General features: G+C 50.1%; 111 protein-coding genes, 7 tRNA genes and 4 pseudogenes (2 of these 122 only partly in view). 67 read left to right on the forward strand and 55 right to left on the reverse strand.

What is annotated here, in order from left to right; all coding sequences use genetic code 11:
- Positions 1–531, reverse strand: partial view of a helix-turn-helix domain-containing protein gene (locus tag DY231_RS08175; RefSeq protein ID WP_115627939.1) — the 5' portion only. 129 nt of this gene lie to the left of the window's left edge; the window shows 531 of its 660 coding nt (coding positions 1–531); it begins with the start codon at positions 529–531; its stop codon lies beyond the left edge, outside the window.
- 333 nt (positions 532–864) lie between these two features.
- Between DY231_RS08175 and DY231_RS08180 the strand changes: the two genes are divergently transcribed.
- The 6 genes from DY231_RS08180 (at position 865) to DY231_RS08205 (ending at position 7,174) form a co-directional block, all read left to right on the forward strand.
- Positions 865–1,392 carry a fimbrial protein gene (locus tag DY231_RS08180; protein WP_115627940.1) on the forward strand — a complete coding sequence of 176 codons (528 nt, stop codon included), beginning with the start codon at positions 865–867 and terminating at the stop codon, positions 1,390–1,392.
- An 86-nt stretch (positions 1,393–1,478) separates the two neighbouring features.
- The gene (locus DY231_RS08185) at positions 1,479–2,156 is read left to right on the forward strand and encodes a fimbrial biogenesis chaperone (RefSeq protein WP_115627941.1); all 678 of its coding nucleotides are present in this window, start codon (positions 1,479–1,481) and stop codon (positions 2,154–2,156) included.
- 73 nt (positions 2,157–2,229) lie between these two features.
- Entirely contained in the window at positions 2,230–4,794 is a 2,565-nt protein-coding gene (locus DY231_RS08190; RefSeq protein ID WP_115627942.1) for a fimbria/pilus outer membrane usher protein, read from the forward strand.
- A 63-nt stretch (positions 4,795–4,857) separates the two neighbouring features.
- On the forward strand, positions 4,858–5,847 hold the full coding sequence (locus tag DY231_RS08195) for a fimbrial protein (RefSeq protein WP_115627943.1): 990 nt from the start codon (positions 4,858–4,860) through the stop codon (positions 5,845–5,847).
- Positions 5,848–5,901: 54 nt separating this feature from the next.
- Positions 5,902–6,423 (forward strand): fimbrial protein, encoded by a 522-nt coding sequence (locus DY231_RS08200; RefSeq protein WP_172588662.1) that lies wholly within the window; start codon positions 5,902–5,904, stop codon positions 6,421–6,423.
- 127 nt (positions 6,424–6,550) lie between these two features.
- Positions 6,551–7,174, forward strand: a complete 624-nt coding sequence (locus DY231_RS08205; protein ID WP_115627945.1) for a helix-turn-helix transcriptional regulator — start codon at positions 6,551–6,553, stop codon at positions 7,172–7,174.
- Between the two features lie 769 nt (positions 7,175–7,943).
- Here the strand turns inward: DY231_RS08205 and DY231_RS08215 are convergent.
- On the reverse strand, positions 7,944–8,483 hold the full coding sequence (locus DY231_RS08215; protein ID WP_115627946.1) for a hypothetical protein: 540 nt from the start codon (positions 8,481–8,483) through the stop codon (positions 7,944–7,946).
- A 529-nt stretch (positions 8,484–9,012) separates the two neighbouring features.
- Between DY231_RS08215 and DY231_RS08220 the strand changes: the two genes are divergently transcribed.
- Both DY231_RS08220 and DY231_RS08225 read left to right on the forward strand, forming a co-directional pair.
- Positions 9,013–9,507: a putative pterin-binding protein gene (locus tag DY231_RS08220; RefSeq protein ID WP_115627947.1), complete on the forward strand. Its 495-nt coding sequence runs from the start codon at positions 9,013–9,015 to the stop codon at positions 9,505–9,507.
- Between the two features lie 17 nt (positions 9,508–9,524).
- Entirely contained in the window at positions 9,525–11,453 is a 1,929-nt protein-coding gene (locus DY231_RS08225; protein ID WP_115627948.1) for a putative bifunctional diguanylate cyclase/phosphodiesterase, read from the forward strand.
- A gap of 27 nt (positions 11,454–11,480) precedes the next feature.
- Here DY231_RS08225 and catA read toward each other — a convergent pair whose 3' ends face one another.
- Positions 11,481–12,158: a type A chloramphenicol O-acetyltransferase gene (gene catA, locus DY231_RS08230; protein WP_115627949.1), complete on the reverse strand. Its 678-nt coding sequence runs from the start codon at positions 12,156–12,158 to the stop codon at positions 11,481–11,483.
- A 204-nt stretch (positions 12,159–12,362) separates the two neighbouring features.
- On the opposite strand from catA, the pseudogene DY231_RS08235 reads away from it, so the two are divergent.
- From DY231_RS08235 to DY231_RS08245, 3 genes and pseudogenes are all read left to right on the forward strand, one after another.
- Positions 12,363–12,566: pseudogene (locus DY231_RS08235) on the forward strand (GrpB family protein); the annotation flags it as partial.
- A 165-nt stretch (positions 12,567–12,731) separates the two neighbouring features.
- Entirely contained in the window at positions 12,732–13,520 is a 789-nt protein-coding gene (locus DY231_RS08240; protein WP_115627950.1) for an aminoglycoside phosphotransferase family protein, read from the forward strand.
- Between the two features lie 91 nt (positions 13,521–13,611).
- Entirely contained in the window at positions 13,612–14,094 is a 483-nt protein-coding gene (locus DY231_RS08245; protein ID WP_115627951.1) for a glutathione peroxidase, read from the forward strand.
- Positions 14,095–14,165: 71 nt separating this feature from the next.
- Here DY231_RS08245 and DY231_RS08250 read toward each other — a convergent pair whose 3' ends face one another.
- The gene (locus tag DY231_RS08250) at positions 14,166–14,864 is read right to left on the reverse strand and encodes an RluA family pseudouridine synthase (protein ID WP_115627952.1); all 699 of its coding nucleotides are present in this window, start codon (positions 14,862–14,864) and stop codon (positions 14,166–14,168) included.
- Positions 14,865–15,001: 137 nt separating this feature from the next.
- Positions 15,002–15,077: transfer RNA gene (locus DY231_RS08255), tRNA-Asn, on the reverse strand.
- A gap of 529 nt (positions 15,078–15,606) precedes the next feature.
- On the opposite strand from DY231_RS08255, the gene DY231_RS08260 reads away from it, so the two are divergent.
- From DY231_RS08260 to DY231_RS08290, 7 genes are all read left to right on the forward strand, one after another.
- Positions 15,607–16,728 (forward strand): branched-chain amino acid ABC transporter substrate-binding protein, encoded by a 1,122-nt coding sequence (locus tag DY231_RS08260; protein WP_115627953.1) that lies wholly within the window; start codon positions 15,607–15,609, stop codon positions 16,726–16,728.
- 140 nt (positions 16,729–16,868) lie between these two features.
- A complete protein-coding gene (locus DY231_RS08265; protein WP_034496437.1) occupies positions 16,869–17,783 on the forward strand; it encodes an ABC transporter permease subunit in 915 nt (304 codons plus the stop codon).
- Positions 17,784–17,794: 11 nt separating this feature from the next.
- The gene (gene livM / locus DY231_RS08270) at positions 17,795–19,087 is read left to right on the forward strand and encodes a high-affinity branched-chain amino acid ABC transporter permease LivM (protein ID WP_115627954.1); all 1,293 of its coding nucleotides are present in this window, start codon (positions 17,795–17,797) and stop codon (positions 19,085–19,087) included.
- Positions 19,084–19,959, forward strand: coding sequence for an ABC transporter ATP-binding protein (locus tag DY231_RS08275; RefSeq protein WP_034496433.1), 876 nt, complete (start codon positions 19,084–19,086; stop codon positions 19,957–19,959). Before livM ends, DY231_RS08275 begins: the two co-directional genes overlap by 4 nt.
- The gene (locus tag DY231_RS08280; RefSeq protein ID WP_115627955.1) at positions 19,956–20,675 is read left to right on the forward strand and encodes an ABC transporter ATP-binding protein; all 720 of its coding nucleotides are present in this window, start codon (positions 19,956–19,958) and stop codon (positions 20,673–20,675) included. The genes DY231_RS08275 and DY231_RS08280 overlap by 4 nt, the downstream gene beginning before the upstream one ends.
- A gap of 199 nt (positions 20,676–20,874) precedes the next feature.
- Positions 20,875–22,317: an EmmdR/YeeO family multidrug/toxin efflux MATE transporter gene (locus DY231_RS08285; RefSeq protein ID WP_115627956.1), complete on the forward strand. Its 1,443-nt coding sequence runs from the start codon at positions 20,875–20,877 to the stop codon at positions 22,315–22,317.
- Between the two features lie 249 nt (positions 22,318–22,566).
- Complete coding sequence (locus DY231_RS08290; RefSeq protein ID WP_115627957.1) at positions 22,567–24,084, forward strand: AbgT family transporter; 1,518 nt, start codon at positions 22,567–22,569, stop codon at positions 24,082–24,084.
- Between the two features lie 39 nt (positions 24,085–24,123).
- Here the strand turns inward: DY231_RS08290 and DY231_RS08295 are convergent, their stop codons facing one another.
- Positions 24,124–25,035, reverse strand: coding sequence for a LysR family transcriptional regulator (locus DY231_RS08295; RefSeq protein WP_115627958.1), 912 nt, complete (start codon positions 25,033–25,035; stop codon positions 24,124–24,126).
- 111 nt (positions 25,036–25,146) lie between these two features.
- Between DY231_RS08295 and DY231_RS08300 the strand changes: the two genes are divergently transcribed.
- The 3 genes from DY231_RS08300 to DY231_RS08310 are packed head-to-tail and all read left to right on the forward strand — an operon-like array spanning position 25,147 to position 27,140.
- Complete coding sequence (locus DY231_RS08300) at positions 25,147–26,154, forward strand: zinc-binding alcohol dehydrogenase family protein (RefSeq protein WP_115627959.1); 1,008 nt, start codon at positions 25,147–25,149, stop codon at positions 26,152–26,154.
- Between the two features lie 27 nt (positions 26,155–26,181).
- Positions 26,182–26,835: an oxygen-insensitive NAD(P)H nitroreductase gene (gene nfsB, locus DY231_RS08305; RefSeq protein WP_115627960.1), complete on the forward strand. Its 654-nt coding sequence runs from the start codon at positions 26,182–26,184 to the stop codon at positions 26,833–26,835.
- A gap of 2 nt (positions 26,836–26,837) precedes the next feature.
- On the forward strand, positions 26,838–27,140 hold the full coding sequence (locus DY231_RS08310; protein ID WP_115627961.1) for a putative quinol monooxygenase: 303 nt from the start codon (positions 26,838–26,840) through the stop codon (positions 27,138–27,140).
- A gap of 68 nt (positions 27,141–27,208) precedes the next feature.
- Here DY231_RS08310 and DY231_RS08315 read toward each other — a convergent pair whose 3' ends face one another.
- Complete coding sequence (locus tag DY231_RS08315) at positions 27,209–28,108, reverse strand: LysR family transcriptional regulator (protein WP_115631798.1); 900 nt, start codon at positions 28,106–28,108, stop codon at positions 27,209–27,211.
- Between the two features lie 107 nt (positions 28,109–28,215).
- Here DY231_RS08315 and DY231_RS08320 point away from each other — a divergent pair.
- Positions 28,216–29,597: pseudogene (locus DY231_RS08320) on the forward strand (MFS transporter).
- The gene (locus DY231_RS08325; RefSeq protein ID WP_115627962.1) at positions 29,594–29,971 is read left to right on the forward strand and encodes a DUF4440 domain-containing protein; all 378 of its coding nucleotides are present in this window, start codon (positions 29,594–29,596) and stop codon (positions 29,969–29,971) included. The pseudogene DY231_RS08320 and the gene DY231_RS08325 overlap by 4 nt, the downstream one beginning before the upstream one ends.
- Positions 29,972–29,979: 8 nt before the next feature.
- Here DY231_RS08325 and DY231_RS08330 read toward each other — a convergent pair whose 3' ends face one another.
- From DY231_RS08330 to ttrB, 9 genes are all read right to left on the reverse strand, one after another.
- Positions 29,980–30,675: an ABC transporter ATP-binding protein gene (locus tag DY231_RS08330; protein ID WP_115627963.1), complete on the reverse strand. Its 696-nt coding sequence runs from the start codon at positions 30,673–30,675 to the stop codon at positions 29,980–29,982.
- Positions 30,676–30,686: 11 nt separating this feature from the next.
- Positions 30,687–32,375 (reverse strand): ABC transporter permease, encoded by a 1,689-nt coding sequence (locus DY231_RS08335; RefSeq protein WP_115627964.1) that lies wholly within the window; start codon positions 32,373–32,375, stop codon positions 30,687–30,689.
- On the reverse strand, positions 32,359–33,396 hold the full coding sequence (locus DY231_RS08340; protein WP_034496415.1) for an extracellular solute-binding protein: 1,038 nt from the start codon (positions 33,394–33,396) through the stop codon (positions 32,359–32,361). The genes DY231_RS08335 and DY231_RS08340 overlap by 17 nt, the downstream gene beginning before the upstream one ends.
- 240 nt (positions 33,397–33,636) lie before the next feature.
- Positions 33,637–33,712 (reverse strand) — tRNA-Asn (locus DY231_RS08345).
- A 198-nt stretch (positions 33,713–33,910) separates the two neighbouring features.
- Positions 33,911–35,689: an aminopeptidase P family protein gene (locus DY231_RS08350; RefSeq protein ID WP_115627965.1), complete on the reverse strand. Its 1,779-nt coding sequence runs from the start codon at positions 35,687–35,689 to the stop codon at positions 33,911–33,913.
- Positions 35,690–35,701: 12 nt separating this feature from the next.
- On the reverse strand, positions 35,702–37,162 hold the full coding sequence (locus tag DY231_RS08355; protein ID WP_115627966.1) for an AMP nucleosidase: 1,461 nt from the start codon (positions 37,160–37,162) through the stop codon (positions 35,702–35,704).
- A 170-nt stretch (positions 37,163–37,332) separates the two neighbouring features.
- Positions 37,333–40,398 (reverse strand): tetrathionate reductase subunit TtrA, encoded by a 3,066-nt coding sequence (gene ttrA, locus DY231_RS08360; protein WP_115627967.1) that lies wholly within the window; start codon positions 40,396–40,398, stop codon positions 37,333–37,335.
- A complete protein-coding gene (gene ttrC / locus DY231_RS08365; protein ID WP_115627968.1) occupies positions 40,391–41,413 on the reverse strand; it encodes a tetrathionate reductase subunit TtrC in 1,023 nt (340 codons plus the stop codon). Before ttrC ends, ttrA begins: the two co-directional genes overlap by 8 nt.
- Positions 41,414–42,148 (reverse strand): tetrathionate reductase subunit TtrB, encoded by a 735-nt coding sequence (ttrB, locus tag DY231_RS08370; RefSeq protein ID WP_115627969.1) that lies wholly within the window; start codon positions 42,146–42,148, stop codon positions 41,414–41,416.
- A gap of 214 nt (positions 42,149–42,362) precedes the next feature.
- On the opposite strand from ttrB, the gene ttrS reads away from it, so the two are divergent.
- The 4 genes from ttrS to DY231_RS08390 all read left to right on the forward strand — a co-directional run bounded on the left by ttrS (position 42,363) and on the right by DY231_RS08390 (position 45,790).
- A complete protein-coding gene (ttrS, locus tag DY231_RS08375) occupies positions 42,363–44,108 on the forward strand; it encodes a tetrathionate respiration histidine kinase TtrS (protein ID WP_370511349.1) in 1,746 nt (581 codons plus the stop codon).
- Positions 44,083–44,670 (forward strand): tetrathionate respiration response regulator TtrR, encoded by a 588-nt coding sequence (gene ttrR, locus DY231_RS08380; protein WP_115631799.1) that lies wholly within the window; start codon positions 44,083–44,085, stop codon positions 44,668–44,670. The genes ttrS and ttrR overlap by 26 nt, the downstream gene beginning before the upstream one ends.
- Before the next feature lie 93 nt (positions 44,671–44,763).
- Positions 44,764–45,168: a YybH family protein gene (locus DY231_RS08385; protein WP_115627971.1), complete on the forward strand. Its 405-nt coding sequence runs from the start codon at positions 44,764–44,766 to the stop codon at positions 45,166–45,168.
- Between the two features lie 226 nt (positions 45,169–45,394).
- Entirely contained in the window at positions 45,395–45,790 is a 396-nt protein-coding gene (locus DY231_RS08390) for a VOC family protein (RefSeq protein WP_115631800.1), read from the forward strand.
- A 130-nt stretch (positions 45,791–45,920) separates the two neighbouring features.
- Here the strand turns inward: DY231_RS08390 and DY231_RS08395 are convergent.
- Together DY231_RS08395 and DY231_RS08400 are read right to left on the reverse strand one after the other, a co-directional pair.
- A pseudogene (locus DY231_RS08395) lies at positions 45,921–46,478 on the reverse strand (nucleotidyltransferase family protein).
- 1,056 nt (positions 46,479–47,534) lie between these two features.
- Complete coding sequence (locus tag DY231_RS08400; protein WP_172588663.1) at positions 47,535–48,002, reverse strand: GNAT family N-acetyltransferase; 468 nt, start codon at positions 48,000–48,002, stop codon at positions 47,535–47,537.
- A gap of 215 nt (positions 48,003–48,217) precedes the next feature.
- On the opposite strand from DY231_RS08400, the gene DY231_RS08405 reads away from it, so the two are divergent.
- Positions 48,218–49,204 (forward strand): amidohydrolase family protein, encoded by a 987-nt coding sequence (locus DY231_RS08405; protein WP_115627973.1) that lies wholly within the window; start codon positions 48,218–48,220, stop codon positions 49,202–49,204.
- A gap of 233 nt (positions 49,205–49,437) precedes the next feature.
- Here DY231_RS08405 and DY231_RS08410 read toward each other — a convergent pair whose 3' ends face one another.
- The 5 genes and pseudogenes from DY231_RS08410 to DY231_RS08430 form a co-directional block, all read right to left on the reverse strand.
- A complete protein-coding gene (locus DY231_RS08410) occupies positions 49,438–50,064 on the reverse strand; it encodes a helix-turn-helix transcriptional regulator (RefSeq protein ID WP_370511288.1) in 627 nt (208 codons plus the stop codon).
- A 28-nt stretch (positions 50,065–50,092) separates the two neighbouring features.
- Positions 50,093–51,037: an NAD(P)-binding domain-containing protein gene (locus DY231_RS08415; RefSeq protein ID WP_115627974.1), complete on the reverse strand. Its 945-nt coding sequence runs from the start codon at positions 51,035–51,037 to the stop codon at positions 50,093–50,095.
- Positions 51,034–51,999: a threonine/serine dehydratase gene (locus DY231_RS08420; RefSeq protein WP_115627975.1), complete on the reverse strand. Its 966-nt coding sequence runs from the start codon at positions 51,997–51,999 to the stop codon at positions 51,034–51,036. Before DY231_RS08420 ends, DY231_RS08415 begins: the two co-directional genes overlap by 4 nt.
- A 242-nt stretch (positions 52,000–52,241) precedes the next feature.
- On the reverse strand, positions 52,242–52,445 hold the full coding sequence (gene ydfZ, locus DY231_RS08425; protein ID WP_115631802.1) for a putative selenium delivery protein YdfZ: 204 nt from the start codon (positions 52,443–52,445) through the stop codon (positions 52,242–52,244).
- 153 nt (positions 52,446–52,598) lie between these two features.
- Positions 52,599–53,528 (reverse strand): annotated as a pseudogene (locus tag DY231_RS08430) (AraC family transcriptional regulator); the annotation flags it as partial.
- A 116-nt stretch (positions 53,529–53,644) separates the two neighbouring features.
- Between DY231_RS08430 and DY231_RS08435 the strand changes: the two are divergent.
- On the forward strand, positions 53,645–54,658 hold the full coding sequence (locus DY231_RS08435) for a zinc-dependent alcohol dehydrogenase family protein (RefSeq protein WP_115627976.1): 1,014 nt from the start codon (positions 53,645–53,647) through the stop codon (positions 54,656–54,658).
- Positions 54,659–54,765: 107 nt separating this feature from the next.
- On the opposite strand, the gene DY231_RS08440 is transcribed toward DY231_RS08435, so the two are convergent.
- From DY231_RS08440 to DY231_RS08450, 3 genes are all read right to left on the reverse strand, one after another.
- The gene (locus DY231_RS08440; RefSeq protein ID WP_115627977.1) at positions 54,766–55,794 is read right to left on the reverse strand and encodes a methionine synthase; all 1,029 of its coding nucleotides are present in this window, start codon (positions 55,792–55,794) and stop codon (positions 54,766–54,768) included.
- 26 nt (positions 55,795–55,820) lie between these two features.
- Positions 55,821–56,798: a DUF1852 domain-containing protein gene (locus DY231_RS08445; RefSeq protein WP_115631803.1), complete on the reverse strand. Its 978-nt coding sequence runs from the start codon at positions 56,796–56,798 to the stop codon at positions 55,821–55,823.
- Positions 56,799–57,083: 285 nt separating this feature from the next.
- Positions 57,084–57,159 (reverse strand) — tRNA-Asn (locus tag DY231_RS08450).
- A gap of 189 nt (positions 57,160–57,348) precedes the next feature.
- Here DY231_RS08450 and DY231_RS08455 point away from each other — a divergent pair.
- From DY231_RS08455 to ldtA, 7 genes are all read left to right on the forward strand, one after another.
- Positions 57,349–57,714, forward strand: coding sequence for a copper resistance protein (locus DY231_RS08455; protein ID WP_115627978.1), 366 nt, complete (start codon positions 57,349–57,351; stop codon positions 57,712–57,714).
- Positions 57,715–57,763: 49 nt separating this feature from the next.
- Positions 57,764–59,647 (forward strand): protein-disulfide reductase DsbD family protein, encoded by a 1,884-nt coding sequence (locus tag DY231_RS08460; RefSeq protein WP_115627979.1) that lies wholly within the window; start codon positions 57,764–57,766, stop codon positions 59,645–59,647.
- Positions 59,647–60,258, forward strand: a complete 612-nt coding sequence (locus DY231_RS08465; protein WP_115627980.1) for a DsbA family protein — start codon at positions 59,647–59,649, stop codon at positions 60,256–60,258. Before DY231_RS08460 ends, DY231_RS08465 begins: the two co-directional genes overlap by 1 nt.
- Positions 60,248–60,751 carry a protein disulfide oxidoreductase gene (locus DY231_RS08470; protein ID WP_115627981.1) on the forward strand — a complete coding sequence of 168 codons (504 nt, stop codon included), beginning with the start codon at positions 60,248–60,250 and terminating at the stop codon, positions 60,749–60,751. The genes DY231_RS08465 and DY231_RS08470 overlap by 11 nt, the downstream gene beginning before the upstream one ends.
- Positions 60,752–60,972: 221 nt before the next feature.
- The gene (gene nac / locus DY231_RS08475; protein ID WP_115627982.1) at positions 60,973–61,890 is read left to right on the forward strand and encodes a nitrogen assimilation transcriptional regulator NAC; all 918 of its coding nucleotides are present in this window, start codon (positions 60,973–60,975) and stop codon (positions 61,888–61,890) included.
- A gap of 105 nt (positions 61,891–61,995) precedes the next feature.
- A complete protein-coding gene (cbl, locus tag DY231_RS08480) occupies positions 61,996–62,940 on the forward strand; it encodes an HTH-type transcriptional regulator Cbl (protein ID WP_115627983.1) in 945 nt (314 codons plus the stop codon).
- A 61-nt stretch (positions 62,941–63,001) separates the two neighbouring features.
- Positions 63,002–63,916, forward strand: coding sequence for a L,D-transpeptidase (ldtA, locus tag DY231_RS08485; RefSeq protein WP_115627984.1), 915 nt, complete (start codon positions 63,002–63,004; stop codon positions 63,914–63,916).
- Positions 63,917–63,961: 45 nt separating this feature from the next.
- On the opposite strand, the gene DY231_RS08490 is transcribed toward ldtA, so the two are convergent.
- The 3 genes from DY231_RS08490 to ompC all read right to left on the reverse strand — a co-directional run bounded on the left by DY231_RS08490 (position 63,962) and on the right by ompC (position 66,418).
- Positions 63,962–64,037 (reverse strand) — tRNA-Asn (locus DY231_RS08490).
- Between the two features lie 100 nt (positions 64,038–64,137).
- Positions 64,138–64,935, reverse strand: coding sequence for a DgsA anti-repressor MtfA (mtfA, locus tag DY231_RS08495; protein ID WP_115627985.1), 798 nt, complete (start codon positions 64,933–64,935; stop codon positions 64,138–64,140).
- Positions 64,936–65,275: 340 nt separating this feature from the next.
- A complete protein-coding gene (gene ompC / locus DY231_RS08500; RefSeq protein WP_115627986.1) occupies positions 65,276–66,418 on the reverse strand; it encodes a porin OmpC in 1,143 nt (380 codons plus the stop codon).
- A gap of 580 nt (positions 66,419–66,998) precedes the next feature.
- Between ompC and drpB the strand changes: the two genes are divergently transcribed.
- The 3 genes from drpB to DY231_RS08515 all read left to right on the forward strand — a co-directional run bounded on the left by drpB (position 66,999) and on the right by DY231_RS08515 (position 69,565).
- On the forward strand, positions 66,999–67,235 hold the full coding sequence (gene drpB, locus DY231_RS08505) for a cell division protein DrpB (RefSeq protein ID WP_115631804.1): 237 nt from the start codon (positions 66,999–67,001) through the stop codon (positions 67,233–67,235).
- 103 nt (positions 67,236–67,338) lie between these two features.
- Positions 67,339–68,043 carry a phosphohydrolase gene (locus DY231_RS08510; RefSeq protein WP_115627987.1) on the forward strand — a complete coding sequence of 235 codons (705 nt, stop codon included), beginning with the start codon at positions 67,339–67,341 and terminating at the stop codon, positions 68,041–68,043.
- A 112-nt stretch (positions 68,044–68,155) separates the two neighbouring features.
- Entirely contained in the window at positions 68,156–69,565 is a 1,410-nt protein-coding gene (locus DY231_RS08515; RefSeq protein ID WP_115631805.1) for a DNA cytosine methyltransferase, read from the forward strand.
- Positions 69,566–69,624: 59 nt separating this feature from the next.
- Here DY231_RS08515 and DY231_RS08520 read toward each other — a convergent pair whose 3' ends face one another.
- The gene (locus DY231_RS08520; protein ID WP_115627988.1) at positions 69,625–70,143 is read right to left on the reverse strand and encodes a hypothetical protein; all 519 of its coding nucleotides are present in this window, start codon (positions 70,141–70,143) and stop codon (positions 69,625–69,627) included.
- A 297-nt stretch (positions 70,144–70,440) separates the two neighbouring features.
- Here DY231_RS08520 and DY231_RS08525 point away from each other — a divergent pair, with 297 nt between their 5' ends.
- Positions 70,441–70,941, forward strand: coding sequence for a very short patch repair endonuclease (locus tag DY231_RS08525; protein WP_115627989.1), 501 nt, complete (start codon positions 70,441–70,443; stop codon positions 70,939–70,941).
- Here DY231_RS08525 and yedA read toward each other — a convergent pair whose 3' ends face one another.
- Positions 70,942–71,859 (reverse strand): drug/metabolite exporter YedA, encoded by a 918-nt coding sequence (gene yedA, locus DY231_RS08530; RefSeq protein ID WP_115627990.1) that lies wholly within the window; start codon positions 71,857–71,859, stop codon positions 70,942–70,944.
- Between the two features lie 175 nt (positions 71,860–72,034).
- Between yedA and DY231_RS08535 the strand changes: the two genes are divergently transcribed.
- From DY231_RS08535 to dgcQ, 3 genes are all read left to right on the forward strand, one after another.
- A complete protein-coding gene (locus tag DY231_RS08535; RefSeq protein ID WP_115627991.1) occupies positions 72,035–72,949 on the forward strand; it encodes a DUF808 domain-containing protein in 915 nt (304 codons plus the stop codon).
- A gap of 91 nt (positions 72,950–73,040) precedes the next feature.
- Positions 73,041–73,220 carry a YodC family protein gene (locus DY231_RS08540; protein WP_034496372.1) on the forward strand — a complete coding sequence of 60 codons (180 nt, stop codon included), beginning with the start codon at positions 73,041–73,043 and terminating at the stop codon, positions 73,218–73,220.
- A gap of 214 nt (positions 73,221–73,434) precedes the next feature.
- Positions 73,435–75,114: a cellulose biosynthesis regulator diguanylate cyclase DgcQ gene (gene dgcQ / locus DY231_RS08545; RefSeq protein WP_172588664.1), complete on the forward strand. Its 1,680-nt coding sequence runs from the start codon at positions 73,435–73,437 to the stop codon at positions 75,112–75,114.
- Positions 75,115–75,117: 3 nt separating this feature from the next.
- Here dgcQ and DY231_RS08550 read toward each other — a convergent pair whose 3' ends face one another.
- Positions 75,118–75,939, reverse strand: coding sequence for a mannosyl-3-phosphoglycerate phosphatase-related protein (locus DY231_RS08550; RefSeq protein WP_115627992.1), 822 nt, complete (start codon positions 75,937–75,939; stop codon positions 75,118–75,120).
- Between the two features lie 326 nt (positions 75,940–76,265).
- On the reverse strand, positions 76,266–76,481 hold the full coding sequence (gene yodD / locus DY231_RS08555; protein ID WP_115627993.1) for a YodD family peroxide/acid resistance protein: 216 nt from the start codon (positions 76,479–76,481) through the stop codon (positions 76,266–76,268).
- 144 nt (positions 76,482–76,625) lie between these two features.
- Here yodD and dsrB point away from each other — a divergent pair, with 144 nt between their 5' ends.
- Positions 76,626–76,814, forward strand: coding sequence for a protein DsrB (gene dsrB, locus DY231_RS08560; protein ID WP_115627994.1), 189 nt, complete (start codon positions 76,626–76,628; stop codon positions 76,812–76,814).
- 59 nt (positions 76,815–76,873) lie between these two features.
- Here the strand turns inward: dsrB and rcsA are convergent, their stop codons facing one another.
- From rcsA to fliF, 14 genes are all read right to left on the reverse strand, one after another.
- Positions 76,874–77,497 carry a transcriptional regulator RcsA gene (gene rcsA / locus DY231_RS08565; RefSeq protein WP_115627995.1) on the reverse strand — a complete coding sequence of 208 codons (624 nt, stop codon included), beginning with the start codon at positions 77,495–77,497 and terminating at the stop codon, positions 76,874–76,876.
- A 216-nt stretch (positions 77,498–77,713) separates the two neighbouring features.
- Positions 77,714–78,499 (reverse strand): flagellar biosynthetic protein FliR, encoded by a 786-nt coding sequence (gene fliR, locus DY231_RS08570; protein WP_115627996.1) that lies wholly within the window; start codon positions 78,497–78,499, stop codon positions 77,714–77,716.
- Positions 78,496–78,765, reverse strand: coding sequence for a flagellar biosynthesis protein FliQ (gene fliQ / locus DY231_RS08575; protein WP_034458225.1), 270 nt, complete (start codon positions 78,763–78,765; stop codon positions 78,496–78,498). The genes fliR and fliQ overlap by 4 nt, the downstream gene beginning before the upstream one ends.
- A gap of 11 nt (positions 78,766–78,776) precedes the next feature.
- On the reverse strand, positions 78,777–79,514 hold the full coding sequence (gene fliP / locus DY231_RS08580; RefSeq protein ID WP_115627997.1) for a flagellar type III secretion system pore protein FliP: 738 nt from the start codon (positions 79,512–79,514) through the stop codon (positions 78,777–78,779).
- Positions 79,514–79,921 carry a flagellar biosynthetic protein FliO gene (gene fliO, locus DY231_RS08585; RefSeq protein ID WP_115627998.1) on the reverse strand — a complete coding sequence of 136 codons (408 nt, stop codon included), beginning with the start codon at positions 79,919–79,921 and terminating at the stop codon, positions 79,514–79,516. The genes fliP and fliO overlap by 1 nt, the downstream gene beginning before the upstream one ends.
- Before the next feature lie 4 nt (positions 79,922–79,925).
- Positions 79,926–80,339 (reverse strand): flagellar motor switch protein FliN, encoded by a 414-nt coding sequence (gene fliN, locus DY231_RS08590; protein WP_034496354.1) that lies wholly within the window; start codon positions 80,337–80,339, stop codon positions 79,926–79,928.
- Positions 80,336–81,340 carry a flagellar motor switch protein FliM gene (fliM, locus tag DY231_RS08595; RefSeq protein ID WP_034496352.1) on the reverse strand — a complete coding sequence of 335 codons (1,005 nt, stop codon included), beginning with the start codon at positions 81,338–81,340 and terminating at the stop codon, positions 80,336–80,338. Before fliM ends, fliN begins: the two co-directional genes overlap by 4 nt.
- Positions 81,341–81,344: 4 nt before the next feature.
- Entirely contained in the window at positions 81,345–81,812 is a 468-nt protein-coding gene (gene fliL, locus DY231_RS08600; RefSeq protein WP_034496350.1) for a flagellar basal body-associated protein FliL, read from the reverse strand.
- Positions 81,813–81,937: 125 nt separating this feature from the next.
- Complete coding sequence (locus DY231_RS08605; protein ID WP_115631807.1) at positions 81,938–83,137, reverse strand: flagellar hook-length control protein FliK; 1,200 nt, start codon at positions 83,135–83,137, stop codon at positions 81,938–81,940.
- A gap of 14 nt (positions 83,138–83,151) precedes the next feature.
- Positions 83,152–83,595 (reverse strand): flagellar export protein FliJ, encoded by a 444-nt coding sequence (fliJ, locus tag DY231_RS08610; RefSeq protein WP_115627999.1) that lies wholly within the window; start codon positions 83,593–83,595, stop codon positions 83,152–83,154.
- A 60-nt stretch (positions 83,596–83,655) separates the two neighbouring features.
- Positions 83,656–85,014, reverse strand: a complete 1,359-nt coding sequence (gene fliI / locus DY231_RS08615) for a flagellar protein export ATPase FliI (RefSeq protein WP_034496345.1) — start codon at positions 85,012–85,014, stop codon at positions 83,656–83,658.
- Positions 85,014–85,715: a flagellar assembly protein FliH gene (gene fliH / locus DY231_RS08620; protein WP_115628000.1), complete on the reverse strand. Its 702-nt coding sequence runs from the start codon at positions 85,713–85,715 to the stop codon at positions 85,014–85,016. The genes fliI and fliH overlap by 1 nt, the downstream gene beginning before the upstream one ends.
- Entirely contained in the window at positions 85,708–86,700 is a 993-nt protein-coding gene (gene fliG / locus DY231_RS08625) for a flagellar motor switch protein FliG (protein WP_115628001.1), read from the reverse strand. Before fliG ends, fliH begins: the two co-directional genes overlap by 8 nt.
- Positions 86,697–88,376, reverse strand: coding sequence for a flagellar basal-body MS-ring/collar protein FliF (fliF, locus tag DY231_RS08630; protein ID WP_115628002.1), 1,680 nt, complete (start codon positions 88,374–88,376; stop codon positions 86,697–86,699). Before fliF ends, fliG begins: the two co-directional genes overlap by 4 nt.
- Positions 88,377–88,606: 230 nt before the next feature.
- On the opposite strand from fliF, the gene fliE reads away from it, so the two are divergent.
- Positions 88,607–88,918 (forward strand): flagellar hook-basal body complex protein FliE, encoded by a 312-nt coding sequence (fliE, locus tag DY231_RS08635; protein ID WP_034496249.1) that lies wholly within the window; start codon positions 88,607–88,609, stop codon positions 88,916–88,918.
- 251 nt (positions 88,919–89,169) lie between these two features.
- On the forward strand, positions 89,170–89,583 hold the full coding sequence (yedD, locus tag DY231_RS08640) for a lipoprotein YedD (RefSeq protein WP_115631808.1): 414 nt from the start codon (positions 89,170–89,172) through the stop codon (positions 89,581–89,583).
- 47 nt (positions 89,584–89,630) lie between these two features.
- Here yedD and amyA read toward each other — a convergent pair whose 3' ends face one another.
- From amyA to fliD, 4 genes are all read right to left on the reverse strand, one after another.
- Positions 89,631–91,118: an alpha-amylase gene (amyA, locus tag DY231_RS08645; protein WP_115628003.1), complete on the reverse strand. Its 1,488-nt coding sequence runs from the start codon at positions 91,116–91,118 to the stop codon at positions 89,631–89,633.
- A 102-nt stretch (positions 91,119–91,220) separates the two neighbouring features.
- Entirely contained in the window at positions 91,221–91,583 is a 363-nt protein-coding gene (fliT, locus tag DY231_RS08650; RefSeq protein ID WP_115628004.1) for a flagella biosynthesis regulatory protein FliT, read from the reverse strand.
- A complete protein-coding gene (gene fliS / locus DY231_RS08655; RefSeq protein ID WP_115628005.1) occupies positions 91,583–91,990 on the reverse strand; it encodes a flagellar export chaperone FliS in 408 nt (135 codons plus the stop codon). The genes fliT and fliS overlap by 1 nt, the downstream gene beginning before the upstream one ends.
- A gap of 15 nt (positions 91,991–92,005) precedes the next feature.
- Positions 92,006–93,406: a flagellar filament capping protein FliD gene (gene fliD / locus DY231_RS08660; protein WP_115628006.1), complete on the reverse strand. Its 1,401-nt coding sequence runs from the start codon at positions 93,404–93,406 to the stop codon at positions 92,006–92,008.
- A 242-nt stretch (positions 93,407–93,648) separates the two neighbouring features.
- Here fliD and DY231_RS08665 point away from each other — a divergent pair, with 242 nt between their 5' ends.
- From DY231_RS08665 to sdiA, 15 genes are all read left to right on the forward strand, one after another.
- Positions 93,649–94,926 carry a FliC/FljB family flagellin gene (locus DY231_RS08665; RefSeq protein WP_115628007.1) on the forward strand — a complete coding sequence of 426 codons (1,278 nt, stop codon included), beginning with the start codon at positions 93,649–93,651 and terminating at the stop codon, positions 94,924–94,926.
- A gap of 72 nt (positions 94,927–94,998) precedes the next feature.
- Positions 94,999–98,550, forward strand: coding sequence for an O-linked N-acetylglucosamine transferase family protein (locus DY231_RS08670; protein WP_115628008.1), 3,552 nt, complete (start codon positions 94,999–95,001; stop codon positions 98,548–98,550).
- Between the two features lie 146 nt (positions 98,551–98,696).
- Complete coding sequence (locus DY231_RS08675; protein ID WP_305954887.1) at positions 98,697–99,860, forward strand: DegT/DnrJ/EryC1/StrS family aminotransferase; 1,164 nt, start codon at positions 98,697–98,699, stop codon at positions 99,858–99,860.
- Between the two features lie 17 nt (positions 99,861–99,877).
- Entirely contained in the window at positions 99,878–100,576 is a 699-nt protein-coding gene (locus DY231_RS08680) for a WbqC family protein (protein WP_115628010.1), read from the forward strand.
- A gap of 3 nt (positions 100,577–100,579) precedes the next feature.
- Positions 100,580–101,542, forward strand: a complete 963-nt coding sequence (locus tag DY231_RS08685) for a glycoside hydrolase family protein (RefSeq protein ID WP_115631809.1) — start codon at positions 100,580–100,582, stop codon at positions 101,540–101,542.
- The gene (locus DY231_RS08690) at positions 101,539–102,507 is read left to right on the forward strand and encodes a glycoside hydrolase family protein (RefSeq protein WP_115628011.1); all 969 of its coding nucleotides are present in this window, start codon (positions 101,539–101,541) and stop codon (positions 102,505–102,507) included. Before DY231_RS08685 ends, DY231_RS08690 begins: the two co-directional genes overlap by 4 nt.
- A complete protein-coding gene (locus DY231_RS08695; RefSeq protein ID WP_115628012.1) occupies positions 102,504–102,944 on the forward strand; it encodes a GNAT family N-acetyltransferase in 441 nt (146 codons plus the stop codon). The genes DY231_RS08690 and DY231_RS08695 overlap by 4 nt, the downstream gene beginning before the upstream one ends.
- A gap of 10 nt (positions 102,945–102,954) precedes the next feature.
- The gene (locus DY231_RS08700; RefSeq protein WP_115628013.1) at positions 102,955–103,698 is read left to right on the forward strand and encodes a class I SAM-dependent methyltransferase; all 744 of its coding nucleotides are present in this window, start codon (positions 102,955–102,957) and stop codon (positions 103,696–103,698) included.
- Positions 103,699–103,857: 159 nt separating this feature from the next.
- Positions 103,858–104,577, forward strand: coding sequence for an RNA polymerase sigma factor FliA (locus DY231_RS08705; protein WP_034496214.1), 720 nt, complete (start codon positions 103,858–103,860; stop codon positions 104,575–104,577).
- Positions 104,578–104,614: 37 nt separating this feature from the next.
- Positions 104,615–105,166 (forward strand): flagella biosynthesis regulatory protein FliZ, encoded by a 552-nt coding sequence (fliZ, locus tag DY231_RS08710; protein WP_034496211.1) that lies wholly within the window; start codon positions 104,615–104,617, stop codon positions 105,164–105,166.
- A gap of 85 nt (positions 105,167–105,251) precedes the next feature.
- Positions 105,252–106,052, forward strand: coding sequence for a cystine ABC transporter substrate-binding protein (gene tcyJ, locus DY231_RS08715; RefSeq protein ID WP_115628014.1), 801 nt, complete (start codon positions 105,252–105,254; stop codon positions 106,050–106,052).
- A 124-nt stretch (positions 106,053–106,176) separates the two neighbouring features.
- A complete protein-coding gene (gene dcyD, locus DY231_RS08720) occupies positions 106,177–107,163 on the forward strand; it encodes a D-cysteine desulfhydrase (protein ID WP_115628015.1) in 987 nt (328 codons plus the stop codon).
- 15 nt (positions 107,164–107,178) lie between these two features.
- On the forward strand, positions 107,179–107,847 hold the full coding sequence (gene tcyL / locus DY231_RS08725) for a cystine ABC transporter permease (RefSeq protein ID WP_034496204.1): 669 nt from the start codon (positions 107,179–107,181) through the stop codon (positions 107,845–107,847).
- Positions 107,844–108,596: an L-cystine ABC transporter ATP-binding protein TcyN gene (tcyN, locus tag DY231_RS08730; RefSeq protein ID WP_034496202.1), complete on the forward strand. Its 753-nt coding sequence runs from the start codon at positions 107,844–107,846 to the stop codon at positions 108,594–108,596. The genes tcyL and tcyN overlap by 4 nt, the downstream gene beginning before the upstream one ends.
- A 115-nt stretch (positions 108,597–108,711) precedes the next feature.
- Positions 108,712–109,434, forward strand: a complete 723-nt coding sequence (gene sdiA, locus DY231_RS08735) for a quorum-sensing transcriptional regulator SdiA (protein WP_115628016.1) — start codon at positions 108,712–108,714, stop codon at positions 109,432–109,434.
- Between the two features lie 73 nt (positions 109,435–109,507).
- Here the strand turns inward: sdiA and DY231_RS08740 are convergent, their stop codons facing one another.
- Positions 109,508–109,732 carry a DUF2594 family protein gene (locus tag DY231_RS08740; protein ID WP_034496197.1) on the reverse strand — a complete coding sequence of 75 codons (225 nt, stop codon included), beginning with the start codon at positions 109,730–109,732 and terminating at the stop codon, positions 109,508–109,510.
- A 423-nt stretch (positions 109,733–110,155) separates the two neighbouring features.
- Between DY231_RS08740 and uvrY the strand changes: the two genes are divergently transcribed.
- From uvrY to DY231_RS08770, 6 genes are all read left to right on the forward strand, one after another.
- Entirely contained in the window at positions 110,156–110,815 is a 660-nt protein-coding gene (gene uvrY / locus DY231_RS08745) for a UvrY/SirA/GacA family response regulator transcription factor (protein ID WP_034496195.1), read from the forward strand.
- Positions 110,808–112,640 carry an excinuclease ABC subunit UvrC gene (uvrC, locus tag DY231_RS08750; RefSeq protein WP_034496192.1) on the forward strand — a complete coding sequence of 611 codons (1,833 nt, stop codon included), beginning with the start codon at positions 110,808–110,810 and terminating at the stop codon, positions 112,638–112,640. Before uvrY ends, uvrC begins: the two co-directional genes overlap by 8 nt.
- A gap of 57 nt (positions 112,641–112,697) precedes the next feature.
- The gene (gene pgsA, locus DY231_RS08755; RefSeq protein WP_034496190.1) at positions 112,698–113,246 is read left to right on the forward strand and encodes a CDP-diacylglycerol--glycerol-3-phosphate 3-phosphatidyltransferase; all 549 of its coding nucleotides are present in this window, start codon (positions 112,698–112,700) and stop codon (positions 113,244–113,246) included.
- 158 nt (positions 113,247–113,404) lie between these two features.
- Positions 113,405–113,480, forward strand: a tRNA-Gly gene (locus tag DY231_RS08760).
- A gap of 49 nt (positions 113,481–113,529) precedes the next feature.
- Positions 113,530–113,603: transfer RNA gene (locus DY231_RS08765), tRNA-Cys, on the forward strand.
- A gap of 12 nt (positions 113,604–113,615) precedes the next feature.
- Positions 113,616–113,702: transfer RNA gene (locus DY231_RS08770), tRNA-Leu, on the forward strand.
- A 130-nt stretch (positions 113,703–113,832) separates the two neighbouring features.
- On the opposite strand, the gene DY231_RS08775 is transcribed toward DY231_RS08770, so the two are convergent.
- The 3 genes in view from DY231_RS08775 to DY231_RS08785 are tightly spaced (at most 48 nt apart) and all read right to left on the reverse strand, a layout consistent with a single transcriptional unit that may run on beyond the window.
- Positions 113,833–114,849, reverse strand: coding sequence for a tyrosine-type recombinase/integrase (locus tag DY231_RS08775; protein ID WP_115628017.1), 1,017 nt, complete (start codon positions 114,847–114,849; stop codon positions 113,833–113,835).
- A 1-nt stretch (position 114,850) separates the two neighbouring features.
- The gene (locus tag DY231_RS08780; RefSeq protein WP_115628018.1) at positions 114,851–115,099 is read right to left on the reverse strand and encodes a DUF4224 domain-containing protein; all 249 of its coding nucleotides are present in this window, start codon (positions 115,097–115,099) and stop codon (positions 114,851–114,853) included.
- A 48-nt stretch (positions 115,100–115,147) separates the two neighbouring features.
- Positions 115,148–115,343, reverse strand: partial view of a 3'-5' exonuclease gene (locus DY231_RS08785; protein ID WP_115628019.1) — the 3' end only. The gene runs 374 nt beyond the window's last position; the window shows 196 of its 570 coding nt (coding positions 375–570); the start codon falls outside the window, past its right edge — the gene reads right to left on this strand; the stop codon is at positions 115,148–115,150.

The following is a 115,343-nucleotide window of genomic DNA, read 5'->3' on the forward strand; positions in this document are numbered from 1 at the left end:
GTAACTGGCTGCCGAAACGGTATTTCTTACGCTGGTTGATTCATTCATTAACTCAAAAAGCTGGTGGCGGATTATCTCGTAAGATGAGGCCTGAGAGAGTTGCGAGTAGTTGGTAAACACGCGCGCGGCGATATACATCATGATATGACACGATGCCTCCCAGAGGTTGTTCTTTGTAATGATTTCATTGGCTTTGTCCAAAGGCAGGTAACTTATTTTGCTTGTTTCCTGGGTGCGCATGAAAACATTACCGGAATAAGTGATTTGTTTGCACAACCCAAAAATGAAGGGCGCACGTTCGGAGCTTATAATCATGCCGTCATTACATCGATTTAACGCAATACTGCCTTCATGAAGCAAATATATTAGTTTTCCTTCTGATTCGGGCAGGTTGATTTTTTGCCTGCCCATTGTAGCTATGTTGCTAGAGCTTGGTTGCAATATTGTTATGAGTTTATTGATATCTGAAAAAGGCTTAATTAAGCTTGATTCATAGGTATTTGATTTTCCTGTCTTTTGCAGGTTATTCATTTTGTATTTCCTTCGCAGATATTCTACGGATGAAAAAATTTCAGGAAGGAAATTATGACTAGCAATCTATTACTTTATGAAGGCTTTCAGGGTCTAAAAATAGACACTGAACATCTTGAAACTATTTATTGAATATTGGAATATCACTTTAGTAAAAACTGGAGTGGATGCAAGCTGAATCATTTTACAATAAAGTGATTTTGCAATATATGCCTTCTGTTTTTATTTCCTGCCCGCTCTGGGTCTGCAAGGAATAAAGGTGCCTTCTAAATAACTCTATTTGGAATTGGTGCTCTTTATTTGTGGTAAATAAAACCAATAAGGAATTTTGAAATGAAAAAGAATTTAATCACTATGGCTTTCGCTGCAGTTGCAATTATCTCTTCTGCCTCTGTATTCGCAACGGGTGGTCAGGTTAATTTCCAGGGTGAAATCATCGATACTGGTTGTGATGTGGTCAATACCCCATCCACCCCATTGATTGTGAATTTAGGCAGCGTAGCCAAATCTGAATTCAATGCCTCAGGGGATACTTCCGCAGCAACAGGTTTCACCCTGAAACTGACTAACTGCCCGGCGACGGCGAGCACGGCAAAAATCAAATTTGATGGCGCTGCACTTAATGGTGACAACAGCGTACTGAAACTGACTCAGGTTTCCGGTGTTGCAACCGGCGTCGGCATCCAGATTTCTGACGTTGCCGATGTGTTGCCACTGTTCCAGGACTCCACGGCGTATACCTTGCAATCCGGTAGCGTTGAAAACGATCTGAACTTCACCGCGCGTTATATCTCTGTTTCCAACACCGTGACCGCAGGCCCGGCAAACTCTTCTGCAAACTTTAGCGTGACTTATAACTAAATCCTTATCTTTTAGATAATTACGCCCTTAGTCATTCCTTGCCGGTGACGCTGTTACCGGCCTTTTAACTGCTTTGAGAACATTTTATGAAATTTTTAACCGGTTTAGTGCTGGCAACGGTTTGTTTTACTTCGGCCTTTGCTCAGGCTGGCGTGGTGGTTGGCGGTACGCGTCTTATTTACGACGCAAGTAAGAAGGAGTCTTCACTGAGCGTCAATAACCCGGACAACGTGCCCTACCTGATTCAGACCTGGGTGGAAACGACCGCGGGTGGTGCTGAGAAAGCCCCCTTTATTGTGACGCCGCCGCTGTTTCGTCTTGATGGAGGGCAAAACAACGTGCTGCGCGTGGTGCGGGCTGGCGGAAATCTGCCTTCAAACCAGGAATCACTGTACTGGCTGAATATCAAAGCCATTCCTTCCGGGGACGGGAAAACCACCCAGAACACCTTACAGATTGCGGTGAAGAGCCGTATCAAACTGATTTTCCGTCCACAGGGGCTAACAGGAGTGCCGGAAGACGTCGCGGGGCAACTGAGCTGGAAACGCAGCGGCAGCAGTGTTCTGGTCACTAACCCAACGCCTTTCTATATGAACTTTATGGAAGTGAGTGTGGGTGGGAAACCACTGAAAGACGCGACATTTGTCGCCCCGTTGAGTCACGCGAATTTCAAATTACCTGCCGGTGTTAATAGCGGTGCTGTGAGCTGGAAAGTGATCAGCGACTACGGCGCTATTGGCCCGGAACACAAAGGCACGATGTAAGTATTTGGCCACAATTACAGGGCGGAAATGGTTAAACATTTTCACAGTATTGCCAGCACACGGGAATATCCAGATGAATAACAATAAAAGTCGGGTGCCAAAACAACCCGCATTACGCATCAGTCGGCTGGCTTTATTTATTACGGCACATTTAATGTTTCTGGGTAGCGTACAGGCGCGAGATATATTTAACCCGGCACTGCTGGAAGTTAATCCAGCGCAACAGGCTGCAACAGATCTTTCTGTTTTTGAAATAGGCGCCGGTCAGGCACCCGGTACTTATCATGTCGATATATACCTCAACAACCAAATACAAGACACGCGTGACGTTGAATTCAAAACTCAGAAAGATTTGCAGGGTAAAGAGAGTCTTCAGCCTTGTTTGAGCGTGGCGCAACTCGCAGCCTTTGGGGTGAAAACGGATTTGTTCCCGGCCTTGGGTGACAAAAATACGCCGTGTGCCAGGTTGAGTGCTATTCCACAGGCTAGTGCAGAATTTCGCTTCAGCGGGCAGCAACTCTTGCTGAGCATTCCGCAGGCGGCGGTTTCACAAAATGCACGCGGTTATGTTCCGGAAGCCCAGTGGGATAACGGGATTCCAGCATTTTTGCTTAACTACAGCTTGAGCGGCGCGAACAACTTTTCCCGCAACGGAAGTGGGGCAAACAGCGATACGCAATACGCCAACTTGCGGCCTGGTTTGAATATCGGCGCCTGGCGGTTGCGTAATTACACCACCTGGAGCCGTGATAGTGACGGTCAGGATAAGTGGAACACGGTGTATACCTACGCATCGCGCAGCATTATTTCACTCAAAAGTCAGTTGACGCTGGGTGACAGTAACTCGCCGTCAGACGTATTCGACAGCGTACCGTTCCGTGGTGCGCAACTGGCTTCCGACGACGACATGATGCCGGACAGCATGAAAGGCTATGCGCCAGTGGTGCGCGGGATTGCTCGCACCAATGCCCAGGTGATTATTCGCCAGAACGGTTATGTCATTTATCAAAGCTACGTTGCACCCGGTGCTTTTGAGATTACCGATATGTACCCGACCGGTGGCTCCGGCGATTTATATGTCACCATCAAAGAGGCTGATGGCAGTGAACAATTGCTGGTGGTGCCGTTTGCTTCTCTGCCCGTTTTGCAGCGTGAAGGGCGGCTGAAATACAGCATCACCGGCGGCCAGTATCGTTCATACGACAGCAGTGTGGATAAAACACCGTTCGCACAAGGGACGACAATCTACGGTTTACCAAAAGGCTTCACGCTTTACGGCGGCGGGCAGCTTGCCGACCACTATCAATCGATGGCGCTGGGCTTAGGTAAAAATCTCGGTGAGTTCGGCGCGCTGTCAACTGACATCACGCAGGCGTGGGCGACGTTGCAGGAGCAGGCGCAAAGTAATGGCCAGTCCTGGCGCGTGCGCTACAGCAAAAACTTTGTGCCAACAGGCACTAATTTCGCCATCGCGGGTTATCGGTATTCAACGGATGGCTACTACAGCCTGCAAGAGGTGATGGACACCTGGCGTGATGGCAACCGCCCATTGCTGATTGAGCGGCGTCGCAACCGCAGTGAACTGAGCATCAGCCAGGATCTTACTCACAATCTGGGGACGTTATCCGCCAGTTGGGTCAATGAAGATTACTGGAACAGTGGCCGCACTATGCGCTCGATTGGCGGCGGGTATAACAACACGTGGAATGGTGTGAGTTACAGCCTCAATTACAGCTATAACGAGAATTCCACCTCCAGCAGCAGCGCGGGTTACGGGCGTATTTACGACCGCGACCAGGTATTTAGTTTCAACATCAGCGTGCCGTTGAACCTATTTATGTCGAACACTTATGCCAGCTATAACCTGAGCACCAGTAAGCATGGGAATACCACCAATAGCGTGGGGCTCAACGGCACAGCACTGGAGGGCAACAACCTGAGCTGGGGTATCCAACAAGGTTATGGCAGCCAGGGTGCAGGTTATACCGGCAACTTAAATACTGATTATCGTGGCAGCTACGGCGAAGTGACGGGTGGTTATGCTTACGACCAGAATAGCCAACGCCTGAATTATGGCGTGCAGGGTGGAGTTATTGCTCATCAAAATGGCGTAACCTTTGGTCAACCGATGGGGGAAACCGTCGCGTTAGTGTCGGCGCCTGGCGCGAGCGGTGTCGGTGTTGACAACCAGCCTGGCGTGAAAACCGACTGGCGTGGTTATGCCATCGTGCCATATACCAGTCCGTATCGTAAAAATGCGGTGCAGCTTAATACTCAGTCGCTGCCAGATGATGTCGACTTAACGCTCAATAACCAGAATGTGGTGCCAACAAGGGGAGCGGTAGTGCGCGCAAACTTCAACGCAAGCGTTGGTCAGCGTGCCTTGATGACCCTTATCCGTTTGGGCGGTGCGCCCGTTCCATTCGGCTCAATCGTGACCGACATGGCGCATAAAAATGATGACGGTTTTATTGTCGGTGATGCGGGGCAGGTTTATCTCACGGGCCTGGCTGACAGTGGCCATTTATTAGTGAAGTGGGGGAGTGATAAGCAAGAGCAATGTCAGGTCGGTTATCAGCTTCGCCGAACGACTGTGGCAAATGCTGGTGTGCAAACGCTTAATGGCCAATGCCATTAATCTTTTACGCTAACTTCCGTTGATTTCCGTTAAATAGCACAACTCTATTTAAGAGATACAGTAATGAAATTAAGTATGGATTTTTTACGCCTGAATAAAGCCTATTGCCCCGGCATTATCAATTGTATATTTCGCAAAGTCATATTAGTGGCACCTTTTTTAATTGCGTTAACCACCGGGTATACGCAAGCAGCTTGCCCGGTAATATATAACGCGACGCCACCAGCTGATTTAAGTATTGACCCGTCTTTACCTGTCGGATCGGTACTGGCGACTATGCAATTAAGTTGGCCTTCGCAAAATGGTTGTCAGGTTATTGGGTCGGGAGCAGGGTTCCATATCGGCCAATTTGGCAACGGAGTACCGAATGGTAATCTATACCCGACTGGCCTGGCCGGCGTTTCCTACCGCGGAAGAATTGATGGCTGGTACGACAGTGCTTATTGGCCAACAGTTTATGACTCATCAACGCCTCAATTTACCTCGATGGGTAATGGAACGGCGACCATTGAATTTGTGAAAACCGGGCCGGTTGAAGCCGGCATACTTCCGCCGATGGATTATTTGCGGGTACAAGCGACAGACGTAAGCGGCACGCCTGATGTGGCGATGCTGATCATTCGTACCGGCGTGCCTATTCCCGTCGATCCTGTCATCAACTCATGTTCAGCAACGCCTGTGGTCCCTGTGTCATTAAATACCGTTCTAAACGATGACCTGGCAACGGTGGGTGCAACGGCAGGGGATAAAACATTTAATATTAATGTGACCTGTACCGGCCCGGCGAATATCTCTTTGATGTTTACCGGCGATGTGGTGGATAGCAACAATGCCGTATTTAGAAACAGCGATGCCATTACGGGCAGTACAATTGGAATCCAAATATTAAACAATAACAGCGCTGTTCCCATAGGCGCAGGGCATTATATGAATTTAGATGTGGTGAATGGCACTGTTTCACCCACATTTACTGCCCGATATTATGCTTTTGCCCAGCCTGTTATCGCCGGGAATGTGAATGCTATTGCTTACGCCACCATTGTTTATAACTGATGTTTTAATTTGTCTCACAGCTAAATACCTCTATATAAAACCAGGACTTAAATGATGAATAAAAAATTATGCATGAGCCTGCTGGCTACCCTCACCACGTTGGCATTAACAAAGAGTGTTAACGCGACAGATGTGACGATTAATATCTCCGGGAAAGTAGTGGCTTCCCCATGTGTACTCGATGGCTCTGGCACGATTAACGTTGACCTGGGGCAGACTCTTCAGGCGGCTGATTTAGAGACAGCAGGGTCATTTAGCAACTGGGTGCCGTTCACTATTAATATGAAGAATTGCCCGGCCAGTACTAATAACGTGATTGCCACATTCAGTGGCGCGGCTGACGCCTTGGATGCTTCCCGTTTATACACCAGCACAGGGACTGCGAACAACGTTGCGGTGGAGTTGCAAAGTAGTGATGCCACGCATATTCCATTGGGTAACGCCAAAACGTTGACCATTCCACGCGCTGCAGATAACACGGCGGTTTTCCCGTTACAGAGCCGCGTGTGGTCTAAAGGCAACGTCACCACCGGGACCATTGCTTTGGTGGTGAATGTGACGTTTACCTATAACTAAAACACCGCTCGTAAATGGGCTCGTGGAAATCATACTTCACGTGCCCATTCATCAGTATAAGCCACCAGTATCTCGCTTAATTAGGCCGATAAACTTCCGCACTCAGACATAATTTCACAGGACATCCATGCTAAATATTGCCATCGAGGATTCAAACACTTTTTATCGGTATGGGTTACAATTTTTTCTAGAAAATATTTTTCTTCACGAAAAAAAGAAAGCGGTTCAGTTTGAAGTATTAACAAAATTCAATATGAATGAAGCGGATGTTGTGGTGCAAAGCTTTGTTGCGGGGGAAGAATACACTTGTCATTATAAGTTAAAATACCGCAGCAAACCAGGGTTGATTATTGGCTTATATGAAACAGATAGAGGCAAGCTTCTTTCTGAATTACCCAAATGCATCCAAAAGCTTGTCATTATTTGTCGTACAGATTCAATAAGCGATTGCCGGGAGAAGATAATTTCGGCATGGGATGAAATTGCTCACGAGTCTAAAAAGAAGGACTATAGAAAATGCTTTAACTGCAAATACCTGTCGCTGACATCACAGCAAGTAACGATTGCCCAAAAGATGCTGCATGGACAGGGTCTGTCACAAATTGCACAGGCTTTGGGTATTAATGTTAAAACAGTCAGCGCTCATAAACGTTTAATCATGCAAAAATTTAATCTACGAAATGATTTTGAGTTGATGCGTTTTCTTTACAATATGAAATCGCATATCCCCCCAATACATCTCTATTCTTAGCGAGAAGGTAAGGAAAATAAACGAAGCGCTATTTGCTGACAGTGTATATTAACGAATAAATTCTTGAGGGTTTGTTTTTTTACAAAGGGTAATACTAAGAAGGTTTTAATTCGAATGGTGCGTCCGAGTGGACGGGGAAATTGCAGATTTGGTTTAAAATCACAACTAGTTATGCATCGCAAAAATGTGTTACTCGCGACTTGATGTGATACTGGACCTTGAATGGGGCTCTATTGAATTGACCTGCTCCCCGTTGATTAGTACATCCCGATGTTAGTAATGTCTTCATAAGCCAAAAACGGACGTTGTTAAAAGCATAGTGTGCTAATTTGTACGAAGTTGCTTTTAGGAGGTTTGTTTGAATGCGCTATAGCTGCATGAATGATACAAAATGGAATGAGATCAGGCTTGCAATGGTTAGATATCCACTATCTTGATGTGATAACAAATTCAGTTGAGCAGCATGCTTTGGTTGGCGCTATTCTTCGGATTATTCATCTACCTGGAATGGAGACTGAAACCGGTTATAGAATTTTTGGGTACGCAGATTCATTCGGCAATGCGAATTATCTTTAGGTGGACAAAACCGTTAAGCGGCCAGCAGGATAACTTAAATCGTTGTGTTGAATTGCCTTCCGCTCTTCGTTCATAGCAGATCCGATCCTTTTAACAGGCAGTTTTGTGCCAGGGCGTGAAACGGTCCATTAGCTCTGATGTTTTACTGTTATTGATTACATATATAGCAAAGCAGCTAGTTCAGCCTAAGTAATTATTTATGACACAAGTCGCTGTAATCTGTTGCTTTCATCACCTTGACAGTTCCAGTTGATTTATTGATTTCATAAACCTCAAAATAACACATATTCTGATCGTTAGAATTACGGAACTCATACAAATGATCTTTCTCAGGACGTATTGTTATCATTTTTTGACATGATCTTTGATCACTTAAATGATTGCTGGCCCAAAAAGTGAGTAGTTTACCTGAGCGAACATGGTACTCTGCCATGTCTAGAGGATACTTATTTTTTGGAAGTGATGATTTTTTAAAGCCCTTATCAATATATACGGACTGTTTTTCGAAAGTCTGCCGAACATGGGGATACCAGCCTTTTGGTGGCATCGTATAGGGTTGGTTACAATCATATCCGTCCCAAAGATGCGAATATGTTGTAAAGCCGATGATTCTTACCTCGGCAGTATCTCCGGAAGTTCTATCATTAAAATGGTTAACTACAACCTCATGTTTCGTACATCCACTTAGTAGCATTGTTAATATAATTAATGAGGATTTTATTGTTGACCGCATTGCATTTCCTGTCATGTCTATGCTTATAAGAAAATCATTAGTTACCCCATTCTATCAAGGGATATCTCAAGTCACCAGTATGGTGAACAGAATCCTGGTCTGCTCCCCGTTGATTAACACGCTGCAATGTTAGTAATGTGACTATTTGGCTACGAGATCTACTACGGACTTCCGCCCTTCGCTCTTAGCGGTCCCTCAGCACCATGCCCGTCCACTCCATGCAAAAGCGGATGGGGCACAAATTCCCGCCAGCTCACAAACAAATAAACCTTTATATTGCTGTGTGTTTATTTGCAGTGAGTAAATAAGTGGCTTTTTTTTGTACAAGCGCAACGCTGTAATATGTATATCAAATAACGGCATCGACTTTTGTTAATCAATATAAAAAGAAAGCGTTTCTTAACTAGTTGATTTTAATGAATTAAAATATTGGTGAAATGATTGCATCAATAATAGTCCTGGAGCATATATAAATAGCACAGTAACTAAATTATAATTCTTTAACATCCGGTTGATATACGAGGTCAGAATGCGATTAATTGTCATGCTTTTAAGCTTTGCGCTCACCACACAGGTCTGGGCGGGTGAATTTTCCAGACCTGCCGGTAAAATCCTTTTAACGCTGTCTGGTAATATCGAAAATACAAATGAAGGTGGAAAAGCCGTTTTTGATCTCGCCAGCCTTGAAAAACTGGGTATGGTCAGCTTTCAGACCACTTCTCCCTGGTATGATGGCCGCACTACCTTTACGGGTATTCCACTGCAAAAGCTCATGAATTATGTCGGAGCGAAAGGTTCTGTTGTTAAGGTCACTGCACTCAATGACTACACCACCGAAATCCCCCTCAATGATTTTAAGAAATACAATGTTATCCTTGCTTTAAAAATCAACGGAGAATATATGCGTATCCGTGATAAAGGCCCGTTGTTTGTTGTTTACCCCTATGACAGCATTCCTGAGTTGAATAATCAGATTTATTATTCAAGGTCAGCCTGGCAGGTCAGCAGAATGAATATTGAGTAAGGGGTCAGAACACGAACATGAACAGAATTCTGGCTGGCATCATTTTTTTCCTTTTTATATCGACCGCATATATCTCTTTCCTTGTGCATGAAAGGCAACAAGAGTTACAGAAACTGACTCACTACGCCGCTTCGTGGTCTGCTGCACAGATGGTATCGGAATATTACCGGTTCGAGTCGTTGCTTGGCCTTTACACTATCGATGATACGATGACGCTGGATGATGTGCGCATGCGTCTCGACATTATGCTCAGCCAGAGTGATTTAATGAAAGAAGGTGATTTGCGGGATTACATAGAAAGTAATAAAGCCCAACATACACTGGCTCTACAGCTTGAAAAGACACTTGAGTATCTGGATATTCATCTTGAGAAAATGAACCGCTCAGAACTCCAGACATACCTGAAAAGAATGCAGACGCTGGATGCACAACTGAGTCGTCTGTCTTCTGGCGCTTTAGACAAAGATATCAACTCGATTAATAACGCCAACCTCAAAATTAAAACCCTGTACTATATTTACTCAGCGACGTCTTTATTGCTGATAATAATGAGTGCGATACTTGGCGTGCTGATATTTTATCAAAACAGAAATATTCTGAAGGCGCATCTTCAGGTAAAGAGTCTGGCTGAAGCATTGCAAGAATCTAAAGAAAAACTGCAAGTCCAGAATACAAAGTTGGAGTATGACGTCTACCATGACTCTCTGACAGAGATGAATAACCGCCATTTTTTCTGGGGGAATTTAAATGAAACTATCGAGAACGCCGTAAAAAGCAATAATTCTGTGAATGTGATGTTGTTTGATTTAGATCGATTCAAGGAGGTCAATGATACGTATGGTCATGATGTCGGTGATATGTTATTACGTCAGATATCACACCGTCTTATTTCAATGGGCCTGACTTCCGATACGCTTTATCGTTTAGGCGGGGATGAGTTTGCGTTTCTCTCGAGTGGCCTGACGGAGAGCAGTGCCGTTTCACAAGCCCAAAATATATGCAATATTATCAGCCAGCCCTACACTATTAATAATACGATTATCAATATAACCACCAGTGTCGGTATTGTTATCTCAGACACTGAACGCCGCTCCGACTATCTTTATAAATTTGCCGATCTGGCCCTTTATGAAGCCAAAAAGGAAGGCGCTGGTAAGATAAAAGTCTTCCGGCAATGGATGTTAGATAAGCTGCAAGAAAGCCGAACCCTTGAGCACGATATGGCACTGGCGTTAGTGAATAAAGAATTCGTGGTTTACTACCAGCCTATTGTCGATTCTTTCAGCCAGGAAATTTACAGTTATGAAGCCCTTATTCGTTGGATACATCCTCAGAAGGGACTTCTGTCGCCGGACAGCTTTATTCCTGTGGCTGAAAAAACAGGAATGATTAATGAGATGGGGAAATCGGTGCTTGAAATGGCCTGCCGGGAAGCTGCTTCCTGGGTGGTTCCGACTAAAATTTCAGTCAATGTCTCTCCAGTTCAGCTAAGCAGTAAAACCTTTGCCGGAATGGTGTTGTCCATTCTGAACGAAACAGGACTTCACGCTGAGCGTCTTGAACTGGAAGTGACAGAATCCTCTCTCTTTACTGAGAGCAATACGCCGATGAATACGCTTAACAGGCTGCGCGCTCTGGGGGTGAAAATCTCCCTCGATGATTTTGGTACCGGTTATTCTTCTCTTTCGCGCCTCAGTAGGCTTGCCTTCGATAAAATCAAAATAGACAAATCCTTTGTGCATTCGATATCGACACAGGAAGACGCCCTTAATATTATCAGGCTCATCACCGGCATGGCGAAATCCCTCAATATGAAGTCCGTTGCGGAAGGTGTTGAAACACAGGAGCAACTGGAAAGCCTTCAGTTGCTGGGCTGTGATTTCATACAAGGCTATCTGTTTGGTAAACCTCAGCCTTATATAGATGGGAAAATCAGATACGGTTAAATGGAGGTCTTCAAGACTTCTGGCGCATCAAGCATTGAGTTCCGCTGAAAGATGTTTGATGCCATCACTCATCTCTTGTAACTCATTGATCAGTCTTGCCACATGGAAACCATCGCACACGGAATGATGTACCTGAACAGCGAGAGGTAACAATACTTTTCCATCTTGTTCGTAGTATTTTCCCAGAGTGAACATGGGGGCAAAAAAGTTCTGCATGTTAGCAACATTGATATTAAAACTGGTGAAACTTACCCAAGGAATAGCCGAGACGAAAAATATATTTTCCCGAGACTCCTCTTTAGGCCAATAAGAAAGGTTATTACCATAACGTGCAACGTCTTCTGAATAAACGTCCTGGAAGTGATGAATGTTGCCATCGTAGTGACTCCATAATGATGAAAAGGTCTCCGTTTCATTATGGAAAATGGTATAGCTTGGATGAATTTCATTCCATATGACAAGCTCATTGTTCTTTATGGCCATACGGAACTCCGTATGACTGTTTACTATTTTAGAAAGAAGGAAAATAATAGTAGGGTAAAACTTCCAGCCAGCTTCCCTTATATGTTTTAGCAGTTCGGTAATATCTATCAGGACAGTTTGGTTAATTGTACTTTGAGCAAATGACTGGAATACCTCAAAATGCTCCTTCCTTGCCCAACGAGATAAGTCAACAGGTGTATATTCCAGAGTTGTTTTTTCCATTTTTTAACCTTTGATTGTAAATTATATATCAGATGTTAGTCTAAGTTTTTTTATGAATTAAGTAAACATATAGGACGCAACCCGTTTTGGTAGCGAACGCATTTTTGAGCGTAGTTCATCTTTATACAGGAGGGAAGGGGGTTTTGAATATTTCTTATATCAGGTAATAAAAGTAGATTGTGCAATTTACTGGTGTTTTCCTATTTAGACAAATATCATTCTGCAATGACACGAGCCGGATATATTGCGCGTGGTGAGAACGGAATTCGCGGGCGCCGATATTTTATTAAGGGTGGTGATAAGCGCAGCCATCAGGTGCATGCATTCGCAGTGGGTGATATGCAAGTCGTAAAACATCTGGCTTTCCGTGATTATCTGATAAAAAACAGGGAGGAAGCAGAGCGATTTAACCACTGTGTTGCATCCATTAGTTGAACTCACAGGCAGGGGCGGACGGTGTACACTTCACACTATGCTATCTATAGAGAGGCTGTTTGACTGCATGATTTGCAGATTGCGCTAAACTCAAACGCCTCTGAATTAACCAATCGGTCAAGGTTAAAGGCAAAATGTATGTCTGTTGATAATTTATCGCGCATGGGCACTGCCAAAGTGACGCTTTTGGTTGATGAAGCAGGTCATCAGGTAATCGAAAAATGTCCTGTCAGTGATGTCGAGTTTAGTTTTTATCAACACACAGCCAGGCATCTCGCTCAAGTAGACATTTCCACGCCAAAGATGTTGTCTGCCGATCCATCCATACGCAAGTTAAGACTGGAATATATCCCACACCAGGTTGATCAGGACGAAGTTGGACGGGATGAAGTGTTGTCAATTCTGTCTCGCTTACATGGCTATCGACCTGACCCTTCTTGGGTTTATCACAATCACACCTGGTCAGAAGCAGACCTCGAAAAATCTCTCATGCTGTTGGCATTACCTGGCAGGGCAGCAAAACAATTATGGTGCTTTCAGCAGGCAAGTGATGTTCTGTTTAGTGGTCAGTGCTTAATTTCCGGCGACAGTAATGCGGGTAATTGGGGAAAAAGGGATGGTGGTGATTTCGTTCTTTTTGACTGGGAAAGATTCAGCACTGGCAGCCCAGCTATTGACCTTGCCCCACTTATAAAGGGAATGGGTTCTGAGCAAAAATTTATTGAGTTTGCTGAACGCTATGCCTGTATATCGCGTAATTATAATCCTAATGATTTAGCTAAAGAAATTGCGATTGCTAAAGCATGGATTGTTACCGAGGTAGTCGTATTGCTTAATGAGCGGCAGAAAAGTGATTTTCAATTCTATCTCAGCTGGTACAGAGAAAATCTTCCTGCCTGGTTAGATAACAATTTAAAAATGCTTTGATGTTTTTAACCCCACTAGTCTACTGATGTATTACATACGATTCCAGACCTGCCGCGCAATCTGGAGCAGGCTCTGCTTTGAGGATTCCGATATGACCCCCTTTCATCAACTTACAGCTACCAGTCTGGGCGGCCAGCTTATCTCTTTGGACGACTACGCAGGTAGAGTGGTTCTGGTCGTGAATACCGCCAGCCTTTGTGGCTTCACGAAACAATACGCTGGGCTTGAAGCGCTCTACAAAAAGTACGCCACCCATGGTTTGGTGGTGCTTGGTTTTCCCTGCAACCAGTTTGGTAAACAGGAACCCGGCAGCGCCGACGAAATCGCGCAGACCTGTCACATCAACTACGGTGTGAGCTTCCCGATGTTCGAGAAAGTAGAGGTCAACGGAACCGCAGCGCACCCGGTGTTCCGTTATCTGAAAAACGAATTGCCCGGCGTGCTGGGTGGACGGATCAAGTGGAACTTCACTAAGTTCCTGATCGGACGCGACGGTAAACCGCTCAAGCGTTTTGCACCGTTCACCACCCCAGAGAAAATGGAAACCTCAATCCTTGCCGCACTGGAAATCTAAGTGTTTCGGTCATTCAGCGCAAACAAAGTCATCACAAAAAGGCGACCTTGCTTAAAACAGAGAATTGTTATTCAAAACGGACTCGCATTGCGCGCTTTAATCAACTCACCACTAACCGGATGAACAAAATCCAGCTCACTGGCGTGCAACATTAGCCGCGGAGTCTGTTCAGTTCCTGGCAACAACAGGCCGCCATATAGATCGCAGCCCAAAATAGGGTGGCCCAGTTGCTGGCAGTGAATGCGAAGTTGATGAGTACGCCCGGTTTCCGGGGTAAGTTCTACCCGCGTCAATGGCAGTAACGTCCCGTCTTCCCGCTCATGGTAAAAGCGTTCAACGACCCGATAGCCCGAACGTGCAGGCTTGCCGTTGATGGCGCAAATCGACATCAGCGGGAACAGCGTCGGATCTTTGGCAATCGCTGCGTCTATCACCCCTACGTTGTCGCTCACATGCCCACAGAGCAGTGCGCTGTAGACTTTGGTGACTGCGCGCTGGCTGAATTGTTGGCATAGAGCGGCGTTGATGGCTTTATTGCGCGCAATCACCATCAGCCCGGAAGTCCCGAAATCCAGGCGATGCACCAGGGTGCAACCGGGGAATTCTTGTACCAGACGATGATGCACTGAATCGAGATTTTGCGGGTTTTTCCCCGATAGACTGAGCAGCCCGGTAGGTTTATTGATCAGTACCAGATGTTCGTCCTGATAGAGCGTCTCAATCTGCTCATGGCACGGCGGGGCAATAAAATTATCGATAATCGTAGACATCAGACTGCCTGGATGGAGAGTGGAAGCGGATAATAGCGAACTTTAAACCGGCAGGCGAATTGGGTTATTCGGATTTTAGCCCCAATCACCAGACACAAAAAAAGCCTGCTTAGTTTCCTAAGCAGGCTTTTCGAATTTGGCTCCTCTGACTGGACTCGAACCAGTGACATACGGATTAACAGTCCGCCGTTCTACCGACTGAACTACAGAGGAATTGTGTAACGGGGCGCATATTAACGAGAAGCAGGGGGCATGTCAAAGGGTTCGCGAAAAAGAATTTTGTTTGCTCTTTTTATAGTCAACTTGTTGAGTATTAAGGCGAATTGTCCTGGTCTTAATCATCCATTGCTCATTTCACGCAAACTCACGTCCTTAAGCATGATTAACCACTTCATCAGTAAGCTCTTTATTGGTGCAAAGCGGCGTAATTCTCAACTTTTCTGCTTTATTGTTAAGCAGATGTGATCCCCGCTGTAATTTCAATCTGTGATACCTGGCCGCTTTCAACCGCGCTCTATACTGACATATGTCGAAACAATGACATCCGGTTAACAACATTGGCAGCCATTTTGCTTAATGTTCAGGGCCGTGAAATCGTAAGGATACCCCGTAAGGAAACCCCGCCGTAAATCACAGGATTTTGTCTGGATAGTCCAATTTGTACTCGTTCGTGTTTTTGCTTGTGAATGGTCTTTAACCGTTGTGCATAAACCTCTTTGCTTCTTTGCTAAGGAACATACAAATGTCGCTGAAATTAATCAGAAGTCCTCTTTCTCTTGTGTTGGCAGGTTGTCTGGTGACGGCGTTCTCCGCCCAGGCCGATATTGTGATTGGTGTTGCCGGGCCATTCACCGGGCCGAACGCCACTTATGGCGATCAATACTGGCATGGCGCGACGCAGGCCGCTGAAGATATCAACGCCGCAGGCGGGATTAACGGCGAAAAAATCAAACTGGTGCAGGGTGATGATGCTTGTGAACCGAAACAGGCGGTGTCCGTCGCTAACCGTTTGGTTGATCAGGATAAAGTCAAAGCCGTGGTCGGACATTTCTGTTCATCTTCTACAATGCCTGCGTCCGAGGTGTATAACGACGCGGGGATCCTGGCTATCACCCCTGGGTCAACGAACCCGCTTATCACCGAGCGCAAGATGAACGATATGTTCCGCATGTGCGGGCGTGATGACCAGCAAGGGAAGGTCGCCAGCGATTTCATTATTGATAAGCTCAAAGCCAAACGCGTGGTGATCATTCACGATAAAGACACTTACGGGCAGGGGCTGGCCGATGCGACCAAAGCCGCGCTCGCCAAACGTGGCGTCAATGACGTGATGTATGAAGGTTTGTCGCGCGGCGAAAAAGACTTTAACGCGCTGGTGACAAAAATCAGTGCGCAAAAACCCGACGTAGTGTTCTTCGGCGGTTGCCATCCGGAAGCCGGGCCGCTGGTGCGCCAGATGCGTGAGCAGGGCGTGCAGGCCAAATTCTTCTCCGGCGACTGTATCGTGAACGAAGAGATGGTCACAGCGGCAGGCGGTCCGCAATACACCAACGGTATCTATATGACCTTCGGGAAAGATCCGCGTTTGATCCCGGACGGCAAAGCCGTTATCGATAAATTCCGCTCCAGCAAATTCGAGCCAGAAGGCTACACCCTCTATTCCTACGCCTCCGTTCAGGCGATTGCTGCGGCCTTCAAAGCCACCGGCGGCACCGACTCCGCCAAAGCCAGCGCCTGGTTAAAAGCCAATCCGGTCGATACCGTGATGGGTAAAAAAGCCTGGGATGAGAAGGGCGATTTGAAAGTCTCGGATTACGTGGTTTATCAGTGGGACGACAAGGGCAAATACAAAGAAGTCCAATAGTATTGGGATTTGTAGGGGGATAAGCGGCAGCGTCATCCACCATTTTCGCCGGTCATTGCTGGTGAAAGTGTCGGGTGACGCGACGCTTACCCGACCGACAAAAGAAGTTTGTCCGCCGCACTAAAAGAGACTGCCAAACTATGGATGCCTTCTTCCTGCAACAGTTGATAAATGGCTTAACGCTAGGGTCCGTTTACGGGTTGATAGCCATCGGCTACACCATGGTTTACGGCATTATTGGCATGATTAACTTCGCGCACGGCGAAGTGTATATGATCTCCGCATATCTGTGCGCCATCGGCCTGGCGCTGCTGTCGTTCTTCGGCATTCACTCGTTCCCGTTATTAATCCTCGGCACGCTGGTATTCACCATTGTGGTGACGGGCGTATATGGCTGGACGATTGAGCGCATCGCCTACAAACCGCTGCGCAACTCCACCCGTTTAGCGCCGCTGATCTCCGCAATCGGCATGTCGCTCATCCTGCAAAACTACGCGCAAATCAGCCAGGGGCCGCGTCAGCAGGGCATTCCCACCATGCTTGATGGCGTGTTCCGCTTCCATATTGGCGAAGGTTTTGTGCAAATCACCTACACCAAAGTGTTTATTTTGATTGCCTCGTTTGCCGGCATGCTGTTGCTCACCTGGATTATCGGCAACACACGCCTGGGGCGCATGTGCCGCGCGGTGCAGCAGGACCGCAAAATGGCCTCGATTCTGGGGATTAACACTGACCGAATTATCTCGATTGTATTTGTGATTGGCGCGTCGATGGCCGGACTGGCGGGCGTGTTAATCACCATGAACTACGGCACTTTTGATTTCTACGCCGGTTTTATCATCGGCATTAAAGCGTTCACGGCGGCGGTGCTCGGGGGGATTGGCTCGTTACCCGGCGCGATGTTAGGCGGCCTGATTCTGGGAATTGCCGAGGCGCAATTCTCCGGCATGGTGAATTCTGATTATAAAGATGTCTTCTCGTTTGGGTTGCTGGTGGTGATCCTCATTTTCCGGCCGCAAGGGCTGCTTGGTCGCCCGATCGTTGCCAAAGTGTGAGGGAGCAAAAAATGACAGCAGAAACGGTATTGCATGAAGGTTTTTCCCTCAAACGCTGCTTGCTGGATGCGGTTTTCGCCGGTCTGGTGGCGTTAATCATTTTTGGCCCGATTGTCGGTGTGGTGCTGGATGGTTACAGTTTTAACTTCGACGGCCAGCGCCTGGTGATGATTATCGCGGCGGTGATGGCCGGGCGTTTTCTGTTGAGTGCTTTTTTGACAACCGGCGTGGGAACCCGCTTTCTCAGCCGCTTTGAAACCGATAACTCAGGCGTATATGTGCGCCCGCCGGACTATAAAAGTCGTCTGCGCTGGATAATCCCGTTGGTGTTGGTGCTGGCGGTTTGCTTCCCGTTTGTCGCCACCAAATATGTGCTGACCGTGGCGATTCTCGGGCTGATCTATGTTCTGCTCGGTTTAGGTTTAAATATCGTCGTCGGCCTCGCCGGATTGCTGGATTTAGGTTACGTCGCTTTTTATGCCATAGGCGCGTATGGCCTGGCGCTCGGCTACCAGTATCTCGGTTTGGGTTTCTGGTCGATGCTGCCACTTTCGGCATTGCTGGCGGCGGCGGCGGGTGCGCTGCTCGGTTTCCCGGTGTTGCGTATGCATGGCGATTATCTGGCGATTGTGACCCTCGGCTTCGGGGAAATTATCCGCCTGGTGCTCAATAACTGGCTGACGTTTACCGGTGGCCCGAACGGGATTTCCGCACCGCCTCCCACGCTGTTTGGTCTTGAATTTGGGCGGCGGGCAAAAGAAGAAGGTGGCGTGCCGTTCCACGAATTCTTCCATCTCACCTATAACCCCAATCTAAAGTTTATCTTTATCTACGCCATTCTGGTGCTGGTGGTGTTGCTGGTGCTGTACATCAAACACCGCCTGACGCGCATGCCGATTGGTCGTGCCTGGGAAGCGCTGCGTGAAGATGAAATTGCCTGTCGATCTATGGGGCTGAACCATGTGCTGGTGAAGCTCTCTGCTTTCACCCTCGGCGCTTCCACCGCAGGGATCGCTGGCGTTTTCTTCGCCACTTATCAGGGCTTTGTTAACCCGACATCGTTCACTTTCTTTGAATCGGCATTGATCCTCGCCATTGTCGTCCTCGGCGGAATGGGCTCGACGATTGGCGTGGTGCTGGCGGCGTTTGTGCTGACGGTGACGCCAGAATTGCTGCGCAGTTTCGCAGAATATCGCGTGCTGCTGTTTGGCATGTTGATGGTGGTGATGATGATCTGGCGGCCACGCGGCCTGATTCGCATCAACCGCAGCGGCTATGTGGTGCGAAAGGGAGTGGCGCCATGAGCGAAATGATTTTAAGCGTTGAACATTTAATGATGCATTTTGGCGGCATAAAGGCGCTGAACGATGTGAATCTTGAAGTGCGGCGTGGGTCAATTACCGCGCTGATCGGCCCCAATGGCGCGGGCAAAACTACGGTGTTCAACTGTCTGACCGGGTTTTACAAGGCCTCAGGCGGCAATATTTTGTTCAATACGCGCGACAAAACCACCAATGTGATTCAGATACTCGGGCAGAAATTCCAGCCCGGTGACTGGATAAACCCGGCGCAATTGGGCTCGCGTCTGTTCTACAAAATGTTCGGCGGCACGCATCTGGTGAACCGCGCGGGTCTTGCGCGAACCTTTCAGAATATCCGTTTGTTCCGCGAAATGTCGGTGGTGGAAAACCTGCTGGTGGCGCAGCACATGCAGGTAAACCGCAATTTACTCGCCGGGGTGCTGAACACGCCCGCCTATCGACGCGCCGAAAGCCGCGCCCTGGATCGTGCATTTTACTGGCTTGAAGTGGTTGAGCTGGTGGATTGCGCCAATCGCCTTGCGGGGGAGATGTCTTACGGGCAACAGCGACGGCTCGAAATTGCCAGGGCGATGTGCACCGCGCCGGAGATGATTTGTCTGGATGAACCGGCAGCGGGTCTGAACCCGGTGGAAACGCGCACGCTGAGTAAAATTATCCGCTTCCTGCGTGACCATCATGACATCACCGTTTTACTGATTGAACACGATATGGGCATGGTGATGGAAATTTCCGACCACATTATCGTGCTCGACCACGGGGATGTGATTGCCGAGGGTAAACCTGAGCAAATCCAACACGACGAAAAAGTGATTGCCGCCTATCTGGGCACCGACGAAGACGAGGTCAGTGTATGAGTGAGGCGATGCTGGAGTTTCGCAATGTGGACGTGTATTACGGTGCGATTCAGGCGCTAAAACAGGTTTCGTTGCAGGTTAACGAAGGGGAAACCGTGGCGCTGATTGGCGCAAACGGGGCGGGGAAATCGACGTTATTAATGTCGATCTTTGGCCAGCCGCGCATTCGTGGCGGGCAAATCCTGTTTCGCGGCGACGACATCAGCCATAAATCGACCCATTTCGTGGCGTCGGGCGGCATTGCGCAAGCGCCGGAAGGGCGACGCATTTTCCCGGATATGACGGTTGAAGAAAACCTGCTGATGGGCACGATTCCCATCGGCGATCGATACGCCGCGCAGGATCTGCAAACCATGTTTGATCTGTTTCCGCGTTTGAAAGAGCGCCGTAAACAGAGGGCGATGACCATGTCCGGTGGCGAGCAGCAAATGCTGGCGATTGCCCGCGCACTGATGAGCCGCCCTAAATTATTGCTTTTAGACGAACCGAGCCTGGGCCTGGCACCGATTGTGGTGAAACAAATTTTCCAGACGCTGCGTGAATTGGCGCGTAACGGCATGACGATTTTTCTGGTTGAACAAAACGCGCACCACGCCCTGAAACTGTCTGACCGGGGCTACGTGATGGCGAACGGGCAAATTAGGTTGAGCGGCAGCGGTGCGGAGTTGTTAGGGAATGAGGAAGTGCGCAAGGCTTATCTGGGTGGCCACGGTTGATATCCTGTCGGATGACGCTGCGCTTATCCGACCTACGAAAACTAACGCTTATCCAACCTACGGATCGGGTTTTGTAGGGGGGATAAGCGAAGCGTCATCCACCGCTACTCGGGACAAATTTTTAATAAATACTTTGCAGGATAAGCGATTGTAAATCATTATTTGAAATGTGGTTTCACTTCTCCCCCCAAGGTCAATCTTGAACTTACAAGCAGCACTTCGCCAGCGCGTGGCTAAAACACGCTGGTACGCCAAACGTAAAAGCTATCGAGTCTTGTTCTGGCGCGAAATTACACCCCTTGCGGTGCCTATCTTCCTGGAAAACACCTGCGTTTTATTGATGGGGGTGTTGAGCACCTTCCTGGTGAGTTGGCTGGGAAAAGAGGCGATGGCAGGCGTCGGGCTGGCCGATAGCTTCAACATGGTCATCATGGCGTTCTTCGCCGCAGTCGATCTCGGCACGACGGTGGTGGTTGCTTTCAGTCTTGGCAAGCGTGACCCGAAACGGGCACGTGATGCGGCACGTCAGTCCCTGATATTAATGACGATTATCGCCATAGGACTTGCGGCGGGCATTCACCTGGCGGGTGAGCATGTCGTAAACGTTATCGCCGGAGCGGCAACGCCGGAAGTGAAAGCGCTGGCACTTTCCTACCTGCAAACCACGGTGTGGAGTTACCCGGCGGCGGCTATTGCGCTTATCAGCAGCGGCGCGTTGCGTGGGGCAGGGAATACCAAAATCCCGTTATTAATTAACGGCGGGATGAACATTCTCAACATTATTATCAGTAGTATCCTGATTTACGGCGCGATGGGCTGGAACGGTCTGGGCTTTTTTGGCGCTGGCCTGGGCTTAACCATTTCGCGCTATATCGGTGCGCTCGCTTTTGTTTATGTGTTAGTGGCGGGCTTTGCGCCGTCGCTGCGCATCTCGCTGAAAAGTTATTTCCGACCACTCAAAGTTGGCATTCTGTGGGAAGTGCTGGGGATTGGTATTCCGGCCAGCATTGAGTCGGTGCTGTTTAATGCCGGGAAATTACTCACGCAAATGTTTGTCGCCGGGATGGGGACGAATGTCATTGCCGGTAACTTTATCGCGTTCTCGATTGCGGCATTAATTAACCTGCCGGGTAACGCCTTAGGTTCTGCCTCAACTATTATCGTCGGCAAACGCCTGGGGAAAGGGCAAATTGGCCAGGCCGAAAGGCAACTGCGCCACGTGTTCTGGCTATCCACTCTGGGACTGACGATCATCGCCTGGGGAACGGCACCATTCGCCGGATTGATGGCCTCGTTTTACACGCATGAAGATGACGTAAAAGAGGTGGTCAAAATCCTCATTTGGCTGAATGCCGCGTTTATGCCGATTTGGGCCGCATCCTGGGTTTTACCTGCCGGGCTGAAAGGCGCTCGCGATGCACGCTTTGCCATGTGGGTTTCGATGGCGAGTATGTGGGGTTGCCGCGTGGTGGCGGGCTACACGCTCGGTATCGTGCTGGGAATGGGCGTGGTCGGGGTGTGGATGGGGATGTTCTTCGACTGGACGGTGCGCGGCGTATTCTTCTACTGGCGAATGGTCAGCGGCCGCTGGCTTAAGAAATACCCGCGTCTCAAAAAAGAACCGCTTTCACAAACAGAATAAAGCTCTTACTGGAAGCTTTTGAACGCTATCTTCATTGCCCTGTGTGTTTATTATACGCACAGGGCAATTTTCGTTTAAAACCATGATATCTATCACCATCAACTGTCTCTTTTTGACTAGTAACGTAAAGTTACTAGCAGTGAAATATTCTAAAATGTTATTAATTGCCGCAAGCAATGACTTTGGTGAATATAACAGGAAGACGAGGTAGTGATGAGTACAACGACAAGGAACACGGAAGGTCGTCTGATGACAGGATTTCTCAACGCTGTTGAGAAAGCAGGGAACAAATTACCCGAACCCGCATTAATCTTTTTCTATTTTTTACTGGTCGTCATGGCGATGTCGGCGGTGCTGTCCACCGTTGATTTTGATGTCGTCAATCCAGTGACCAATGAAGCAGTCAGAATTAATAACCTGCTTTCGGCACAGGCGCTAACCGTCACTCTTTCCTCAATGGTGACGACGTTTACCACCTTTGCTCCGCTGGGGATCGTGCTGGTAGCGATGTTAGGTGTCGGTGTGGCAGAGAGTTCAGGCTTTATTAATACCGGCCTGAAAAAAATGCTGCGCGTGACGCCGAAGAAACTGTTAACCCCAATGATTATCTTCGTCGCGATGTTCAGCCATGTTGCCGCTGATGCGGGCTACGTGCTGGTTATTCCATTGGGCGCGATTATCTTTATGTCTGCCGGACGCCACCCGTTAGCGGGAATTGCGGCGGCATTTGCCGGGGTTTCAGGGGGCTTTGCGGCCAACATGGTGCCAACCGGTAACGATGCGTTGCTGCAAGGTTTTACCCAAACTGCCGCGCAGTTGTTGGACGGGACTTATACCGTCAACACCTTATGTAACCTGTTCTTCGGTATCGGTTCGACGGTGATGATTACCCTGGTTGGCTGGTGGGTGACGGAACGTATTGTTGAGCCACGCGTGTCTAAACTGGAAATCGACGGCGATTATCAACATAACGAAGATATGAGCAGCTACACCGCTGCGGAAAGCCGTGGTTTTAAAGTGGCAGGCCTGGTGATGCTTCTGGGGCTGGCGGGTCTTGCGGCGCTGGCATGGCCTGAAACCTCGCTGCTGCGTAGCCCGACCGATGGCTCGCTGACCAGCTATGGCGCGCCAATCATGAAGTCCATCGTGCCATTGATTTTCCTGATCTTTATCATCCCAGGTATTGTCTACGGTTTTGTCGCCGGAACCTTTAGCCGCGGCAAAGATGTCATCGACGCGATGAACCAATCCATGAGCAAAATGGGTTCATACATGGTAATGGCTTTCTTCTGCGCGATGTTTATCAAAGCCTTTGGTGATTCCAACATCGGTACGCTGATTGCCCTGGCGGGTGCGGACGTACTGAAGACCATGGCGCTGCCGGGCGAAGCGACCATTATCGGTATGATTCTGCTGACGGCGGTGGTCAACATTCTGATTGGTTCTGCATCTGCAAAATGGGCGCTGTTGTCGCCAATCATGGTGCCAATGCTGATGGCGGTTGGGATTTCCCCTGAACTGACGCAGGCTGCGTTCCGAATCGGTGATTCCACCACCAACATTATTACGCCGCTGATGGTGTTCTTCCCGCTGGTGGTGGTGTATTGCCAGCGCTATGTGAAATCAACCGGTGTGGGTACGTTGGTATCGATGATGATGCCTTACTCGGTCATCTTCTTTATCTGCTGGAGCATCTTCCTGCTGGTGTGGTGGGCAGTGGGTCTGCCGCTGGGTGTGAACGCGCCGTATACCTATCCGCTTTCGTAAGTGTTTTACAAACCGGCCATTTTGATGGCCGGTTTCCATTTATTCAGGCATCAGGTTTTGCAACACGTCACAGCGCTGTTTAACCGCCTGATGCAACAACCGCACCGTGGTGGAAAGCTGTTTGCGATGCGGGCAAATCATATTGAGCGGCACGCTATCACCCTGATACTGCGGCAGAAGAATCTTCAGGCGACCTTCGCTGACATCCTCACTGACATCCAGCCAGGATTTATAAGCAATCCCTTCACCCGCGACCGCCAGGCGGCGAATCACTTCGGCGTCGTCGCTCATCATGGCGCTTTTCACGGCCACATGATGGGTATCGCCATCCAGGCTTAACATCCATTTGTCATAGACTCGCCCGCGAAGTGCGTAGGTTAACGCATCGTGCTGGGACAGTTCGCTGATGGTTTTGGGTTCGCCACAGCGGGCAATGTAGGCCGGTGAGGCGACAACAACCCGCTGATTATGCGGCGCCAGGGGGAGTGAAACATACGACGCGTCATCGTTGTTGCCGTAGCGGAAGGCGACATCCACCGGGTCTTTAAACACATCGGCAATTTGGTCGGAGAACAGAATTTTCAGATGCAGAGCCGGGTGCTCACGGCGAAAAGCCTGAAATAACCCCAGCAACATGTTGCGCCCGAGGTCAGATGGCACCGCAATTTGCAGCACGCCACGCACTTCGTCGCTTGCGGGCTGGATTTGCTCGAGTCCGCTTTCCAGGGTTTGCAGCGCGCTAATGGCGTACGGCAGCCAGGTTTCGCCTTCGGGTGTGAGCCGCAGGCTGCGGGTCGAACGGGCAAATAAACGGATATTCAGCGTTTGCTCGAGGCGCTTTATGGCAGTGCTGACCTGCGCGGGCTGCAATCCAGCCTCACGCGCGGTGTCGCTAAAACTGTTAAAAGCGGCGGCCCTGACAAACAAAGTAAGGTCTTCCAACCTGAGCATTTTAACTCTCCGAGTATAAGTGTTGTTTTCAAAGGGCTATTTTTCACCTGTGACACACCTTGTACCATGAGTTCATTCACTCGCTGAACTCTTAATTCTCTGGAGCACACCATGAAAGCTATTGCTATTACTCAAGCCGCGCAGGCGGGCACTAATCTGGAATTTCTGGCTGAGATTACATTACCGACACCTGTCGCCACAGGCCACGATTTGCTGGTGGAAGTGAAAGCGATATCTGTAAATCCGGTTGATACCAAAGTCCGCGCCGGTTTTAACGCTGACCAGCCGCGTATTTTAGGCTGGGATGCGGTCGGCGTGGTGGTGGCAACAGGCGAAAAAGTCTCGCTGTTTAAGCCGGGTGATGAAATCTGGTATGCAGGCTCGTTGACCCGCCCTGGGAGCAACAGCGAATTCCAGCTGGTGGATGAGCGTATCGCGGCGCTGAAACCAAAATCTATTGATAACGCATCCGCTGCGGCAATGCCGTTAACGGCGATCACCGCATGGGAAATGTTGTTTGACCGCCTGGGTGTTACAGAAAAAGGTAATGAAAACGACGTGTTGCTGATTGTGGGCGCGGCGGGTGGTGTGGGTTCTATTCTGACGCAGCTGGCTCGCAAGCTCACCAATATTACGATTATCGGCACCGCGTCACGTCCGCAAAGCCAGAAATGGGTATCCGATTTGGGGGCGCATCATGTTATCGACCACAGCAAACCCCTGACGGAAGAACTGGCGCGGATTGGCGTGAAGCAGGTCACTCATGTTGCCAGCCTGAACCAGACCGATAAACATTACGCGCAGCTGATAGAAGCCCTGGCGCCGCAAGGCAAACTGGCGCTGATTGATGACCCGGAAACCCTGGATGCGCGTCCGTTGAAAGTGAAAAGCATTTCACTGCACTGGGAATTTATGTTCACCCGCTCCATGTTTGAAACCAGCGACATGATTGAGCAGCATCACCTGTTGACCCGCGTGGCTGACCTGATTGACCAGAAAGTGTTGCAGACGACGCTTGGCGAGCATTTCGGCACCATTAATGCCGACAACCTGCGCCGCGCCCATGAATTAATTGAAACCAATCGTGCGGTCGGTAAAATCGTCCTCGAAGGCTTCTAATTACATAAAAATCATAGAGAAATTATCATGGATATTATTAAGGCAGCAGCATCCCGTTACTCGACTAAAGCGTTTGATGCCGACAAAAAAATTAGCGAAGAAAACATTGAGAAAGTGAAAGATTTGCTGCGTCTGAGCCCATCCAGCACTAACTCGCAGCCGTGGCATTTTATTCTGGCAAGCACGCCGGAAGCGAAAGCGCGTATTGCCAAAGCGACGTCCGGTTTCTATGTGTTCAACGAACGCAAATTGCTTGATGCTTCACATGTAGTGGTGTTCTGCGCGAAAACGGCCATTGATGAAACGCACCTGTCTAAACTGTTGGACCAGGAAAATGCCGATGGTCGTTTTGCCAGCCAGCAGGCGATGGAAGGGCAGCACAAAGGCCGCTCCTATTTTGTGAATATGCACCGTTTTGATTATAAAGATGCGCAGCACTGGATGGAAAAGCAGGTTTACCTGAACGTCGGTAACTTCTTGCTGGGCGTGTCCACGCTCAATATTGACGCCGTGCCAATCGAAGGCTTCGACGCGCGTATTCTGGACGAAGAATTTGGCCTGCGCGAAAAAGGCTTCACCAGCCTGGTTATCGTGCCAATTGGCTATCGCAGCGTGGAAGACTTTAACGCGGCGCTGCCGAAATCGCGTCTTGCGTTCAGCGAAATTTTAACGGAGTGCTAAGAATGAGTGATAACACGCTGTCGATTATTGCAGTGCTGAAAGCCAAAACCGGGCAACGCGACAATCTGAAATCAGCTTTACAGGCGCTGATAGCGCCGACGCACCAGGAAGAAGGTTGCCTGGATTACGCCTTGTTCCAGCTTCAGGAAACGCCTGATGTGTTTTACGTGCGCGAGTCCTGGAAAGGGCAGGAAGCGCTGGATGTGCATATCGCATTACCGCATTTTCAGGCGTTTGTGCAGCAGATGGATGCGTTATTGGCAGAGCCTTTGCAGCTCATTCGTTTGACTGCGGTTGAGCCATAAGCCCTGACTGTTTTTTGTCATTGAACGACAAAAGCAAGGCCGCCACAGTATCTGTGACGGCCTTTTTTCTATGTTTTGGTGCGAGCCACCCACGCCTGAAAGAAATCAATAAACACGCGGACTTTCTCAGGGACATGGCGAGTATTAGGGTATAGCGCATAGATGCTCTGGCGAGGAAACTGGTGGTGATTCAGTACCGCCTGTAACTGACCGGAGGCGATAGCCGGGCGCACCAGCCACTCGGGTAAGAGGGCGACACCAGCACCAGCAAGGGCAAAGGCCAGCAGCGCGGATGCGCTATCTGCGACGATAGTTGGCGGTTTTTCCACATCAAATAATATCGCCTGCCGCTCTGGGGTTGTGACTTGCCAGCTAAGGGGCGAAGCCAGGCGGCTGTGTGCAAGCCATGTGGCTTGCGCCAACTGAGCCAGGTTTTCTATGGGGTGTCCGGCCAGATAAGCAGGGGCGGCAACGGGTAAGATCGCGAAGCTATCAACAGGTGCGGCGCGATGATTTGAGTCCGCCAGTTGACCCAGGCGGATAGCCACATCGAATCGTTCCGCTATCAAATCCGCATGATACGAAGAAGAAACGTGCTGGATGCGCAGTTGCGGATGTTCACGCGAAAAGGCCGCAAGCGCAGGCACCACCACCTGCGAGCCATATTCCGGTGTGCTGGTAATACGCAAAACGCCGCTCAACCCCTGGTGATCGCGCTGCACATCGTCCAGCAGATTTTGAGCTTCCTCAAGCAGGTGCTGGCAACGGGGATAAAAACGCTCTCCCGCATCCGTCAGCGAGAGCCGCCGGGTGCTGCGCACCAACAGCGATACGCCTGATTCCGCCTCAAGCTGTTTGATGTTAAAACTCACCACCGCTTTGGTCAGGCCCAGCGCGGTAGCCGCTGCGGTAAAACTCCCGGCCTTCACCACGGCGACAAATATGGTTAACCGTTGCAGATTCAGCACAATAACCCTCGTCACTGTCAAAAATATTTTGACAGTGTAACGCCTGCCAGCCGATTTATCCCCCTCTTCCATACCGCTACACTCCGTCGCCTCTAACCGGAGGTTTTATGCGTTATCGCACCAAAGTTGCCATGGTTTATCTGCTGGGCTTTTTCGTTGATTTGATCAACATGTTTATCGCCAACGTCGCGTACCCGGCGATCGGGCGCGGACTTGGGGCATCTGTCAGCGAGCTTTCCTGGGTCAGTAACGCCTATATTTTAGGGCTGACGCTTGTGATTCCGCTGAGTGCCTGGCTCGCGCAGCGCCTCGGTGGACGCAACGTTTTGCTGCTTTCGCTGAGTTCATTCTTGCTGGCGACACTGGGCGCGGGGATGGCGCAATCTATCGAGCAACTGATTGGCTGGCGGCTTTTGCAGGGCATGGGCGGCGGGCTGCTGATCCCGGTTGGTCAGACGTTAACCTACCAGCTTTATCGCAGCCATGAACGCGCCGCATTATCGGCAGCGATCATGTTAGTGGGCCTGTTAGCTCCGGCGCTGTCGCCTGCGATGGGGGGGGGATTGTCGATTCACTCAGCTGGCGCTGGGTTTTCTTCGCTAATCTGCCGCTTGCTTTCATCGCGCTGCTGCTGGCGGCGGTCTGGCTACAAAAAGAACCCCGCACCACGCAGCCCACCGCGCTGGATTTTATCGGCCTGATTAGCGGCTGCGGTGCGCTGATGTGTACTTTACTCGGTTTCACGATGCTGGCTGAAAACGGCCAGATGTTGAAGGGCATCGTGCTGCTGTTATGCGCGATAACGCTGTTCGCAGGATTCGTACGTCATAGCCTGCGTCATCCGCAACCGCTGATTAATCTGCGTCTGGTGAAGGAGCCGTTATTACGCAGCGCCATGATGATTTATCAGTGTATTCCGGGGATGTTTATTGGCGTCAGCCTGATCGCGACGCTCTGGCTGCAAACCCAGCTTAACCTGAGCGCGACACGAGTCGGCAGCCTGATGGTGCCCTGGTCGATGGCTTCATTACTGGCGATAACGTTCACCGGAAAACATTTCAACCGTTTTGGCCCACGCCCTATGCTGATAACGGGTTGTCTGCTGCAAGGGATGGGTATTCTGGCGTTGACCCAGGTTCACAGTGCGGAACAATATCCCCTTTTGCTGGCGGCATTTGCCGTGATGGGGTTTGGTGGCAGCCTGTGCAGCAGCACCGCGCAAAGTTGCGCCTTTTTACAGGTGGCAGATGAGCAACTCGGCCAGGCCAGCGCCCTGTGGAACATCAACCGCCAGCTGAGTTTTTGTATGGGCATATCGGTGTTGAGCCTGCTGCTTAATATTTTGCTGGAAACGCGTCCTCCCGCCACGGCTTATCAATGGTGTTTTTATCTGACGGCGGCCAGCACATTAATTCCTGCGCTGCTTTGTCTGCGCATCGCTAACGGCGCTATCTTGCGTCAACTCAAGGCTCAAAAGGAGAGAAGATGAATCGCTACATTCAGGAAGTGATCGAGGCTCACGTCGCAATCGAAAACTGGCTTGGCAAAGGAGAAGGGGAAGTGCAGGCGCTGCTGGCTCGCTTTTCGCCGGTGTTTACCATGGTTACACCCGGAGGCAAAACACTGAATTTTGACTCACTGAGTGCATTCTTTCAGGCCCAGCCAGCCGCAAAACCTGGATTAAAAATTTCGCTGGATGAGATAACGGTGATTGCCGAGTGGCCTGCCGGTGCGGTGGTCAGCTATAGCGAGTGGCAAAGTTTACCGGGGCAAGAAAACACGCTGCGCCATTCCACCGTGATATTCAGTAATGCGGGTTCTGAGCTGCTCTGGTTACGCCTGCATGAAACCATAGCGGCCTGAAGTTTGGGTTAACTTTCAATGTGTTCAGCGCGGGGTAACTTGCTCGCGCAATACTCACCTTGTTGCACATAACCGATATGGTCGGCCATTAGTTGGGCTTCGTGTTCGCTGTGCGTGACCAGCAACGCGGTTTGCCCCGCGTCCCGCAGAATATCACGCACCTCACCGCCGAGGCGTTCACGCGTTTGCTTATCAAGGCTTGAAAACGGTTCATCCAGCAGCAGAATTTCGGGATGAGGTGCCAGTGCACGCGCCAGCGCGATACGCTGCTGTTGCCCGCCGGAAAGCTCATGCGGATAACGGCTGGCATGGCTATGTAACTCCACCATTCGCAGCAGTTCCGTCACCCTCGCGTTTTGCTGCTCGCGCGGGAGACGGCGCAGGCCAAACGCCACGTTTTGCTGGGCAGTCAGATGCGGGAATAAGGCATATTCCTGAAATACCATGCCGACGTGACGCTTTTCCGGGGGCAGATGAACCTCCGGCCCGGCGACACGTTTTTGTGATACATAAATCTCACCGCTTTGCAGCCGTTCAAAACCGGCAACCGCCCGCAATACCGTGGTTTTCCCGCAGCCTGATGCGCCCAATAAGCAGGCAAGCTCACCCTTGCGCACCGACATCGAAAACCCTTTCAACACGGGGTGCTGACTGTTGCTGTAAGCAACGTGAACATCCTGAAGGCGTAAGGCAATTTCTGACATAAATCTCTCCTCTAACCCTGGCGAGTCATCTGATGGCGCACCAGCAAAATAACCGGCAATGTGCCTGCGAGAACAATCATCAAGGCGGCGATGGCCCCTTCTTCGTAGGTGCCGCGCGCGGCTTCGGCGTACAGCAGCGTCGCCAGCGTCTCAAAATTTACCGGACGCAAAAGCAGGGTCGTTGGCAGCTCTTTCATCGCATCGGCGAAGACTAATAGCGCACTGCTGACCAGCGCCGGACGCAATAACGGCAGGTGAATACGGGCGAAGGTGCCAGTGCCATTTTCGCCCAACAAACGCGAAGCCTGTTCGAGGGTCGGGGGAATACGGCTCAGGCCGGAATCCAGTGCGCCGATGGCGATGGCCTGGAAACGCATCGCGCAGCAGATAACTAGCAAGATCCCGGCAGACATCAGCGGCAGACCGCGAATCTCCAGCAAATCGGCCAGCCATCTGTCTACAGCCATAGCAGGAGTCAGAAAACCAATCGCGAGGATGGTGCCAGGCACAGCGTAGCCTAAAGAGGCAAGGCGCATCACACCGCGGCGAAACCCGGACATCGAGTTGTCGGCGGCACTGTGGCGCGCACTCCACGCCACCAGCAAACTGACACAAACCACCACCAGCGTGGTTCCGGCAGCCAGCGATAACGTGTTTTGTAAGGCCGATAACAACGCGGGTGAGAGCGCATTTTCTTCACCCAAACGTTTTGCACTTTCCCATGCTAAAAATATCACCGGGGCCAAAAATCCCAGGATTACCGGCAGCGCGATAACGCCGCCAAGCAGCCAGCCACGCCAGCCGTGTACGCGTGTGGGCTGAATTTCACGCAGGCTGCGGCTGCTGAAACCTTGTTTTTTACGCCCATAAAATTCCAGCGTCAGGATGCAGAAGATAAACATCAGCATCATGCAGGCGATTTGCGCCGCAGAAGCGAGATCTGAGCGCGAAATCCAGGTGGTATAGACCGTGACGGTGAGGGTTTGTACGCCGAGAAACTCAGATGCGCCAATATCGTTAAGCGTTTCCAGAAGCGCAAGGCTAATCCCCACTGCCAGCGCCGGGCGGGCCATGGGAAGTGCCACGCGAAAGAATGTGCCCGCCGCGCTACAACCCAATGTTCGTGCGGCTTCCAGCAAATGCGCAGGCTGGCTGATAAACATGGCGCGGGTCGTGAGGTAGACGTAAGGATAGAGCACCAGCCCCAGCAAAATAATAGCGCCAGGCAGCGAGCGTAAATCCGGAAGACGGAACTGGCGCGGGCTGTCGAACCCCAGCACAAAGCGAATGAAGGTTTGCAGCGGGCCTATCGGATGTAATAAATCGAGCCACGCGAATGCCACAATATAAGTCGGCATCGCCAGCGGTAACAGCAGTGCCCAACTGAGAATTTTGCGTCCGGGGAAATCCCACGCGGTGACAGCCCACGCGCTGCCAACACCAATCACGCCCACGATGACGGCGACACCTGCCAGCAACAGCACGGTATTTTTCAGCACCGAAGGCAGAACAAAAGTGATGAGATTGTCCCAGTGCGAGAAATCAGCCTGCGTTGCTTGCCAGATAAGCGCTACGACAGGCGTGAGTACGCCAAGCGCAACACATAACGCACCAAGATGCAGCGGGGTTAATAAAGACTGCGGCCCGGAAAACAGGCCGCGTAACGTCGGAAGACGAAGTGATTTATTGATCGAATCCAACTTTATCTACCAGCAGACTCGCTTGTTTACGGTGTTTAACAATCTCGGTTAATGGAATTTTATCAACGTCGATTTCGCCAATGACATTGCTGATGACCGGGTCAAGCGCGACACCTTTCAGAACCGGATATTCATAGTTCGCTTTGGCATATTGTTGCTGAGCGGGTTCGGAGACCAGGTATTCCATTAACTTCACGGCATCTGCTTTGTTAGGGGCAAACTTCGCCACTGCGGCACCGCTGATGTTGACGTGCGTGCCGCCTTGTTCGAAGGTTGGCTTCACGACTTTAATGGCATCGCCCCATTTACGCGCATCGGTGCCTTCTTTGGCATTTTTCATATGGCCGATGTAGTAGGAATTCGCCAGGCCAATATCACAAATGCCGCCGAGGATATCGCGTGCAACATCGCGGTCGCCACCGGTGGCTTTACGTGCCAGGTTGGCTTTGACGCCCCGCAACCATTCTTCGGTTTTCGCTTCACCGTGGTGCGCAATCATCGCGGCAATCAGCGCGGTGTTATACGGATGCTGGCCGGAACGGATACAGACTTTCCCTTTATATTCCGGGCTGGAAAGTTGTTCGTAATGCCAGTTATCAATTGGCAGCGATTTTTCGGCGTAAAGCACGCGTGCACGCATAGAAAGTGCAAACCACTGGTTATCCTCGCCACGCAGGTTTGCCGGGATAGCTTTTGTCAGTATTTCCGACTGCACGGGTTGTGTGACGCCCGCTTCAACTAAATCGATAAGATTGCCTGCATCGACGGTCATCAGCAGGTCGGCAGGGGAGTTTTTGCCTTCCGCTTTTACACGCTCGAGCATGCCATCCTTGATGTAAACCGTGTTCACTTTGACACCACTGGTTTGCGTCCAGGTGTCCAGCAATGGCTGAATCAGGCCAGGTTCACGAGTGGTGTAAACAGTCAGAGGATCTTGTGCGAAAGCCGGCAGGCTGACGGATAAAACCACAGCCGATGCAAGCGTGATACGGCGCAGTCCGGTGCGAGGCAGAGCATTCATCGTTTTATATCCCAGAGTGGTTGGAACGTCGTTGGTGTCCCGTCAGGAAGAGTTCTTGCGGGCAGGCGCACGATAAATGATAACTACTAGCATTTACAATAATCGCTAAGTGCAAATAATTCACATTTACACAACTTTAACCAACGATGTGATGCCGAACATGGTGAGGGAAAATAGAAGGTTGGCGGGGAAATAAAAAGCAAAAAGCCCGCTTAGTTTCCTAAGCAGGCTTCTTTAATTTGGCTCCTCTGACTGGACTCGAACCAGTGACATACGGATTAACAGTCCGCCGTTCTACCGACTGAACTACAGAGGAATCGGTTAACGGGGCGCATAGTAACGAGCGCCCGTCAGGTTGTCAAAGGCTGTTTAGAGGAAAATTGTTTGATTGCTGGTTTAATCAACAAATAGCAGAAAAGAGCCGCAATATGCGGCTCTTTATACGGGCGACAAACCTTTTCGGAGGTCGGATAAGCGGCAGCGTCATCCGACAAAACCCGTTGATCAGTCGGGTTTATGCATGTTGAGTTCTGACCGGCGCGGTCGCTTCAATCAGCCACGGACGGGCATCACCGGAAACTAGCGGCGACAAGATTTCACGTACCTGCTGGTGGTAATCATCAAGCCAGGCGATGTCTTGTTCGCTCAATAGCGATATTTCAACCGCGCTCAGATCGATTGGGATCAACGTCAGCGACGCAAACTTGCAGAAGCCTGGCTGTGAGGCAACGATTTCAACCTGGTTTTCAACTCGCATACCGTGGCTGCCTTCCAGGTAGTAACCCGGTTCGATGGTCTGGATAACGCCCGGCAACAACGGCCACGGGTTAACTTTCTTCGCCAGACGGTGCGGGGCTTCATGGATAAACAGGCAATGACCCACGCCATGGCCGGTGCCGTGGTCGTAGTCGAGCCCCATTTCCCACAATGGACGGCGAGCGAACGCATCCAACTGGTGGCCTTGTGTACCTTGCGGGAATTGCAGAGAGATCAGCGCCAGGAAGCCTCTCAATACCGCGGTGTAATGCAGGCGGCGCTGCGCATCGACTTGCCCAAAGTTCAGGGTGCGTGTGGCATCTGTGGTGCCGTTGAAATACTGCCCGCCAGAATCGTTCAGGTAGAACGCTTTGGTGGTTATTGCCATGTTGGTTTCTGGCGAGGAATGGTAGTGACACATGGCGGCGTTGTGGGCCGCAGCAGAAATAGTGCTGAAGCTTTGCTCGCGGAAGTTGTCGCACTGCTGGCGGAAGGCGAGTTGTTTTTCCTGCGCTTCCAGTTCAGTGACCGGGTTGCCCGCCGCTTCACGCAGTGGCACTTCGTGGCTGAGCCAGGCCAGGAAGTTCACCCATGCCACGCCATCTTCAATATGACACGCGCGGTATCCTTCCAGTTCGGTGCTGTTTTTATTCGCTTTTACCAGCGTAATAGGATCGGGCTGCCAGGCTATCTCACCGCCGCCCGCTTCTACGGCAATGCGCACTGCGACAGGCGCCGTATCACCATCGAGCGAGAAACGCTGACCTGCGGGCAGTTGCTGGCAACGGGCCAGGAAAGAGTCATGATGTTGTAGGCTGACCGAGTTCAGCAGGGTGCTGTCAAGCTGATGCAGTTTTGCATCGTCGACAAACCATTCGATTTCACCGTCGTTTTTCAGCAGAGCAAAAGACTGCGCAACCGGGTTCATGGCAACGTCGGAACCGCGCACGTTGAGCAACCAGGCAATGTTGTCCAGCAGGGTGATGGCAAGGTAGTCGATGCCTTTTTCTTTAAGCAAAGCCGCCATGCGTGCACGTTTAGCGGCGCTTGATTCACCGCTGATCTCATCTGGCATTTGGGTTACAACGCCGCGAGGTGCTGCCGGGCGATCGGTCCAGATAGTATTGAGCGGGTCGTCATTGACGGCAACCAGGTCGCAACCGCTGGTGCGCAGGCTTTCGTACTGGCTGTTGACCATCAGCAGTGGCTCAAACGCGATGCGTTTACCTGCGGGTAAGTTGTCACGCAGCCACAGATGCAGCGGTTCGTCGTTCAGATGGTGGATTTCAAACTCTTCAAGGTTCACTTGCTGACGCGCCTGAACCTGATAACGCCCGTCAACGAACAGCAGCGCGCGGTCTGCCAGGATCAGCGCCAGTCCTGCGGAACCGTCAAAGTTGCTGATAAATTCCAGTTTGTTGTCATTCGGTGAGCAGTCTTCACTTTGATGCGCATCCGCTCGCGGAATGATCATGCCGTCGAGGTCGCGTTCTTTGAGCAGTTTGCGTAGGGCATGCAGAGATAATGTTGGTTGCATTCTTCTGTTCTCTTATCGGAATGGGGGTTCGTTAAAAGTACGGAGTTTACGTGAGTGCAGGCGTTCGCCCTCGGCTCGCAGCAGATCAATGGCGCAGATGCCGATTTGCAAATGCTCAGATATCGCCCCTTCATAAAAACGGTTGGCCTGGCCGGGGAGTTTGATCTCACCGTGCAGCGGTTTGTCAGAAACGCACAGCAAGGTGCCGTACGGCACGCGGAAGCGATAACCCTGCGCGGCAATGGTGGCGCTTTCCATATCAATCGCAACGGCGCGGCTCAGGTTAAAGCGCAGGGCCGAGGCGGAGTAACGCAGCTCCCAGTTTCGGTCATCGGTGGTGACGACGGTTCCGGTACGCAAACGCTGTTTAACTTCTTCGCCCGGCATGCCGCTCACCAGTTTAGTGGCGTCGTACAAAGCGCGTTGCACTTCGGCGATGCTTGGGATGGGGATATCTGGCGGCAGAACCGCATCAAGCACATGGTCGTCGCGCAGGTAAGCGTGCGCCAGCACGTAATCGCCAATCGACTGGCTTTCGCGCAGGCCGCCACAGTGGCCAATCATCAGCCAGGCCGCAGGGCGCAATACCGCCAGATGGTCACAAATGGTTTTCGCATTCGATGGGCCAACGCCAATGTTAATCAGCGTGATGCCGTTACCGTTGGCATCAATCAAGTGCCAGGCGGGCATCTGGTGTTTCTTCCAGGCCAGATCGGAAATGGCTTCTTCAGGAGCCTGGCTGTCGGCGGTTAACCACACGCCACCTGCGCAGGAAAGCGCAACGTATGGGCTTTCCGGGTCAAGGATCTGCTGGCAACCCCAACGCACAAACTCGTCCACATAACGGGTGTAGTTGGTGAACAGGACAAAAGACTGGAAGTGCTCAACCGGCGTGCCGGTGTAGTGGCGCAGGCGGGCGAGCGAAAAATCAACGCGACGGGCGTCGAAGTGCGAAAGCGGGTAGAACTCGGTGGGATGGAACAAGCCGTCAGCCGTTTCATCCCCAATTTGCGCCAGTTCGGTGGTCGGGAAATAGCGCGGTAAACCGGCGCTCATTGAACGGTCCAGCGACAAACTGGAGCCATCAATCACATACGGATAAGGGATTTCATGTTGCGATAAACCCACTTCAATCTGCGCGCCATAATCTTCGTAAAGTAGCGTTAATTGTTCGGCGAGATAGTGGCGGAAAAGTGCAGGGCGGGTGATGGTGGTGGTGTAACTGCCGGAATGAGTGAAACGGGCATAAGCGCGGGTTTTATTTGGATGCTTAACGGTGCCATCCCAACTGACGCGCAGTTCCGGGTAAACAAATAATCCTGCGGCGCGTTTTTCAAATTCAGGTAGTGCGCCGTTTTCAACATACTGGCCAATGGCATCGCGCAATGCGTTGACCGAGGCATCGTACAGCTCCTCTAATTTATCGAGGGCCTGGTTCGGGGTAAGGGCTGTGGCGGCTGTCTGATGCGTCATCTTTTCTCCTCATCCTGCTGATTTTTACAGGGCTGTTTGCAGCTTCGATAGTATGTCATCGACGGGCGTCAACGGAAGGGGCTGGAGGAGAAAACAAGAAGCCTGCTAACAAACCTCTTCCCAGGTCGGGTGGATGGCGCTATCGCTTATCCACCCTATACCTGCAAGGATTAGATCCGTTCAATTTTTGCCGGAAGTCCCTGTCTTACTGATGCCCCAGAAACCCAGTCCAGCCAGGTATTAGCGACCTTACGCGTGGGGTCGGCAAACCCCAGATAGTTAAGGTTAATCCCGGCTTTGACTTTTTCATCCATCGGCAGGGCTTCACCGTCGAGATAATGCTGCGCCGCCCCCATTTCACGGTGCCCATAACCGTGCTCAATGGCAATGACCCCTGGCATCACGCCGTGAAGCAAACTGATTTGTGCCACAGCGTGCCCGCCGGGTGTCGTAATTCGGACGGTGTCGCCATGCGCCAGGCCGCAGCGCTTGCCCTCTTCTGGATTCAGCGCCACCAGGTTAGACGGTTTGACATGATGTAACCGTGGGATAACCGTAGAGGAGCTGGCCATGGTATTGGATTTAAACGAAATCAGTTTCAGCGGCCACTGCTGCACAGGGAACATTTCGTCTACGGAGCGGCCGTCAGACAGTCGTGCAGGATACCAGGCCGGGCAGCCGCTATAACGTTCCCCAGTGATCGCATGACGATGAGCGGCGACGTCTGCATTCCAGATTTGCAGCGGTTTCTGCCATAGATTGCCGACGCGGTTGTCCTCTCGCCCGCTGCTGTCTGGCGCAAAACGCCCGCCCCGGGAATAGATGAACGCAACGCGACTGACCTCTTCTGGCTTTAGCGTTTGTTGCATCACGGGCAGAATGCGTTGCACGCCGGTGAGTGCCACATCTTCTTGATTCGCCGCCGCGACAGGGGCTTTGCCCAGATACGCGATGTTGGCGGCAATACGCAGATAGTAGTCTTCCGCACGGTTGAGTGGATAGCGGTTGCCTTGCGCATCGGTAATCGCATGGTCGCCAAAACCTGGCAATTCCAGGCGTTTTGCCACGGCGATGCAGAAGGCTTCCATCGAGATGGGTTGCCCATCGGCGGTTTGGCTGGTGGCTGAGGAAACGACAGGCCAGCGGGCAGTGGTGGCTTTGCTGGCGACACCCGCCCACGGCGCGCTGAACCCCCAGCTCTCGAAGTTGTGCGTGTCCGGCACGATATAATCTGCCAGCGCAGTGGTTTCATTCATAAACGCGTCGATGGCGATAAACAGCGGCAGGTTGTTAGGATCTTTGAGTTTTTCTTCCGCTACGGCCCGCAGCCCAGGGATGCCGTAAAACGGATTGGTCATATTGGAGATCCACGCTTTGAGCGGGTAAGGGTAGCCTTCCAGCGCGGAAGTGAGCAGCTCGGTCAGTTGCCCTGCCACAAACGGATACCATGGGGCTTTGGCCGGGAAGGGGGATTTCCCGGCGGCGACCTTATTCCGATACTCTTCTGACGATTCATAGGCCGTTTTGCTGCGCGCGATGCTCAATCCTTTCGGTTTAACCTTGCCGGGGAAGCTGTCCATATTGTAGCGCGGGCCATCGACCGCTCCGTTGAATTTGCCGCCGCCCACAAACACGCCACCTTCCAGGCTGAGGTTGCCAATCAGCGCGTTGAGCATCATGACGGCCCAGGCGTTGTAAAATCCGTTGCCCGCCATCATCCCGCCGTGGGTAATGACCGCGGCTTTGCGCCCGTGGCGGGTGAAGGCATCCGCCAGCGCGGCGATTTTCTCTTCCGGCACGCCGCACTGCTGGCTGTATTGTGCCAGCGTGAGTTTGTTGGCGGACTCTTTGAGTAACTGGAATCCGCTTTTCACGGTGACGATATTTCCGTCAGCCAGCGTAACTTGCTGAGTCACAAACAACTGCGCGCGCTGGCAACGGTTGGCGGCAACTATCTGCGCGTTTTCATTCATCACAACGGGAGAGCTTGCGCCATCAGCCACCAGATGCGCCAGCGTTAAATGCTGCCCGGCAAGCGGCGGGAGTTCATCGGTGATCACCAGATGTGAGGCGTTGGTCCAGCTTTTTTCACCGGCCAGCTGCATGGCTTGCGCATCAGGGGCGGCAAGGTAGTCTGCGTTGTAACGTTGTTTCTCGATGATCCAACGGATCATGCCCATCGCCAGCGCTGAATCAGTACCAGGAATAACAGGCAGCCAGTGACCGCGATCGTCGGCCAGCACCGTAGTTAATGGCAGTGCCGGAGCGACGACAACATACTGGAAGTTATCGCGGACGCGGGCGCTGGAGAGTTGCCGGGCCTGGCGCTTAAAGGGGTTGCCGGACTGCGCCGGAGAGGTGCCCATAAACAGCGCAAATTCAACGTGATCCCAGTCCGGTTTCACGTGTGGGTTTTTATCCAGGTCGCCCATCAGCGCACCAGAACCGGCGCGATAGGCCAGGCCGCAATAGGCACCGTGCGCACCGAAGTTTTTGCTGCCGAAACTGTTGAGCGCAAAACGGCGCAGGAACGTATCGCGTCCATCATCACCGGCATTGGTAACGAGTAATTGGTTGGTTTTCGGGCCGAATCCAGGGTGCTGCGGATCAATCGGTGTATCTGGGGCATGGATTGCGCGTAAACCTTCTACATGCCCCTCGCCAAACAGATCGCCGCCTTCCACGACTTCTTCAATCAATTGTTCAAAGCTGATGCGCTGCCATTTTCCTTCCCCACGTTTCCCCACGCGTTTCATCGGCTCCAGGATACGCAGCGGGCTGTACAGGCCTTCCATCATGGTTGCGCCACGGGCGCAGGCGGTGGATCGGGCGTCGAGACCGGTTTCTCCCGCAAGTTTCGCCATCGCCTCGGCAAACGGGACCGAGGCGCTAATGTGCTGTTCATGGGATAAAGGATGATAAGGGTTGCCAGCGATGCGCAGCACTTTCCCTTTTTCGCGGTCGACCCGAACGCGCACGCCACACTGCGTCCAGCAGCCAAAGCATTGCGTCATCGAGATCACTTGTTGCGGATTTTGCTGCCAGTGTGGCTGGGCGTTAGCCTCAGGAATCAACGCATTCCCGAAGATGCGATCGCGGGTTATCTTGCCGGAGGTTCCGTTTTGCAAACCGTCAATGGCACGCTTTGCGACATCCCGATAGCTCAGTCCGAACGTCACCATCCCGCCGACGGCGAGGCCGACTTTAAGCCACTGACGACGAGTTAAATTAGCCATGTTGCATTCTCCTTGCCAGACCATTTACGGTTTCACGAACAATAATGAGCAGCGCTATCCACAAGCCAAAGGTGCCGAAGATGGCAAGCCAGCCATCGGGCCCTGCGGGTAGGGTGTAAGGGTTAAATTGCGCGTTAAATTTCGGCACGGTTTGCACCTGAATCAGTAAGGTCCAGCGCATCAGCCAGCACAACGCCATCGCGCTGAACGCCTGCAAAATACGTAACGGCGTGGATAACGGCTTAACCAATGCCACGCCGCTCATACCAAGAGATAAACACCAGAATACCGCCCAACCGGCCGCGTAGTATCTGGCGGAAGGGGCCACCGCAAGCCAGTCACGAAGAGCGATGCCGGACAGTGTTTCGCCGCTGACCCAAAACGCGATGACGAGGGCAAGTAACCCCAGCGTCCAGAGTTGTCCGTGGGCCAGTTTTCGCTGTAGCGGCTGTTCACCCTGAAGCGAAACAACGAGCAGGGCAAAAAAGGTTTGCAGAGCACTAAGGAACATCACGACCGGAAACGCGTAGCTAAACCAGACAGGACGCGCCTGTACCACCGACACTTCACGACCGGTATAGACCAGCAATCCTACCGCGGTTAAGGCACTTGCCAGCGCCAGCCATTTCGTCACGCGGTAACTTTTTTGTGTGAAGCGCTTGATTTGCTGGGCGAGAAACCACAATCCCAGGAACCCGGTGAACAGCGGCAGAAATAGTGCGCCCCAGGGCATCCACGACCATGGTGTTGGATAAGCATAAAAATGCCAGAAGCGAGCGGTTTGGTGCAGATCTGCCGTTAGTGCCAGAGGGGCGGTGATCGCGCACGTTAAGGCAATCAGCAGCGTCAGGTTTTCCAGTTTTGCCGACTCGCTTTTGCGCCAGTGAAGCACGCAGGCAAACAAAGCGGCACAAGCGGCAATGCCGATGAAAAAGAAATATTGCACCGCCCAGGGAAGCCAACTGATGTCCTGCGGACGAGCCAGCACTTCCTCGATTAACAGAGAATGCGTCATTTAAACCTCCTGCCAGAGTGCGGGTTGAGCGCGGCCCATTAATGGGGTAACGAACGCCTCGTCCAGACCTAAATAGAAAACATGGGGTTGGGTGCCGCTCTCTGGTTTCAGCACTTTGATGGCATCAAAGTGCTCGTGGAGCATCTGCGTGATACGGCTGTTCGGATCCTTCAGGTCGCCGATGATACGTGCGCCGCCGACGCAGGACTCTACACAGGCGGGGAGTAATCCCGCTTCCAGACGATGGACGCAGAAAGTGCACTTATCAGCAGTTTGGGTTTCGTGGTTGATAAAGCGCGCATCATAGGGGCAGGCCTGAACGCAATAGGCGCAGCCGACGCAACGTGTGTTGTCTACCACCACAATGCCGTCTTCCCGCTGAAACGTCGCCTGAACCGGGCAGACCGGGACGCAGGGCGGATTATCGCAATGGTTGCACAGGCGGGGCAGCAGCACGTTGGTGACGCTCGATTCGCCTTTCAGTTGCACCTGATATTGATTCACATGGGTGCGAAATTCGCCCTGCGGCGTCTGGTTTTCAATGGCACAACTGACCGTACAGGCCTGGCAGCCAACACAACGGCGCAGGTCGATAAGCATCGCATAACGATGGCGCGGGGAACCTTCATGCCGCTCAGGGGAGAAGGGGAATTTTGCCTGAGCCAGTGGCACCAACGAGGCGCCCGCGCTCAGGATGCCCAACTGCTGGAGAAACTGCCGTTTGCTGCTGTCCATATTTTCTCCCGTTGTGACGCAACAACAAAACATAAGTCACGTCATTGATCGGCTTGTGATGTATAAAAAATGTCGATGATTTACAGTGTAAAAATCAGGGAGGGGGGACTCTATTGTGGTTAACCACATACCCGGCTTGTTGTTGATCTAAAACAACATAATTAACAGGGATTATTCAGTGAAAGGCATACCGATAAGACGCCTTGCGTTACTGATGTCAGCCATCATGATGAGTAGCGCGGCATGGGCGGGGTCATGGAACATTGGCATTCTGGCAATGCGCGGTGAGGTGCAGACGCGCAGCCACTGGCAACCGCTGGAAACGTTGCTCAATCAACAATTGCCTGGCGAACAGTTTCATATTCAACCGCTCGATCTGCACCAGATGCAGGAGGCGGTGAACCGTAAGACGGTTCAATTCGTGGTGACGAATCCGGCGCAGTTTGTGCAACTCAATAGCCATTCACCGCTGCGCTGGCTGGCCTCTTTGCGTTCTACTCGCGGCGGTAAAGCGGCGAGCAACGTTATCGGCAGTGTGATCCTGACCAGACGCGACAGCGGGATCACCTCCGTACACGATCTGATCGGTAAAACGGTGGGCGCGATTGATGCGCAGGCTTTTGGTGGGTATTTGCTGGGGTATAAAGCGCTCAGTGATGCGGGTATTCGCCCGGAACGGGACTTACAGCTGCGTTTTACCGGCTTCCCGGCTGATGCCTTGCTGTATTTGTTACGCGAAAAAGCCGTTCAGGCGGCGATAGTCCCGGTTTGCCTGCTGGAAAATATGGATAAAGAAGGGCTTATCCATAAAGACGATTTTGTGGCGCTGTTAAACCATCCGGCTTCAATTCCCTGTTTAACCAGTACGCCGCTTTACCCGGACTGGTCTTTTGCGGCGCTGCCGATGGTCAGCGATGAACTGGCGGACAGTGTGACGCGGGTGCTGTTTAATTCGCCGGAAGCCGCACCTTTTCATTGGGGGGCTCCGGCTTCTACCAGCCAGGTCGAAACGCTGTTACATGATGTGCGCCAGCATCCGCAGCAGCGGCGTTTGTGGCTGGATGTCAAAAGCTGGTTGATTCAACACCAGCCGGCGATGGGTGGCGCGGCGCTGGTTCTGCTGTTGCTCTCGTTAAATTATATCTGGGTCATGCTACTTGTGCGGCGGCGTGGCCAGCAGTTAGAACGCAATAATGTGCTGTTGCGCCAACAAGAACAGGCCCTGGAAACGGCAAGGCAAATGAGCGTCCTGGGTGAGATGACTTCCGGTTTTGCCCACGAACTGAATCAGCCGCTTTCCGCTATTCGCCATTATGCCGAAGGCTGCCTGATTCGCCTGGAGGCTCAGGATCGGCAGCATCCGCTGCTACCCGCCCTAAAAGAAATCGACAGCCAGGCACAACGTGGCGCCGATACGCTAAGCAATCTGCGCCACTGGGTGAGCCAGGCGCAGGGGAATCCGGCCATTATGCAGGAGTGGAGGCGAGTCAACATTCGTGAAGCGGTTGTACACGTCTGGCAATTATTGCGCATGGCGCAGGATTTTCCGGCAGTAACGCTGCAAATGGAGGGAAATCCCGAACTGGCTTTGCATCTGCCGCCCGTGTTGCTTGAACAAGTGCTGACGAACCTTATCCTGAATGCCACTCAGGCAGGTGCGACAAAGGTGTGGGTTATGGCCGAACATCACGGCGGCGGGACGCGTATCACCTTACAGGATAACGCCGGAGGCATCGACGACGTGTTATTGCGCCAGGCCTTCCAACCCTTTATGACCACCCGCGAAGAGGGGATGGGGTTAGGGCTGGTGATTTGCCAGCGGCTGGTCCGTTACGGCCAGGGAGAGATCGGTATCCTGAATCAAATCGCCCCGGATGGTCAGAAGGGTGTGGCGGTAGTGTTAGATTTTTCGCACACAGAGGAACAAAGTTGCGATGGCGATAATTCATCTGCTGGATGACGATGTGGCAGTCACCAAAGCCTGCGCATTTTTGCTGGAAAGCTTAGGGTACGACGTGCGTTGCTGGAATGAAGGGGCGATGTTTTTGTCTCAGGCTGACCTGTACCAGACCGGAGTATTGTTGTTGGATATGCGTATGCCAGTGATGGACGGGCAGGGCATACATGAAGAGATGCTGCGGCGCGGCAGCACGCTGGCGGTGGTGTTCCTGACGGGGCACGGCGATGTCCCCATGGCGGTGGCGCAAATGAAACGCGGCGCCGTTGATTTTCTGCAAAAGCCCGTTGCGGCAAAACCCCTTCAGATTGCGCTGGAGCACGCGTTACGGGGTTCTGCCCAGGCGGTCGAGCGGCAAAAAATTGTCGCCTGCTATCAGCAACTCACCCCGAAAGAGCGGGAGCTGGCAGGGCTGGTGGCAAACGGATTGCTCAACCGCGAGATTGCCGACAGCATGAATATTGCGGTGCGGACGGTGGAAGTCCATCGTGCCCGCGTGATGGAAAAGATGCAGGCAGGCAGCCTGGCAGAACTGGTGAACCGGTTGCAGCAGGTGCGGGAATGATTGGTGCGGTGGAAAAACAAAAAACTTAGTAGCTATACAACTACGCTGAGTTGCAGGGTAGTAAGGGTTAGTCACTTAACAAAGGTAATATTCATGCACACACATCCGCTACGCCAGATCATTGAATCGTGCGACAGAGCGATCTCCGCTAAAGATTTTGACTCTCTGATGGAAAATTATTCTGAAGATGCGGCTCTGGTGGTTAAGCCGGGTATGATCGTCAAAGGGAAAGATAATATCCGCAAAGCATTTATTGCCATCTCTGATTATTTTCAGGATCAGCTCATCGTTGAACAGGGGGATATGCAGGTCATAGAAGGTGGCGGCAATGCGCTTGTTATCATGGAAACAGTGCTTCGTTTCCCCGATGGTAATAATGGAATAGTTGAAACAACGCGTCGTGCAACCTATGTATTTCGGCAGGAAAGTGATAGTCGTTGGCTTTGTACCATCGACAACTCTTATGGGACTTCTCTTTTGGATGCTGATACAGCCTAAAATACGTTGCCTGAATGACAGCGGATTTGTATTTTTCAGGTACGACGTCTGCTCTTCACGGCCTACGGCTATTGCGTTGATGGCTTCGTGCCAGAACCCTGTTTGGGCCGGTTTGTGCCAGGAGGGGACATCTGTACTTGGGGGAAATCCAGACGACAAATCGGGACCGATTGTGTTAAAAGAAAGTTTCTGGCCAGTTATGCCTGAAGTTTTAATAGGAGCAAAAATGCGAACGCAGAAACGATGTATGGGATATGTAGCCATAGTGGTTGATGACTATGACCGAGCAATTGAGTATTACACGGAAAAGCTGGGTTTTACCCTTGTTGAGGATATTCCACAGCCAGGAAAACGCTGGGTCGTCGTTTCCCCGAACCCAGAAAGCGATTGCAATCTTCTTCTGGCACGAGCTTCAAATGAGAGGCAGGAAGGTTTTATCGGCAACCAATGCGGCGGTAGGGTATTTCTTTTTCTCCAGACGGATGATTTCTGGCGCGATTACAACGCAATGAAATCAAAAGGCGTAGAGTTTTCTGAGGAACCTCGTGATGAAGTATACGGTACAGTTGTCGTATTTGAGGACCTTTACGGCAACCGCTGGGATCTTTATCAGAACAAGTAAGGCTAAACACTGTCTTCCGGATACTTTGTCAATATGTAGCCGGTAACCGCTGTTACTTCCGCTCCTCGCTCACAGCGGACTGTCAATCATATAAGAGAACCGCACTAGCAGGGATATTTGTATCTTGAGGTTATAAGGAAACGATGAGCTGTAACCTGGGATAACGTTCCAACCACTGCTTTGTAGTGACCCGTTGTTTAAAAGAGTCCAACTTTTCACGTTCAAATGCTGGAGTCGGTCGTAAGCGCAGTTCAAATAAGTCAGAAAGTCCATAAGGCGCAGTGATATCGAGACCTTCCTTCCCCAATCTGACAGCTACGGCCGTAGCTGTTTCAGGCCAGTGAAGTAAAGCATTTCCCGTTGAGGTATAGGGATGATCACCATTACGTTGATGCATTCTGGCTTGATTCTTCACCGACCAGTCTAACGAAGGTAATTGTTACTTTAGTTTGTCTTCCAGATAGCTATCATGGTCTGGGCTACAGTGCTCACAGTCAAACCAGACGACATCTACATCACCAGAAACAGGACTTAGCCCATACCCATGTAAGTGATCCCAGACAGCGTCTCGCACAAAACCCGCTCCAATCCAACCATCATTGAGATCCAGTGCTCGAACCACATATAGGATCTTCATTCTTACAGGGTCATCTGACAATATTTTCTGCAATGACGTTTGGTATTCCATTCGTACCCCCTGTTGGAAACAGTAATCCACTGGTGGAAATATTATCAGCATCCTCCTGTCCATGTCCGTTCATCGCTCATAGCGGACTTTCTTCTCCGTAAATTAGTCCGCTCCGTACCAGGAGCGGAAGTTGCTAGTAGGTCGGTACAATGAGTAGCGGGATATAGCACAGTCACTATCGCTGTTTATAAAAACATGTTTTAAAAAACAGTATTGACCGCAAATCTCAAGTGAGTAAATTAGTACTCAGCAGCACAATGAAAATGGTTAGTAAGTTAGTGAATAGAAAGAAGTTCTGGGAAAGCCATTTTGCTATACAGGCCACGAAGTTTGTTGTTTGGGATGTAGTTTGCTTTCAGGCCTTGTAGTGATTGTGCTGGTTCGCAAAATGGTAGTGTTAGCGCGACGATGTAAGGCCTTGTTTTTTTAGTTGATGCTGCCGGTTTCGTTTGTTTATGGTAACCGTATCAGCAACGGGCAACGCATCAAAGAGTCTATGTCGCAATGGGGGATGTGCTTGTTTAGGTTGCCACGCTTAGGTTTTGAAAGCGCAGGCAGGTGTATGACGAGATAAATTGAGGGAGGCTTTTTAGTATTAATGCCCAATATTATCTGTAGTAAACGGGTACATTTGAAAGCAGTATAAATAGCAGTATCATTTTATTAAGTCCATTAATGTTAAATCTGAAGTCTGTAGTACCTTAAAAGCCCTGGCTGCAATGGTCAGGGCTTTTAAGATTACTCCCCCCTGTGAATTGTAAGTTATCCCAACAAATCATTGATAAAACTAACCTTGCATAATGTTTCTTGCCACCCTGACCTGACCACCCACCAGATAACATCATTACAAATGACAGTCAGCTGATCCATGTGGCTGGCCTGAAAGAGACCCGCGAGAATTATTCTTCTCTTTTCCAGCTATTCGTTGTCCGTTCTTCACTCAAAGCTGTGCCTGGATAATCCCATTGGGGACTGTGTTCCATAAGCGGAGGTTAGCGGGCGTTGCAAACATAGGAGTATGTGGTTCAACAGAGAGCCAGCCGATAGGCGAATTTTTCAGCCCGGTCTTTTTCCATTGATGTAAATATCAGGACGGGTAATGGTCCAAGCGTAATTTTCCCGATTTACGGGTTCATAGCCAAGCTTTTCATAAAGCCAGGGAGCGGTTGTTGTAAACAACATGACCCTACGAAGCTTGTCAAAACACGGGTGGTTATGAATGCATTCCATGAGCCATCTTCCGAGCCCGTCACCCTGATATTTCTCAAGTATGTAAACATCGCAGAGGTAAGCGAAGGTGGCATAGTCCGTTATCAACCGCGCGAATCCTATTTGGGATTCATTATGATAAATGCCAAAGTTAAGGCTGTTTTCTATTGATGCACAGACGATGTCCAGATCAATGCCTTTAGCCCACGTAGACCTCGTCAGATATTGATGGACAGCCTGTACATCGAGCATTGTTTTGTCTGTACTGACCAAATAGTCGTTCATTCGCCATTCGTGTATCGCTGAAATACTCATCTTCATACCTGTCTCTATGATGTCGTGAAATTAATTAAATCCTTATTCGATGCGTTTCACATCTGGATGACGCTCGGTTGCGGCTTTATGGAAAATGTCACTCAGCAATCATTAAAAATGATTAATCAGTAAAAACTATATATTTGAGCTTATCTTACTATGCGTCCAGACTGAATCCAGTCTCATTCACTCTTACTGGAAAACTGAGGTAAAAGATGGTCCATAGAATCGATGTGCATTCACACTTTCTGCCCGAACGCTACCGTGCAGCGCTTGCCATTGCAGGTCATTCGAAGCCATCGGGGATGCCTGCCATTCCGGAGTGGAGTGTTAATGAACACCTTGAAATGATGGACCGCAACCAGATTGGCAGCGCTATCCTTTCTGTCTCAGCGCCAGGTGTCCATTTTGGTGACAACGCGGCTGCCCGTGACCTGGCCCGTTATGTGAATGAGGAAGGGGCAAAAGTCGCGCAGGGCAATCCCCGCCGTTTTGGTATGTTTGCCACATTACCGCTGCCTGATGTCGACAGTGCGCTCAATGAGCTGGACTATGCCTTCGATACGCTGAAAGCTGATGGGGTGGTACTGGAAAGTAATTTCCATGGTATCTATCTCGGCGATGCCCGATTCGATCCGGTGTTTGAGGAATTAAATCGCCGACACGCGAAGGTATTCATTCACCCGACTAACCCGCATTGCCCGTGCTGTCAGGTTCAGCCCAAGGGCGAAGACGCGGCATCACTTCCGCCAATCGGTTATCCATTCCCGATGATTGAATTTATGTTCGAAACCACGCGCGCGGTGTTCAATTTACTGCTTTCCGGGACGCTGAATCGCTTCCCAAATGTGCAAATTATCGTGCCGCATGCAGGTGCGACAATCCCGGTGCTGGCAGATCGGGTGGCGGGTATTTCTCCTGCGCTGGGTCTGCCGGAGGAGCTTGATGCATCGAAATTTATGGCTTCATTGCGCGGTATGTATTATGACCTGGCGGGATTCCCACTTCCGCGACAGCTTAAGTCCTTGCTGGAAATAGCCGATCCAAAACATATCTTGTACGGCAGTGATTATCCTTATACGCCGGAGGCGCTGGTCACCGCGCTTGCCAGACAACTTGACGATAGCTCCCTACTAACGACTGAGCTACGGGCAGATTTTATGCGCAATAATGCACTTAATCTCTTCCCACGATTTGCTTAATGGCGCTTGCCTGGCTTTTTAGAGGGCATCTTTATAAATTCAGAATGGATGCGACAGGCGCAGACCATCAGGTCCTTCAACCTGACCGCTTCGTTCAAGAAGCGGTCACTGCTTATCCTCGAAGCCAGGGGGCATTGTAAGTCTGGTAAGCAACCCGCCATCTTCCTTAATTGTTCGAAATTGATACTCCGACTAACTGAGTCACCACGCCTACGATAGTCCAACGGACATTTTCAGTTTTTGATTTCCTTGAGGTGCTTGTAAACAGTGGCTCGTCCCATAGAGAGCACGTTAGCAATGTAGTCTGCGGAGTTTCTGACGGTGAATGCACCCTGGCGATAGAGTTCAGTCACCAGTTCTTTTTTCTGCTGGCGAGACAGAGTTGAAAGCGAAGTATTATTTTCATTCAGCCACTGATGGAGAAAAGTATTAATTTTTTCCTGCCAGTCATGTTTAAAAAGCTGGACGGGTTGTGGCTGCAAACGGTTAACAGACAGGAACATCTCCAGCGCATTTTTCGCATCATCAAGCAGTGTCGTGCTGAAATTGATGCAAAAAATATATTCGGCTTCACCTTCCACGTTTGCCCGGATACTCACCGAACGCATCTTCTTACCATCCCAGTTCAGCTTTTCATAAGGGCCGGTCATGCTTTCAAGGTCATGAAGCGAAAGTTCTTCTAACCCAGCATCATCCCCGATGCTCCGTTTGGAAATATTATTGGCAAGCCAGGCAATTTTACCGCTTTTAACGCTGTGTATAGCGACTTCTACCACCGGGTAAAATAGCGCGGCGATTCCATCTGCCATCGCTTTTAGCGTGGCAAACTGCTCATCTTTAATGCTTTTATTTTCGTTCAAACTTTGATTCCTTCCGTCTGATAACCATTTACGCTTTTAATTGCGCCAGAATGCTGGCTGAAATCTGCGCATCCTGCACGCCGAGCCCGGTCAGGTCGGCAATGGTAATATCAGCCTCACCACGGACATACTGTGAGCGATCTGACAGTAAACTACCCAGCTCAATGACCTTCGCATTTGCGCAATTATCAACCGGTAAATGGCTAAGTTCGCCATATGCACCGCACTGCTTAAGAGAATCAGCCACAATACAATCGGCTTTTGCCATCAGTTTTGCGTCAAGCTCTTGCTTACCAGGGCCATCTGCACCCACGGCGGTGATATGTGTCCCAGGCTGAACCCACTCGGCAAGCACCAGGGGTTCGGTTGATGGCGTGGCGGTGACGATAACCGAAGCGCCGCTTGCGGCTTGCTGTTCGCGCGTCGTTGTAACCAGCTTAATATCGGTATCAGAAAGCTGCTCGCGGAATCGCGCAAGCGATGCTTCACTACGTCCCCAGACAATCACCTCACGGCAGGGAGTCAGTTCCAGAAGCTGGCGCAGTTGAAGCTCCGCCTGTAAGCCAGTGCCGAAGATAGCAATCCGCTCTATGCACTCAGGAAGCAGCATTTCCGCGGCAATGCGTCCTGCCAGTGCGGTACGTACGCCAGTCAACCAACCATGATCGTCAAGAAGTACCAGGGGTTGTCCCGTTTGTGCCGAGAAAACCAGATTGAGCCCGTCATTGCTGGGCAATCCAAGGGAAGGATTGTTATAAAAACCGGTCGAGATTTTTACACAGAAACTTTCGCTACCCTCAATCCAGGCGGATTTGATACAGCAGTCGCCTTCGGCTTGCGTGAAGGCAAACTGCTGGGCTGGTGGAAGCTGCACTCGCCCGGCGGAAAACGCTTCAAAACCCGCTTTCAGTCTGGTCAGCGCATCGTTTTGGTTAAATAGCGCTTTGATTTCTTCAGGGCCGATTATTTTCATTTCACCGCACCGGCGAATTTTTCCAGCGTGATATTTTTGCCACACAGTACCACTGCGACCCGCTTGCCGCGCCATTGCCCGGCCTGCTGCATAAAGGCTGCCATCGCCACACCCGCCGCGCCTTCCACCATCCAGCGCTCATAACGGGCCAGGGTTTTCATCGCCGCTTTGATTTCTTCTTCGCTGACCAGCACACAGTCATCGACAACCGCCTGGCAGAGTGGGAAGGTGATTGTGCCGGGTTCCAGGCCGCCCGCCGTGCCGTCTGAAAGCGTATCGTGCTCTTCCGGCTCCACAATTTCGCCCGCCTGAAGTGAGGCGTACATCGCCACAGACGCTTCAGGCCAACAGGCCACAATGCGGGTTTCCGGTGACAGATGTTTCATTACCGCACCGATGCCGGAAATCAAACCACCACCGCCCACTGCGACAAAAATGGCATCCAGATTTTTTTCTGTTTCAAGCATCTCAAACGCGATGGTGCCTTGCCCGGCGATCACGTCTTCATCGTTGTAGGGTGAAACAAAGGTGATCCCTTCACGAGCCGCGGTTTCTGCCGCCTCCAGTTCAACACTGAGTGCGTCCTTTTCGACCATATTCACCGTTGCGCCGTACGCGCGAATAGCGTCAATCTTCAAAGGCGAAGCGGTGGCTGGCACAAAAACAGTAACCGGAACGCCTGCCATTGCCCCCGCCAGTGCCATACCTTGCCCGTGATTACCCGAAGACGCCGTGATCACCCCCTGCGCCTTTTGTTCCGGGGTCAGCAGACGAATCTTGTTACTGGCGCCACGGAATTTAAACGAGCCGGTGTGTTGCAGATGCTCACCCTTAAGAAACAGATCGCACCCGTACAGTGCCGAAAGCATGTGGCTGCGATCGAGCGGCGTTTTTCTGACCTGAGGGCGAAGCGCGGTATGCGCTTCCTGGCTGGCGGTAAAAAGTTTGAGTAGTTGTGACATAGTGACGTCCTGAATGTGTATTTATTATCTAATATAGACTTTTAGTACACATTGTCTATCGCCAATTTGTGTATTGCAGGACATCGAAAAGCGTTGTTAAGTCCGCACTGTATTCATTGTTGGGGAGTCGGTCTGCGTGGCTAAACAGTCCATAAAAAAAGGCCACCTATTCGGTGGCCTCAAATAATGAGTTTTCAGGGTTATTTTATTTGTAAAATAACGTGCTAAATCGATATGCCCTATCAGTGAAGTTCAAGTCTAACCAACTCCATCGGGCAGAACACACCTTCACAACCTTCGATTTCAACACATTCAGAACGACGAATTTGTTCGGCTGTTTTACCTTCGCCGTGAATGGCCTTAATGACACCAGTCAGACCCTTATTGAAAACCATAACACGGCTGCCAGTTGCGATAGCGTTACGGTAGCAATCATAGGTCAACATCATCATTCCTCCTTTTTGTTGTATCAAGATGAGATGATTTAACGGCAAATAAATAGCTCTGAATCGGCAAAAATGTTTTGAGCTAAGTCAAAATTTTATAAGTTTCAGCGGCTCAGGAAAAGACGGAAGTCGGTTGGAGTGCTTTATTGATGACTTCGCTTTAGTCGCAGTTCTTAGCCCTAACTGCTGGCGATATTCTCCCGGAGTTACCCCTGCGAATCGCTTGAAGGCCCGGCCTAAAGTAATGCCTGAATCGTAGCCGACTCGCTCTGCAATATTTGTGAGAGTGAGCTGAGGATGTCGCAGTAAACAACGAGCGCGGTACATTCTCCAGTGCGTCAGATACTCCCCCGGCGTTTCCCCGGTGACGGCTTTAAAGTGAACGGCAAAAGACGAACGCGACATCCCCGCTTCTGAGGCCAGCATTTGCAGGCTCCAGGGTCTGGCGATGTCATTATGAATGCGTCTGACCACGCGGCCCAGCTTGCTATCAGCCAAGGCCGCAATCCAGCCTCGCTGCGTTTGTTCGCGTAAACAATGCGCTCTTATTGCCTGGACAAACATGACGTCCGCAAGTCGGCTGACGACTATGCGCGAGCCCAGATGTTGTTCGGCGGTTTCGATTGCCAGCAGCTTTAGCGTCGCTTCTAACAGCGGTGAACGGGTTGCATCTGCGGGGATCACCACGACGGAAGGGAGCATCGACAGCAGCGGTTCTGCGCCTGCGCTGTCAAAAGTAAAATAGCCACACAGAATATCGGCCACTTCGCCATCGCCTCCAAAACTGAGATCTTTGCCGGGGCATTGTGCAAAAACATCCTCGCACCAGCGCGTCGGAGTAGCGGGGTGATCCACCAGAGAAAACAGCGTCTGAGGCTGCACCAGAAAGCCATCACCTTGTTGCAGCTCAATGGGATTTTCAATGCCCTCGGCAACCAGTAAGCCACGTCCGGAAACCATAAATCCAAAGCGAATCGAAGCACTTTTGACAAAGCTTATCCCCCAGGGGGCATGTGGCAAAAGGCGTGAATAGAGCGCGCTTTGCAGGTGCATTGCCGCGAATACATCGTCGAGAGGATCCATTTCATACTCGCTTTTATGGACGTTAAGGCAGTAATAATGCGATTTCAGTCATTCTACGTCCAGCGAAAAAATTCTACTGTACAGCGACATGCTCAACTAATTTAAGTGAAATCAAAATGCAAAGTTATCGCCTTGAGAGTTTTGGAAGTCTGGACGGTTTGAAGAGGGTCGAAGAACAGCAACCTGTTCCTGGGCGCAATCAGGTTTTGATCAGAGTCCGCGCCTGTAGCCTTAATTATCGTGATCTGGCCATTGCGCACGGAACCAGCACTTTATCTCCCAGAGCCGGGCTAATCCCTTTATCGGACGGCGTGGGTGAGGTTGTTGCCACGGGCGATTGTGCGAGTCTGTTTAAAAATGGAGACAGGGTAGCAGGAACATTCTTTCCTTACTGGTTTGACGGCGCTTTGGATAGCGCCGCTGGGCGCGGAACCTACGGTAATCAGGCGGATGGCTGGCTAACGTCATATAAGGTGGTTGACGAAGGATCGCTGGTGTCGATACCTGATTACCTGAGCTGGGAGCAGGCTGCGACCCTCCCTTGCGCGGCGATTACGGCGTGGAACAGCCTTCAACAGTCGCGCCCGATACGGCCAGGTGAAACGGTACTGACGCAGGGTACTGGCGGTGTGTCACTGTTTGCCGTGCAGTTCGCCAAAATCATGGGCGCACGGGTGATTGCACTCACTTCAAATGATGCAAAAGCCCAGCTCTTGTCTACTCTTGGAGCCGATCATGTCATCAATTATCAACGGCATCCCGACTGGTCAGTTAAAGTGTGCGAACTGACTCAAGGGCAGGGGGTTGAACGGGTCGTTGAAATCGGTGGGCCGGGCACGTTAAACCAGTCTTTACTTTCGACGGCACCAGGAGGTGAAATTGCCCTGCTGGGATTTGTTGCCAATGGAGATAAGTCTATAGATTTTATGACACTGTTTAAAAGTGGAGCCACTGTTAGACCTTTCAGTGTCGGCAGTCGCGAGGATTTTATCGCTATGAATCGCACACTGAATATGAGTCAGCTTCAGCCAGTAATTGATAAAGTCTTTAAGTTTGAAAATGCGATTGAAGCCTGGCGCTATTTTGATAGCCGACAGCAGATCGGCAAAGTGGTTATCTCGATGAATTGATGTTGCGAAATAAGGTGGCATGGCTCAGTCCGGGCAATGATTTGGGTTATCTGGCGATTGCCCAACCCGGACTGTGTTTATTCGATGATCTACATTTGGCGATGTTATTAAGCCGAGAGTTCTCTGCGGACGATTTCTGCGCCTGCACTTAAAGCACTCAACTTGCCTCGTGCTACCTGGCGAGGTAAAGGGGTCATGCCGCAGTTGGTGCTAGGATAGAGCTTGTCGGCGTCGACAAACTGTAGTGCTTTACGCAAAGTATTCGCGACTTCTTCTGGTGTCTCAATAATATGGGTTGCTACGTCAATGGCGCCGACCATGACTTTTTTCCCTCGAATGAGTTCAATGAGGTCCATTGGTACTCGAGAATTCTGACATTCCAGTGAAATTATATCGATGGCAGACGCCTGCAATTTGGGGAAAAACTCCTCATATTGCCGCCATTCCGAACCCAGCGTCTTTTTCCAGTCTGTATTGGCTTTGATGCCGTAACCGTAGCAAATATGTACGGCCGTTTCACATTTAAGCCCTTCAACGGCTCTTTCTAACGCAGCAATTCCCCAGTCATTCACCTCGTCAAAAAATACATTAAATGCAGGTTCATCAAACTGGATAATATCAACGCCAGCCGCCTCTAATTCTCTGGCTTCTTGATTAAGAATTTTGGCAAATTCCCAGGCGAGTTTCTCGCGGCTTTTATAATGGCTATCATAAAGCGTATCGATCATGGTCATCGGACCCGGCAACGCCCATTTAATGGGTTGCTTTGTTTGCTGACGTAAAAACTTAGCATCTTCAACGAAAACAGGCTTCTGGCGAGAAACAGGGCCAACAACAGTGGGTACACTCGCATCGTAGCGATTGCGAATTTTAACAATCTCACGCTTCTCAAAATCAACGCCGCTGAGGTGTTCAATAAATGTCGTGACAAAGTGCTGACGCGTTTGCTCGCCGTCGCTGACGATATCAATCCCGGCATGTAGCTGATCTTCCAGGCACAAACGTAGAGCATCTTGTTTGCCCTCAACTAATTCATCACCTTGTAGTTTCCAGGGAGACCAAAGCGTTTCAGGTTGTGCAAGCCAGGACGGTTTAGGCAAACTGCCCGCAGTCGAAGTGGGTAATAATATTTTCATAATAAATAACCTTAATTTTTTGATAATCAGTGAGCGTAATTAGCAGACCATTTTTCAAGAATAGTTTGGTATGGTTTGATGAAGTTCTCTTCTGTAAACTTTCCCTGCTCAATAGCTAGCTGGCTACGTTCTTCTCGATCATAAACAATTTGAGTTAGTGAATAATCCTGTTGATTCAGGCTCGGTTGATAGATTTTACCGGCGGTAGAATTAGCATTGTAAATCTCAGGCCGATAAATTTTTTGGAAAGTCTCCATTGTACTAATAGTCCCGATCAGCTCAAGATTCGTATAGTCGCTCGTCAAATCGCCTGCAAAATAAAAGGCTAAGGGCGCAACGCTATTTGGTGGCATAAAATAGCGAGCCTGCAACCCCATTTTATTGAAATAGTGATCGGTCATGGACGACTCATCTTGCTGATATTCCACACCCAATACCGGATGATGATTTTCAGTGCGATGATAAGTGTTTTTACTGGACACGCTCAGGCATATCACTGGTGATTTATTAAAGCGTTCCTTGTAAGCGCTTGAGTTAATAAAGCATTTGAATAGATTTCCATGCAAATCACCAAAATTCTCTGGCGTGCTAAACCCGGCATTGTTCTTGTTGTGCTCTAACAGCAAGACGCTAAAGTCATAATCCCGGACGTAAGAGGAAAAATTATTCCCAACAATACCTTCAATACGCTCGTGAGTTTTTTGATCGACAATATTGGTTTTTAATATTTCAATCAATGGGAAGGTGTCGCCTTTACCTTCAACATCCATCTCCACGGAAATGATTTCAAGTTCGACGCCATAACGATCGCCTTGTGGATTATCCCAATGCGCCAGAGAATTGAAACGGTCGTCAATCATTTTTAAGGTATTGCGCAAATTCTCCTGGCGCTTATGACCTCTGGCTAAATTAGCAAAGTTGGTCGTGATGCGCGTATTTTCGGATGGGTTGTAATTCTCATCGAAAGAAATGCTTTTAATCGTAAATTTAAATTCTGTATTCATCGCGATTGGGTATCCTAATTTCTGATAAGACCTGAATTTATTTTTTGCTTTTTCAGCATGACCCAATTTTCTTTTCAGGTTTCTTAACCAGTAGTCTTCATATTGTCTGTAACTGATTGCAGTAGGATATTTATGCCAGAGTCACTGATTGAGTAAAAGTGATTAAATTTCAGAGAACATGAGAGAATTTCATGTTCAGGTGAACGCGTCCTGTTGGCAGAAGGTCAACCGCTGGCGACGAAAACGAAAAAGCCCGCTTAGTTTCCTAAGCGGGCTTCTTAAATTTGGCTCCTCTGACTGGACTCGAACCAGTGACATACGGATTAACAGTCCGCCGTTCTACCGACTGAACTACAGAGGAATCGGTTAACGGGGCGCATATTAGCGATGCCATCATGGCTTGTCAAAGCCTGTCATCAACTCGCGGGTTCGTTTGCTGATAAAACAGACAAACGCGGCGTTTCACGCGTGCAGACAGTTCTTTACAGCACATTTGTTGCCAAACCGGCACGACTGGCTAAGATATGCGGTTCAATGACGCGAGGGTTTCATGCTTAAACGGCAGCAGTTGGCAAAGTGGTTTTTATTTCTGGCATGTCTGGTGGTGCTTGTCTGCACGGCCCAGCGCATGGCGGGAATGCACGCCTTGCAAATGAAAATCGCCGAAAACGTCATGCTCTCGCAAAATAGTGTCTCTGACATTGATGAAGCCGCGTCAGTGACGCCGTGCGAATTAAGCGCAAAATCATTGCTTGCCGCACCTCCTGTTTTGTTCGAAGGCGCGCTGTTTGTTTTCAGTCTGCTCCTCACACTTCTTGCGCCACTGCTGGCGACATCTTCCTCCGTCACACCGGTTCGGGAGTTTTCCTCGCCCACGCTCCGGGTACATCTGCGATTCTGCGTCTTCCGTGAATGAAACGTCGGCTGTTTAACACAGTTCGATAATTCATATACGGAGAAAAAATATGTTGAGTCTTTTCAGGCAGGCGTTGCTCTGTCTTTTATTGCTATGGCACCCATTTTCATGGGCGGCGCAGGCAGGCTGGCTTCAGTCTGCTGAGAATGATCATGCCAGCGTCAGGTTACGTGCGGATACCTCCGGGGCTGGGAAAACCCAGTTTTTACTGGATGTAAAACTCGAAGAGGGCTGGAAAACATACTGGCGATCGCCCGGCGACGGCGGTGTCGCGCCGACGATTAGCTGGCACGAGCCGGTAAAATCGGCCCAGTGGTTTTGGCCTGTTCCACAGCGTTTTGATGTGGGCGGAATCACCACCCAGGGTTATCACAATGAAGTGAGCATTCCGATGCGGCTAGACGGCGAAATCCCGGCGAAAATTGCTGGCGTGTTGACGCTCTCGACCTGCAAAGATGTTTGCCTGCTGACGGATTACCCTTTTGAAATCACCCCCACTCAAGGTGATGCGACATTTACACATGACTACGCACAAGCGATGGGTAAAGTCCCGCTTGCCGACGGGCTGACGGACAATCTGATTGCCGGATATCACAATGCTGAACTGGTGGTGCAGGCCACTCGCGCGGCTGGCTGGCAGAAACCCGAACTATTTCTCGATATGCCGGAAGACGCCAGTTTTGGGAAGCCAAAGTATCGTGTAGATGGCGAAAAGCTGTGGGCAACGATACCGGTGAGCGATGGCTGGGATGGCGCCGGGCCAGATCTGCGCGGGCGTCATCTTTCACTGGTTATCGCTGATAACGGTGTTGCACAGCAAAGCCAGGTTACGATAGCCGATGCGCCAGTTACGCCACCTGCCAGTGGCGATTTTGTGTTGTGGCAGGTTTTGCTGTTGGCGTTGCTGGGCGGTTTTATTCTCAACCTGATGCCTTGCGTTCTGCCGGTTTTGGGGATGAAACTCGGCTCGGTATTGCTGGCGGATAAGCAGGATCAACGCGTGATCCGCAAGCAATTCCTCGCCTCGTTTGCCGGGATTATGGTTTCGTTTATGGCGCTGGCATTGTTAATGACGGTACTGCGTTTGACGAATCAGGCTGTGGGCTGGGGCATTCAGTTCCAGAATGTCTGGTTTATCGGCTTTATGGCCGCCGTGATGCTGATTTTTAGCGCCAACCTGTTTGGGCTGTTCGAGTTCCGACTTTCATCTAATGTCACCACCAAACTTGCGACTCACGGTGGCAAGGGCATCAGCGGTCATTTCTGGCAGGGCGCACTGGCGACGTTACTGGCGACGCCGTGTAGCGCACCGTTCCTTGGCACTGCCGTCGCCGTTGCGCTGGGGGCATCGCTGCCTACGCTTTGGGGGATCTTCCTCGCGCTTGGCGTAGGCATGAGCTTGCCGTGGCTGTTAATTGCCGCCCGCCCATCGCTTGCATTACGCCTGCCTAAACCTGGACGCTGGATGAACTGGCTGCGCCGGATACTGGCAGTGATGATGCTTGGCTCGGCGTTGTGGCTGGTGAGTCTGTTATCCGTGCATTTTGGCTCATCGACAAAACCCGCAGCGCAAGAAAATATCCCCTGGCAGCCGCTCACTGAACAGGCGATTACGGACGCGCTGGCGCAAAATAAACGCGTGTTTATTGATGTCACCGCAGACTGGTGCATTACCTGCAAAATTAATAAGTTAAACGTACTTTCCCGTGACGACGTGCAGGCGGCATTGCAGCAACCTGATGTGGTTGCGCTGCGCGGTGACTGGACGCTCCCTTCAAAAGATATCACTGCATTTCTCAAACAGCGCGGGCAGGCCGGGGTGCCGTACAACCAGATTTATGGTCCCGCATTCCCCGAAGGAAAACCGCTGCCAACACTGCTGACGCGTGACGCTGTGCTCAATACGCTAAACGATGCGAAAGGAATGAAATAATGAAAATGATCATGACGATGCTGCTGTTAGTGGCAGCGACTTTTGGCGCGAATGCCGCAGAGCCAACGAATGAAGAGCAAGTGCAACAAATGATTTATCAGGCGTTGTATCACGATCCTGCCAGCCCACGGATTGGGGCGGCATCCCCGAAACTCACTATTATTTCATTCACGGATTACAACTGCCCATATTGCAAAAAGTTTGACCCGATGCTGGAGAAAATTGTTGAGAAATACCCTGATGTTGCAGTCATTTTCAAGCTGCTGCCGTTTCGTGGTGAATCGTCTTCTCTGGCATCCCGCGTGGCGTTGACGACCTGGCGTGAGCATCCGCAGCAGTTCCTGGCTTTGCACCACAGTTTGATGTCGAAAACCGGGAATCACACCGCCGCCACCATTGATGCGGCGGTGGCTAAAAGCGGTGCAACAGCGGTCAAGCCTGATGAACTGAGCCGGGAAACGCTGAATCTCAATCTGCAACTGGCGCGTGTGGTTGGGGTTCAGGGCACGCCGGCAACTCTGGTTGGCGATACGCTGCTGGCCGGCGCTGTGCCGTGGGACTCACTTGAGGAACTGGTGAAAGAAAAACGGGAACAGGCCAATGAAAAGTAAGCTCAGGCGTTGGGGGAAAGAAGCGCTGGTGATGGTGGTGATTTTTATCACCATCGTGGTGCTGATGGATTTGTGGCGGGCGCCAAAGATGCCCTCAACCTTTGACAGCACGCCGCTTCATACGCTGGATGGCAATTCCGTGACGTTAAGTACATTAAGCGAAGAACGCCCGCTGTTACTCTACTTTTGGGCCAGTTGGTGCGGCGTTTGCCGTTACACAACGCCTTCGGTCACGCAGTTGGCGGAGGAGGGCGAAAACGTCATGACTATCGCACTGCGCTCCGGTGCGGCCGTCGATGTTTCGCGCTGGCTTGAGCAGAAAAAAGTTCAGCTGCCGGTAGTGAATGACGCTTCTGGCGAGCTATCCCGCAACTGGCAGATTGGCGTCACACCGACATTGGTGGTGCTATATAAAGGTGAAGTGGTTTCTTCGACTACCGGCTGGACAACGTATTGGGGAATGAAGGCGCGGCTTTGGTGGGCGGCCTTTTGATCCTGTGAATTTGCGCACCGTAATGGTGCGCAAATACCTCTTATGGGGCATAAGAGAACCGCTGTTTCAATCCCATTTTTCTCGTTATTAAATCACTTTCTCTTATTATCCAGCTTGTTAGCGCATCTGGTCGGATGTTTCTCAAAAGTGGCAAGCATATTGCAATTCTTAGAGAGACATCACTGCCGAGACTGGCGTTGGCATTCCGTGTAGGAGGCAAAATGAATTTAAGACGACTGAAGTACTTCGTAAAAATCGTCGATATTGGTAGCCTGACTCAGGCCGCAGAAGTGCTGCATATTGCGCAGCCCGCGCTGAGTCAACAGGTCGCTACCCTTGAAGGTGAAATGGATCAGCAGCTGTTAATTCGCACCAAACGCGGCGTAACGCCAACAGAAGCAGGGAAAATCCTGTATACCCATGCGCGGACCATTCTGCGCCAGTGCGAACAGGCGCAGCTTGCCGTTTGCAATGTGGGCCAAACTTTAGGCGGGCAGGTTTCTATCGGACTTGCGCCTGGCACTGCGGCTTCATCTATCACCATGCCTCTATTACAGGCAGTACGTGCGGAATTACCCGACGTACTGGTCTATCTGCATGAGAACAGTAGTTCTGTCCTGAATGACAAGCTGTTAAGCGGCCAGCTTGACATGGCGGTCTTGTATGACCGTTCTCCAACGGCGGGCATCACCAGCCAACCGTTACTCAAAGAGGAGTTGTTTCTTGTCGGCACCCGCGACTGTCCAGGTCAGACAGTCGATCTCGCTGCGGTGGCCGAAATGAACCTATTCCTGCCGCGTGACTACAGCGCTGTGCGTAAACGGGTTGATGAAGCGTTTTCGCTGCGCCGCCTGACGGCAAAAATTACCGGTGAGATTGATTCTATTTCGACGCTGACCGCCGCGATTGCCAGTGGCATGGGCGTGACCGTGTTGCCAGAGTCCGCCGCGCGATCGCTTGTGAGTTCGGCAAATGGCTGGATGGCGCGGATCACCAGCCCGTCGTTGAATTTACCGCTTTCGGTTAATGTGTCCGCCCGCACGTCGTTATCGCCGCAAGCGCAGGCCGTTAAAGACATTTTAATGTCGCTGGTGGTTCGTCCGACGCAGGAAAGCCGCGAGTTGTTACTGGTCGGCTAATTAGGCTTATGTCTAAATCGAATAAGTTGCTGGTTTTTATTATTTGTTATATCCGGGTTGCCACTTTAACAATAGTGTAAAGAACGGTCATGCCCCGGGGGCAATGTGAACTTCCAGCAACTTAAAATTATCCGCGAAGCGGCACGGCGGGACTACAATCTCACCGAAGTCGCTAATATGCTTTTCACTTCGCAATCGGGCGTCAGCCGTCATATTCGTGAGCTGGAAGAAGAACTCGGTATCGAGATTTTCATCCGTCGGGGCAAGCGTTTATTAGGCATGACGGAACCGGGCAAAGCACTGCTGGTGATTGCGGAACGCATCCTCAATGAAGCCAGCAACGTGCGCCGCCTGGCCGATGTCTTTACTAATGACGCCAGCGGCGTGCTCACGATTGCCACTACCCATACCCAGGCGCGTTACAGCTTACCGTCGGTGATTAAATCTTTCAGAGCGCTGTTTCCAGAAGTGCGGCTTGAGCTGATTCAGGGAACGCCGCAGGAAATAGAAACGCTTTTGCATAACGGTACGGCAGATATTGGCATTGCCAGTGAGCGCCTGAGCACCGATCCTTTAGTTGTCGCTTATCCCTGGTTTCGTTGGTATCACACGTTGCTGGTGCCGCGCGGCCATCCATTGATTCATGCTAATCCTCTTACGCTAGACGATATCAGCCGCTGGCCGATTATTACCTATCGCCAGGGGATCACCGGACGAGCGCGCATAGACGAGGCTTTTTCTCGCCGGGGTTTAACGCCCGATATCGTTTTGAGCGCGCAGGATTCCGACGTGGTGAAAACTTACGTTGAGCTGGGATTGGGCATCGGTCTGGTGGCGTTTCAGGCAAGCGGCGATGACGGGGAGTTAGTCAGGCTCGACACCCGGCATTTGTTTGATGCCAACACGGTATGGTTGGGCCTCAAACGTGGGCAGTTGCAGCGCAATTACGTCTGGCGTTTTATCGAGTTATGTAACCCGGAGCTTTCCGTTGCCGATATTAAACGCCTTGCGCTCGAGCCAGAAGAAACGGTACTGGATTATGAAATCTGACGAAAGCTTAACGGAGGGTTATATTTAACCTATACACATCACGTCAGATACCAGGGAAATTATGATCCGTTTGTCCTCGCTTGCCCTGGTGCTTGCTGCCGTTACTCATAGCGCACTGGCGGTGACCTATATGCTTCCGCCAGAGGGTAGCCGCCTGGTCGGGGCACCGTTGACCATCTCCGTTCCGGAAGGGAATACTCAGCCGCTGGAGTATTTTGCTGCGCTTTACGGACAGGGTTTTAGCAATATGCTGGAGGCTAATCCAGGTGTTGATCCTTTCCTGCCAAAAGCCGGAACTCAGTTGACCATTCCGCAGCAAATGATTCTGCCGGATACCGTCCGCCAGGGCATCGTGATTAACGTCGCTGAAATGCGGCTTTACTACTACCCGGAAGAGAGCAACACGGTGGAGATTTTGCCGATTGGTATAGGTCAGGCCGGGCGCGAAACTCCGCGTAACTGGGTGACGAGAGTGGAGCGTAAGCAGGAAGCTCCCGCCTGGACACCAACCGCGAATACCCGACGCGAGTATGCGAAAGAGGGCAAAACCCTGCCAGCATTCGTGCCGCCGGGCGAAGATAACCCGATGGGGCTATATGCGATTTATATCGGCAAGCTGTACGCCATTCACGGTACTAACGCCAACTTTGGTATCGGCCTGCGTGTGAGTCAGGGCTGCATTCGTCTGCGTAAAGACGACATTAAATATCTGTTTGATAATGTCCCGGTAGGGACGCGGGTGCAGCTGATTGACCAGCCGGTGAAAACAACCGTCGAGCCAGACGGGCGGAGCTGGCTGGAAGTACATGAGCCGTTGTCGCGTAACCGCGCGGAGTATGAGTCTGACAAAAAAGTTCCGCTGCCAATGACGTCGGCATTGAACAATGTCACGCAAGGTTCTGGCGTGGATGCCAGCGTGGTGAGTGCAGCACTGACCCGCCGTTCCGGAATGCCGGTGCTGATTAGTTCTGAATGAGAAAGCAAAAAGCCCGCTTAGTTTCCTAAGCGGGCTTCTTAAATTTGGCTCCTCTGACTGGACTCGAACCAGTGACATACGGATTAACAGTCCGCCGTTCTACCGACTGAACTACAGAGGAATCGTTTGAACGAGGCAAATAGTATCGTGACGTTCAAAAAGAGTCAACGACAAAAATAACGCATTGATTCAAATGATTAAATTAAATCCAGATTGTCGAATTAATGCACCGTATTTCCACTGGATGCTGCTGTATTTTCACTCTCCCGCAAGCGTAACAACGGGTTCTGACCATAAAACTGGCAAAACCGTTGATAAAGTGATGGGAAGCGTGGCGCGAATAGCTCAGGCGCACTGAAAAAATACTCTGACAACACGGCAAAACACTCAGCCGGTTCAGACGCAGCGTAGGCATCAATGCTGGCGGCGTTTTCACCCACCATGTCAATCTCATCCTGAATATTGCTCATGGCAGCATGGAGATCGTGTTCCCAGCCTGCGACCTCGCGTAACGCTATCAACGGAATGCCGCTGGCACGATCGCCATTGCGCATATCCAGTTTATGAGCCACTTCATGGAACACCAGGTTAAAACCGGAGGCGTCAAAAGAGTCCTGCACATCCAGCCAGTTCAGGACAATCGGGCCTTGCTGCCAGCTTTGCCCGGATTGCACAACGCGCTGGTTATGCACCAGGCCAATATCATCTTCCCATTCATCATCGACAACAAATGGGGCAGGGTAGATGAGGATCTCGTGAAAACCGTCCAGCCACTCAATACCCAGTTCAAGTATGGGCAGGCAGAACAGAAGCGCGATACGCGCGCTTTTCAGCTCATCAAGCTCAAAACCCTGCAAAGGCACCAGGCGTTTTTGCTGCAAAAAACGATCGGCCAGTCGAACCAGTTTTTCTTGCTCGGCATGGGTGAGTGTTGCCAGAACTGGAATAGCTAAAGCCTGCTCCCACGGCAATGCCGTGACAGCGGATGAATCACTTGATTTCCAGGGCCACTTAATCATGTTGTTCGCTCGCAAAGTCATCTCTTGAACGGAAAACTACTATACCGTGACTGTGAAAGTGCCGCACTAATGTGGCACATGGCCGCGACCAGAACAGGTCCGCCTGAGAAGCCGATTATCGCGCTTTCTCTGTGACATTATTCAACCACTTACTGGCTTTTCGTTCAACGACGCGAGTCACAGGTTGATGCGAGAGAGGTAAATTATTTCATTTGAGAATAATTTGATGGGAATTATATGTTTTTGTTATGGAATTAAAGTGGCTATTTGCGGAAGGTTAAAAGCAAAAAAGCCTGCTTGCGCAGGCTTTAGAATTAACAAGCAACCATAGTAATCGAGATTAGAACTGGTAAACCAAGCCAACACCTACAACGTCATCGGTGGAGATGCCGTTAGCTTTGTAGAAGGAGTCATCGTTATCCAGCAGGTTGATTTTGTAATCAACGTAGGTAGAGAAGTTTTTGTTGAAGTAGAAGTAAGAGCCAACAGAAACGTATTTAACCAGGTCTTTGTCATTCCAGTCGCTGTTATTAGAAACATCAGCCATCAAGTCCTTACCTTTAGATTGCAGGTAAGAAATCTCTGGGCGCAGGCCGAAGTCGAACTGGTATTGCGCAGTCACTTCAAAGTTTTGAGTTTTGTTAGCAATACCGTAACTGCCGAATGGTGTCATGTTGCGAGTTTCAGCATACATAGCAGCCAGATAAATATCGTTGGCGTCATACTTCAAACCTACGGTCCACACATCAGCAGTATCACCACCCGCCATCAGCGCGCCAGCACTACGAGCTTGCTCATTGGTACGGTCAGATGAAGCATATGCAGCGCCTGCACTGAAGCCCATGCCGAAATCATAAACTGTTGAAAGACCCCAGCCATCGCCATTCTGGAAGCGAACATCGCGGCCGTTGTTGGTGCCTTCCTGGTCTTCGTTTGCATTGGTACTTTCGTTATTGCCCTGATACTGCACAGCAAAACTCAAGCCTTCGACCTGGCCGAAGAAGTCGCTGTTACGGTAAGTGGCAACGCCGTTTGCACGGCCGGTCATAAAGTTGTCAGTCCAGGTGTAGGAGTCGCCACCGAACACTGGCAGCATATCTGTCCAGGCTTCAACGTCGTAGACCACGCCGTAGTTACGGCCATAATCAAATGAGCCGTAATCGCCAAATTTTAAACCAGCAAATGCCAGACGCGTAAATGCGCTATTGCTGTTATCACCATCCTCGGTGTTATTAGCGAACATTTTGTATTCCCACTGACCATAACCCGTCAGTTCGGAAGTAATCTGTGTTTCACCTTTAAAGCCGATCTGGGTATAGGTACCGTCGCCGTCATTTCTGGCGTCGTCAGAGAACGTGTGACGAGCATCAACCTTGCCGTACAAATCGACTTTATTACCATCTTTATTATAAATTTCTGCAGCGTTTGCAGCGCCCATTGCCAATAAAGCGGGAATCACTAATGCCAGTGCTGTTCTTTTCATTTATCTATTCCTTTAAATCATAATTATTATGAATGATGGGTTATTTAACGCCCTCAATAACCGCAATAATCTTATTACAGGTAGTTCCATTTATTTATAATTAAACATGTAACCGTGTTATTTGAAATAAGACAAAATGTTTCCTGATGATCTTTATGTATCTGATTGAAATTAATGGTTTAAATCTAATTTTAGGATGTGTCTGATATTTTTTATGCATAGTTGGAGAGATATGAATATAAAAATATAATTTATTTTAAAAGTTACTTTTTCACCCGGAGTGATTTATTTTTTATCTGAACTTTGAATTTGATTTTTTATATTTAAGTTACGCTTTATAATTAATGTATCAGGTGTTAAATATTAATTTAACGCACGCCTGAATAATAATCAGATAGGGTTTTATTGTTAACGTTATGATAATCAACATTATATGTTACATTTTTTAAGATTATTCCTAATAAAAAAGAGAATCCAGGGCTGTCAAAAAACGGCAAAAATGTGATAAAAATCACACCAGGAAGATGGGATTCCATCGAAGAACAAAAGCTAAACAATTGAGAGAGTTATGTCAGACGTTATGGATGCGAAACCAACCCGTACACCGGGTGGTAAATTGGCGCTGTGGTTGTTCTATGGATTCTGCCTGTATACGGTTTGGTCAGTATTACGATATTTTTGGGTGGTCAGTGATGTCACCGACGGCGATATGGGCTCGCTGGGTGGAAAACTGCTCGGTGCTTTGATGGGACTTTTGGTTCTTGGCTCCGTGGCGGCGCTATTAGGTTGGCTTGCCTGGTATACGCGCGCCCGGTAAATAAATCGTGCCAAAGTGGATTGTTGTCGGCGTTGAACTTGCTAATTTTGTGATCCTGTACTCATATTAAGTACCGGGTCCAGCTGCGAAGTAAGGAGTACGTATGCCGATAGCCCACTGGCAAGCGCGTTTTGAAGAGTATTTGCAACACAACTGGTTGCAGGACGATAAAGCCCATGACGTGGCTCATTTTCGTCGCGTATGGAAAACGTCACAACAGATTATGGAAACGACAGAAGCGGATCGCTTAGTCGTACTAACCGCCTGCTATTTCCATGACATCGTCAATTTGCCGAAGAACCATCCAGAACGGCATCTGGCATCTACCCAGGCCGCGCAAGAGACATTACGCATTCTGGACACCACTTTCCCTGATTTCCCGCACCATTTATATGATTCGGTGGCTCACGCCGTGCGTGCGCATAGTTTTAGCGCCGGAATCGTTCCTCAAACCCTTGAAGCAAAAATCGTGCAGGATGCAGACCGCCTTGAGTCATTAGGGGCGATTGGCCTGGCGCGCGTTTTCTACACTTCTGGCGCACTCGGGCGCCCTCTGTTTGATAGCGAAGACCCGCTGGCTAACGGGCGTGAGCTTGATGACGCCACTTACGCCCTGGATCATTTCCAGAAAAAGCTCCTGAAATTACCAGAGACTATGCAAACCGAGGCGGGGCGAGTGCTTGCCCGTTATAACGCCGATTTTTTAGTGAGTTACATGGCTAAGTTGTGTGCTGAACTGAAAGGCGATTACTGCGGTATTGAGCAAGAAGTCATGCAGCAATTTTCATCCCAGAAACATTCCTCATAAAAACGTCGTATTAAGAGAAAAGGGATGCCCGCGATACTGGCGGGCCGATCTCATTCTCTCTGGGTCAAATCAGTGATAGAGTGACACTCTTTTTTCCCGAATATGGTTCATGATGAACGACTTCGACGCGATTGCCGAACAACTCTCTCAACAATCTCTGCGCCAGCAACAACAGCAACTGGAAGAAGACTCTGCGTTAGTGTCCCGCATTCTGGAAATTTATGACCAGAAAACCGTGGCGCATCATTTGCGTCAGGTCAGCGGTGACTGGACTCGTGAATCGCTCAATCGTTGGGTTAACCGAAAATCATCCCCGCGTGTGCTGACCGCCGCCGAAAATGAAATGCTGCAAAATATGTTGCCGCCACCTCCTGCTCATCACGGGAAATATGCATTTAAATTCGTTGATTTGTTTGCCGGAATTGGCGGGATTCGCAGCGGGTTTGAAGCGATTGGCGGGCAATGCGTCTTTACCAGCGAATGGAACAAACATGCGGTGCGTACCTATAAAGCCAACTGGTATTGCAACCCGGAAAGCCATCAATTTAACCAGGATATCCGCGATGTCACACTGAGTAATCGTGACGATGTCAGCGATGAACAAGCCGCCGCGCATATTCAGTCAACCATGCCGGATCACGATGTCCTGCTGGCGGGATTCCCATGCCAGCCATTTTCACTGGCCGGGGTGTCAAAGAAAAATGCTTTAGGCCGCGCACATGGTTTTGCCTGTGAAACGCAAGGCACCTTGTTTTTCGATGTCGCTCGCATTATTGATGCAAAACGCCCGGCTATTTTTGTCCTGGAGAACGTTAAAAATTTAAAAAGCCACGATAAAGGCAATACTTTCCGCATCATTATGGAGACGCTCGATAGCCTGGGTTATGAGGTGGCAGATGCAGCGATAATGGGTGCGGGTGATCCAAAGATTATCGACGGTAAAAATTTCCTGCCGCAGCATCGTGAGCGCATTGTGCTGGTAGGTTTCCGTCGCGATCTCAATCTACATAAAGAATTCACACTCACGAAGATCAATGAACTGTATCCGCAACGCCGCCCGACGTTTGGTGAATTATTGGACCCGACTGTTGATGCGAAATACATTCTGACCCCGACGCTATGGAAGTACCTTTATTATTACGCCAAAAAACACCAGGCGAAGGGCAATGGTTTTGGCTACGGTCTGGTAGACCCGACAAATCCGGCGAGTGTCGCACGCACGTTGTCCGCCCGATATTACAAAGACGGCGCTGAAATTCTCATCGATCGTGGCTGGGATAAATCGCTCGGTGAAGAAGATTTTGATAATGCTGATAACCAGTTGCGTCGTCCGCGCCGTTTAACGCCGCGTGAATGCGCGCGCTTAATGGGTTTTGAAGCAGTGCAGGGGAATTCCTTCCGTATTCCAGTATCGGATACACAGGCTTATCGGCAGTTTGGTAATTCAGTGGTGGTGCCTGCATTTGCGGCGGTTGCCAAATTACTGGAGCCCACAATTAAACTCGCCGCTAAAAAGCGTTAACCAGTTTTGTGATTAATTAATGGGGCGTGTAGGGCTAACGCCAACTCGACCCATTAATCTCAATTTCCACGCTTTAAACTATTTTTCTCAATGCTGATGCCATAACGCGCAGTCATAATACCGGTCTGGAACTCCATCGTTTTGATTTGCGCATAAGCGTCACTATCGTCTTTCGCTTCCATGTCCAATAATTGTGCACTCAGTGCCTTAACTAACTGGTCGCTATTACCTTTGCGCTCATAGTCAGCGCCTTCGAGGCAGGAGATGGCAGCCAGTCGGTCAAATAGTTGCAAATCCTCAGACAGAAAGGCTGTTTCGGTGACTTTCGTCCCGGTCATATGTGACCAATGACGGAGGATTTCGCCCCGAAACTGCTTTGGTGCAACGGTTTTGCAACTTTTAACCACGTCGGAACCGAGATTCGAGCTTTGCAAAGACGTCACAGATTCACCCTTCGATACCGCCTTCCAACTTGAGACGTAATTCTGGGTGATATTATTTTCCGCTTTAACGGCGTTACTATTGAATATGCCACTCAGCAGTAATACTGGAATAAATAATGTTTGATGTTTTTTCATTTTTTTCTTAAACAGGCATCAATGATGACGGGGTTTTTACATGTTCACAAATTAATGTCATTGATGTTAACAATTGAAATTTATCTGCTGCATAATAAAGCTTTCTGAATATAGAGTGCCATTTTACATTCGCTGAGAAAAGTTGAAATTATTACAAGTGCAAATGCGCAATGACTAATTAATAAGGCATTACTAATTGATACAGTATGTTAGAAGAAACAGGAGTTTTGACTAATAGCCAAAAAAATACATAATTAGTTTTCCTGCGACTGATCGATATTTTATTGGAGGGAGTTAATGGTCGATGTACACAGTAAAGCCGTACGCAGCAAAAATATGCGTGCCATTGCGACTCGCGACACGGCCATTGAAAAGCGACTCGCGGGCTTATTAACGGAGTGCGGGTTTTCCTTTCGGGTTCAGGATACAACCCTGGCAGGGCGGCCCGATTTTGTCATTGATGAACACTATTGTGTTATCTTCGCTCACGGCTGTTTCTGGCACCATCATCACTGTTATCTCTTCAAGGTTCCCGCCACGCGTACCGAGTTCTGGCTGGAAAAAATCGGCAAAAATGTCGAGCGTGATAAACGCGATATCCAGCGTTTATTAAGTGAAGGCTGGCGAGTCTTGCTGGTGTGGGAATGTGGCCTGCGTGGGCGAGTAAAACTCAGCGATAGCGATTTGGCTGAACGGTTAGAAGAGTGGATTTGCGGCGGCGGAAATTATGCGCAAATTGATAGTCAGGGGATCCGGTCGATAGATGAAAACGGGTGGCAAGCGCCACCCGAAAACTGATTACTTCTCTGCCTCACACGCCGTCACTACCGGCTTTGGGGGCAACAGATATTTCCCCAGCGTGACCAGCACAACGGCAAAAATAATCACCCCAAGCGCCAGCCATTCGACAGGTGACAAACTCTCCCCGGCAAATCCGGTTCCCAGCAATACCGCAACTACCGGGTTGACGTAGGCGTAGCTGGTTGCCACCGCAGGTGCCACATTACGAATCAGATACATATAAGCGCTGATGGCAATGATCGAACCGAATAAAGAGAGATAAGCTACGGCCATAAAACCAGCTGGTGTCGGCATGGCGGTCAGACGCTCCCCGGTTAGCGCAGAAGCAGCCAGCAGCACAATGCCAGCTGCGAGCATTTCCACCGCACCGGCCATCAGTCCTGTTGGCAATTCAATGCGCGAACCGTATACCGAACCGAATGCCCAACTCAGTGAGCCTATCAGAATCAACAGCGCCCCCCACGGATTGCCGCTCAGGTTTCCGCCGCTGTTGAGCAGCACGATGCCGCCCAGACCAACGGCGATGCCCAGCCATTCCAGTTTACGGGTTTGAATGCCGAACAAACGACTAAAGCACAAGGTGAAGAGGGGAACGGTGGCGACCATCACGGCCGCAATACCGGAAGGTACATGCTGGTGTTCTGCGACAGTCACAAAACCGTTGCCGACTGCCAGCAACAACACGCCAATCAATGCGGCGTTAAGCATGGGGCGCAGGGCAGGTAATTTGTGTCCACGTAATAACAAAACGCTCATCAGCAACACACCGGCGACCATAAATCGCACGCCCGCCATCATAAACGGCGGCCAGCTCTTCACGCCGATGGCGATGGCAAAATAAGTAGAACCCCAGATGATATATAACGCAAAAAGTGCAGCAACCAGCGGCAACAATTGACCCGAACGAACGCGCATACTTCCTCACGACAAATTAGCGATAAGACTAATAGTTAACGTCAAAAGTATCTTTCTTGCGAGGTTTTTACTTGTTTAAAAAATGTTAATTTTTATTGACATAGGGCTTCGTTTTTCCCAGGGCGATTTTTGTTCCATACTGTCAGGCAGACAAACAAAAAAGGATGTTCATTAAATGGCTGGAAGTAGCTTATTGACGTTGCTGGATGATATCGCAACCTTGCTGGACGATATTTCAATGATGGGGAAACTGGCGGCAAAGAAAACCGCCGGGGTATTGGGCGATGATTTATCGCTCAACGCGCAACAAGTTTCAGGCGTGAGAGCCAATCGGGAACTCCCCGTGGTCTGGCGAGTGGCGAAAGGGTCGTTTCTCAATAAACTGATCCTCGTGCCTCTGGCTCTGATTATCAGTGCCTTTGCGCCATGGGCTATCACGCCTTTATTGATGATTGGTGGTGCATTTCTTTGTTATGAAGGCGTGGAGAAGGTCATGCACACTCTGTATGCGCGCAAACATAAAGAAACGCCTGAAGAACGGCAAAAACGCCTGGATGAGATAGCCGCTCAGGACCCAATGGTTTATGAAGGCGATAAAGTAAAAGGCGCGATTCGCACCGACTTTATTCTTTCGGCTGAGATTATCGCCATCACGTTAGGCATCGTGGCGCAGGCACCGCTCCTCAATCAGGTGCTGGTATTGTCCGGGATAGCGATTGTGGTTACGGTCGGCGTGTATGGCATCGTGGGGATTATCGTGAAACTCGATGATCTGGGCTTCTGGCTGGTCGAGAAGACCTCGGTTATCGCGCGCGGTATCGGAAAAGGATTATTGGTGCTCGCACCCTGGCTGATGAAGTTTTTGTCAGTGGTGGGCACGCTGGCGATGTTTTTAGTCGGCGGTGGCATTCTGGTTCACGGCATTCCGGTTCTCCATCATGCCATTGAAAACTGGACCGGGCAGATGGGCGGCGCGGTTCATTTACTGGGGCCAACCGTGGCGAATCTGGTGATTGGTTTTATCATCGGCGCGATTGTGCTGGCAGTGGTTAATGGTATCGGGCGTCTGCGCGGCAGCACAGTTCACTAACTATTTGCGACAATTTGCTTGTTTCGCCAGGCAAAATCCCAGGACCTTGTCTATAACTGTAGAAGTTTTCACCCTGATACAGGAGGCGGTTATGGTCTTTGTGGTCAGCGATGAAGTCCAACCTAAGAATGGTGGCCCAAGGATGATTGTTACCGGGTTTTCCAGCGGTATGGTGGAGTGTCGTTGGTATGATGGATATGGTGTTCAGCGTGAGGCTTTCCGAGAGGATGATCTTGCCCCACTGGTAACAGGGGGCAGCCCGCAAGGATAACCCTGAATCGCCCGGTCAATGACCGGGCGATTTTATTTTCAGATGTCCGTGCATTTTGATAGTAATATAGTTTCCATGAATATATTTACCCTTAGCGATAATCCTGAGTGTTAATGTATTATTTCTCGATTGAATAACCGTCCATGTCGGCTAAATCAGGGATTGGGCTGGGGTAAATGGCTTCTGGGTGATAGCGGTTTCAGGGAGTGTGTCAGTGTTTGACAATGCAATTCAACGCGTGATAAGCCGCTTTAAAAATCCGCAGAAGGTCGTTAACCTTTGTTTTATCGTGGTGTTTATATTTTCAACGGTACTGACCTGGCGTGAAGCCGTCGTGCTTGAAGGGGCGTACGTTGCCAATCAGCGCAACAGCCTTGATAGCGTCGCCACGTTGCTTGATAGACAGTTGCAGCACAATATCGATAATCTCCTGTTTTATCGCAACAGTATGCTTTACGCGCTGCAATCGCCCATTTCTACTGATAAAACCCGCAAAACTCTCGCCGATTTTGATTCGTTACGCACTCAGCCTTACTGGCAACTGCGCCTCGATTTAAACCGTAGCCTGCCGATGAACGGTGTCTCCGATGAATTTGTGAATAATAGTCCATTGCTTGATCGTGACGAGCAGACGATTCACACGGAATTAAGCTCGGCACTGGAACTGAGCTACTTCATGCGTCTGTCACACCAGACGCAAACGCTCGCGCAGCGAATGTTCTATGCATCGCGCAGCGGATTTTTCCTGACCAGCACGCCGCCGTCGAACGATCCTCAAATCGTCGCGTTGTACTATCGCCTGGTCGCGCAGCCGTATTTTTCCTCGCAATCCCCGGAAAACAACCCCAAGCGGGAATTGAAATGGACACACACTTTCAACCCTGATATGTCTTCCGGGCAAATTATCACGGCAGCCATTCCTCTGGATTACAATGGCCGTTGGTATGGTGTTCTGGCGCTCGATTACCCGATTGATTCGCTTCATAACTTTCTGCGACAGGCCCACAATAATGAACAGCATGAAGGCACAGTTCTTCTGTACGATAACGAGCTAAACCCTATCGCCACTTCGGCACAAAGTTTGCCCAGGCACCCATTGTTTACCGCGCCGCAACTGGCACGCATTGCCAGTGTAGTGACGGCGGCAAAGCAGGGGGCGCAGGGTGAATTGCGTATGGATAGCCGTTTTATCACCTGGGCGAAACTTAACAATTACGATGGTCTGCTGATAAAAGTTCACACGCTGGAAGAGGGCGTTCAGGGCGAGTTTGGCCGCATCAGCGTGGTGCTGAGTGTGTTGTGGCTGCTTTCCACACTGATGCTGTTCGTTTCATGGGTAGTGATTCGTCACCTGGTCAGCAATATGTTTAGCCTGCAACAAACCCTGACCTGGCGGGCAAACTACGACACCTTAACGCGCTTATATAACCGTGGGGCTTTCTTCGAGGTGGCAAGTAAATTGTCGCAAGAGTGTCAGCAGCAGGGGCAGCCGTTCTCTGTTATCCAGATGGATCTCGACCTGTTTAAAAGCATCAATGACCGCTACGGGCACAGTAGCGGCGACAAAGTTCTGGCGCACGCGGCAGCCATGTTGAGCGACGCTTTCAGGCAGGGCGATGTTGCCGGGCGAGTGGGTGGGGAAGAGTTCTGCATCGTCCTGCCGGACACGTCGCTTGAAGAGGCCACTAAGGTCGCCGAGCGCATCAGGGTGCGCATCAACAGCAAAGAGCTACTGTTAAAACAAGGCAGCACGGTCCGGATCAGCGCTTCATTTGGCGTCAGCAGCGCATTTGAATTTAATGATTACGATTTTGAGCGCCTGCAATCTTACGCCGATCATCGTTTGTATAAAGCTAAACAAGACGGGCGCAATCGGGTCTGTAATACCGATTAATCTTCATGATGATTTAGCGGTAATAAAGTGGTCCAGGCCTTCTTTCCAGCCTTCAGGGCCATAATGCTGGCTGCGGTAAACCCGCTGGGGATTATCCTTTTGCAACGTCACTGCCTGTCGGCTGTAGCCTTTTACAATCACCGCGTAATCGACAGCATCGAGCAATAACGCATCGCTCGGGCTGTCGCCAAGCCCGATGGTAATGCGTGCTTTTCCTTCGCGCTGCTGAAATTGTTGTTGTAGCCAATGAATCGCTTTATCTTTGCCCGCTTGCATATCCAGCACGTGCCAGAATCGCCCACCTTGTAGCAGCATTAAACCGAGTGTGGCGAGTTGGTCACTAAACGCCGTCATCATTTCCTCGCTATCACGCCAGATTAATGTCTCCGAGGCTTCGCTAAGTTTCGCCAGGCTCGCCTGTTTGCGCGTCAGACCTGTCAGTTCGCAAAGCGTGTTCTCATCGACATCGGCGAAACAGGTAAATTTAAAGCCATATTTCTGGCGCAGTTTATCCAGCACGGATAGCAGTTCTTCGTGGCTAATTCCGGTAAGCAGGCGAGGGTAGTCATCGCTATCGCTCCAGCGGGAATCCAGTTGAATAACGGCGCCGTTCTCGGCAATAAAGGCTTGTCCTGTCAAAGAAAGTTCGTCCTGCCAGGCCAGAATCTCAGCGGCGCTTTTCGCGCTGCATAAAATTAACGGGATATCATGTTGGCGCAAAACACTGATCCACGGGCTTGCCGCTTCCCAACGGTAGGAATGATGTTCCAGCAACGTTCCATCAAGATCGGAAATGATTAACAGCGGATCGTGCAAATGCGGCATGGCGCTTCTCCTAAAATTCAAAAATTAAGATCCCCGTGGTTAGGAATGCTCTCAATTAAATAATTTCTTAATCATTAATAGGTATACAGCCAACCCCTGAGAAGCCACTGACCATACGGTGTCGCGGCGATTTTTATCTCACGCTTATTCCAAATCTAAATATTCATATCGTGAATATTTCATTGTTTTGAAATAAATCTGAGGTAAGGTGAACGCACATCAGATTTCCTGGTGTAACGAATTTTTCAAGTGCTTCTTGCGAACGCAAGCTTCATCCCGGCATTAATACTGCCGGGATTCTTTTACCCTTCGTACTTTGGGTAATTCTAACGATTCACTTCATTGACACTAAAATCGTGAATATCCAACTCAAAGGCTTCCGCCAGTTCAGAGTAGGTGTGCCATGTGCGTCCATCAATACTTGCCCGTTGCGGGTCATCGCCAGAACGTGTCACTTCGCTTTCGCTTATCTCATTGATGGCCGCCAGGAGCGCATCAACATCGATACGCTGCGTTTCATTAAGGTCTTTCGCGGTCTTCATGCCGTAGTCCTCCGGGGAGTACCCAGTGTAAGTCCCGTTATCAAGTATAGTCGTTTAACAAAATGCTCAAGGCGGCACATCATCCGATGCGAATGAGTCGTTTTTGATCTAAACTGGCTGCAAAGAAACCGGAGGACTTTTGTTATGAATATCAACGATCGCGTCACAGTAAAAACCGATGGTGGTCCGCGTCGGCCAGGCGTGGTGTTAACCGTCGAGCAATTTAGCGAAGGGACGATGTATCTGGTCTCGCTCGAAGAGTATCCGCTGGGGATCTGGTTCTTTAATGAATCAGGGCATCCGGACGGCATTTTTGTGGAAAAAACGGCCTGATGATTCTCCCTCATCCTACGCCAGATATGGGCGAGGGTGAGGGGACTTAAATTTAATGCTTAACGTAAGTTCACAAAAATACCATTGGTCACGTTATCAGTCAGACGCACCACGTGATAAATCACCTGTTTGTTATGCGTCTTTATCTTTCGCTTTATATTCCCTTTATGCGATGACACCGTTTTAGCTTTAATATTCATCTGGTCAGATATTTGAATAGTGCCTTGCCCGGACATCCACATTTTCAACATACTGGACTCAGTACGACTCAATGATAACGTGGGTAAATTAATATGGCCGATGCAATGCGCATTTTTTGCTAAATATTCAGAAAGTATTTCGTCCAGTGATTCTGGTTTTATCGATTTAGAACTGATCAGTAAATTGCTACGCACTAAGAGATATTCATCGAAATGAATATTTGCAATTGCCATAAAGACTAAAAATAAAGTGCTGGGATGCTGATTAATGATCTGCTTAATTCGTTCACTGCTTTGAGCATCATGAATAAAACAGTCTTCATTAATAAACACCACATTGGGTGTCTGAGACTCGCAGGCCTGCGCCAGCTCTTCGATAGTCTCCACGTTGGTCATCTGTCGTTTTCGGATGCCACGGCTGGTTAAATATCCCGTTAATCCCAGCCGGGTATAACTGCATAAATCCATAATGATCGTTGACATAACATCCCCCCCCTTTTTACCCGCGAAGTATTTTTAGGCATAACAACTATCCAGTAAAGTTATGTATAATTTGCTAAGAAACTTCTCAAAGTAAAGTGAATGTTCGATTATGTGAGATAAGTAAATGCATATAAGCCGCGCCGGATATATCCTGGTGGATGTCGCACAACAAAGCTTTTAGGAATATCCTCAATAAGCGGCACAAACTGTATGGGATTAATTTGCGGGAATTTCACTCACAATATCGGCGAGTAAATTAAAGACTTCACTAAATAAGTGTTCAGTGAAGGGAGCCATTAAAGGAATTAATGCCGTCATCACCAACATACCGATGGCGAGCGTCAGCGGGAAACCGATCACAAATACCGAAAGCTGGGGCGACATACGGTTGAGCAAACCGAGCGCAATGTTGAGCGTCAGCAGTAAAGTAATCAGCGGTAATGCCAGCATTAATCCATTGAGGAAGATTAAACCACCTGCCCGTGTCAGCGCCATAAACGCGTTGCTGTTTATCGGATTGCCGCCAATCGGCAGGGTGTGAAAAGTATCGACCAGCATTGAAATCAGCCATAAATGACCGTTAAACACCAGAAACAGCAGCATCGCCAGCATATCCATAAAACGGGCGAGTACCGGCATATTCAGGCGACTTCCGGGGTCGAAGAAGGTGGCGAAAGAGAGTCCCATTTGCAAACCAATAATTTCGCCGGCGGTGCGTACCGCAGCAAAAGCAAACTGCATGGTGAAGCCCAGCGCGATACCAATCAGGATTTGCTGCGCGGCGAGCCAAAAGCCTGCTGCCGAGAAAATCGTCACGTCTGTTGCGGGAAGCGTCGGGGCCACAAGCCAGGTAATCATCAGCGCGAGGCCAATTTTGACTTTTTTAGAGATAGCCCGCTCGCTTAAAATTGGGGCGGTAGAAATTAAAGCCAGAATACGCAGAAAAGGCCAGAAGCCCATGCTCAATAGAGTGAGCCACTGGCTGCTATCAATATGAATCATCCAATGTTCATCGGAATATTCGTTAGCAGTGTGCGCATATAATCCAGCAGCAGATTAAGCATCCACGGCCCTGCAACGATAATAGTGACAAACACCGCCAGAATTTTTGGAATAAACGACAGCGTCATTTCGTTTATCTGCGTGGCAGCCTGCAACATACTGATCACCAGACCCGTTACCAACGCCACCATTAACAGCGGAGCAGCGAGCGCCAGAGCCACTTTCATGGCTTCGGTGCCCATCATCATGACCGACTCAGGAGTCATCTTTTTCCCCTCTAACTGTAGAAACTTTGCGCCAGTGACCCAACCAGCAACTGCCAGCCATCCACCAACACAAACAGCATTAATTTAAAGGGCAGGGCAATGGTTGCCGGTGGCACCATCATCATCCCCAACGCCATCAACACGCTGGCAATGACCAGGTCGATAATCAAAAACGGGATGAATACTGTAAAGCCAATCTGGAAAGCCGTTTTCAGCTCGCTGGTGACATATGCCGGAAGCAAAATGCGCATCGGCACGACTTCTGGCCCTTCCAGCGGCGGCGTATTAGCGAGACGGGCAAACAACGCCAGGTCCGCTTCACGGGTTTGGCGCAGCATGAATTCGCGCAGCGGTTGAGAGCCTTTTTCAATGGCTTCATCCATCTGGATTTTATTTTCGCTAAACGGCTGATAGGCATCGGTATAAATTTTGTCGAATACCGGAGCCATAATGAAAAAGGTCAAAAACAGCGCAAGGCCAAGTAACACCTGGTTTGGCGGTGCGGACGGCGTACCCAGCGCACTGCGCAGCAGGCCAAACACAATAATGATGCGCGTGAAGCTGGTCATCATCAGCAAAATGGCCGGTAAAAACGTCAGCGAAGTAATAAAGACTAATGTCTGAACCGGCAGCGTCCAGCTCTGGCCGCCGTTAGACATCGGTTGGCTAATAAGACCCGGAAGTTGAGCAAACGCGCCAGGCATCAGGAACAGCAAGCCAAGTAACGAGAAGGGGAGCCAGCGTTTCATCAATCTTTCCCTTTACGTTTAAGCATGCTTTTCATCTGGCTAGTTTTCATCAGACTGTTTTTCATTAATTCGCGGAAATCAGCAGATTGCGCAGGCGCAACGGTTTCGCTCACCGTTGCGGCGGCTAGCGTGTGCAGATGGGTGATTTGCCCGGCAGTCACCCCAAGCACCAGGCGAGCATCCTGCACATCGACAATCACCACACGCTCACGCGCTCCCACACTGCAACTGGCACTCACTTTCATCTCTTTGCTGGAGCCGGTTTTCGGCGCAAAACCAAAACGTTTCGCTACCCAGGCGGCGAGCAGAATAAAAACGATAATTGTCGTTAACGCGCCGCTGACTTGCACCAGCGGAGAGCTGTTGCTGGCAGCGGTCTGCGGCTGTACGGTAGCCTGGGTTTTCATCGAATTAACGGCTCAGACGACGCATACGTTCTGATGGCGTAATGATATCGGTGATACGCACACCGTATTTATCCGCCACCACCACGACTTCACCCTGAGCAATCAGATAACCGTTGATCAGGATATCCAGCGGCTCGCCCGCTAAACCGTCGAGCGCCACCACTGAACCTTGCGATAAACGCAGCAGTTCTTTAATGGTCATGCGCGTGCGACCCAGCTCAACCGTCAACTTGACGGGAATATCCATAATCAGGTCGATGTCCTGCATCGCGCCTGCAATGTCATTGCCTTCAAGCGCACGGAAGACGCTGTCTGCGGTGCTCTTGTTGGTTGAGACTTTTTGTTCGTTTAGCGCATCAGCCCACAGATCGTCCACGGAGCCTGCATTGTCGTCGGACGGTTGATTAATATCACTCATTTGGGCTGTTCCTCGTTCAGCGAATTCAGTATCGGGTTGATCAAATGTTCGACGCGCAAAGCGTACTGGCCGTTAAGCGTGCCGTACTGACTGGTCAGCACCGGAACACCGTCAACATGCGCCAGAATCCGGTCCGGTTTATCAATCGGCAGCACGTCACCAGGTTTCAATTTTAAAATTTGCGACAGACGCAGCGGAATGTCGGCAAAGTTGGCTATCAGCTCAAGCTCAGAATGCTGAACCTGGCGCACCAGCGTATCGCGCCAGCTTTGGTCTTCCTGACGGGAGTTTTCCAGCGGCGGGTTCACCAACAGCTCACGCAGCGGTTCAATCATGCTAAACGGCAGGCAGATATTAAACTCGCCGGTCAGGTTGCCGATTTCCACATGGAACGGCGTGTTCACCACAATGTCGTTCGGCGAGGTGGTGATGTTGGTAAATTTGACCTGCATTTCGGAACGCACATATTCCACTTCCAGTGGATAAATGGCTTTCCAGGCATCGCTGTAAGATTCCAGTGCCAGCTTCAACATGCGATTAATCACGCGCTGCTCGGTGTGGGTAAATTCCCGGCCTTCCACTTTGGTCGGGAATCGGCCGTCGCCACCAAACAGGTTGTCCACCGCGATAAACACCAGGCTTGGCGAAAACACGAACAGGCCAGTGCCGCGCAGCGGTTTCAGATGCATCAGGTTGAGGTTGGTAGGAACCGGCAGGTTACGGGCAAACTCGTGGTATGGCTGAATGCGAATCGCCCCGACGGTAATATCCGGGCTACGGCGCAATAAGTTAAACAACCCCATGCGGAACTGACGGGCAAAACGCTCGTTGATAATCTCCAGTGCCTGAAGGCGTTCACGCACCACGCGGCGCTGGGTATTAGGGTCATAAGGACGAATGTCGGTTTCGTTAACGACACTGGTCTTGGGTTCGTCGGAAGTATCACTGTCGCCATTTAATAGCGCGTCAATTTCTGCCTGAGAAAGAATGCTATCGCCCATAGGATTATCGCAAAATGAAAGCGGTATACAGCACGTCGCTGACTACCTGCTGAGGTTGCCCGGCGACGAGCGGCGGAGCGAGCGTATTTTTGATAGCTTCAACCAGCTTCTGTTTACCTTCGTCGGTTGCCAGAGCAGCACCATCCTGGCGGGAAAACAGCAGCAGCAAGCGGCTGCGGACTTCAGGGAGGAATTCGCTCAGACGCTGGCGTGTCGCGTCATCTTTCAGACGCAACGTGACGCCGATGTACAACACGCGGTCAGCATCACCGAGGTTAACAGTGAAGGTATCCAACGCATAAAACACCGGCGCGGGTGGGGGTTCAGGCGCTTTCACCTGAGCAGACGCGGGCTGTTGCTGCATACGCCAGTAGCTGTAACCGGCGGTTGCACACGCGGCAAGGGTAATCAGGACCAGTAACGGCATCCAGATGGAGCGCTTGCGGCCTTTTGGCAAAGCGTTGTCAGTCATAAAACGCATCTTTCCTGTATTCGGTACTGCATATGGGTTGATTATCCCGTGTCGCCGGGCGTTCAAAGCCCCGAAAACACGTGATATTTGTCGCTATCTTTCTCGTTTAGCTTAGGGAGCGTTTCTCAGGCGAAAATATCCACCGCGTTATTACCCGAGGCTAAACGCTGTACGCTGGCTGGAACGGCGAGGGATTCGGCGTCACCGCCCATTGAAGGGAAACTGCCGCCAGAGCGTTGAGTTTGCTGCTGTTGCTGGCCCGATTGCTGTTGCTGCTGCCCGGCAAAACTCTCGCTGCTGATATTGCTCTGCCCAAGTTCAATCCCGCTTTCTGCCAGCGCAATACGCAGGTTAGGCAATGTGGCTTCCAGCGCCGCGCGCACATGGCTGTGCGCTGAAACCATCTGCAACTGCGCCTGGTTATCATCCAGTTTCATGCTGATTTGAATCTGGCCTAAGTCCTCAGGATGCAGACGTAACTCGGCAGTTTGCTGACCCTGACGGGTAAACAATGTGATGTGCTGGCTCACCGCCTGCTGCCACTCCTGGCTACCGAGTTGGGCGCTAATTTGTGGTGCGACAGGCACTGCGATTTGTGTGCTGGCAGGCGTCGCTATGGTTGCGGTGCTAAACGCGGGCGTTGCGAGTGTCGACGAGGCCGGGCTGGTGTTATTCGCGGCGGCGTCGCGGCTACTATTTTCCGCGTTATTCAGGGTGAATGATTTCGCATCGACAAGCGGCTCGTTGGTCGACGGTGCGCTTTTCGCGCTCACTTGGCTCTCCAGCGCCACAGCTTTATCGGCAACGGTTGCTGGCGTGCGGGCATCACTGGTTAAGGTGTTTTTTATGCCACTTGCGCCGAGTAACGTATTGAGGCTAACGGAAGCATCGCTATCCGCATCAGGCTGAACATTCAGTGTGCTCGCGGTGGGTGTTTGCTGTGGGAGCATGGCGAACAGGGCGCTCAACGCCTGCATATCGGCAGTGCTCAACGTGTGCGTTTGTTCACTTTGCGCATCGACCTGGGCCGTTTTATCTTCCGCACCTGTTTTCTTAACATTGGCGAGCAGGGCCGATAATGCTTCAGGCGTGTCGAGGTTATCTAACAGCGAGGCGAGCGTGGCTTTTTCATCGGCAGCAGCGCCTTTGCCGGTGGCTTTGTTGAGCGCGGCTTCGAGCGACACGGTTTTACCGTCTGCCAGTGAAAGTTCGCCAGGCAGGGCTTTGCCGAGCAGACTCAGAAAATCTTCGCTGAAACCTTTATCGCCTGCCGTAACGCCGCCGGAAGCCGTTGTAGAGGTGGCGACATCTGGAGAAGTGATCATCAGGGGCTGCATCATTATTCTGGTTTCCTCAGTGTTGCCCGCTGGGCATATTCATCCATCAGTTTTTGGTCCAGTTTGTTTTCAGCCAGTAACACCTGAGCGGTTTTTCGCTCCTGCAACGTGCGCCAGGCCTGCAATCTTTTCTGTTTCTCTTGCCACAAGTTCAACGCCTGACTGACCTTGTTATTCCACTGCATCAACTGCTGGCGGTGCTGGTCGATAGCTTTTTCCAGGGTTTGAATAAACTGCTGATAATTCTGCCAACGGTTACTGGCGATCCCCTGGCTCATGCTGTCATTGAGACTGGAACTGTACTCAAACTGATAGTTAATCAGCATGTTGAGCTGTTCTTCTGCCTGCTGGCAGCCGCGGCGCATTTCCCCTAAGCGTACTGCCGCATCTTCGACCTCTTTTTCGGCGAGATCATGAAGCGTATCGAGTGCTGTGCTTTGGTTCATAGTGACTCCTGTCGAGCTTTTGTCGGATGACGCTAGCGCTTATCCGACCTACGAATTCGATCAAACCGTCGGGAAAATAATCTCTAATGACTGACAAGCCTCTTCCCAGCCGCTGCGCTCAAAAATCCCTTGCTGCAAAAATGCTTCCAGTTGCGGCCATAACACAATCGCTTTATCAAGCTGCGGATCGCTGCCTTTCGCATACGCCCCGACGCTGACTAAATCGCGGTTACGCTGGAAACTGGATAACAACTGTTTGAAATGGCGGACTCGCGCGTAATGCTGATCGGTAATCAATGACGTCATGGCGCGACTGATTGACGCTTCAATGTCGATTGCCGGGTAATGGCCTGCTTCCGCCAGACGGCGTGATAAAACGATATGACCATCGAGAATCGCACGCGCCGAGTCGGCAATCGGATCTTGCTGATCGTCGCCTTCCGTCAGAACGGTATAAAACGCGGTAATCGAACCGCCGCCAGAAATGCCGTTACCCGCGCGTTCGACCAGCGCCGGAAGTTTGGCAAACACGGAAGGCGGATAACCTTTGGTTGCAGGAGGTTCACCAATAGCGAGAGCGATTTCGCGCTGCGCCATCGCGTAGCGGGTGAGGGAGTCCATAATCAGCAATACGTGCTGACCGCGATCGCGGAAATCTTCCGCAATACGGGTGGCGTAAGCGGCACCCTGCATACGTAATAACGGTGAAACATCCGCAGGTGCGGCAATGACTACCGAGCGAGCACGGCCTTCAGGGCCAAGAATGTTTTCGATAAAATCTTTAACTTCGCGGCCACGCTCGCCAATCAAACCCACCACAATGACATCGGCCTGGGTATAGCGCGCCATCATGCCCAACAACACGCTTTTCCCGACGCCGGAACCAGCGAACAGGCCCATACGCTGCCCACGACCGACCGTCAGCAGCGCGTTAATCGGGCGCACGCCGACGTCCAGAACATGTTCGATGGGGGTTCGTTGCAGCGGGTTAAACGGTGCCGCACCCAGCGCACCCATAGTGATGGTTTCGGGCGCGGGAAGGCTGTCGAGCGGACGACCGCTGCCGTCAAGCACGCGTCCGAGTAGCGCAGGGCCGAGTGGTAACTGTTTGCCGCTGTGTAAACCGCCCTCGCTGGTGGCACGGGCATAAACGCGTGCGCCAGGTAAAATGCCTTCAACTTCTTCAAGCGGCATCAGGAACAGTCTTTGGCCGTTAAAACCGACCACTTCACATTCAATATCGCGGGAGTGCTGCTCGATAATACAGGTCGCGCCCAGCGGCAATTGCAGGCCTGTGGCTTCCAGCACCAGGCCGGTCGCACGGGTCAATCGACCATAACGGCGCACCGTCGGTAACTGCGACATCTTCGCTTCGAAAGTGTCGAGAGAGGTGAGCCAGCGTGTTAAACGGGCAGTCATCACAACACTCCAGGGGCTGCGAGGCGGCAGAGTTCCTGCCAGCGCGTGGCAACACTGGCGTCGAGATCGCCTTCGTCGGCAGAGACTTTACAACCGCCCTGATGCAGACTCGGATCGCCGCGTAAGCGCCAGCCATGCAGGCTCAGTGTGGCACCCAACATCTCTTCCACGCGGCCTAAATCATCCGGGTGTACCCGCAGTTGCGGTTTGCCGCTGAACAGGGGTTCTTGTTGCAGCAAGGTCTGAATCTGTTTAATCAACGCGTTGTTATCAATGCCTTTGGTTTCGCCAATCACCTGGCGTGCCGCTTCCAGCGCCATTTGCATCAAACGCGAAGCGATCACGCTATCGAGGGCATCGAGCGTGTACTGGAATTCGCTAACCAGTTGCTGCATTCGCGCATGCACTGGGGCTTGCTGCTGTTTGGCCTCAGCAAGCCCTTGATCAAGGCCTTGCTGCAAGCCGATTTTGCGGCCTTCTTCCACGCCTGCTTTTTGACCTTCGGCGTAGCCCGCCTGATAACCTTGTTCATGAGCCTGCATTTGCATTTGCGCAAGCTGCTGCTGCAAGTCGGGTGCACTTTCCTGCGGATGTTCGCCTTCTTCTGGTTCAGCGTCAGACGGAAACAGCGGCTCGAAGCTTTGCGAAGGCGGAGCCAGGTCGTCTGGCGTCCAGATTTTCCATGGCAGCCCGTTAGACATAAGTATCCTCGCTGGTGCCAATCACCATCTCGCCGGTTTCTGCCAGACGACGAACAATCAGCAGAATAGCTTTCTGTTCGTTTTCCACCTGAGACAAGCGAACCGGGCCACGGTTGGAAAGATCGTCGCGCAGAATATCTGCCGCACGTTGCGACATGTTGCGCAGGAACTTCTCGCGCAGCGGCTGTTCGGCACCTTTGAGGGCGATAAGCAGCGACTCGGACTCCACTTCCTGAAGCAGGCGCTGGATGCTGCGGTCGTCGACTTCCACCAGGTTTTCGAACAGGAACATTTCGTCGATAATTTTTTGTGCCAGTTCGCCGTCGAAATCGCGTACGGCAGAGATAACCGCTTCTTCCTGCTGAGTTTTCATCAGGTTGATAATCTCGGCTGCGGTTCTTACGCCGCCCATTTTGCTGCGCTTGAGGTTCTGGCCGTCGAGCAGGTTGTTGAGCACTTCGGTCAATTCGGCCAACGCTGCCGGTTGAACACCGCCGAAGGTGGCGATACGTAGCATTACGTCGTGGCGCAAACGCTCGTCGAACAGCGCCAGAATATCGGCCGCCTGGCCACGTTTGAGGTGTACCAAAATAGTGGCGATAATCTGCGGGTGCTCGTCGCGAATAAGATCCGCAGCACTTTGCGGCTCCATAAAGTTGAGCGTTTCCATGCCCGAGGTGGTTTCGCGAGTTTCCAGAATGTCTTCCAGCAAGCTCGATGCTCGCTCTTCGCCCAGCGCTTTGATCAACACCGAACGCAGGTAGTCGTTGGCGTTAATCGACAGCGCCGCATACTGTTCGGCTTCTTGCTCGAATTCGGCCAGGACTTCGGTTAACTGTTTATTGGAAATCTGGCGAATGCTGGCCATTGCCGCACTGAGATGCTGGACTTCACGCGGGCTAAGGTGCTTAAACACCTCCGCCGCACGGTCTTCACCAATGGTCATCAACAGAATTGCGCTTTTCTCTGTTCCGCTAATACTCATAGTTCGTTACTCATCCATTGGCGTATCACCAGCGCAACCACGCGCGGATCGTTATCAGACATCTCGCGAATGCGTTGGCTCATCACTTCAGCGCTAAGCTTTTGATTCATTTTGCGTTGCTGCTGTTGCTCATCTTTCGTCAGGCGGACTGAAACAGCATCTTCTCCTTCAACTTGCTGGCGTTTGGCTTCCACTTGCGCCTGCTGCACCGCATCTTTACGCTGGACGAGCGGACGAACCACTTTGCGCCACAGCAGCCAGGCAACAATCAGCACCACCAACCAACGGCCCGCCGACATCAACATTTCGAAGAAGGCTTGTTGCTTCCAGAACGGCAGTTCGTTGCTGGTTTCTTCGGTTGCGCTAAACGGTGAATTCACCACGTTGAGCGTGTCGCCGCGCTTATCGGAGTAGCCCATCGCTTCGCGCGTCAGGTTCTCAATTTGCTTCATCTGATCGGCGGTCAACGGCAAAGGTTTGCCATCCGACAACTGGCGGTAGTTCACCACCACTGCCACAGAAAGGCGCTGCACATCGCCAGTGTTCAGCTTGGTGTGGCGAATGGTGCGGTCCACTTCGTAGTTGGTGGTTTCGTCACGCTGGGTGTTGCTCGAACCGGTCTGACCTGAAGTCGAAGTCGATTGGTTCTGCGGCTGCGCATTCGCCGCATTATTTTGCGGTGGCGTAGAAATTGGCGCGTTATTTGGCGGAGCGGGTTGGTTGGACAGCGCACCCGGCACGCCGCCTGGGTTACGGCCATTCACTTGCTCGCTTTGGTTTAACTGGCGTGAACGCACCGCCGACTGAGACGGATCGCTGTTCGGGCGATACTGCTCCTCAGTCTGTTCTTTATTGGAGAAATCAATCTGTGCGGTGACCTGCGCGTGAACATTCCCGCTACCAACAATGGGCGCAAGAATGGTTTCAATGCGGCGCTGGAAGCGGTTTTCGACATCCATCGCATATTTCAGCTGTGCGTCGTTCAGGTCACGCCCGGCAGTATTGGACTGCGTGAGCAGATGACCGCCTTGATCCACAAGTGTGACATTGCCCGGCGGCAAACCGGCAACCGCGCTGGAAACCATATGCACGACCGCGCTGATTTGCCCTTCATCCAATGCGCGACCAGGTTCGAGACTCAGCGTGACGGAAGCAGAAGGGGATTTTTGTTCGCGGACGAATAAAGAAGGTTTTGGCATCGCAAGATGCACACGCGCCGTTTTGACCGGGCCGAGGGTTTCGATGGTGCGCGCCAGTTCACCTTCCAGCGCACGCTGATAGTTCACTTGCTCGCTAAACTGGCTGATGCCGAATTTTTCCTGGTCCAGCAATTCAAAGCCGACCGCTCCGCCTTTTGGCAACCCTTGCTGGGCGAGGCGCAGACGCAAGTCATAGACTTTATCGGCGGGGACTTCAATCGCACTGCCGTTATCCGAGAAGCGATAAGGCACGTTCATTTGAGTCAATTGCGTGACGATGGCACCACCGTCCTGATCCGCCAGATTGCTGTAAAGCACTTTATAATCAGGCGCTTTTGCCCAGAGTACGAGGGCCATAATAATGGCGATAGTCGCGGCGCCCGCAACCATCAGTGGGATTTTAGGATTTGCGCGAATGCGGGTCAGCCACTCCTGGGTTTTGTTTTGTGGCGTTTGTGCCTGGCCAGCTGCGGTCATTGAGCACCTCTCAGCTGAACGTAGACATCATTTTTAATATAAAGAGTGAACAAAACGAGCTCCCGGTTCGACAACCACAACAAAAGTTCCACATAGATGGCAACGTCATTATTTTCTTTTACAAAAATTTCGATGGCTGAATTAGCTCTATTTATTGACGCTATTTACCGCCTTTATCCTATTGACAAGGTGTTAATCTTGCCGCGTTAAAAATTACTGGGGCAGGGCAAATGGCAATTCAGGGTATCGAAGGCGTACTTCAGCAGTTGCAGGCCACTGCACTGTCGGCGGGGAATCCGGTTCAAAATGTCGAGCCAAAAGTTAGCTTTGCCGGTGAATTACAGGCAGCGCTTGGCCGCATCAGCGAGACACAATCCGCTGCCCGTACCCAGGCTGAAAACTTTGCCATCGGCAAACCCGGCGTTGCGCTCAATGATGTGATGGTCGATCTGCAAAAATCTTCAGTTTCATTGCAGATGGGCATTCAGGTGCGTAATAAGCTGGTATCGGCGTATCAAGAAGTGATGAACATGCAGGTTTAAATTCCCTTCATACTTGAAGCGGCCTCTGCGTTAGCTACGTTCGCGCACCCAAATCACTTACTTTAGTAAGCTCATTGGGATTTACTCTCTTGCCGCCTTGATGCAGCTCCAATTATTTTGGGAATTGTGGTGCTCATTTTCTGCAATAACTAAAATTTGAAACCGCCTCAAATAACAGCAAGCCACTGAAACACTGGCGGGCTAAGTGCTTTAATGCGAAAATTATTTTTTCTCCGCAGTCGGGATAGATGATGAAGAAGATTGCATTATTGACAGTGTTGCTGGCGTTAAGCGGCTGTGTGCAAGTTGATGATTACCGCGAAGTGGTGAAAACCCCAGCGCCTGCCGGGCTTGCGGGTTACTGGCAGTCCGAAGGGCCGCAAAGTGAGATGGTCAGCCCAGAGGCGATAGCGACTCTGGTTGTCACCAAAGATGGCGACACGCTGGATTGCCGCCAGTGGCAGCGAGTTATCGCTCTGCCTGGCAAACTGACTCAACGCTCAGACGATTTTTATAACGTGACGAATAAACGCGAAGTTTATAGCGTCGAGCGTGAAGGCGACACGTTGGAATACGCGGGCATGACGCTGAAACGTGTTGATCGCCCAACGCAAGAATGCGCCGATTATTTGCAGAAAACCCCGCTGCAGAGCAAATTACCGTAAGCGATAAATTCCCTCTCCTTGAACCGGAGAGGGGTTAATCGGCAACGCTACAACGCCTCTTCTATCACCCAAACACTCACGCTGCCACCGTTACAGGCAAACGTTGCGCTGCCGTTTTCATCGGTAGTGACGGTTTCTTCGCGGTTGCCTAAATAATCCCGCCAGTTTTTGCCGCCGTAGTTATCACCAAGGGTGATGACTTTTTCGCCATCGTCGCCATTCGATAACACTACCACGCAACCCGGATACTCTTCCGTGCCGCTGCGGCTAAAAGCGATGCAATTGGGGTGGTTAAAATAGAGCGTTTGCACGCCGTGAGCGAAAAGTTCACGGGCATGAATCAGGTCGTCGAGCTGTTCGATAACTGGCATGTCGATGTGATACGTTTCGCCATCGCCACCTTCATCGTCGTAACTGGCGCCAAATAAATCCGGGTAAAACACGCTGGGTACACCGTTTTCACGTAATAAAATCAGTGCATAAGCCAGCGGTTTGAACCACGGTTCAACCGGGGCTTCGAGGGATTGCAACGGTTGCGTGTCGTGGTTGGCGACCAGCGTCACCGCATGGAACGGGTCGGCTTCGACCAGCGTGCCGGTGAATATTTGGCTCATGTCGTATTCACGACCTTGCTTAGATGCCTGGTGGAATTTCATTTGTAGCGGGGCATCAAATAGCATCGTTTGGCCGTCAACCTGGGCGATGTACTCCTGAAGTTTATCCACTTCGTGGGACCAGTATTCAGCCACGATAAACAGCGGTTGTTCAGCCACTTCCTGAACGTGCTCAATCCACTCTTTATAGAACCAGGCCGGAATGTGTTTGACCGCATCCAGGCGGAAACCGTTACAGCCCGTTTCTTCCATCACCCAGCGCGCCCAGTATTTTAGCTCTTCCGTCACGGCGTGGTTTCGAAAGTCGATATTCTCGCCCATTAAATAGTCGAAATTACCCAGTTCGTCATCCACCTGGTCATTCCAGCCGTCGCCGGTGTAGTCATTAATGATTTTGAAAATGCCGTCTTCGTGAGGATTTTCGATATGGTCAACACCGCTAAAGCATTTGTAATCCCAGATAAATTGCGAATACTTCCCGGCGCGGACGGGGAAGGTGTAGCGCGTCCAGGCTTCGCATTCGATAACTTCGTCGTCAATTTCATTACGGTTTTCTTCATTGACGCGGTTAACGCGAACCTGCTCTTTTTCGTCGGCCCCCATTTTGTGGTTCAGCACCACATCAAGTACCACGGCGATGCCATTTTCTTTTAAGGCTTTTATCGCGGCCTGCAATTGCGCTTTGTCGCCGTATTTGGTGGCAACCGATCCTTTTTGGTCAAACTCACCCAGGTCGAATAAATCGTAAACATCGTAGCCGACCGAGTAGCCGCCAGAGCTACCTTTATAGGCTGGTGGGAGCCAGACCATATTGACGCCGATGTCGTTGAGCGTTGCTGCACGTTCGGCAACTTCCGCCCACAGCTTGCCGCCACCGGGGTAATACCAATGGAAAAATTGCAAAAGGGTTGGGTTTTTCATCGAGTCCACGCTCCAGGAGTCATTTAGCTGACTTCTGGAGTATGGAAGATTTTAAGCGGAACAGAGAATTAGTTACTGAGGCTTGCGCTGTGTGAAGCAAAATTATTGCGGTGCGTCCGGCACCAGCAACTGGCCAGATAAATGTCCGTAAGTGTGATTCAGCGTTTGCTGGCGCGATGACTGGCCGATAAGCGAACTCAGTTCGTCCAGACGCTGCTGTAAAAGGCTTTTTAGCGCCTGCTCATTTGCCAGAATTTGCTCGAGGTTCTGCTGCAACATATCCTGCACGCTTTTCGCCGTCCCCGGAGGGATAGGGTTGGCGTTGAGCATTTCGATACCTTGCAGGTAAGCCATCTCCTGTTCCAGCAATAAATCCCACTCGCCGCGCTCAGCCAGCTCAAGCAATGACTGGCTGAGCAGAACCACGTTCTGCCAGCGGCTGATCAGTTCTACATACGGAGACATTAGGCAGGCTCCCGCGCAGCATTCAGAGGTGAAATCTGTTTCCAGGCATCGGCAATGTTGGTTAATAGCCCTTCGACTTCCTCTATTAATTCAACATCATTGCGTAGGTTAGCCAGCATCAGACGGCGAATCATATAGTCATACAGAGACGATAAATTCTCCGCGATTTCGCCACCTTGTTCGTTATCCAGACCCGCTTTCAGGCCATTATCGATAATGTTGATGGCTTTACTCAGTGCTTCCCCTTTCGCGGCCAGCTCTCCTTGCTGCATAAACAAGCGAGTTCTGACCAGGGCGCTTAATGCTCCATCAAAAAGCAAAACAATCAGTTGATGAGGACTCGCGCTCATCACGGCGCTTTCCACACCAATCTGAGCATATGCTTGTGTACCTCGCGCGCTGTACATAATTACCTCTTGTTATCAGGTACTGCTGGATGAGAATTGTTGGGTCAGATAATTGCTGGTGTTGTTCAGCTTGCTCATTAAGGTATCGAGTTGGGTAAACTGAGCTTTGTAGCGGGCGATGGTGTCATCAATGCTGGAGCTGACCGCCAGGTACTGTTTTGTCAGGCTTTTCAGCGTGCTGTTAATGCTGGTGGTGGCACTGTTAATCATGCCGCCATCGGCAAGATAGCCTTTCACTAACGTTGCGGTGGTGGTAGTGATACCTGTTGTTTTTCCATCGCCGACCAATAACTGCTGAGTTGCCACAGAATTGCTGGTTAGTGCTTTGCCCAATTTGTCGTTATCGATGGTTAACTTGCCCGTTTTAGAGTCCTGAGTGATGCCAATTTGCGATAACGTGCTGAAAGTCGAACCGGTAGAAGTGGTGGAGAACTGTGAACGAATACCTGCCTGAATCGTACGAATGTTACTGTCACCCAGCAGCACGCCGTTACCGGAACTTTGGTCGGCACCTGCATCAACAGCAGTGTACTTAGTCAGCGTGTCGAAGGTATCCAGCATTGAGTTATAAGCATCGACCCATGATTTTATTGCCGAGGTCGCTTTGTCGTTACTTTTCGTGACGGTCACAGTCGCGTTAGTGACTTCTTTACTCAACGATAAAGTCACACCCTCAGGGGTATCTTTAACGGTATTACTGGCACTTTCTACTTCGATATTATTGATAGTCAGCAGGGCATTTTTGGCCGGGATCGTCTCTTTCAGCCCCCCTGTAGCCGTTGCAGAATCATAACCAATCAAATCGTTAAGTTGGGTATCGCCCGTGACGCTGACGGTCAGCGCATTATCAACACCGGTTTCTGCAGATGAAATAACCAACTGGTATTCGCCAGCTTTATTTTTGATGACGCTTGCAGACACGCCACTGTCGGCGGTGTTGATAGCATCGCGAATTCCATTAAGAGAGGTTTGATCGTCGCTGAGTTTGATTTCCAGCGGCTTTTCACGACCCGGCTGGTTGATGACCAGCGTGCGATCGGTTGCAGACACCGTGCTTTGTTTGTCTGTGGCACTGGTCGAGCCTGCTGTTGCTAATGACTGAGCCTGAGCGAGCTGTGTCACGCTAATCGTGTATTTCCCTGCTGCGGCGCCCGCAGCGGTGGAAACGGCTAAATCTGGGGTACTGCTTGTGGCGTTACTGCTTTTAAACAGTTTTGCATCATTAAGAGCTGTGTTGGCTGTCTGGAATTTTTCGATTGCGCTCTTAAGTGTGCCGTAAGCAGTCAGTTTTGCGCTATAGCTAGATTGCTGCGCACTAATTGGAGTTAATCGTCCTTTTTCTGCCGTGGTTAAATTGGTTAACAATGTATCCAGTGGCAGGTTAGAGCCAATCCCTAATGAAGAAACGCTAGCCATTATTATTCCCTTTTTGTTACTAACAATTATTCACGTTGGTATCGGCACTTTAGCGGCAAAGTTTAATGATATTTGTATGAACTTAATGGCGAGAATAATGAAGGCGTTGCGGGTTATTTCTGCGGCTAGTGAAAAACTAAAATATTTCTAAAGTTCAAAAATAGTGTGCCGATACATGGTAGACGGTGAGAAACCGCGGGCAACAGCCCAACCACAAAATGTGAATTGATAAGGATAAAATCATGGCACAAGTTATCAACACTAACAGCCTGTCGCTGTTGACCCAAAACAATCTGAACAAATCTCAGTCTTCTCTGGGCACTGCTATTGAGCGTTTGTCTTCTGGTCTGCGTATCAACAGCGCCAAAGACGATGCGGCAGGTCAGGCAATTGCTAACCGCTTCACGTCTAACATCAAAGGTCTGACTCAGGCTTCTCGTAACGCCAACGACGGTATTTCCGTTGCGCAAACAACTGAAGGCTCACTGAGCGAAATCAACAACAACTTACAACGTATCCGTGAGCTGTCTGTACAGGCTTCTACCGGTTCTAACTCTGGTACTGACCTGAGCTCCATCCAGGACGAAATCACTTCCCGTCTGGCTGAAATCGACCGTGTATCTGGTCAGACTCAGTTCAACGGCGTGAAAGTACTGGCTAACGACACCTCAATGAAAATTCAGGTTGGCGCTAACGATGGCGAAACCATCAGTATCGATCTGCAAAAAATTGACTCTTCTACACTGGGTCTGAACGGTTTCTCTGTTTCTGGCAACGCACTGAAAACCAGCGCACCGATCACTCAGGTGGGTTCTGCCGGTAATCTGAAAGATGTTGATTTGAGCACTGTTGCTACCAAACTGGGTGTTGATGCTGGCACTCTGCAACTGAAAAACGTTCAGACTTCAACTGGCGCAAGCACTGGTACATACGTTGTTAGCTCTGGTAGCGACAACTACGCAGTATCTGTTGACGATGCAACAGGTAAAGTGACGCTTAACACTAGCGATGTCAGCTACTCTGACAGCAAAAACGGTGTTACCACCGGTTCTATGTCTGCACAGCTGGTTAAAGTGGGCACAGATTCAAACGGCAATGCACAGGGTTATGTGACTGTTCAGGGTAAAAACTACAATGCGGCAGCTGGTGCTATCTCTAACTCCGGCGCAACTGCGGCGACAGGCGCAAGCAATGTGGGCGATATCGCTAATAAATCAAATGCTGCGCTGTTCTCTGGTGCGGCTTCTGTTGATCCATTAGCAACTATCGACGCCGCTATCGCGAAAGTTGATAAATTCCGTAGCTCCCTGGGTGCGGTCCAAAACCGTCTGGATTCTGCTATCACCAACCTGAACAACACCAGCGGCAATCTGTCTTCTGCACAGTCCCGTATTCAGGATGCTGACTACGCGACCGAAGTTTCTAACATGTCACGTGCACAGATTCTGCAACAAGCAGGTACTTCTGTTCTGGCACAGGCAAACCAGGTTCCACAGAACGTTCTGTCTCTGCTGCGTTAATCGGTTTTCGATATACAAAGCCAATCCTTCGGGGTTGGCTTTTTTTTTGCCTGATAAAAGTAAGGGGATAGCTTGAATAACCCCCTTGCACAGGCTGTTTTCTGCGAATTGCCTGAAAGAAATATTGTTAACGTAAGGCTGATTTGCCGTTTCTCTCAACAGGATATTCCCGTGGCTCATATCGCTGATACCGAAGCTGTCGCTCTGTCGACAACGACCCAACATGGTTCACCTCAACTTGATAACTATGCCGCACCTCAGCATCTGCGCGCCGTTGCCCACTTATACGGCATTACGGCCCCCGATCTGAAAAATGCCCGGGTTCTGGTGCTAGGTTGCGAAAGCGGAATAAATTTAATTCCCTTTGCAAGTGCCTGGCAGGGGGCTTCAGTTATCGGAATTGATATAGATGCTGATGCTATCAGCCGCGGACAGCATTGCATTTCTTCGGCGGGAATCGGCAACCTGGAATTATATTGCCTGCAACTCAATGAACTCTTAGCCAGTTTACCTGGCGAGCAGGATTACATTATTTTGCAGGGTATTTTTACGCTGTTGGATAACCCAACCCGTGAATCACTGCTGGCATATTGCCGCCAGCATTTGAGTCCTGACGGCATTATCGCGATTAAATGGCCAACCTATCCGGGAGCAAAAACCAGCGAAACTCTCCGCGATGCGATGTTATTGCACAGCAGCCTTGCAACAACTCAGCAAGAAATAACCGCCAGTGCACGCGCAGTGGCAACCTGGCTTGAGCTGGGAATGAGCAAACAAAACCTGCAGCGTCTAAGCCTCGCTCCCTTGATTGATGAAGTTAATCAAAATAGCGATAGTGAACTGGCACTTAAGTATCTCTCTGGCCTGAATGAAGCAAACTATCTGGTGGACTTTAACGCCATGGTTGAGCGAAACGGTTTGGCCTATGTGGGCGATGCGCATCCGTGGACTGAAATAGCGGATTTTTACGGCTCCGATGTGGCGCAGTTGCATAAAACAATTTGCCCGGTAGCTAACAAAGTAGTGCAACAACAGTACCTGGACTTTGCGACCAACCGTGCTGAACGCTTCAGTTTGCTGGCGGCTGCCAGTCGGCAAGGAGAAATTCTTGCAGCACCTGATAAACAAAAACTTAAAGAATTGAATTGGGCTGGCAATTTCCAGCGGCTTTTTGGTGATAAAAATGGCCCGGAAAACGCCCACTTTACGCCGCAGGGAGATCTGCTTCGTACCGAGGATGAGCTGACGCTACAAGCCCTAGACCTATTGGGTGATGCCTGGCCATTAAGTTTAAGCTTCGAACAATTGGTGTTTCATACCACCAAACCGGAAAGCGATGATGCTAACCACGCTGATCGCATGCTGAACGTTCTCTATTCGCTATTCCGTAAAGGTTCTGAAAGCTTGTTGTATTGCTTTGGGGCTTGTCCTTATAGTCTTAGCGAAAATAACACCTTAAAACCACTTTCTGGGCTTGTTGAAATGAACCACCCGGAAATAGTTTCGCCGCTTGGTTTTAATTTGTGGTATCAGTCTATTCCTCTGGATCTTGCGGAATATCAATTATTAAGCAGCGATCCACGGTGTATCAATCCAGAAACTTTGCCGCTGCTCGATGCATTGCGCCGTAAAGGAATGATGACTGGCTCGCCGCGTGCCTGGCAAAAACTAATGCAGGCGGTGATTGGTCTGCAGGATCCAAACAATATTATCGCCTATGTAAATAGCCTGATGCTATTTACCCATTATGGAATGGAGACTCGCTTTCAGATAACGAATGCCGCATTGGTGAGTGATATTGCTCGCAAGAAACATCCCGGTTATTCATCATTCCCGGCGCTGGATAGCCGAATTGAAAAGCGAGCGAGCCAACTGTTAAATCAGGGGCGCTATAACGAGGCCTGTGATTATTTAGCCACTCTTGCACAAGAGCAAACTAATAATCCGCATCTGTTGCACCGCCTGGCACAAGTCTATTTTAAACTTTCATGTTATGACGATGCCTTGCGTACTTTCGCATTAGCGTTTTCATTAGAGTCTAGCTCCTGGGCAATGTATTACGACTATACCTTGTTGCTTGGGAAGCTAAGACATTACTGGTATGCGGAAAAGTTGAGTCGCTATTGTTTACGATTTAATCATCGCCCAACCATGATATGGTTACAACTTTCTGAGTTATATCAGGAAGATAAAAACTATAAACTGGCAGAAGTTTGTATCCGTAAGGCGCTGGAGGTCGAGCCATCAAACAGTAATGCACTTTCAAGCATGGCGACGTTACTGAGTTCGCAGTCGAAAATTGTTGATGCAGTTAGCTGGATGCGCAAAGCCTGCGAAAGCGCGCCTGCTGAATTCACTTATTTCACTAACTACTTGTTTGGTCTTTCTCACTCACCGGATATTACCCCGGAGTGTTTCTTTAGTGAGCACCAAAAATATGGGCGTATGGCCAGCCGCTGGGCGAAACAGCAGAACGTGACTTTTTCTCATCACAATGAAAAAGACCCAGCCCGTAAATTACGTGTCGGGTTTGTTTCTGGTGACTTCGGTAATCATCCGGTGACTAACTTTATTCGCCCAATGTGGGATGCTCTGGATCAGGATAAATTTGCACTTTATGCCTGGCAGACCTCCCCGTTGAATGATGTGATGACACTTCAACTCAAACGCACCGCAACCGCTTGGTCCGATGCCAAAAGCATCAGCAATATCGAGCTGGCAAAAGAAATCCATGCGGCTGAAATTGATATTCTGATCGACCTTTCCGGGCACACCGACCATAACCGTTTACCGGCCTTTGCCTTGAAACCGGCGCCTGTTTCTATGTCGTTTATCGGCTACCCAGGAACCACCGGACTTAGCGAAATGGATTATGTCATTGTCCATAACAAACTTGCACAGCCGGGACTGTTGGAAAAACAGTTCACCGAAGAACTGATCTACATGCCGTTTAGTAAGCAGTTTGAGCCAGTGGATAACGCACCAGACATCAAACCATTGCCTGCGCTAAGCAACGGTTATTTCACCTATGCGAGCTTTAACCGCCCGAGCAAATTAAACGATGTTGTGCTGGAAACCTGGGCAAAAATTCTCACAGCACAGCCGGACGCCAGGTTACTGATTGGCTTTATGTTGGGTTCGGACTTAATTGCTGAAATTAATAACAAAATGCTCGGATGGGGCGTGCTGCCGCAACAGCTTATCTTCCGCGAAAGGACTCAGCTTTCAACTTATCTTGATATGCATAATGAAGTCGATCTGCTGCTCGATTGCTTCCCATATACCGGCGGAACCACGACCAACTATGCCTTGTGGATGGGCGTGCCTACCTTAACGCTAGCCGGGGAAACTCTTGTTTCGCGCCAGGGCGTGGCCAATATGTGCCAGTTCGGCCTGGATGAATTTGTGGTCAACTCTATCGATGAATATGTCGAAAAAGCACTGGCGTTCAGCAAAGACCTAAAAATGCTAGATGATTTACGGGCAACGATGCGCGTGCGAATCGAGTCGATGGGTGATTCAACAATTTCCCCTGCCTGGTATTTAGAACAAACGCTGCGCAAAGCCTGGGAAATATATTGTGAAACCGGTGGAGCCGAAGGTTTTGTTGTCCCGGAAAATTGATATCGCGCTAATTAGCGCAACTCGTAGCGTAGATGGTTGCGTTAATTGGCGTAGAAAAAGGGCTGTGTTTAGCTCATTAGCCAATCCTAAACAAATTATTATTGGCACACTGCTGTAGTCAGATGGAAACCTTCAAGGGGATTAACGTGAAAGACAATATTTATGTAACCAGCCCATTACTACCTCCTCTTGAAGAGTTTATTCCTTATCTGGAACAGATTTGGCAGAACAAACAACTCACCAACGCTGGCCCTTTTCACCAGCAACTGGAACAAGCATTAGCCGATTATCTCGGTGTTGAACATTTATGTTTATTTGCCAACGGAACACTCGCGCTGCTGACGGCGTTTCAAACGCTACGTGTTACCGGTGAAGTCATCACAACGCCTTATTCTTTTGTCGCCACATCCCACAGCCTTTTATGGAATGGTCTGACGCCGGTATTTGCCGATATTGATCCGCAAACTTTTAACCTTGATCCTGACAAAATCGAGGCGCTGATAACCCCGCAAACCTCAGCTATTTTGCCAGTGCATTGTTATGGTATTCCTTGCGATACCGACAAAATCCAGCGCATAGCAGATACTTACGGCCTGAAGGTTATTTACGATGCAGCTCATGCTTTCGGCGTAAAACAAAATGGCACCAGCATCCTGAATTGTGGTGACCTTTCGGTGTTGAGCTTCCATGCGACTAAAGTATTTAATACCTTTGAGGGCGGGGCGATAATATGCCCGGATGCAAAAACCAAACAGCGTATTGATTATTTAAAAAACTTCGGTTTCGCTGATGAAACGGTAGTTATGGCTCCAGGGATAAATGCCAAAATGAATGAGGTACAGGCATCGTTTGGAATGTTGCAATTACAGTATATTGATACAGCGCTTAACGATCGCGCAGAAATATACCGTTACTATGTCGAATTAATTCAGTCGGAATTACCTGAAGTTGAGTTTTTGGCACCGCCAGAAAACGTTGAGTGGAATTACGCCTATTTCCCGGTGATGATTCGCCCTGGGCTCGCCGCGACAAGAGATGGCGTTTATCAAGCACTACGCCAGCAGAATATCTTTACGCGTCGTTATTTCTTCCCCCTTATCAGCTCATTCTCTATGTACCGCCATTTGCCTTCGGCCAAAATTGAAGGCTTACAAGTGGCAGATGCTGCCTCACAGGCGGTGCTGTGCTTACCGATTTATCCTGGCCTTAGCCGTGCCGATCAGGAAAGAATTATCACGATTATGGCATCAAGCTTACGACCGCAAAAATCACCAGCGTTATCGCCTGAACTTAATTTATTAAGCGCATAGAATAGAGTGGTTTAGGTATGAAGATTGCCATTATGCAACCCTATTTTTTTCCTTACATTGGCTATTTTCAGCTGATGGCGGTGGTGGATACTTTCGTAGTTTATGACAACATAAAGTACACCAAAAAAGGATGGATAAATCGTAACCGTATGCTGAGCAATGGCCAGGATGCGACATTTAGTTTGCCACTAAAAAAAGCATCGGATTCACTTTGCATCGTCGACCGCGAGCTATCACCTGAGTTTGATAAGCAAAAATTACTCAATCAAATTCGTGGTGCTTACGCTAAAGCCCCTTATTTCCAAGATATTTTTCCCCATATTGAAACTATCGTGAATTACCCTGCGGGGAATCTTTTCGATTATCTGTATCACTCCATACGCAAAATAGCGGCGCTTCTCGAGCTAAAAACAAAATTCGTTATCTCTTCTTCACTGCCCGTTGATTCGACATTAAAAGGCCAGGATAAAGTTCTGTCCATTTGCCGTGCATTAGATGCTCAAAGTTATATCAATGCGATTGGTGGTAGAGAGCTTTACAGCAAGGAAGATTTTTCCCAACAGGGTATTTCCCTGAGTTTTATCCAATCCGATGCGTTTGAATATCCTCAGTTTGGTTCTTCTTTTGTGCCCTGGTTGTCGATTCTCGATGTGTTGATGTTTAACTCCCTTGATGCGGTGTGTCACCGCATCAGGCATAACTACTCTCTGGTATAAATGATGTTCCATTGGAAAAAGCTCGGGAAAGTATTTACCCCGCAAAAGGTGACTGGTCGCCCGTGGCTTAATGCGTTCGCTCAAGCCCCTGCAACGCTGATTTTTGATGATTTTATTCGGGTCTATTTTTCATGCCGACCTGCTGCTGACGCAGCGGGTCAGTATGTGAGTTACTCCGCATGGGTGGATCTTGACCGCAAGAATTTGCTCAATGTGCTCAGGGTTTCTGAGCAGCCAATTCTTCCACTTGGAGAATATGGGGAGTTCGATGAATTCGGAACTTATCCGGTGTCAGTGGCCCGTGACGGCGATAAAGTTCGGGCCTGGTATGCGGGCTGGACGCGTTGTGAATCGGTGCCTTTTAATGTTGCCATCGGCACCGCTATTAGCGAAGACAACGGCGTAAGTTTTAAAAGAACGGGTTGCGGCCCGGTCATTAGCTATTCACCTGATGAACCGTTTGTGATGAGCGGCCCGAAAATTCGCCGTTTCGGTGAGCAGTGGCAGCTGTTTTATATCGCAGGACGCAAGTGGAAGTTGGTCGAAGGACGGGCGGAGCCAGTATACAAAATCAGAATGGCAACCTCCGATGATGGGCTGCACTGGCAAAAGCTTAACCGAGATTTGATTGCTAGCCGTATTGAAGAAGATGAAGCTCAGGCAAGCCCTGACGTGATCTATGCAAACGGTAAATACCACATGTTTTTCTGCTACCGATACAGCAGTTTTTATCGCAGTAAACAGCATGGCTATCGCATTGGCTACGCCTCCAGCGAAAATCTGATCGACTGGCTGCGCGACGACAGTAAAGCGGGTATTGATGTCTCAGAAGAAGGATGGGATGCCGAGATGATCAGCTATCCGCATGTTTTTGAACTGGATGGGAAAACGTACATGTTTTACCTCGGGGATGGTGTCGGGCGTGAAGGCTTTGGTCTGGCTGAATTGCAGGGAGAATTAGAATGACTTTGCAATGGCAGGACCACGGTAAAATCTTTGACCCGACCGAATATGAATTTGCTGGCCGCAAAGGGCTATTCGCACAATCTCCTCAGACACTAGTATTTGACGATTTTATTCGCATCTATTTTTCTACCCGCTCGGTCGACCCTAAAAATGGGAAGTATGTCAGCCATGTTTCTTACGTTGATATGGATAAAAGCCTGCGTAAAGTGATTGCGACCAATCGAGAGGCTGTTATTCCAGAAGGGGAACTTGGATGTTTTGATGAGCATGGCATCTTTCCATTCAATGTCGTGAGCCACCAGGATAAGGTTTTTGCGTTTACGACCGGCTGGAATCGGCGAGTTTCTGTTTCTGTCGATACGGCAATTGGTTTAGCTATAAGCGACGATGACGGGAAAACCTTCCGTCGACACGGAATGGGGCCAGTGATGGCCGCATCACTGCATGAGCCTTGCCTGGTCGCGGATGCGTTTGTGAAAGTCATCCGTGACACTTTTCACATGTGGTACATCTTTGGCACGGGCTGGAAGCAGTACGAGTCGGGAGGCGTCCCGGATCGTACTTATAAAATTGGCTATGCGCGTTCAGAAGATGGAATTAACTGGCAGCGTGAAGAGGCACACCAGATTATACCCGATGTGCTCGGTGCGGATGAAAGTCAGGCACTGCCAAGCGTGATTTACACACGTGGCCGTTACCACATGTTTTTCTGTTATCGAGAATCCTGGAATTTCCGCCAGGCCGTAGGCCGTGGTTATCGTCTGGGATACGCATGGTCTGTAGATGGGCTGACCTGGACCCGCGATGATTCGCAGGTGCCTGATGTGGGGAACGCTGGCGAATGGAACAGCGATATGCAGTGTTATCCCCATATATTTGAATGCGACGGTAGAATTTGCCTGCTGTATAACGGAAACGAATTTGGCCGCACCGGATTTGGCCTTGCTGAACTGAAATCACGATGAATGATATTGAAGTTTGCGCAGGGCATGCGAGCGCTGAACAGGTGGCAGAGCATTTAAACTTATGTGACGCCCTTTTTCAGCCGAAACTCAGCAGTAAAGTTAACATTGCTAACTATGCAAAGAAATTAACCGATCATGCGCTCTGCCTGGAAACCTGGCAGCAGGGGACTTTGGTTGGGTTGCTGTGCGTTTACTGCAACGATCCTCAAAATGGAGCGTTTGTGACTAACGTGAGTGTCGTTCCTGATTTCCAGGGGCGGGGTATTGCGAGTGAACTCCTGCGTAATGCAATTGAAACTGTTCGAGAAATTGGTTTCGATACGCTGAAACTTGAGGTCAATGAAACCAATATTGCCGCGATGCGACTATATCAGCAGTTTGGATTTGTCTCGGAACAGGTGACATCTCAATCGACAATGATGATATTGAATTTGTAGAGAACAGAAAATGATTGAATCTCGTGATTACAATAAAGAAATTAATGATGCGGCAGATCATCAATATGCCTATAACTTTGACTTCGGCATCATGCATCCTTTTATGATCCGCTCATTTCAGCCTTTCTTTAATAAAGGAAGCCTGCTTGAGTTAGGCAGTTTTAAAGGCGATTTCACGCGCCGTTTTCTTGAGCATTTTGATGATATTACTTGCGTTGAAGCCTCGGATTTAGCAATTAAACAGGCGCATTCGAAGCTTGGCGAGAATGTTAAATATATCCACTCAATGTTTGAGCAGGCTGAATTACCCAAGCGTTACGATAATATTGTTCTTACGCATGTTCTTGAGCATATTGACGATCCCGTAAAAGTGCTTCGCCGTATCAATGATGAGTGGCTTGCTGAAGGAGGCCGATTCTTCCTTGTTTGTCCAAATGCCAATGCGCCTTCTCGTCAGATTGCTGTCAAAATGGGCTTGATTTCACATAATTCAGCGGTGACGCAAGCGGAAGCAGAACATGGGCATCGTTGTACATACAGCCTCGATACTCTGGAACGTGATGCGACCGCTGCGGGTCTGAAAGTTGTCCATCGTTCTGGTATTTTTTTTAAAGCTTTGGCTAATTTCCAATGGGATCGCTTGTTACAAACTGACATTATTTCCTCGGAATATCTTGAGGGGTGCTATCAATTAGGGCAGCAATATCCTGATCTCTGCTCAAGCATATTTTTGATGTGTGAAAAAGGTAAATGATCCAATGGGGCAAAACATTTTCCTTTTCAGGAAAATGTTTTGCCCTTGTTACCCATAACCCCCAAATAACCCCTCATTTCACCCACTATTCTTGCGATTAAAAACCCTCCAGAAACGGATAATCATGCCGATAACTCAACTAACGCAGGGCTGTTTATCGTGAATTCACTGTATACCGCTGAAGGTGTGATGGATAAACACTCGCTGTGGCAGCGTTATGTACCGCTGGTGCGTCACGAAGCATTGCGCCTGCAGGTACGCCTGCCCGCGAGTGTGGAGCTTGACGACCTGCTACAGGCGGGCGGCATCGGGTTGTTAAACGCAGTGGACCGTTATGATGCCCTGCAAGGAACGGCATTTACTACCTACGCGGTGCAGCGCATCCGTGGGGCGATGCTTGATGAGTTGCGCAGCCGTGACTGGGTGCCCCGCAGCGTCAGGCGTAACGCCCGCGGCGTTGCGCAGGCAATTGGTCAACTGGAGCAAGAGCTGGGCCGTAATGCGACGGAAACTGAAGTGGCAGAACGGTTGGATATCCCGCTCAACGAGTACCGTCAGATGTTGCTCGACACCAACAACAGCCAACTTTTCTCTTATGACGAGTGGCGTGAAGAGCATGGCGATAGTATCGAACTGATTACTGAAGAGCATCAGCAGGCGAACCCGCTGCAACAATTGTTGGAGGGGAATTTACGCCAACGCGTGATGGACGCCATTGAGGCGCTGCCCGATCGTGAAAAAATGGTGCTGACCCTTTATTACCAGGAAGAGCTGAATCTCAAAGAGATCGGCGCGGTACTGGAAGTGGGGGAGTCGCGTGTCAGTCAGTTGCACAGCCAGGCGATTAAACGCTTACGCACTAAGCTCGGAAAGCTGTAGGGAGTGCCGCATATTATAAGACGACCGGGATAACATCATGACGGTGCAGCAATTAAAAAAACGGCCATTAAGCCGCTTCTTAAAAGACTTTAAACACACGCAAACACATTGTGCGCAGTGCGCAAAATTGCTCGACCGCATCACGCTTACGCGCCGCGGTGAAATTGTCAGCAAAACGGCAATCGCACAACTGGATACCTTAATTGATGAAAATGGCTGGCAGGTTGAGCGTCAGTCATGGGCGGCATTGTGCCGTTTTTGTGGTGATTTGTACTGCAAAGAGCAGCAGCACTATTTCGATATCATCGGCTTTAAAGAGTATCTTTTTGACCAGACTGAGATGAGCCACGGCACTATCCGCGAATATGTGGTGCGCCTGCGCCGTCTCGGAAATCATCTGGCCTCGCAGAATATTCCCGCTCCTTCCTCCGCTAAAGGTTATTTCGACGACTCACTTGAACCCTGGTTGCCGACGACCAGCACCAATAACTACCGCATTGCGCTACGCAAGTACGGGCAGTTTCAAACCCTGAACCAAAATACCAGTGCCCAATACCAGGAAAATAAATCAACTTCTGATATATATTAAAATGGCATAAGTTGTAGCGTAGTGTTTTTGATTGATTATATTAAGTCGCTACAATACAACCAAATTATCAATCTTCGGGGTGACTATGAAATTTGCAATGGTAGGGCGTCAGGCGCTGATGGGCGTACTGGCAGTGGCAATGGTCGCGGGTGCGAGCGTAAAAACTTTTGCGGCAGAAAATTTACTTAATAAAGTGAAAGAGCGCGGCACGCTGTTGGTTGGGCTGGAAGGAACTTATCCTCCGTTTAGCTTCCAGGGTGATGACGGCAAGCTGACCGGCTTTGAAGTGGAATTTGCCGAGCAACTGGCACAACACCTGGGCGTGAAAGCGTCTCTCAAACCAACTAAATGGGATGGCATGCTGGCGTCGCTCGATTCCAAACGCATCGACGTGGTGATTAACCAGGTCACCATTTCTGACGAACGTAAGAAAAAATATGATTTCTCCACGCCGTACACCGTTTCGGGTATTCAGGCGCTGGTGAAAAAGGGCAATGAAGGCAGCATTACCGGGCCGGATTCGCTGAAAGGCAAAAAAGTCGGCGTGGGCCTTGGGACTAACTACGAAGAGTGGTTGCGTGCCAATGTGCAGGGCGTTGATATCCGCACTTATGATGATGACCCGACTAAATATCAGGATCTGCGCGTAGGCCGTATTGACGCGATTCTGGTTGACCGCCTGGCCGCGCTCGATCTGGTCAAGAAAACCAAAGACACTCTGGCCGTAGCGGGTGATGCGTTCTCGCGTCAGGAAGCCGGTGTCGCCGTGCGTAAAGGCAACGAAGACCTGGTCGAAGCGATTAACAAAGGTATCGCTGAGATGCAGAAAGACGGCTCTTTAGCCAAACTTTCTGAGAAGTGGTTTGGCGCTGACGTCACCAAATAATTTCTCAAAACCTGAAAAAAGGTGCTGATTTCAGCACCTTTTTTATTTGTATTTGCGGGCATTTTGCCCGGCTGGTGCATAATGAATAAATCTGGATTTTATTCAAAGTGTAATGGAGTTGCTCATGTCACTGCACAATCTGACGCGCTTTCCGCGTCTGGAATTTATCGGCGCACCGACGCCTCTCGAATATCTGCCGCGTTTTTCCGATTACCTCGGGCGAGAAATTTATATTAAACGTGACGACACCACGCCAATGGCTATGGGCGGTAATAAGCTGCGTAAGCTTGAGTTCCTGGCGGCTGACGCGTTGCGTGAAGGTGCAGATACCCTGGTTACGGCCGGTGCGATTCAGTCGAACCACGTTCGCCAGACTGCGGCGGTTGCCGCAAAACTCGGATTGAAATGTGTCGCCCTGCTGGAAAACCCGATTGGTACTAAGGCTGAAAACTACCTCACTAACGGCAACCGTTTGATGCTCGATTTGTTTGATGCCGAAATCGAAATGTGTGATGCGCTGCATTCGCCAGATAGCCAACTGGAAGAGATCGCCGTGCGCCTTGAAGCGCAGGGTTTTCGCCCGTATGTGATTCCGGTTGGCGGTTCAAACGCGCTGGGTGCTTTGGGTTATGTTGAAAGCGCCCTGGAAATCGCGCAGCAGTGTGAAGGCGCGGTGAATGTGTCGTCTGTTGTGGTCGCATCAGGTAGCGCGGGGACGCATGCCGGGTTGGCTGTAGGGCTTGAGCAAGTGATGCCTGATGTTGATTTAATCGGCGTTACCGTTTCACGCTCGATTGCCCAACAGTTGCCGAAAGTGGAAGCGTTACAGCATGCCGTTGCGCAGTCTCTGAGTGTCAGCGCAAATAATCCGATCGTGCTTTGGGATGATTATTTCGCGCCGGGCTACGGCACGCCTAATGAAGAAGGGCTTGAGGCGATTAAATTACTGGCGCGCCTGGAAGGGATTTTGCTCGATCCGGTTTATACCGGCAAAGCGATGGCGGGTTTAATTGATGGCGTGGCGCAGAAGCGTTTTAAAGACGACGGCCCGATTATCTTTATTCATACCGGTGGTGCGCCGGCATTGTTCGCTTACCATCCGCATATTTAGAAAAACAGGGTATCTATGCAAGAAAGTATTCAACTGGTGCTGGATTCGGCACCATTCCTGCTCAAAGGGGCCGTCTTTACGCTGCAACTCAGCATCGGCGGCATGTTCTTTGGGCTGATTCTCGGCTTTTTATTGGCGCTGATGCGTTTATCGCCATTTTGGCCGTTTTCGTGGTTATCACGTTTTTACGTGTCGATTTTCCGCGGTACGCCATTAATCGCCCAGCTATTTATGATTTATTACGGCCTGCCACAGTTTGGTATCGAACTGGATCCCATCCCGGCGGCCATGATTGGTCTGTCTCTGAATACGGCGGCTTATGCCTCTGAAACCTTGCGTGCGGCGATTTCGTCAATCGAGAAGGGGCAGTGGGAAGCGGCGGCGAGTATCGGTATGACACCCTGGCAAACGCTGCGCCGGGCGATTTTACCGCAGGCGGCGCGGGTGGCATTGCCTCCGCTGAGCAATAGCTTTATTAGCCTGGTGAAAGATACTTCGCTGGCAGCGACCATTCAGGTTCCTGAACTGTTCCGCCAGGCGCAACTGATCACTTCGCGTACGCTTGAGGTATTTACCATGTATCTCGCGGCTTCATTGATTTACTGGGTGATGGCAACGGTGCTTTCCACGTTGCAAAACTACTTTGAAAATCAACTTAATCGCCAGGACAGGGATCCAAAATGAGCGCCATCGACGTAAAACAACTGGTCAAAAAATTCCACGGGCAGACGGTGCTGCACGGGATCGATCTGGAAGTGAAAGCCGGCGAAGTGGTGGCGATTATCGGGCCGAGCGGTTCGGGTAAAACCACACTGCTGCGCTGTATTAACTTGCTGGAACAGCCGGAGTCCGGAACTATTAAAGTCGGCGAGATTACGATTGATGCCGCGCAATCGCTGAGTAAACAGAAAAATCGCGTGCGCGAATTACGCCAGCATGTCGGTTTCGTGTTCCAGAGTTTTAATCTTTTCCCTCATCGGACGGTGATTGAAAATATCATTGAAGGGCCGGTGATTGTAAAAGGTGAGCCGAAAGAAGAGGCGATTGCGCGAGCGCGTGAATTGTTGGCAAAAGTCGGGTTGAGCGGTAAAGAAACCAGCTACCCGCGTCGTCTCTCTGGCGGTCAACAGCAGCGAGTGGCGATTGCTCGTGCGCTGGCGATGCGTCCGGAAGTGATTCTGTTTGACGAACCGACTTCTGCGCTTGATCCAGAGCTGGTGGGCGAAGTGTTAAGTACCATTCGCCAACTGGCCGAAGAAAAACGCACGATGGTGATTGTGACCCACGAAATGAGCTTTGCGCGTGATGTGGCAGACCGCGCAATTTTTATGGATCAAGGGCGCATCGTTGAGCAAGGGCCAGCCCGCGAACTGTTTGCAAATCCTAAGCAGCCGCGCACTCAGCAATTTCTCGAAAAATTCCTCACGCAGTAATCTTGTTGGCCCTGTTCGGGCCAACATTAAAATACATTAATAATTTTGATAAATGTGATAGCGTTAAACATAACTTTCGAGAATGATTTAAGTGTCAGGAGAAACGCCAGACATAATGGATGATCACAACTTTTTTCGCTGGCGACAGGATGTACTTAATATCTTCCAGTCGGTTACCGAGGCGGATGAAATAACAAAAATTCTTCATCAGCAAACAGAATTGATGGAATTTGATTATTTCTCTCTGTGTATTCGCCACCCGGTGCCTTTTACCCGCCCTAAAACGTCGCTCAGGTCGTCGTATCCGCAAAGCTGGCTTGATCACTATCATGCTGCTAATTATTTCGCGATTGACCCGGTGTTGCGTCCTGAAAATTTCATGCGCGGTAATCTGCCCTGGGACGATGCGCTTTTTGGCGATACGCAGGAATTCTGGGATGCGGCGAGGGATCATGGTCTGCGGCGCGGCATCAGTCAGTGCGTGATGTCGCCGAATCGTGCGTTGGGTTTTTTGTCTGTTTCACGCACCGCTAATAAAGGAAAAATATTAGCCGATGATCTCCTGCAATTGCGTCTGCAATATTTGGGTGAATTAAGCCTGATGACATTAACACGTCTTAATGATTCAACAATGGACGCAGTGACATTGAAACTCAGTAAGCGTGAGCGGGAAATATTGCAATGGACGGGCGAAGGGAAAACATCTGCTGAGATCGCGATTATTTTGTCGATATCAGAAAATACCGTGAATTTTCACCAGAAAAATATGCAGAAGAAGTTTAATGCGCCGAATAAAACGCAAATTGCCTGTTACGCCGCAGCGATTGGGATAATTTGAAGTAAAGGAATTGAGAGGGTGGGGCTAACAAAACGGCTGGAGAATGAGAACTCATCCAGCCGCTGCGCAGAGATTACTGACGGTAAGCCTGTTTAATTTGCTTAACAGTGTTACCAAACACCTCTGCGTGGGACGAGTCTTCCATTTGAGCAATTTGCTTTTCCATTTTGATGATAACCTTGCCTGCATCGGCTTGGCCCATGGCTTTCAGCATCTGAGTCAGCATCGCTTTCAGGCAGGTGACTTCAATAGCCAGTTCACTACTGTTATCTGCAGTGGAAAAATCAGGAGTGCTCATTTGTGTTCCTCGGTCTCGGTTGGTACACCGTCATTAAGTGTAACGGCTTCGTAAGGCGGCGGAGTATAGCACACTCATAAACCATTTTATTAGTGCTTAAGCATATAGGGCAGATTGCTATCTGTACGATGCAGTGGATTTGTTTTAAAGATGTTTATTAATAGTTAAAAAGCAGGGTGTTTATCAACATTATAAATACTTGTAATTATTAATGGGTTATCGTTTTTTTTAATATGAAAAGCATTTTTATTATTTGGTTATATGAATTAAACAGCAGGTGTGTACAGTTTCCACTGTACAATTAAATTTCCAAAAGCAGTTTGAATTCTTAAAATCTGCTTTTAGATTTTAAAGTTGCCGAAAAACCCGTTAATATGTCCTGGTAATTTTAGCAGCGTAATCCCTTTTCTGGAGAGTTCCCCTTTGATCAACGTACTTCTTGTTGATGACCACGAACTGGTGCGCGCAGGGATACGACGCATTCTTGAAGATATCAAAGGGATCAAGATATCAGGTGAAGCAAATTGCGGTGAGGATGCCGTTAAATGGTGCCGTAGTCATCCGGTTGATGTTGTCCTGATGGACATGAATATGCCGGGAATGGGTGGTCTTGAAGCAACACGTAAAATCGCGCGATATTCAAATGATATCAAAGTGATTATGTTGACGATTCACACTGAAAACCCGCTGCCAGCAAAAGTCATGCAAGCAGGTGCCTCCGGTTATTTAAGTAAAGGTGCCGCGCCGCAGGATGTTGTGAACGCTATTCGTTCGGTTAACGCCGGCCAGCGTTACATCGCGTCCGATATTGCTCAGCAGATGGCATTAAGCCAGATTGAACCGGAGAAAACGGATACCCCGTTTGCCAGTTTGTCTGAGCGCGAATTACAGATTATGCTGATGATCACCAAAGGCCAGAAGGTCAATGAAATCTCAGAGCAGCTTAATCTCAGCCCGAAAACGGTCAACAGTTACCGTTACCGCATGTTTAGTAAACTGAATATCAGTGGCGATGTTGAGCTGACACACCTTGCAATTCGTCATGGTTTATTTAGTGCGGAGACGTTAATCAGTAGTGAGTGAAATTTTTGACCCACGCGCTTTTCTCAAAACTGTCACCAGCCAACCTGGCGTCTATCGCATGTATGACGCCAGCGAAACGGTTATTTACGTTGGTAAAGCCAAAGATCTCAAAAAGCGCCTGTCGAGCTACTTCAGGAGCAATCTTGCCAGCCGTAAAACCGAAGCCCTGGTGGCATTAATCCAGCATATTGATGTGACGGTAACTCATACCGAAACAGAAGCACTGCTGCTGGAACACAACTACATCAAGCTTTATCAGCCGCGCTATAACGTGCTGCTGCGTGATGACAAATCCTATCCTTTTATTTTCCTCAGCGGTGACACACATCCGCGGCTGGCTATGCACCGTGGAGCGAAACACGCGAAAGGCGAATATTTCGGGCCGTTCCCGAATGGTTATGCCGTGCGTGAAACGCTGGCGTTGCTACAAAAAATCTTCCCGATTCGCCAGTGCGAAAACAATGTTTATCGCAACCGCTCGCGTCCTTGCCTGCAATACCAGATTGGGCGTTGCCTGGGTCCGTGTGTGGCAGGTTTAGTCAGCGAAGAGGATTACGCTCAACAAGTTGAATATGTGCGCTTATTCCTTTCCGGAAAAGACGACCAGGTTCTGAATCAACTGATTGAGCGAATGGAGCAGGCGAGCAAAAATCTTGAGTTTGAAGAGGCCGCGAGAATTCGTGACCAGATTCAGGCTGTACGTCGCGTCACGGAAAAACAGTTTGTTTCAAACACTGGCGACGACCTGGATGTGATAGGCGTCTCCTTCGATGCGGGCATGGCGTGCGTACATGTTCTCTTTATCCGTCAGGGCAAAGTGTTGGGCAGCCGCAGTTACTTCCCGAAGGTGCCAAATGGCACCGAGCTTGCGGAAGTCGTCGAAACGTTTGTGGGGCAGTTCTATTTGCAAGGCAGCGCGATGCGCACATTGCCTTCTGAAATTCTGCTCGATTTCAACTTGCCGGATAAAACATTGCTGTCTGACTCCCTCACCGAGTTAGCCGGGCGGCGAATTAACGTGCAAACCAAGCCTCGGGGCGATCGTGCACGTTACCTGAAACTCGCCCGTACCAACGCCGCAACGGCTTTGGTGACTCGTCTGGCGCAGCAGTCCACGATACATCAACGTCTGGCGGCCTTAGCCAGCGTGCTGGAATTACCGGCCATTAAAAGAATGGAGTGTTTTGATATCAGCCACACGATGGGTGAGCAGACCATCGCTTCCTGCGTGGTGTTTGATGCCAATGGTCCATTACGCGCTGAGTATCGTCGCTACAACATCGAAGGGATCACGCCTGGCGATGATTACGCGGCGATGAATCAAGTTCTGCGCCGCCGTTATGGTAAGGCCATTGACGAAAGCAAAGTGCCAGACGTCATTCTTATTGATGGCGGTAAAGGGCAATTAGGGCAGGCGAAAAAGGTTTTCGCGGAGCTGGACGTGCCGTGGGATAAAAATCATCCTCTGTTGCTGGGCGTGGCGAAGGGCGTTGACCGAAAAGCTGGCCTGGAGACATTGTTCTTTGAACCGGAAGGAGAGGGCTTCTCGCTACCGCCAGATTCCCCGGCGCTTCATGTCATCCAGCATATCCGTGATGAATCCCATGACCACGCGATTTCCGGGCATCGTAAAAAACGCGCAAAAGTAAAAAATACCAGTGCTCTGGAGACTATCGAAGGCGTTGGTCCGAAACGTCGCCAGATGTTGTTGAAATATATGGGGGGATTGCAACCATTAAAGAATGCATCCGTAGAAGAAATTGCAAAAGTGCCAGGTATCTCGCAAGCGTTAGCAGAAAAGATCTTCTACTCGTTGAAACATTAAGGCCTCTGTAGCAACATAGAGACAATTTCCACTTACGACAGACAGTTAACCAGCACTATGCAATTTAATATCCCAACATTGCTTACTCTGTTTCGTATCGTCCTTATCCCATTCTTTGTGCTGGCTTTTTATCTGCCGTTTAGCTGGGCGCCATTCCTATGCGCGTTTATCTTCTGGTTTGCCGCTATCACTGATTGGTTCGATGGTTTTCTGGCGCGTCGCTGGAATCAAAGCACCCGTTTCGGGGCCTTCCTTGATCCGGTAGCGGATAAAGTGATGGTCGTCGTCGCGCTGGTGCTGGTGGTTCAGCACTATCACGCATGGTGGGTGACACTGCCTGCGGCGACCATGATTGCTCGTGAAATTATTATTTCTGCGTTACGTGAATGGATGGCTGAAATCGGCAAACGCAGCAGTGTGGCGGTTTCCTGGATTGGCAAAGCCAAGACTATGGCACAAATGCTGGCGCTGATAGGAATGCTCTGGCGTCCAAATATGTGGATCGAGTACACCGGTATCGGTTTATTCTTCATTGCTGCGGTATTAACTTTCTGGTCAATGTTCCAATATTTGGCCGCCGCAAGGGGCGATTTGCTCGAACCGTGATCGGTCCGGTGCAAATTTCAGCAAACGGAACGCGGTGGTGGAAAATTTCATTGACTCACCGCGCCATCTAAGTAGAATGCAACGCATCGAACGGCAGCACAGCTTGCCAGAAGATAGTAAAATCAAATGATTAGCGTTAAGCTTCATTAAAAGATTTTGCGGGAATAGCTCAGTTGGTAGAGCACGACCTTGCCAAGGTCGGGGTCGCGAGTTCGAGTCTCGTTTCCCGCTCCAAATTTATGTAGCAGAAATTCTGTTACAGCCTGCAAAGGTAAAAAGTTTTGGCGCGTTAGCAAAGCGGTTATGTAGCGGATTGCAAATCCGTCTAGTCCGGTTCGACTCCGGAACGCGCCTCCACTTTCTTCCCGAGCCCGGGTGGTGAAATCGGTAGACACAAGGGATTTAAAATCCCTCGGCGTTCGCGCTGTGCGGGTTCAAGTCCCGCCCCGGGCACCATGGGAATAAAAGCTATAAAATCAATGATAAAGCAGTGTCGTGAAAACCACCTTCGGGTGGTTTTTTATTGACTGAAAATCGTTTTCCTAACATCTTTCCTAACATGATATTCCCCTGTTTGCATAAATAATCACTTACCCTGACCGCCGACAACAGGGACAATTTGCACCTTGCGGTCATAACGCGCAGTCTGAGTGATCGTTTTGTGTCCAGATATTTGTTGTTTCTCTTGGAGGGTTCCTTCAAGATCAGAAACACCTTTTGCCTTCAAGTCGTGAAACGTAAAGTCAAAACTCAGGTGTGGAAATTTTTGCCGCGCCACCTCTCTTGCTACCTCCCACCTGCTGTTAAATCCATCCCTCGTATATTTCTGCCCATCTGCTTTATGCAGTACATAGATCGAAGACATGCTGGGTTTTAATGGCAAATCTTTTGCCATCGTGATTACGGCTCTCAACCTATTAGACCAGGCTTTGATTTGTTTCTTTCCTGTCTTGCCTTGAGCGATGAACATGCCAGCATCAAGTAGCTCGGATTTTTTTAGAGCCAGAACATCTTTTTGTCTGGCGAGGCACAAATACGCTATTTCCATTGCTACCTTCACCAATAAAGGGCTAACACTGTAAAGTGCGTTATATTCTTCGTCGGTAATATAGCGGTCGCGTGCTTCCTCCTTAAACTGACGAACTCCCTTGCATGGGTTTAACTTCACTTTTCCTCGCTCGTAAGCCCAGCTATACAGACGGGATAAAAACGCTTTTTCCCGGTTGGCCTGTGTTTGACTGGCAACCCCGCGTTTATCCATATATTTTCGAATATGCTGCGGTTTAATACAATCTGGATCCATATTCCCAAATACAGGCATTAACTTATTTGAGTATTTTCTATAATCCTTCCTGGTATCGAGGCTTAATTTTGTGAAATCAGCTGATTCGAAAAATTCTTCAGCCAGCGCATGCAGATTTGATGCTGCCTCTTTTTTTGCCTTTTCAGCTTCGAATTTTGCCCAGACAAGTGAAATAGGCGAGTTGAGAGGGCAGAGTGAAATTGAGCCGCCACCTGCTGGGTGGTATTCAAATTTTGACTTCCCCCGGTATACTCGAGGAGGAAAGATATTGTCATTGGGACTTTTACGTTTTCCGACCATATTACATAGCTTCAAAGTTTGGCTCTGTACGGGATGCATCAGCAGACTGTAGGTTGAGCAAGCTTAGGGGATGGTTAACGTGATACCAGGTTGTTGATGGGTGACCACTACGACCCGGCATGAACCAAATTCCGGCAGATGCCAGCCACTGACGCTGCTTTTTAGGCTGCTTGTATCCAGTAAGAGATCTAAGAGCCTCAGGTGAGAGAACATCGTTCCCCTGAGTATGCTCATTAACTAAATTAACCATGTGATTTCTCCATAAAACCCGGCTGCACCCGGGCGTAATGAATAACTACTATTCGCTAGTGATTGACGGGATCAGGCGTTGCCAGATAGCCGAGACATATTTCGCCTGGTGGCGAGCGTCAGCCAGAGCGTTATGCGCCACCCCATCAAACGGCATATCGCGCTTCGGGTCGATATTGATTTCACGACCCAGCATTACGATGGTCCGCACATCACTATCATTCCAGAGCTGCCACGGGCATATA

Source organism: Buttiauxella agrestis (assembly GCF_900446255.1).
GTDB classification, from domain to species: domain Bacteria; phylum Pseudomonadota; class Gammaproteobacteria; order Enterobacterales; family Enterobacteriaceae; genus Buttiauxella; species Buttiauxella agrestis.

Coding starts and splice junctions, on each gene's coding strand:
- DY231_RS08180 (WP_115627940.1), top strand. CDS start 865: ATGAAAAAGAATTTAATCACTATGGCTTTCGCTGCAGTTGCAATTATC.
- DY231_RS08185 (WP_115627941.1), top strand. CDS start 1,479: ATGAAATTTTTAACCGGTTTAGTGCTGGCAACGGTTTGTTTTACTTCG.
- DY231_RS08190 (WP_115627942.1), top strand. CDS start 2,230: ATGAATAACAATAAAAGTCGGGTGCCAAAACAACCCGCATTACGCATC.
- DY231_RS08195 (WP_115627943.1), top strand. CDS start 4,858: ATGAAATTAAGTATGGATTTTTTACGCCTGAATAAAGCCTATTGCCCC.
- DY231_RS08200 (WP_172588662.1), top strand. CDS start 5,902: ATGAATAAAAAATTATGCATGAGCCTGCTGGCTACCCTCACCACGTTG.
- DY231_RS08205 (WP_115627945.1), top strand. CDS start 6,551: ATGCTAAATATTGCCATCGAGGATTCAAACACTTTTTATCGGTATGGG.
- DY231_RS08215 (WP_115627946.1), bottom strand. CDS start 8,483: ATGCGGTCAACAATAAAATCCTCATTAATTATATTAACAATGCTACTA.
- DY231_RS08220 (WP_115627947.1), top strand. CDS start 9,013: ATGCGATTAATTGTCATGCTTTTAAGCTTTGCGCTCACCACACAGGTC.
- DY231_RS08225 (WP_115627948.1), top strand. CDS start 9,525: ATGAACAGAATTCTGGCTGGCATCATTTTTTTCCTTTTTATATCGACC.
- catA (WP_115627949.1), bottom strand. CDS start 12,158: ATGGAAAAAACAACTCTGGAATATACACCTGTTGACTTATCTCGTTGG.
- DY231_RS08240 (WP_115627950.1), top strand. CDS start 12,732: ATGTCTGTTGATAATTTATCGCGCATGGGCACTGCCAAAGTGACGCTT.
- DY231_RS08245 (WP_115627951.1), top strand. CDS start 13,612: ATGACCCCCTTTCATCAACTTACAGCTACCAGTCTGGGCGGCCAGCTT.
- DY231_RS08250 (WP_115627952.1), bottom strand. CDS start 14,864: ATGTCTACGATTATCGATAATTTTATTGCCCCGCCGTGCCATGAGCAG.
- DY231_RS08260 (WP_115627953.1), top strand. CDS start 15,607: ATGTCGCTGAAATTAATCAGAAGTCCTCTTTCTCTTGTGTTGGCAGGT.
- DY231_RS08265 (WP_034496437.1), top strand. CDS start 16,869: ATGGATGCCTTCTTCCTGCAACAGTTGATAAATGGCTTAACGCTAGGG.
- livM (WP_115627954.1), top strand. CDS start 17,795: ATGACAGCAGAAACGGTATTGCATGAAGGTTTTTCCCTCAAACGCTGC.
- DY231_RS08275 (WP_034496433.1), top strand. CDS start 19,084: ATGAGCGAAATGATTTTAAGCGTTGAACATTTAATGATGCATTTTGGC.
- DY231_RS08280 (WP_115627955.1), top strand. CDS start 19,956: ATGAGTGAGGCGATGCTGGAGTTTCGCAATGTGGACGTGTATTACGGT.
- DY231_RS08290 (WP_115627957.1), top strand. CDS start 22,567: ATGACAGGATTTCTCAACGCTGTTGAGAAAGCAGGGAACAAATTACCC.
- DY231_RS08295 (WP_115627958.1), bottom strand. CDS start 25,035: ATGCTCAGGTTGGAAGACCTTACTTTGTTTGTCAGGGCCGCCGCTTTT.
- DY231_RS08300 (WP_115627959.1), top strand. CDS start 25,147: ATGAAAGCTATTGCTATTACTCAAGCCGCGCAGGCGGGCACTAATCTG.
- nfsB (WP_115627960.1), top strand. CDS start 26,182: ATGGATATTATTAAGGCAGCAGCATCCCGTTACTCGACTAAAGCGTTT.
- DY231_RS08310 (WP_115627961.1), top strand. CDS start 26,838: ATGAGTGATAACACGCTGTCGATTATTGCAGTGCTGAAAGCCAAAACC.
- DY231_RS08325 (WP_115627962.1), top strand. CDS start 29,594: ATGAATCGCTACATTCAGGAAGTGATCGAGGCTCACGTCGCAATCGAA.
- DY231_RS08330 (WP_115627963.1), bottom strand. CDS start 30,675: ATGTCAGAAATTGCCTTACGCCTTCAGGATGTTCACGTTGCTTACAGC.
- DY231_RS08340 (WP_034496415.1), bottom strand. CDS start 33,396: ATGAATGCTCTGCCTCGCACCGGACTGCGCCGTATCACGCTTGCATCG.
- DY231_RS08350 (WP_115627965.1), bottom strand. CDS start 35,689: ATGCAACCAACATTATCTCTGCATGCCCTACGCAAACTGCTCAAAGAA.
- DY231_RS08355 (WP_115627966.1), bottom strand. CDS start 37,162: ATGACGCATCAGACAGCCGCCACAGCCCTTACCCCGAACCAGGCCCTC.
- ttrA (WP_115627967.1), bottom strand. CDS start 40,398: ATGGCTAATTTAACTCGTCGTCAGTGGCTTAAAGTCGGCCTCGCCGTC.
- ttrC (WP_115627968.1), bottom strand. CDS start 41,413: ATGACGCATTCTCTGTTAATCGAGGAAGTGCTGGCTCGTCCGCAGGAC.
- ttrB (WP_115627969.1), bottom strand. CDS start 42,148: ATGGACAGCAGCAAACGGCAGTTTCTCCAGCAGTTGGGCATCCTGAGC.
- ttrS (WP_370511349.1), top strand. CDS start 42,363: ATGTCAGCCATCATGATGAGTAGCGCGGCATGGGCGGGGTCATGGAAC.
- ttrR (WP_115631799.1), top strand. CDS start 44,083: ATGGCGATAATTCATCTGCTGGATGACGATGTGGCAGTCACCAAAGCC.
- DY231_RS08385 (WP_115627971.1), top strand. CDS start 44,764: ATGCACACACATCCGCTACGCCAGATCATTGAATCGTGCGACAGAGCG.
- DY231_RS08390 (WP_115631800.1), top strand. CDS start 45,395: ATGCGAACGCAGAAACGATGTATGGGATATGTAGCCATAGTGGTTGAT.
- DY231_RS08400 (WP_172588663.1), bottom strand. CDS start 48,002: ATGAGTATTTCAGCGATACACGAATGGCGAATGAACGACTATTTGGTC.
- DY231_RS08405 (WP_115627973.1), top strand. CDS start 48,218: ATGGTCCATAGAATCGATGTGCATTCACACTTTCTGCCCGAACGCTAC.
- DY231_RS08415 (WP_115627974.1), bottom strand. CDS start 51,037: ATGAAAATAATCGGCCCTGAAGAAATCAAAGCGCTATTTAACCAAAAC.
- DY231_RS08420 (WP_115627975.1), bottom strand. CDS start 51,999: ATGTCACAACTACTCAAACTTTTTACCGCCAGCCAGGAAGCGCATACC.
- ydfZ (WP_115631802.1), bottom strand. CDS start 52,445: ATGTTGACCTATGATTGCTACCGTAACGCTATCGCAACTGGCAGCCGT.
- DY231_RS08435 (WP_115627976.1), top strand. CDS start 53,645: ATGCAAAGTTATCGCCTTGAGAGTTTTGGAAGTCTGGACGGTTTGAAG.
- DY231_RS08440 (WP_115627977.1), bottom strand. CDS start 55,794: ATGAAAATATTATTACCCACTTCGACTGCGGGCAGTTTGCCTAAACCG.
- DY231_RS08445 (WP_115631803.1), bottom strand. CDS start 56,798: ATGAATACAGAATTTAAATTTACGATTAAAAGCATTTCTTTCGATGAG.
- DY231_RS08455 (WP_115627978.1), top strand. CDS start 57,349: ATGCTTAAACGGCAGCAGTTGGCAAAGTGGTTTTTATTTCTGGCATGT.
- DY231_RS08460 (WP_115627979.1), top strand. CDS start 57,764: ATGTTGAGTCTTTTCAGGCAGGCGTTGCTCTGTCTTTTATTGCTATGG.
- DY231_RS08465 (WP_115627980.1), top strand. CDS start 59,647: ATGAAAATGATCATGACGATGCTGCTGTTAGTGGCAGCGACTTTTGGC.
- DY231_RS08470 (WP_115627981.1), top strand. CDS start 60,248: ATGAAAAGTAAGCTCAGGCGTTGGGGGAAAGAAGCGCTGGTGATGGTG.
- nac (WP_115627982.1), top strand. CDS start 60,973: ATGAATTTAAGACGACTGAAGTACTTCGTAAAAATCGTCGATATTGGT.
- ldtA (WP_115627984.1), top strand. CDS start 63,002: ATGATCCGTTTGTCCTCGCTTGCCCTGGTGCTTGCTGCCGTTACTCAT.
- mtfA (WP_115627985.1), bottom strand. CDS start 64,935: ATGATTAAGTGGCCCTGGAAATCAAGTGATTCATCCGCTGTCACGGCA.
- ompC (WP_115627986.1), bottom strand. CDS start 66,418: ATGAAAAGAACAGCACTGGCATTAGTGATTCCCGCTTTATTGGCAATG.
- drpB (WP_115631804.1), top strand. CDS start 66,999: ATGGATGCGAAACCAACCCGTACACCGGGTGGTAAATTGGCGCTGTGG.
- DY231_RS08510 (WP_115627987.1), top strand. CDS start 67,339: ATGCCGATAGCCCACTGGCAAGCGCGTTTTGAAGAGTATTTGCAACAC.
- DY231_RS08515 (WP_115631805.1), top strand. CDS start 68,156: ATGAACGACTTCGACGCGATTGCCGAACAACTCTCTCAACAATCTCTG.
- DY231_RS08520 (WP_115627988.1), bottom strand. CDS start 70,143: ATGAAAAAACATCAAACATTATTTATTCCAGTATTACTGCTGAGTGGC.
- DY231_RS08525 (WP_115627989.1), top strand. CDS start 70,441: ATGGTCGATGTACACAGTAAAGCCGTACGCAGCAAAAATATGCGTGCC.
- yedA (WP_115627990.1), bottom strand. CDS start 71,859: ATGCGCGTTCGTTCGGGTCAATTGTTGCCGCTGGTTGCTGCACTTTTT.
- DY231_RS08535 (WP_115627991.1), top strand. CDS start 72,035: ATGGCTGGAAGTAGCTTATTGACGTTGCTGGATGATATCGCAACCTTG.
- DY231_RS08540 (WP_034496372.1), top strand. CDS start 73,041: ATGGTCTTTGTGGTCAGCGATGAAGTCCAACCTAAGAATGGTGGCCCA.
- DY231_RS08550 (WP_115627992.1), bottom strand. CDS start 75,939: ATGCCGCATTTGCACGATCCGCTGTTAATCATTTCCGATCTTGATGGA.
- yodD (WP_115627993.1), bottom strand. CDS start 76,481: ATGAAGACCGCGAAAGACCTTAATGAAACGCAGCGTATCGATGTTGAT.
- dsrB (WP_115627994.1), top strand. CDS start 76,626: ATGAATATCAACGATCGCGTCACAGTAAAAACCGATGGTGGTCCGCGT.
- rcsA (WP_115627995.1), bottom strand. CDS start 77,497: ATGTCAACGATCATTATGGATTTATGCAGTTATACCCGGCTGGGATTA.
- fliR (WP_115627996.1), bottom strand. CDS start 78,499: ATGATTCATATTGATAGCAGCCAGTGGCTCACTCTATTGAGCATGGGC.
- fliQ (WP_034458225.1), bottom strand. CDS start 78,765: ATGACTCCTGAGTCGGTCATGATGATGGGCACCGAAGCCATGAAAGTG.
- fliP (WP_115627997.1), bottom strand. CDS start 79,514: ATGAAACGCTGGCTCCCCTTCTCGTTACTTGGCTTGCTGTTCCTGATG.
- fliO (WP_115627998.1), bottom strand. CDS start 79,921: ATGAAAACCCAGGCTACCGTACAGCCGCAGACCGCTGCCAGCAACAGC.
- fliN (WP_034496354.1), bottom strand. CDS start 80,339: ATGAGTGATATTAATCAACCGTCCGACGACAATGCAGGCTCCGTGGAC.
- fliM (WP_034496352.1), bottom strand. CDS start 81,340: ATGGGCGATAGCATTCTTTCTCAGGCAGAAATTGACGCGCTATTAAAT.
- fliL (WP_034496350.1), bottom strand. CDS start 81,812: ATGACTGACAACGCTTTGCCAAAAGGCCGCAAGCGCTCCATCTGGATG.
- DY231_RS08605 (WP_115631807.1), bottom strand. CDS start 83,137: ATGATCACTTCTCCAGATGTCGCCACCTCTACAACGGCTTCCGGCGGC.
- fliJ (WP_115627999.1), bottom strand. CDS start 83,595: ATGAACCAAAGCACAGCACTCGATACGCTTCATGATCTCGCCGAAAAA.
- fliI (WP_034496345.1), bottom strand. CDS start 85,014: ATGACTGCCCGTTTAACACGCTGGCTCACCTCTCTCGACACTTTCGAA.
- fliH (WP_115628000.1), bottom strand. CDS start 85,715: ATGTCTAACGGGCTGCCATGGAAAATCTGGACGCCAGACGACCTGGCT.
- fliG (WP_115628001.1), bottom strand. CDS start 86,700: ATGAGTATTAGCGGAACAGAGAAAAGCGCAATTCTGTTGATGACCATT.
- fliF (WP_115628002.1), bottom strand. CDS start 88,376: ATGACCGCAGCTGGCCAGGCACAAACGCCACAAAACAAAACCCAGGAG.
- fliE (WP_034496249.1), top strand. CDS start 88,607: ATGGCAATTCAGGGTATCGAAGGCGTACTTCAGCAGTTGCAGGCCACT.
- yedD (WP_115631808.1), top strand. CDS start 89,170: ATGAAGAAGATTGCATTATTGACAGTGTTGCTGGCGTTAAGCGGCTGT.
- amyA (WP_115628003.1), bottom strand. CDS start 91,118: ATGAAAAACCCAACCCTTTTGCAATTTTTCCATTGGTATTACCCCGGT.
- fliT (WP_115628004.1), bottom strand. CDS start 91,583: ATGTCTCCGTATGTAGAACTGATCAGCCGCTGGCAGAACGTGGTTCTG.
- fliS (WP_115628005.1), bottom strand. CDS start 91,990: ATGTACAGCGCGCGAGGTACACAAGCATATGCTCAGATTGGTGTGGAA.
- fliD (WP_115628006.1), bottom strand. CDS start 93,406: ATGGCTAGCGTTTCTTCATTAGGGATTGGCTCTAACCTGCCACTGGAT.
- DY231_RS08665 (WP_115628007.1), top strand. CDS start 93,649: ATGGCACAAGTTATCAACACTAACAGCCTGTCGCTGTTGACCCAAAAC.
- DY231_RS08680 (WP_115628010.1), top strand. CDS start 99,878: ATGAAGATTGCCATTATGCAACCCTATTTTTTTCCTTACATTGGCTAT.
- DY231_RS08685 (WP_115631809.1), top strand. CDS start 100,580: ATGTTCCATTGGAAAAAGCTCGGGAAAGTATTTACCCCGCAAAAGGTG.
- DY231_RS08690 (WP_115628011.1), top strand. CDS start 101,539: ATGACTTTGCAATGGCAGGACCACGGTAAAATCTTTGACCCGACCGAA.
- DY231_RS08695 (WP_115628012.1), top strand. CDS start 102,504: ATGAATGATATTGAAGTTTGCGCAGGGCATGCGAGCGCTGAACAGGTG.
- DY231_RS08700 (WP_115628013.1), top strand. CDS start 102,955: ATGATTGAATCTCGTGATTACAATAAAGAAATTAATGATGCGGCAGAT.
- fliZ (WP_034496211.1), top strand. CDS start 104,615: ATGACGGTGCAGCAATTAAAAAAACGGCCATTAAGCCGCTTCTTAAAA.
- tcyJ (WP_115628014.1), top strand. CDS start 105,252: ATGAAATTTGCAATGGTAGGGCGTCAGGCGCTGATGGGCGTACTGGCA.
- dcyD (WP_115628015.1), top strand. CDS start 106,177: ATGTCACTGCACAATCTGACGCGCTTTCCGCGTCTGGAATTTATCGGC.
- tcyL (WP_034496204.1), top strand. CDS start 107,179: ATGCAAGAAAGTATTCAACTGGTGCTGGATTCGGCACCATTCCTGCTC.
- tcyN (WP_034496202.1), top strand. CDS start 107,844: ATGAGCGCCATCGACGTAAAACAACTGGTCAAAAAATTCCACGGGCAG.
- sdiA (WP_115628016.1), top strand. CDS start 108,712: ATGGATGATCACAACTTTTTTCGCTGGCGACAGGATGTACTTAATATC.
- DY231_RS08740 (WP_034496197.1), bottom strand. CDS start 109,732: ATGAGCACTCCTGATTTTTCCACTGCAGATAACAGTAGTGAACTGGCT.
- pgsA (WP_034496190.1), top strand. CDS start 112,698: ATGCAATTTAATATCCCAACATTGCTTACTCTGTTTCGTATCGTCCTT.
- DY231_RS08775 (WP_115628017.1), bottom strand. CDS start 114,849: ATGGTCGGAAAACGTAAAAGTCCCAATGACAATATCTTTCCTCCTCGA.
- DY231_RS08780 (WP_115628018.1), bottom strand. CDS start 115,099: ATGGTTAATTTAGTTAATGAGCATACTCAGGGGAACGATGTTCTCTCA.